Source organism: Comamonas sediminis (assembly GCF_041107495.1).
Taxonomy (GTDB): domain Bacteria; phylum Pseudomonadota; class Gammaproteobacteria; order Burkholderiales; family Burkholderiaceae_C; genus Comamonas; species Comamonas sediminis.
On the sequence record NZ_JBGBDC010000001.1, the window covers coordinates 514,667 to 627,171 of the forward strand.

The following is a 112,505-nucleotide window of genomic DNA, read 5'->3' on the forward strand; positions in this document are numbered from 1 at the left end:
CTTTCTGCGCGGCGCCAGCCACCCGCATGAGCTGGTCGAGCGCGCCCACGCCCAGGGCTACCGCGCGCTGGCCCTGACCGATGAATGCTCGCTCGCCGGCATCGTGCGTGCCCATGTCGCAGCGCGTGACTGCGGGCTGCCGCTGATCGTCGGCGCGCAGTTCGAGGTGCAGCCCAGCGATACGGCCGCACCCGCTTTCACCTTGGTGGCACTGGCCTGCAACCTGCATGGCTACGGCAACCTCTGCGCCCTCATCACCCAGCTGCGGCGCAAATCGCCCAAGGGCAGCTATGCGCTGGCGCAATCGGCCATCCACCCGCGCGCGCTGCAAGACTGCCTGCTGCTGCTGGCTCCCAGCCGCCAGGCCAGCCCAGCGCAAATCCAGGCCCAGGCCGCCTGGCTGCAGCAGCACTTTGCCGGCCGCTGCTGGCTGGCCGTGCAGCTGGACCGCAGCCTGGGCGACGAGGCCTGGCTGGCGCAGATGCGCGCAGCGGGCAGCAGCAGCGGCGCGCCGCTGGTAGCTGCCGGCAATGTGCACATGCATGTGCGCTCGCGCAAGCCCATGCAGGATGTGCTGACCGCCATCCGCCTGCGCACACCGCTGACCGACTGCGGCTACGCGCTGCAGCCCAATGCCGAGCAGCACCTGCGCAGCCGGCTGCGGCTGGCGCAGATGTACCCGCCCGATCTGCTGGAGGCCAGCTTGGGCATTGCAGCGCGCTGCCAGTTCTCGCTGACCGAGCTGCGCTACCAGTACCCCGACGAGGTGGTGCCGCCCCAGCTCACACCGGCGGCCTACCTGCGCCAGCTCAGCTACGAAGGGGCGGCCCGCCGCTGGCCGCAAGGCACGCCGCCGAAGGTGCAGGCCACCCTGGAGAAAGAGCTGGCGCTGATCTCCGAGCTGCAGTACGAGCACTACTTTCTGACCGTCTACGACATCGTGCGCTTTGCCCGCAGCAAGGACATCCTCTGCCAGGGCCGGGGCTCGGCCGCCAACTCGGCGGTCTGCTATTGCCTGCACATCACCGAGGTCGATCCAGACAAGACCCGAGTGCTGTTCGAGCGCTTCATCAGCAAGGAGCGCAACGAGCCGCCCGATATCGATGTGGACTTCGAGCATGCCCGGCGCGAAGAGGTCATCCAGTACCTGTACAAGAAATACGGCCTGCACCGCGCCGGCCTCACCGCCGTGGTCATCCGCTACCGGCGCAAATCCGCGATCCGCGATGTGGCCAAGGCGCTGGGCTTTGCGCTGCCCAGCATTGACCTGCTGGCACGCGACCATTCGCGCTGGGACGACGAGCTGCTGCGGGCCGAAGCGCTGGCCCAGTGCGGCCTGCAGGCGGGCGACCTGGCCGTGCGCCAGCTGCAGGAGCTGGTCGAAACCCTGCGCGATTTTCCGCGCCACCTGTCCCAGCATGTGGGCGGCTTTGTGCTCACCCGGGGCCCGCTCTCGCGCATCGTGCCGATCGAGCGCGCCAGCATGGAGAACCGCACCGTCATCCAGTGGGACAAGGACGACCTCGATGCCGTCGGCCTGCTCAAGGTCGATGTGCTGGCGCTGGGCATGCTCACCGCGCTGCAAAAAATGCTGCACCTGGTGGGCGCACGCCAGGGCCGCAGCTTTGCGCTGGGCGATATCCCGCACGGCGACGAACCCACCTACGACATGATCTGCGCGGCCGACACGATCGGCGTCTTCCAGATCGAGAGCCGCGCCCAGATGAGCATGCTGCCGCGCCTGCGGCCGCGAAAGTTCTACGACCTGGTGATCGAGGTCGCGCTGGTGCGGCCCGGCCCCATCCAGGGCGGCATGGTCCACCCCTATCTGCGCCGCCGCCAGGGGCTGGAGAAAGTGCAGTACGAAAGCGAGCTGCTGCGCCCGGCGCTGGAGCGCACCCTGGGCGTGCCCATCTTCCAGGAGCAGGTGATGCAGATCGCCATCGATGCGGCCGGCTTCAGCGCCGGCGAGGCCGACCAGCTGCGCCGCTCGATGGCGGCCTGGCGCCGCACCGGCAATCTGCAAAAGTACTACGACAAGATCATCAACGGCATGACCGGCAACGGCTACTCGCAGGCCTTTGCCGAGTCGATCTTTCAACAGATCCAGGGCTTTTCGGAATACGGTTTTCCTGAAAGCCATGCCGCCAGCTTTGCGATCCTGGTGTATTTCAGCGCCTGGATCAAATGCCACTACCCGGCCGAGTTTCTGGTGGCCATGATCAACAGCCAGCCGCTGGGCTTTTACAGCAACAGCCAGCTGATCCAGGATGCCAAGCGCCATGGCGTGCAGGTACTGCCCGTCGATGTGATGCACAGCGGCATGGACTGCAGCACCGAGCCTTCCAGCGGCCCCTATCCCGCCGTGCGCCTGGGCCTGCGCCTGGTCAAGCAGCTGCAGCAGACGCAGGCCGCGCGCCTGCTGCAGGCCCGCGACGCCGCCCCCTTTGTCAGCGCCCAGGACCTGGCCCGCCGCGCCCAGCTCGATGCCCCGGCGATGAAGTACCTGGCCGCCGCCGACGCACTGGCCAGCCTCGAAGGCCACCGCCGCAACCAGCTCTGGCAGGCCTCTGCGCCGCTGCACCACAGCCGCCTGCTGCGCGCCGCCCCCATCGACGAAGACGAGCTACAGTTGCCCGCCGCCAGCGAGCAGGAAGACATCCACTGGGACTATGCCGCGCTGGGCCTGAGCCTGCGCCGCCACCCCATGGCCTTGCTGCGCGAGCGCCTGCAGCGCCACCGCTTCCAAACCCAGGCAGAGCTGCGCGAAGCCCGCGACGGCAGCTGGGTGCGCGCCTGCGGCATCGTCACCCTGCGCCAGCAGCCGCCCACCGCCAAAGGCGTCATCTTCATCACCCTGGAAGACGAAACCGGCAACCTGCAAGTCATCTGCTGGCCCCACCTGCGCAGCGCCCAGCGCGACGCGCTGCTGCACGCCCAGTTCCTGGCCGTGCAAGGCCGCTGGCAGCGCAGCGGCGAGGTCGGCAACCTGATCGCACACCAGCTGCGGGATGTGTCGGATTGGTTTGACAGCCTGCGGATTCGGAGCCGGGATTTTCGGTGAAGGGGGTGGACGCCGATGGATTGGATTCACACCGACTCCTAAGCCTAGCTTTGGGTGCCCATGAGACTCATGCCGAAGCACAAGGGTATGCTGCGGCAGTCCGGCAAGACTTCAGCATTGGCATGACAGCTTCAGCTTGAACGCCCCACATCGTGCCCTGCCAGATGCCGAACCGTCATTCCAATCGCACCCAACTAAAGGCTCAATTTTGAAAATCCCATGCCGCTGTGGCGCTCTCATTGTTGATAGCACCGACCAGTTATCCCACAAAGCCCATTTAATGCCTGATCAGAGTCGGTTTGTCGCGCTTGATGCAATTGACGAGCAAGTCATCGACCCGATTGCCGATGGCAAATTGAGCAAGGACGACGCATACATGCGCGCGCGAAGCATCTTCCAAGCATCCACACGAACAATGTGGCAGTGTCGGTCTTGCGGAAGGTTGTTCATCAACGCACAAGATGGCTCACTGCACTGCTTCGCACCCGAAGATGCAAACACCGACAAAGACATTCTGGCCTTGGACATGAGCCAATAGCTTGCATGAGCGCATCGCTACTGGGTTCGGCCACAGACCTTGGCTCAGGAGTGACGAATAGCACACGAATACCAGCGCTTTGCATTGCCCTCAACTTGACAGCGCAGTAGACAGCGGCAGTGGGAAACACTGCATACGCACCAGCTGCGGGATGCGTCGGATTGGTTTGACAGCCTGCGGATTCGGAGCCGGGATTTTCGGTGAGTATTTTTTAATAATGCATGCGGCATCCCACCACATATTTTCATCTTGACGACGTACAACGGTATTGAGAAATTTCTCCGCGTGCTTTTTCAATATTACCCAGGGTATTCCCTTTCACTGATTTAAGCGATTGACAACAGGAATGGGCGGGAAGAAAATTTAAAGTTACATTTCCAAACAAAGTCCATCAAGGATTCTGGCCAAGTCATGACACCGATCTCAAAGTCCATCGCTGTATCAGCACTCTTCGTTTTCGGCACAGCGTCAAATGCACAGACGTTTGTCTCGGAGCCATTCAGAAGTGACCAGGCTGCCGCATGGTCTTTGTTGGGCTCAGCCAGGCTCACAGCGTCACCAACACCGTCTACGGCAGTAGGGGCAGACAATGACAGTGCAGGTAACGGCTGGCTCGAAATAACACCAAATGCGGGGAGCCAAATCGGGGCCGCAGTATTCAACTCCCCCGTTAGCAGTGCTGCCGGCCTGGATGTCGAATTTGATTACGCCATGTACCTATCGACCAACAATGGCGGCTCTCTGACACCGGCATTTGGTCAAGGAGATGGGTTCACGGTGTTCCTGATGGATGGGAGCCAAGCCGCCAATCTGGGACTGGGCGGCTCACAGCTGGGCTACAACACCATGCTGGGTGCCTATGTCGGTTTGGGATTTGACCACTATGGTGGAGGTTTGGGAAATTCCGGCTTCGGCACATCGTCAAACCATCTGGGTATGCGTGGCTCCAGCAGCAGCAACCCGTGGCTGGGAGAGATGCCCTACAGCGGAAACCTATCTGCCAACCGATCCGCCCCCAAGCATGTCCGTGTGACGATCACGCCTGCACCCGATATCCGCTTGACGGTTTCCATCGATGGCGTCGAAATCTGGAGCAAAGATATTGTCATTGGCGGAACACCCATTAATGGCATCAACGCCGTCCCCGCAAGCTTCAAACTGGGACTGAGCGCATCAACCGGGGGCGCCAGCCAGAATCAACAGTTCCGGGATATGGTCATCACGGGCCTCACTCCGATAACGGCCGCCGACGACGAGTTCATGGTGAATGGCGTGATCAACGACAGTGTTCGCCTCAATGACCCCCATGCCTTCAGCGATGCTGAATACACGCTTGTGTCTGCACCGGCACCATCGCAAGGCAACGTATCCCTCAACCCTGACGGAAGCTTCAGCTTCACTCCGGCCGCAGGCTTTTCAGGTACTGGCTTCGAATACCAAGTCTGCGCCGGGCCCGGCGGAGCATTGCCATGCACACAGGCACAGGTGGTTTTGAAGCTTGCCGCAGCAACGGCACCGACCATCACCAGCGCAACGGCCAGCGACAAAACCATCACGTTGGCCATCGACCCGCCGGCCCCGTTGATGGCGGGAGTAAGCGTGTTGAACTACGACGTGCAATGCACCTCATCAGCGGGGAACATACAGGCACAGGCGGTAACTCCACCAGTGGCATTGAATGGGCTCGCCAATGGCGTCAGCTACTCCTGCCAGGCCGTGGCCCACCTCTCCAACGGAGAAACCACGCCCCCATCGTCAGCCGTTGAGGTGACGCCCCGAGCCCCCACACCCCAAGCGGTCCCGGTGCTCAACCAATGGCTCGTGGCTTTGCTGAGTGCAGCATTGGCGGCCGTGGGCTGGTTTGGCGCACGCCGATCACCTCGAAAGCATCCATCGGCCTAAGGCCAGACGTTTTTTGGGTACTGGTAAAGGGCCACAGCCGGCACTAAAGCGCGCATGGCTACAGAAACCAACCAAGCCGTGTCCACTATCCGGCGGGGCACGGCCTTTTTTAAAAACGGGAGCTGCTGTGCTGGCCTTGTCAGGCCGGAGGCAACAAACAGCTTCAATGCGGGCTCGCCGTAGGCCGCATGATGATCTCGCTGGTATCCACATCCGCCGGCTGCGAGATCGCAAAATGGATGGCCCGTGCGATCGCCGATGCGCTGATCGCCACCTTGCGGAACTCCTTCATCTCTTCGCGGCCAGCGGCATCCGTGATGGTTTCCGCCAACTCCGACTCCGTCACCCCGGGGCTGATCGTGGTCACGCGGATGTCGCTGCTTTCCTGCCGCAGGCCTTCCGAGATGGCCCAGACCGCGTACTTGGTCGCGCAGTAGACGGCGGCGGTGGGCGACACCGCATGCGCACCGATGGAGGCAATGTTCACGACATGCCCAAAGCCCTGCTGGCGCATGGTGGGCAACACCGCCGCAATGCCGTGCAGCACACCGCGAATGTTCACATCGATCATCCAGTCCCACTCGTCCACCCGCAATGCGGCAAGCGGTGACAAGGGCATCACGCCGGCGTTGTTGATGATGGCGTCGATGCGCCCATGGCGAATCAGTGCATGGTCGGCAAAGGCCTGCAGCTGCGCACGCTGGGTCACATCCAGCGCCAGCGCTTCGGCCACACCGCCTGCGTTCTGGATATCGGCCACGATCTGGTCCAGTTTGTCGACCCGGCGGGCGCCGAGCACGACGGTGGCGCCGTGCGCGGCCAGCAGCTTGGCGGTGGCTTCACCGATACCGCTGCTGGCACCGGTGATCAAAATGACTTTGTCGAGCACGTTTTTCATGGAGAACTTTCTGCAATGGCGTTGGAAAGTTCAAACTGTAGGCAACTTGTCTTGATCAGAGAAGTGCACCAATGCTGCACAATTTGGTTAGACTTTCTAACCAATGAAAGACGAACTCCACCTGCTCCACTGCTTTTTGGCGGTGGCCAAAGCACAAAACTTCCGTGCTGCTGCCGATCAGTTGGGCGTGACACGCTCTGCCGTCAGCCAGGCCATGCGCAAGCTGGAGGACCAACTGGGCATTGCGCTGGTCCACCGCACCACCCGCCATGTGCGCCTGACCGAGGCTGGCCAGACACTGCACCAGCAAATCAGCGGCCCCTTGGCCGCCGTACAGGTGGCGCTTGAAGAAGTATCTGAAGAAGGCCCGGCGCGCGGGCTGCTGCGCGTGGCGGTCACCTCCATCGCCGAGCGCTTTCTGTCCGGCCCCTTGATCAGCGCCTTTGCCGCCGCCCACCCACATATCACCTTGGATGTCACCGTCACCGATGACGAATCCGACATCATTGCAGGTGGCTTCGATGCCGGCCTGCGCCTCGGTGAAGTCATCGAGCAGGACATGATCGCCATCCCGCTGACGGGGCCGCAACGCCAGGTGGTCGTCGCCACCCCTGCCTACCTGTCCGCTCACGGAACGCCCCAGCACCCCCATGACCTGCTGGGCCACCGCTGCATCGGCTGGCGCGCCGAGCTGGAGCTCGCCCCCTACCGCTGGGAATTCCAGGAAGACGGGCGAGACTTCAGCCTAGCGGTCGCCCCCCGTGTCACCACCAATGACATGCTGCTGATGGTGCGCACCGCGCTGGCCGATGGCGGCATCACCATCGGCATGGAGGAGACCTTTGCGCCCTACCTGGAACGCGGGGAACTGGTCTCGGTGCTGGACAGCTACCTGCCCTACTTCCCCGGTTTTTACCTCTACTACCCCAGTCGCAGAAACCAGCCGCGCAAGCTAAGGGCCTTGGTGGAGCATGTCAAAGGCTGGGCGCCGGTGGCTGGATCATCACCTGCAACAAAACCAACAAGTGAAAAATAAAAATCGATGCAGAACTCCCTTCAATCATCAGCAACATCCAACCAGGTCATCCTTGACACCGCTCGTCCTTGGTCAGGTGTTCCTTGCGGACCATCAGCACCAAGGGCGTATGGGGAAACCTCATCCCGCCGCGCCACCCCTCACACCCGCACCGCCACCGCTGCATCCTTGAAAACCGGCGTCTGCCCCACAGCAGCCATACGTCCAGCGGGCAGCTGCAGGGCTTCGCGTATCGATGCGCGTTGCGCCCGCGCATGGGCTTCGAGGGGCCAGGCGAGGACGGCGTCCAGCGATGGCGCTCCGGTGCGCAGGCTTACATGGTCGCTCACGAAATGGCCTGACCCCGGCGCGGTCTCGTTGAGCTGAAGGTCCACCGAAGGGTCGGTAGAAGCCTCCGCGCCGTGGGGCGAGAGCAGCAGCAGCGGGGGCTTGCCGGGGATATCGGTGGGCAGCGTGAGCGGGCCGCCGATATGGGTGTAGACGGGGTCCGCGATGCGCACGATGCGGTCGGCATCCACATAGCGGCCGCCGTCGGTATCGCCAATCAGCGCGTCCATGGGCCAGCTGTCCCAGAGCGAGGAGACCAGGCGCAAATAGTCGGCAGCGCTGGCGGGAGACGCCGCATCCTCGGGCCGAAACCAGCCGGCGGTGGGCGCATCTGCGTGCAAGGCCAGGCCGATGCGCGGGCCATGCAGTGCGTTGAGCGTCGAGAGGTTGCGTGCCAGATTGATGGGGTGCTGCTGCGCGGGATGGGCACTGGCAATGAAGCGGCTGCTGCGCGTAAAGGCGAGCAGAAAGGACAGCGCCACGGAGGTATCCCGCGCGCTGGCGGCCGCTGCGCCCAGGCCCAGTGCGTAGGCTGCAACCGGCAGGGCATCCAAGGCCTTGCCCAGTGCGGCGGCAGGCGCGCCGCCGCCGGCGAGGGTGATGAGAATGTCTTCCAGCGCCTGGCCGGAAAGGTCCAACACGGTGTGTACCGTCATGCAGAAAGCTCCTGAAGGCGTTGGGCGAAAGCAAGGGGGGTGGCCACTGGCTCGGGCGGCACAATGCCGCGCTGGCGCAGCACGGGCATGGCATGGTCCACGAACTCGCGCAGCCCGATGGGGTTGGCGTCGAACAGCAGGTTGAAGCCATCGGCGGCACCGCCGCGCCACCAGCGCTCAGCCACATCGGCAAACTGCTCGGGTGTGCCCACAAAGAACTGGTGACCAAATCCGGAAAAATGCCGGATGAGCTGACCGATCGTGAGGCCGTTGGCCACGCCATAGGCGGTGATGGATTTGCGGAAACCCGCAGAACCACGCTCCGTGGAGCCGGCCAGTTGTTCCAGGGCCGAGGCCGGGGCCTGCGGATCGAGCCGGTCAGCGGGAATGTCGAGCAGGCTGGAGAAACGCTGCAGCACATAGTCCTTAGGGCCACGCTGGTGCACACGCTGAAAGCGCGCCTCGGCCTCCGCTTGCGTCGAGCCGATCACCAGATGCACGCCGGGCAGCACCACGGGCGGCCGGCGGCCGGACTCGCGCGCCATCGCATGCAGCTCCAGCCGGTTTTTGCGCGCCACCTCGAACACCGTCTCGGCGGAGAACACGGCATCGGCGCTTTGCGCGGCAAGGCGCCGGCCCTGCTCCGATCCACCGGCCTGCACGATGAGCGGGCGCACCTGTGTGCTGAAGCGCGCTGCTGCCCCCTGGGTAGGCAATTCGCCCCGCGCGAGTGAATACTGTAAGCGCTCGCCCGAGTGGTGGAAATCCTTGCCCTCGCGCACGGCATCCAGGTAGTGGGCATAAACCTGCAGAAACTCGGTGGCGCGGGCATAGCGGTCGGCGCGCTCCGGTGTTTGGGGCACCTTGAAGTCCTGGGCGGAAAGCTCTGGCAAGCCCGTCACCACATTCCAGCCAAACCGGCCTTGCGACAGCAGGTTGTAGTCCAGCAGGCGGCTGGCAAGCTCCACCGGATCGTTCGAGCCCGTGGACACCGTGGCGATCACGCCCAGCCGGCTGGTCTCCGAGAGCACCACAGCCAGCGTGGCCAGCGGCTCCACCATGCGGTTGGGGCGGATGGCCGGGTTGGACGACAGCCCCGGCCCATCGGCCAGAAAGATGCCGTCAAGCCCGCCCTCTTCGGCGGTACGGGCCACGGTGCGCCAGAACGCTTCGCTCAGGTTGTCACGGGGGCCGGTGCCCGGCGCCCGCCAGGCGCCCGCGTCCGTGCCGAAGTCGTAGATGTTGGCATTGAGGATGAAGCTGCTCATGGCTGCGACTCCCCCGCCAGCGTTGGCGCTGGCGCTGCGGCATTGGCCGGTGCTCCAGCGGCAGTGCCGGCATACCAGATGGTCGGCAGCGCAACGCCGTTGAGCGCCTCATGGCCCAGCACGCGTGCCTTCTGCGGCGACGGGTTGTGCGATGCCAGGGTGCGTGCATTGCGCCAGTGCCGATCCAGCCCACGCGCGGCCACCACCATGGAGCCGCCGCCAATATCAAACAGCGCCTGCGTCGCGTCGAGAACCAATGCGGGCAACACCACCTGCAGCTGCGTGACGGCACGATGCCCATCTGCATACGGATCGCCCAACACGTTGTCGCGGGGCGTCTGCAGCTGCAGCGCAGCGGAGCGCACCGCGAGCAAGGCCGTGCCGGCTACCGCCTCCAGGCGGCCGACCTGCTCCTGCACCAAGGGGTCGTCGGCAGGCACCGAGGCGGCTGCATGGCTGAAGTGGCGCTTGCGGCCATGCAGCCACGCGGCAGCATCTTCAAAGGCACGAATGGCAATGCCGGTGAGCGTGGCCAGGTGCGTGAGCTGGGCCATCGCGTCCTGCAAGCCAGAAGGCGTGTCTTCCGAGCGCGCTCGCGGCCGCACACGGGCGGGATCGACCAGCACCTGCTCGAACTGCATCGTGCCGCTCATGGTCAGGCGCTGACCGACACCGTCCCAGTCATCCACCACGGTCACGCCCTGGTCTTCAAGGGCCACGGTGGCAAGGATGTGCGTGCCTTCGGTGTCGGCTGCGAACACGTTGACCCAGTCGGCATAGCCAGCCCCCGTGGTGTAGAACTTCGAGCCGTTCAGACGCAGACGGCCCTGACCATCAGGCGCAACCGTGGTGCCGACAGCGCCCACGGCGATAGGGCCGATCTCGGTGGTCGCGCTCGCAAAGAGCTTGCCGCCCGCCACCTCGGCAACGCCAAAGGCATTGCCCGGCAGCTCGGGGTGGCGCACAAGATGCTCCACGTAGAGGAAATGAGACCGCAGGCTCTGCGCGGCGCTCGAGTCGGCGCGCGCCAGAGCGATCAGCAAGTCCACGTTCTGCGCATAGCTCCATCCCAGGCCGCCCTGCGCCGTAGCCAAACGCGCAGAAGTCACGCCGAGCTCGGCCAGCGCTCGCAGCTCTTTTGCCAGGGAGCCGCCATCCCGATCGCGCCCGGCGGCGCGGTCCCCCAATGTGTCCAACACCGCATCGACCCTGGGGGCCAGCGAAGGCGGCAGACCCAATGCCTGCGCAGTGAAGAAGGGAGCGAAGCGAAAAGAAGATTGAAGCGCCGAGGTCACGAGAACTCTCCATCAAGAAAGCGAAGATTGATATGCATAAATCGAATAACGAAAAAGATTTTTATACATGATACTAGTAGTACTTCGAAATTGATACGAATAAATTCTTCTAATGACTTACGAAAAAGCACCTCAACACTTCACGGCCCCGGTGTCGCGCAGACTGGCTTTGACGCTGGGCGGGGGCCTGGTCGGTCTGGTTCTGGCTGCGTGCTCCAAGACGGAAACTGCGCCCGCCTCCACGGCTTCCGCAGCGGGCGCATCCGCTGCTCCGGCCGCACAGGCCGAGCCGGTGCGCGGTGGCCAGCTCGTGGTCGCCATCCGTGCCGAGCCCGCTCAGCTCAATCCGCTGGTGGACCAGGGCTCGGGCGCGCATTCGGTGCGCCCGGCGCTGGATTCCCTGGTCTGGGACAACGGCGACGGCACGCACGCGCCGTGGCTGGCATCGAGCTGGGAGGTGTCGGATGACGCCACCACCTACGTCTTCCACCTGCGCAAGGATGTGCATTTTCACGATGGCACGCCCTTCAATGCGGCGGCCGTCAAGGCCAACTTTGACTATGTGAACAACCCGGCCAACAAGTCGACCGGCTCCACCGCCAAGCTCAAGCCGGTGGCGACGGTCATCGACGAATACACCGTGTCGGTGAAGCTGGGCACGCCCGAGTCGAGCTTTCTCACCTTGATTGCCGCGCCCTACTTCGGCATTCTTTCGCAGCAGCAGATCGAGCAGGACCCCAAGTCGCTGGCCACCAAGCTCATCGGCACCGGCCCCTTCAAGTTCGACAGCTGGGTCAAGGGCCAGAGCCTGACCTATGTGCGCAACGACGACTACCAATGGGCCCCCGCACAGTTCCACGCTGGCGCAGCCTACCTGGACAGCGTCAAGTACGTCTTCCTGCCCGAAGACCAGACGCGCTACAACGCGCTGACCACCAAGGAAGCGCATGTGGTGGACTACATCGCCCCCGAATATGCCAAGAGCGTGAAGCAAAGCGCGGATTACCAAAACGAAGAATTCCTGCTGCCTGGCGTGGGCTACAGCCTGCATTTCAACACCCGCCGCGCGCCTTTCGACAAGCTCGAAGTGCGCCAGGCCCTGCTGCATGGCCTGAACCGCGAAGAGATCGTCGCCAGCGCCACCTTCGGTGCCTACCCGGTGCAGGAATACCTGGCCAGCACCACGCCCGACTTCAACAAGGAGCTGAAGAACAAGATCAGCTATGACGCGGACAAGGCCAACCGGCTGCTGGACGAAGCCGGCTGGGGCACGCGCGATGCGCAGGGCTACCGCAGCAAGGAGGGCCAGCGCCTGAGCGCCTCCATCCCCTACGCCGACAACGACCAGCTGGCACAGCGCACGTTGGAGCAGGTGCAGATCGATGCGCGCAAGCTCGGCTTCGAGATCAAGCTGCAGCCTGTCACCGATCTGCCCGAACGCCTCTACAACGGCAACTATGGCCTGCTGGGCACGTTCCAGTCCGAAGCCACCGGCATGCAGCTGTGGCGCCTCTACGGCAGCGACAACATCAGCGATGGCAGCACCGTGGGCTCCAACGCCTCGTTCCTGAGCATTCCCGAGCTTGACGCCCTGCTGGCCAAGGCGCGGGCATCGGGCAAGTCACCCGACCGCGCCCGCTACTACGCCCAGGCGCAGGAGATCCTGCCCAACTACGCGCCCTCGGTGCCGCTGTACTCGCGTGCCCGTCTCGTCGCCATTCAGAAGAACGTGCACGGCGTGGCCTGGGACAAGGCCTGGCCGCAGCCCTACCTGTTCGATGCCTGGATCGGAAAGTAAGCGGTGACGCCTGCCTCGCTGCGCCCTCTCTCCCGCCGGGTCCTCCACCGTGTGGGCCTGAGCGCGCTCACCGTGCTGGGGGCCATCACCGCAGCGTTTTTCGCGCTCAGGCTGGTGCCGGTAGATCCGGCCTTTGTCATTGCAGGCGCAGGCGGCGACGCCGTGGCCATCACCGCCGAAGTGCTGGCCGCCATCCGCAAGGAATACCACCTGGACGAGCCGCTGGTGATGCAGTACCTGTTCTACCTGTCGCGCCTGGTGCAGGGTGACATGGGCATGTCCTATGTGCAGGAGCAGCCCGTTGCCACCTTGATTGCCGAGCAGGCCCGTCCCACCTTGGCACTGGCCAGCCTGGCCTGCGGCCTGGCGGTGCTGCTGTCGCTGGCCGTGGGCATTTTGAGCGCCGGGCGCCGCCGCACCAGTGCCATCGCCGGCGCCGTGGAACTGGTGCTCGCCTCCACGCCCGTGTTCTGGATCGGCTTTCTGCTGATGCTGCTCTTCACCGTGAACTGGCAGCTGTTCCCCTTGCTGGATACCGGGGGGCTGCGCTCGCTCATCCTGCCCGCGCTGACCATTGCCCTGCCTACAGCCGCACCGCTCGCACAGGTGCTGCGCCGCTCCATGGACGATGTGCTGGAGCAGCCCTTCATCACCACGGCCCGCGCACGCGGGCTGTCGGTGCTGGCGGCCAAGCTGCGGCACGGCCTGCGCCACGCGGTGATTCCCTACCTGACCATGGCGGGCTACAGCTTTGGCGCGCTGCTGGGTGGCGCCGCCATCACCGAAACGCTGTTTGGCCGCCCCGGCCTCGGCCGCCTGCTGGTCAATGCCGTCACCCGCCAGGACATGCCACTGGTGCTGGGCCTGGTATCTCTTGCCACACTGGCCTTTGTGGTCATGAACCTGCTGATCGACTTCGCCTACCTCCTTATCGACCACCGCCTGCAGACAGAGTCGCCGCAGCCATGAACCAGACGCTTTCGATCCCCCTTGATGCCCACCGCGGTCCTAACGCCCCTGGCATCCCAAGCACCCATCACGCGCCCGCAGCGGCAGCCGCAGAACGCACAGAGCCCCGGTTTTCGCGCTCACGTTGGCGCCTGCCGCGTGCGGGCACGGTGGCCGCCGCACTCGCGGTGGCCGTGCTTCTGTTGCTGCTGTGTGCGGTGATTGCTCCGAGCCTGCTGGCTCCGGGCGATCCCCTCGCGGCCGACCGCAGCCAGCTGCTGCAGCCCCCCTCGCTGCACCATCCGATGGGTACGGACCAGATCGGCCGCGATGTCTACACGCGCGTGGTACACGGCGCGCGGCCGTCCATTCTGCTGGGCCTGAGCGCGGTGACGCTGTCGCTCGCGGTGGGCACGGTGCTTGGCCTGCTGGCCGGGCTTACGCAGCGCGTGGTGCCCACGGTGGTCATGCGGATCACCGATATCGGGGCCGCGTTTCCGGAATTACTGCTCGCCGTGTTCATCGTCTCGCTGTTCGGCAGCGGCATCTTCAACGCGGCCATTGCCATCGGCATCGCCGGCATCCCCTACTACACCCGCATCGTGCGCGCCGAGACCTTGCGCGTGCGCTCGGCCAGCTACATCGAGGCCGCACAGGCACTGGGCCTGAGCCGTGCCGAGGTCGTGTTGCGCCATATCGTGCCCAATGCACTGCGGCCCCTGATCGTGGTGGCCACCATCGGTCTGAGCAGCGCCACGCTGGCGGGCGCCGCGCTGAGCTTTCTGGGGCTGGGCAACCTGCCGCCATCGCCCGAATGGGGCGCCATGCTCACCAATGCCCGCAACTTTCTCAGCATGGGCTGGTGGGCGGCAGTGTTCCCGGGGCTCGCCATCACCTTGTTCGTGATGAGCACCACCTGGCTGGGCCGCTGGCTGCAGCAGCGTTCGGAGGGCCGGCTGTGAGTTTGCTATTCAACACCCCGTCAGCGCCCCTGCTGCGCGTGCGCAACCTGTCGGTGGCGTTTGAAGAGCGTGGGCGCATGCGCCAGGCCGTATCAGGCCTGAGCTTTGAGGTGCAGCCGGGCCAGTGCGTCGCGCTGGTGGGGGAATCCGGTTCCGGCAAAAGCGTGAGCGCGCGCTGCCTGGTGGGGCTCAATGGCCCGAACGCCCGCATCACCGCCGATGCGCTGGAGATCGATGGCCAGAATGCTCTGCGCCTGGGCGAGCGGCAGTGGCGCAGCCTGCGCGGCCGCAAGGTCGGCTACATCCTGCAGGATGCGCTGGTCTCGCTCGACCCCTTGCGCACCATTGGGCAGGAGCTGCAGGAAGCCATCCGCGCAACCGGATCCGCCACACGCGAGCAGGAGCACGCGCGGGCCCTGGAACTGCTCACCCGGGCCCACATGCCCGATCCGGCGACACGCATCCACGAATACCCCAGCCAGCTCTCGGGCGGGCTGCGCCAGCGTGCGCTGATCGCCACCGCCATTGCCGGCAACCCGCCCATCCTGATTGCCGACGAACCCACCACGGCGCTCGATGTGTCAGTGCAAAAGGAAATCCTCGCGCTCTTTGGCGAGCTCAAGCGCCAGGGCATTGCCCTCATCCTCATCAGCCACGATCTGGGCGTGGTGTCGCAGCTGGCCGACCAGGTGCTGGTGCTGCGCCAGGGCCAGGTGGTGGAGAACGGCCCGGCGGACCAGGTGCTGCGCCAACCCACGCATGCCTACACGCGCAGCCTGATGGCCGCCATCCCCCGGCTTGATGACCCAGCGCCCGCCACTGCGACGGGCCATGCGCCGGTGCTGCTGCGCGCCGTCCATATCCGCCAGCGCTTTGCCGGGCGTGAAGCCCTGCGCGGTGTGGACATTGAACTGCGCCACGGCCGCACGCTGGGGCTGGTAGGGGAATCGGGCTCCGGCAAGACCACGCTGGCCCGCATCGTGGCCGGCCTGCAAAGCGCGACCGAAGGACAAATCCACGCGGATACGCTGCGTGCCCCACCGCCGCGCAGCCGCGCACGGCCCATTCAGTTTGTGCACCAGGACCCGCTGTCTGCATTTGACCCGCGCTACACCGTGGGCCGCGTGCTGGCAGAGGCGCTGTGGCTGCGCTTTGGCCGCGAGCCCGCCGCGCGCAGTGACGAGCGCGTAGCCCAGTGGCTGCACAAGGTGGGGCTCGATCCCGCGCTGGCGGCACGCAGGCCGCTGACGCTGTCGGGCGGACAGCGCCAGCGCGTGGCCATTGCCCGGGCGCTGGCGACCGAGCCGCAGATCGTGGTGCTGGATGAGCCCGTCTCCGCACTCGATGTGTCGGTGCAGAAGCAGATTCTCGAACTGATCACCGCACTGCAGCGTGAAACCGGCGTGGCCATGCTCTTCATCTCGCACGACCTGGGCGTTATCCGCCAGGTGAGCCACGATGTGGCCGTACTGCGCCATGGCGAGCTGCGCGAGTACGGCGATGCGCGCCAGGTGCTGGAGCATCCCCGGGACGACTACACGCGCCAGCTCATTGCGGCCGTTCCGCATCTGGGCATGGCGCCCCTCGCGGCATCAGCGCAATGAGCGTGCGGAGCCCCGCACCACCAGGTGCGGGGGCTGCAGCGGCTCGGGCGCCTGCGGCACGGCCGCATCCAGCGTCATCAGCAGCGCTGCGGCACGGCCGATGGCCGTGGCATTCTGGTGCACCGTGGTGAGGCCGGGCGAGAGCAGTTCGGCAAACACCGCATCGTCGTAGCCCACGACGGACAGATCACCGGGCACGGCAATGCCGCGCTCGTGCAACCCCTTGAGCACGCCCAAGGCCAGCATGTCATTGGTGCAGAAAACTGCGGTGATCGGGGGGTGCTGCTTCAACAACTCCAGCAGCACATCCACGCTTTGCCGGCCCTCTTCTACCGTCATCGCCGTGCGGCTGATCTCATGGATACGCGCATCGGCCACACCCGCGAAGCCCGCATGAAAGCCGCGCGACCGGCTGGCACACCAGGAGATATCGGGCGAGCCATTGACCAATGCCACCTCCCGGTGGCCACCATCACGCAGATAGGCTGCTGCCAGTTCAGCGCCAGCGGCATGGTCCAGACTGATGGAGGGAAACTCGCCCTGCGGGTCTTCGCTGTCGAGCAGCACCACCTGGATACCCTTGGCCCGAAAACGGCGCAGCAGCGGCAGATTGGACGGCGTGGGTGCCACCAGAATGCCGCGCACACCCTGTGATTCAAACGACTGAAAAATCGCGCTCTCGGTCTCGGCATCCTCGTTGGAGCTGCCGATGATGAGCGGAATGCGCCCGGGCGCCGTCACCGTCTCGATGCCCTTGACCACCTCGCCCCAGAACGGATTGGCCACATCGAGCACCACCACGCCCAGTGCCTTGCCGATGCCGGACTTCAGCGCGCGGGCCGAGCTGTTCACGCTGTAACCATGGTCGGCCATCACCCGCTCGATGGCCGCCAGCGTGGCAGGCGCGACCAGATGGGGCCGGTTGATGGCATTGGAGACGGTGGCCTGGGACACGCCCACCAGGCGGCCAATGTCCTTGGACGTCAGCCGCACCGCGCCGCCATCTGGCAGCGGATGCTCGGCTGGGGAGGCCGGACAGTGATCGTCATCGGGGTGCGGTGGGGTCGGGGTCACGTCAGTGAGGATGGCGCAAGGCTGGAGGGGTGATCACTCCGAGTCTAAGGCTTTCCATCGCCGCGCGGGCACAGCGCATCCCCTCATTGGATGCCGCTGGGCACGGGCGGCTCGCCCGTCAGAAACCAGTAGCCCACATTGCGGGTCTTGTACTCTTCGGGGTTGTGCAAGGTATGCGTGCGCACATTGCGCCAGAAGCGGTCCAACCCCAGCTCGTTCGATGTGGAGCGGGTGCCTGTCACCTCGAAGATCTTGCTGGTCACCTCCAGCGCGGTATTGCCTGCAAAGGCATTGGCCGCCGCCAGCGGAATCGCGGCCTCGCCGCGCTCGGCCGCCGTCAATGCCTCGCCACGCGCCCAAACCCGGTCCAGCACGCCGAGTGCCTGGTCGGCCAGCGCGGTCGCGGCCAGCGTGCGGGTGTACAGATCGCCATACACGCGCTTGACCCAGGGATCATCCACATGCCGCTCGACGCCTGAATGCACCCAGGGGCGGCTGTCGTTGAGCGAGTACGCGCGCGCGCGCAGCAGCGCACCCTGCGCGGTGCCCAGAAACACATTGAGCAGCACACTTTGCTGCACAAACGGAATCAGCGTGCGGTACGGAGCGCGCGGCGTGGCGCTGCGGCGCTCGTAGACCTCATGGGCTTCGACCCGCACGTTCTCATAGCTGCAGGTGCCACTGCCCGTCTGGCGCTGGCCAAAGGCATCCCAATCGTCCAGCGCCTTCCATCCTGCGCGGCCTGCGGGGATAGCGGCATCGATGGTCTCACCGCTGTCCTCGTCCACCCAGGTGATATGCAGATGGTCTGCCACATGGCTGCCCGAGGTATAAGGCTTGCTGCCATTCAGAACCCAGTGGTCACCCTGCCAGCGCCCCGTCAGGCTGCGCGCTCCGGCATTGGAATTGTTGGCCCAGAACCAGTTGCCCTCCGCCGAGGCCGCATACAGCTGCGCGGCCTGCTGGGGACTGCTGAGCACATGCGCAGAGTGCAACGACGATCCATGGTAGCCAAACAGATGCGCCACCGAGCTGTCGGCCTGGGCGAACTCGCGCACCACCCGCAATGCGGTGGACCAGGGCTGGCCAGCGCCGCCGTGCTGCGCGGGAATGCCCAGCCGCAGCAAGCCACTGTCCTTGATCTGCTGATACTGCTCCAGCGGCTTTCCGCCTGCCTTGTCGCGTTCGATCGCATCGCGCGCAAATACATCGCGCAGCTCAACAGCCTGGCGCAGGAAGGGGTTGGAGAGATCGGCTTGAAAAGTCATACCGACAATATAGCGACCGGGCGATGGGCGCTGCCGTTCTGCATAGACGAAATGCGCATCTCCATATCTGAAATGCTTCCAACCAATTCTCTGGAGAGACAGGACACTTTGTAGTTTCAGGATGAACGCGTTGTCATTGCCATCGCTTCATCCCAGCCACTACCACCTAGAGAGAATCAAGATGAACGCTCGCACACCCACCGCCTCGTCTGCGGTGGACACCAGCATTGGCAACCTGCAGATCCGACGTGTTGCGGGCACCCTCGGCGGCGAGGTACAGAACATCCAGCTCACACCCGATCTGCCGGAGCAGACCATTGCCGACCTGACCCGCGCGCTGGTGAAATACAAGGTGCTCTTCTTCCGTGGCCAGGGCCATCTCGATGACGCGTCCCACCAGGCTTTCGGCGCGCGGCTGGGCAAGACCGTCGCCCACCCCACGGTGCCTGCGCCATCAGGCACCAAGATCTTCGAACTCGATGCCTCCAAGGGTGGGGGCCGCGCGGACTCCTGGCACACCGATGTCACTTTCCTTGACGCCTTTCCCAAATACTCCGTGCTGCGCGGCGTGGTCATTCCGCCCTACGGCGGCGACACGGTGTGGGCCGACACCACGGCGGCCTACCGCAACCTGCCGCCCCAGCTCAAGGCCCTCGCCGACAGCCTCTGGGCGCTGCACAGCAACGACTACGACTACGGTGCCGAACGCACACAGGTGGACAGCAGCCGCCTCGACCACCAAACCAAGGTGTTCACCTCCGCCATCTATGAAACCGAGCACCCCATCGTCCACGTGCACCCGGTATCGGGCGAACGCGGCCTGCTGCTCGGCCATTTCGTGCGCCGCATCCTGGGCGTCACCGGCAATGAATCCGCCCGCATCTTCGAGCTGCTGCAAAACCGCGTGACCCGCCTGGAAAACACTGTTCGCTGGTCATGGCAGCAAGACGACGTCGCCATCTGGGACAACCGCTCCACCCAGCATTTCGCCATCAACGACTACGGCGACCAACCCCGCATCGTGCGCAGAGTCACCGTCCATGGCGACCCGGCGGTTTCCATCGATGGGCAGCACAGCCGCACCATTCGCCGCCCGGAGGCCTCCAGCCAGGAGACCTTGGACCGGCTGATTGCGACAACCGCCTAGTGCGCGATGGCCGCCTGCGCGATTCACGGGTCGGCAGCACCACGTCCATCCATGCCGAGCGATCTCGGGTGGCGATGCGGCTGCAGCGGATGAAGTAAGCACCGGCGCGCGTCATCGCGGCACGCCGATGCCGCCCGCCTGGCATCAGCGGCTCAAGGCCGTTTCATGCAGGGAGTGCCAGCGTACGTCACCATCGGCGCAGTCCACAATCGCCGTCGCCCAGCGCGCCGTGGCGCTGCCGTTCAGATGGTGGGTCTCCTTGTAGCGCAGCGCCACGCTGCTGGCGGCTTGCCAGACAGTGGCCACCTCGCTGATCTCAATGCGCAGCCCGGGCCGGCCGCCAGCGGCCTGCTGGAACATCGCAGCCACCTGCGGCAGCTGCACCACGGCACCCGCAGTGGTCACCATGCTGAAGCCTTCGGCAAATACGGGCATCAGCTGGCCCATGGCGGCCCGCGCCATGCCCGGCTCGCCGGCAAAAATGGTCTGGATCAGTTCGTGCACTGCGTGGACGCTGCGCTCGGCAGCCAGGGTATAGGTCTTATCCATGGTGGGTATGGTCTGCAGGCAAGCTGCGCAGTTGAAGAAGAGGAAGCAGGCCCAGCAAGGCGGCGATGGCAAATGTGAGGTGGTAGGCCTGGGGCGCCGGCCAGTGCTGGGCGAGCCCATTGAAAAGCATCAGCAGCAGTGCCGCCCCCACGCTGAAGGCCATTTGGCGGTTGATGTTCCACAGCACGCTGGCCTTGTGGGTTTGGGCGCCGTCAAAATCCATCAGCGCCGTGGTCTGCGCGGTGTTGGCACCCAACCCGCCACCCATGCCCATCAGCGCATAGGCCAGGATGAGGATCGGCAGATCCACGCTGGAATCAACCACTGCCAGCGCTGCAATGCCCAGGCTGTGTAGCAGCATCGCCAGCAGAAACAAGCGCCCTGCCCCCACCCGGTTGTACAGGCGCCCGCACAGCAGCATGGTTGCCAGGGCCCCAGCGGCATACACCACCATGAAGCGCCCCGTTTGCGCGGCTCCCATATGGAGCAGGTCTTGCAGATAAAAGATATTGAGCAGGTTCACCCCGGTAAAAACGCCGGGGATCGCGTAGTACACCCAGATCGACAACGCGAGACGGGGGCTTTGGAGCAAGCGCACATCCACAATGGCATCGGCCACCTGGCGGAAATGCCGGGCATAGAGGTAGGCGAACCCCAGCGCAGCCCCCACACAAGCCAGCGCCACCACACCGGCTTGGCCGGCACCATAGAGCGACATGCCCAGCAGGGCACTGGCCAGCGCGGCGCTGATCAGCAGCAGGCCAGGCAGGTCCGGCCTTGCCTGCGCTGGCGAGGGCTCGTCGCGCAGCCACAGCCAGGACAACGCAGCAGCAGCCAGCGCCAGCGGTATGTTGGCATGGAAGACCCAGCGCCAGGACGCCTGGTCCACGATCCAGCCGCCCAGGCCGGGAGACAGTGCAGGCGCCAGCAGCGCCACCGCCATGACCAGGGTTGAGATACGGGCCCGCTCGCCGCCTTGGAAGCGGTTGAAGGTCATCGCCTGGCCCACAGGGATCAGCAGGCCTCCGGCCATGCCTTGCACAAAGCGCCAGCCCACCATCTGGCCAAAACTGCTGGCCTCGCCGCAGGCCCACACGGCCACTGCAAATACCAGCATTGATGCGGCCAGCAGGCGCCGGGCGCCCCAGCGGCTGGCCAGCCAGGGGCTGAGCGGAATGACCAGGGTCAGCCCCAGAATGTAGGCGTTCGCCACCCAGGCGCTGGCCGCGCTGCCGATCTGGAACGCGGCGGCCATGCGCGGCAAGGCCACGGCAGGCATGAAGATGTTGATGCAGTCAATGAAAAATCCCAGCAGGAACACGGTGGCAATGCGGTAGCGGTACGTCATCTTGGATCCCTTTGGCCCAGGATGGTAGGCAGCGCTGCGCGGCCCGTCGATACCGCTATGCTTGAATCTTTGTTTGGCCAGATTGAACAATGAACCGCATCGCCCTCTCCACCCAGCTCCACCGCGTGCAGACCTTTCTGGCCGTTGTCGAGCTGGGCTCATTCACCAAGGCGGCCGATTACCTGTCCATCAGCAAGGCCATGGCCAGCCTGCATGTCAAAGCGCTGGAAGAGGTTCTGGCGGTGACGCTGCTGCTGCGCAGCACGCGCAGCATTGCGCTGACCGAAGCGGGCCAGGACTTCTACGATGCGTTCAAGGAGCTGGTCGGCCAGCTGGAAAACAAGTTTGACAGGGCCATGCAGGGGCGCAAGCGGATCGTCGGCACCCTGCGCCTGAGCACCACCGGCGAATATGGCGAGCGCTTCATCCTGCCGCTGGTGGCCAGGTTTGCGCAGCAGTACCCGGCCCTCTCCATCCGCTACGACACCAACTCTTCGCTCAGCGACCTGATTGCCGAAAAGCTCGACCTGGTGGTGCGCCTGGGCAGCCTGGCCGATTCCGATTTCAAGAGCCGCAAACTGGACGACTACGACATCCTGCTGGTGGCCTCGCCCGCGTTGCTCAAAAAACATCCCGTGCGGCAGCCTGCGGACCTGGCCCAGCTCCCCTGGATTGCCAACAGCAACCTCCAAAGCCCCACGCACTGGACCCTGCGCGGACCCCAGAACAAGACCTCCGAGGTCAAAGGCAGCGCCGCCCACCAGGCCAACACTTCCGCCGCCATCCGCCTGATGGCGCTGTCGTCGATGGGCGTTGCGGTGCTGCCGGCCTGGTTGATTGAGCAGGACCTGCACAGCGGCGCATTGCAGCAGCTGCTGCCAGGCTACAGCCTGCCCCGCCAGTCGATCAGCGTCGTCTTCCCCAACAGCAGCCACCTGCCGCCCAAGACCCGCGCCTTTATCGACTTTCTCAGCAAGCACCTGGGACAGCGGCGCACAGGCTAGGCCAGTCGCACCTGCGCATGTCGGCGCCAAGAAAAATGCACCACCGGCCCTTCCAGACCGTGGCGCATCGCTTGAAAACAGCAGCGCTTAGAACTTGTAGTTCAAGCTCACGTTCACGGTCCGTGGCTCGCCCCAGGTGTAGGTGCTGTACCAGCTAAAGATGGTGTAGTACTTCTTGTCAAACAGGTTCTTGACGCTGAGCGAGGCGGAGAGCTGTTTGTTGAAGTCGTAACGGGCCATGGCGTCCCAGACCCAGTAATTGGGCACGGTGTGCACGGCATTGCCGCCGGTGGGCACGCTGATGGTGCCCCAGGTCTTGTCCTGCCAGCGGGCGCCGCCGCCAACGGTCAGACCGCTCAGGCTGCCCGCCATTTTGTAGCTGGTGTACAGGTTGAACTGGTTGGAGGGCGTGAGGGTAGAGACGCGCTCGCCATCCTTGCGGGCAATACTGTGTGAGTAGCCGGCCTGGATCTGCCAGGCAGGGGTGATCTGGCCGGAGACCTCGGCTTCCCAGCCTCGGGTTTTCACGCCTTGGATGGCACGGTAAGCCGGGTTGCCGCTGGGAGTAATGCCCCCGCTCTCCACGGCAAAGTTGTCCTGCAAGGTCTGGAAGATGGCGGCGCTGGCATTAAGGCGGCCACCCAGGAACGACGCCTTGGCGCCCAGCTCATAGTTCTTGCCTTCCAGCGGATCCAGGGTGCGGCCCTGCTCGGTCTGGTAGGACTGTGGTTTGAAAATGCCGCTGTAGCTGGCATAGACCGAGTAGTTCTGGTTCAGGTCATACACGGCGCCCAGGTAGGGAGTGAAGACATTCTTCTCCTTTTGCTCCTGCACCCGGTTCTTGTAGTTGGACAAGCGCCCGCCGGTGATGAGCTTCAGGTCGTCACGCAGGTTCCACCGGGCCGTTGTGTAGATGCCGCTCTCGTAGGTGCTCTCGTCATTGCTGTAATCCGGGGTGCTGTTCCAGGCCGGTGCGGGCACCTTGCCATTCCACTGGTAGTAGTTGCTGACCGAGCCATCAAAGCCGCTGTTGTCGTTGTAGTAGCCATCGTTCTTCCAACGGCTTTTGGCCAGGCTGCCACCCACCACCAGCTCGTGGCTGCGCCCCAGCAGCGAAAACGGGCCGCTGGCATACAGGTCCGCCGCATCGCTGGTGGTGCGGCCAATGTACTGGCCCCGCCACAGGCTCACGCCGGTGCCAGTCACCGGATCAGGGTTGCCGCCCGCTGCTGCGCCCAGGTTGGCGTTGTAGCCGTTGATCTGGTGGTTGAGCTGCAGCTTGGTCACCCAACCGCTGTCAAAGTTGTGCTCCAGGGTGGCAAAGGCAGTGCGCGTGTACTGGTCCCAATGGCTCCAGTCGGCACCGTTGTTGAACGAGCGCGGCATGGCGTTGAAGTTACCCTTGGCATTGAGCAAAGGGATGCCACCCCAGGTCGATGCGGTGGGCTTGTTGTCCTGGCGGTCGGCGCCCACTGTCAGCAGGGTTTGGGGCGTCAGGTCCATCTCGACGATGCCGTACAGCACGCCCGTCTTGCGCTCATAGCGGTCCAGCTGCGAATGCTTGTCCTGGTAGCTGGCTACGCCGCGCGCGCGGATGCTGCCGCTGTCGTTGAGCGCGCCGCTGATGTCCAGCTCACCCCGGTAATTCTGGTAGCTGCCCGCGCTGATCGTGGCATGGCCGCTGAACTCCTTGGTCGGCTTTTTGCGCACCAGATTGATGGTGGCGCCTGGGTCACCGCTGCCGGTAAGCAGGCCGGTGGCGCCCTTGAGCACTTCCACCCGGTCATAGATCGACATATCGGTCAGCGTGTTGCCCGCCGAATAGGCCGAGTTGCGCGACATCGGGATGCCGTCGTACTGGAAGTTCTGGATCGCAAAGCCGCGCGCATAGTACTCCGTGCGCTCGCTGTCATAGGTCACGATGCTCACGCCCGGCGTGTGGTTGATCACATCGTCGATGGAATGGAGCTGGAAATCGTCCATCACCTGGCGGGTGACAACGCTGACGGACTGCGGCGTCTCGCGCGGCGTCAGCACCAGGCGGGTCGCCGTCGCAATCGCCCCCGGCGTGTACGAGCCCGAGCCCTCGGTGATCTCGCCCAGCTGGTTGGTGCGCACCGTCACCTCTGACAGCGTGACTTCGGACCCCGTTGCGGGTGCTGCCGATGGTGCGGCCACAGCGGCTGCGGCCTGCGCTGGGGCGGTAGCCTGCACTGTCAGCACGCCCCCCTCCACCCGTCCTTGCAAGCCCGATCCTTGCAGCAGCATATTCAAGGCCTGCGACACATCCTGCACGCCTTGTAGCGCCGGCGCCTGGCGGCCCTGCGCGGCATCGGGTGCAGCTGAAAAGCTGAGGTTCGCCTGGCGGGCTAACTGCGCCAGCGCGCTGGCCAGCGGTTGTGCAGGAATATCAAAGCTGGCGGTTTGCGCCATCGATGCCTGCAGGTGCAAGGCCAGCCCCAGGCAGACAGCCGCATGCGCCAGCGCGGTGTGGCGCGGCTTGAAAGTGAATGAAGACATGAAAGATGCTCTCGTCCGATAAGTAGCAATGACGGGACGAGACAGCGCCGCTTATCGCGTGCCGCACGCTGAAAGCAAGCCACCAGGGCGAAGCGCATGCGGCGCTGTCACCGTCCGATGGATTTCTGCGTGGATGGCGTGGGCTGGTCAGCGCCGGAAATCCTCAAAGCCTTGCAGCCGCCAACCCGCTTGGATCATGGGTGGCAACCTGCTAAAGGCGGTCCCCATGGTACTTATCAAATACGAATCAGTCTCATACTCAATATTATTTTGTACCGTATCAGCAACAGTTATGTGACCCTGCGGGCCGTTCCCATCGTTGATGCGCGGAGCAACGCCGCTGCCTAGCAAGCGCCAGCCACCGTGTGCTGACAATGCAAGCGCCCCAGCGATGCCGCTGCCATAATGGCCCGCCATGACCATCGCGCTCACCACCCTGCTCATCTACGCCAAAGACATGCAACGCACGGCGCGCTTTTATGTCGAGCATTTTGGCTATGCCTCTGACTGCAAGGTGGTCGATGGCCTGATCAGCCTCCAGCCTCTGCACGGCGGCGCGGAGATCCTGATCCACCAGGCCGCCAAGAGCCTGAAGTTTGGCTCTGCGGTGCTCAAGCTCAGCTTCAGCGTGGCAGACGTTGAGCAGTTTGTGGCCCAGGCCGCTGCCAAGGGGCTGGCATTTGGCAGCCTGCACCAGGCCCATGGCTATGCCTTCGCCAACACCAAGGATCCGGATGGCAACTCCATCAGCGTGTCGAGCCGCCAGTACCGAACGACCTAAGGGCCAGTTCAAGCGATCGGCATCGTGACCCCGGCAAGCTGCGCTATTCCAGGCCAAGGGTTTGGCTAGAATCCCCCCTCTTTGCCCGCGAGCAGCACAGCGGGCCACAACCCGGCAAAGGATGGAGATGCGCTATCTGGTGGTAGGCACAAGTGGTGCAGGCAAATCAACCCTTGCCCAGGCGCTGGCAGACCTGACGGGGTCCCGCTACATCGAGCTGGACGCGCTGTACTGGGGACCGGACTGGCAGGCCGTGCCGACGGAGCAATTCCGGCAGGGGGTGGCACAGGCCACGCAAGGCGAGCGCTGGGTGGCCGATGGCAACTACAGCGATGTGCGCGATATCCTCTGGCCGCAAGCCACCCATGTCGTGTGGCTCAACTACAGCCGCTTCACGGTTTTCTCTCGCCTGCTCTGGCGCACGCTCCGGCACAGCATCACGCGCCAGCGCCTGTCGCACGGCAACCGGGAGTCGCTGGCGATGGCCTTGTTCTCCAAGGATTCGATCCTGCTGTGGGCCTGGACCACCTATGCCAACAACCAGCGCAAGTTTGCGGCGCTGCGCAATGATGCGCAGTTTGCGCATCTGCAATGGCTGGAGATCCGCAAACCTTCGGAAGCAGCGGAGCTGCTCCAGGCCCTCGCGGCATCGCCACGGCGCTGACGCAGCGCGGCACTGGCAAGCGCCGACGCCACCGCGCACCGCCTTACTGCAACCCCAGGAACTTGAACGGCGCCGAAGGCTGGAAAGCCCCCGTTGCATCGCCGGCAAACGCATGGTTCTGGTTGGGGCCCAGATCCAGCTTCAGTACCTTGCCGGTGTCGCGGCTGAAGTTCAGCGCCTTCAGGTCCACCCAGAAGGTATTGGGCGTCAGGGCCGATTCAAAGAAGTAGAGCTTGCGCTTGTGGTCGAAGACCGTGCGCCAGCGCGTCGATGAGATATTGGGCTGGTCCGGGGTCGTGATGCCATAGGGCACGGAGACATTGCGGATCACGCTGAACACGCTGGCCAGCGCCTTGTTGGGCTCCTGGTCCTGCGGCACGGCATTGACGTAGAAGGAGGCGCGCGCAAAACGGTCGGCAGCGCGGTTGGTGCCGGGCAGCATGACGGTGCCGCCAATCTGTTTCCAGTAGCTGTTCAGCGCCAGCTGCTCGTCAAAGGTGGGCGAGTTGGTCATCACCTGGTAGCTGCGGCTGTGGTGGATGACCTGGCGGCCGCCGATGTACTCGACGATGGCGCTGTCGCCACTGGCGTCCGACATCGACAGGTGCAAGGTGGTGAGCCGGTCTTCGCCGGGCACGTTGTCCGAGACGATGGTGAAGGGCTGCTGCTCCAGCGCCTTGACGGCCTCGGCCACGGTCGCAAAGTTGTCGAGCACATACTGCGCCCAGGCGGCAATCGTCAGGCCGGGCTTGCTCTTGTCATCAAATGTGGGGTACTGCGACTCGGCCAGCCACAGCAGGTTGGCACTCAGCCCTGCTTCGTTGACGCCATCGGTGGTCGAGACGTCATAACCCGAGGTCACCAGGCTGCCGTAACGCGAGGTCCAGCGCAGCGAGTTGGGCCCCGCCTGGCCCGTGCGCTCCATGCCACGCGGCAAGACCCAGAGGTTGCTGGTGATGTCGTTTTTCCAGTCCATCGAGCGCGCTGTGATGACCTGGTCATGGGCGCCCAGGTAGACCACCCGCGTGCAGGCGATGGCGCTGCTGATGCTGCTGAGGCCCAGCACGCCCGCCAACATGGCCGCAGCCAGCTTGCGCGCAGTCGGCCGATTCATCTTGTTCGTCATTGGTCTCTCCCTCCCATCGCCTGATGGGCTCTGTCAGACAAGCCAGCGGGCCGCGCCTGCCGCACCGGGCAGGGGCGACCCGGCTGCGTGTTTACTGGGCGCTGGCCTTCCAGGTGCCGTCGGCCTGTTTGCAGAACCAGAACTGCCACTCCTCCTTGCGCTTGCCGGTGGGCCGGCTGGCTTCCACATTCAGCAGGCGGCAGGTATCGGCCTTCTGGGTCTGGCTGGTTTGCAGCGGGGTCAGTGCCATCTGCACCTGGCGCGAGCGCGGGCCGTGGCTGCTGGTCCATTGTGTGGTGCTTTTGTCAGCGGCATGGTTCAGCACATCGCCCACCGCCTTGCGCAGCGCGGGCACATCCTTGGCGGGAACGCTGGCGGTGATGGTCTGGTTCAGAAACGTCAGCGGCGCGGCAGAAGCGGCACAGGCCAGCCCCCCCAGAACGGTGGCCAGCACCAGGGCGGACAGGGGACGAGCAGCGGGCTTTTTCATGGTGGCATATCCTCTCATTGAATTTCTCGGTGCGGTCCCGCGCGGCTGGGCAGGCCTGCACAGCGAGCGTCCTCGGGACCGCGTTATCAGCGAGATGATCATATTCCATATAGCCTGATCCACCCACCCGATGAAGGCGATGAGGGCGTTCAGCAGCGCTGCCAGATCCTCCGCCGGATCCCGCCCTGCGCTGCAAACACATCAATGACTCGCGGGCCTGGGCGGTAGCGCGGCAAGGCAGCTTCACCAGGGTGGCCGGGCATCGCAAGTGCCGCTGCCGGTGCCCAGCGGCTGGGGGGTGGTCAGGCCAACCGGGGCGGGTGCCGGGCCACTGCCGGTTCCCTCTGCTGCGACCAGCTCGGCGGGTTCCACTACCCGCACCGGCACCGCTTGAGGTCTGCGACGCGCGTGGGCGGGATGCAGGGCGTTAGCAGCAGCGCTGACCCCGTCCATGCCACCACAGCACGAGGCTTGCCAACCGGGCGATGCCAAGAAACAACGCAAATGATAATCATTTTCATATAAAATGGCATTTTTCAGGCGCCAGCAATAACAACACCTTGCCTTGAGCCTGCATCCTCCGCATGCAGCACGGGTCAGTAGCCAGCAGTCTTTCCTTCCCCTTTTGCATTCACTGGCTGGACCCTATGGCTTCTCGCACCTCTGACAAGGCGCAGCGCATGGCTGCGCGCGCCACTTCCACTTTCCAACCCCGTTGCCTGGCCGCCGCCGTGGCCGCGCTTGTATCCAGCGGTGCCTGGGCGCAGCAGGCCGCGCCGGAGCCGGCTGTGCCACTGGCACAGACGGAATCGACGATGCCGCAAGTCACGGTGCAGGCCAAGGCAGAAAAGGCCCCCGGCACGATCACCGTGATCAGCGGCGAGGAGCTGGAAAAAGCCAACAGCATGGCCGACATCTCGCGCTACCAGCCGCTGGTGTCGGCCCCCGGCACGGCATCGGGCACCAGCCGCAACCGCAGCAGCTTTGACCGCTCGGGCACCACCGGCTACAACATTCGCGGTATCGAAGGCAACCGCATCGGCATGGATGTGGACGGCATCGAAATGCCCGATGCGAGCACCCGCCCCTATGTCAGCCGCGCTGGCAACAACACCTTTGGCATTGGCCGCGACTTTATCGACCCGGAGATGTTCTCCTCGGTCGGTATCCAGTCGGGCACCACCACGGCCCGGCGCGCCGCTGGCGGCATTGGCGGTGCCGTCAGCTTCAAGACCAAGTCGGCCAGCGACTTTTTGCGCAATGGCAACACCAGCTACATCGGTGGCAAGCTCGGCTTTGATTCCGCCGACCATTCCTGGAACGAAAGCATCACCGCAGCGGGCAAATCGGGCAGCCTCGATGGCCTGATCGCCTTCTCGCGCCGCGATGGCAAGGAGACGCAGAACAACAGCGCGCTGGGCATCAAGGCATCGCCGGAAGACTGGCATTCCAACGCGCTGCTGATGAAGGGCGGCCTGCAGATCGATGCCGAGAACCGCCTGGAGCTGTCTGCCGACCTGTACCGGCGCAGCAACCAGAGCCAGTTCTATGGCTGGAGCAGCGACAACAGCACCATCACGCAAAACAATAGGCAGGACAGCGACACCAGCCGCAACACGTTGCAGCTGTCGCACCTGTGGACGCCCACCAACGCCGTGGTGGACCAGTTGGACACGCGCCTGTTCTTCCAGAACACCGATACCGAAGACGTAACCGACACCATCACGTTGGCGGGCGGCGCCACCACGCGCAACCTGTCGCAAAACAAGACCAAGGCCTGGGGCCTGTCGACGACCGGCGACAAGCACATCGGCCGCCATCGCATCAGCTTCGGCTTCAACGCACAGGCGCAGAGCCAGGAGCGCCCCTGGAACGTGCCGGGCTACATGAAGCCACAGCCCGACACCGACACCACGCGCCTGGGTGCCTTCATCCAGGATGACATCGGTTTTGACGTGGGCGGCAAGCGCCTGGGCGTGATCCCGGCGCTGCGCGTTGACCGGGTCAAGGTGGAACCCAAGCACCTGGGCGATTTTGCCGAAGGCGCTTTGACCGAAGACGCCGCCTCCAAGCTGTACAGCAACCTCAGCAGCACCATCTGGAGCCCGAGCCTGGGCGTTACCTATGAGCTGACGCCCAAGTTCATCGCCTACGGCCAGTACAAGCGCAGTGGCCGTGCTCCGACCGCTGGCGAAGTGTTCGGATCCTGGAACATGGACCAGAACTACGCCGGCTCTGCCCAGTACGCGCTGATCGGCAACAGCAACCTCAAGCAAGAGACCAGCAACGCCTTTGAGATCGGCGTCAAGGGCTCGCCCGCCAACGGCGTGCTGTTCAATGCCTCGACCTTCTACACGCGCTACAAGGACTTCATCGGCTACACCCGCTACACCCGCGCCAGCGCGCCTGGCAAGTTCAGCAACGTACCTGCACACATCGGCACCATCTACCAGGCCGAGAACCGCGACGAAGCCACGATCTATGGCCTGGAAATGAGCGCTCGCCTGGACCACGGCCAGTGGGCACCTGCCGTCAAGGGCCTGTACTCGACCTGGGCGCTGGGCCTGTCCCATGGCACCTCCAAGTCCAACTATGCGGGTGACAAGGATGTGCCGCTGGATACCATCCAGCCGCGCAAGGCCGTCATCGGCGTGGGCTATGACGCGCCCATGCGCGCCTGGGGCGTCAACATGACCGGCACCTTTGTGGCCGGCAAGCAGGCCCAGGCCACCAACCGCGACAGCTACACCAATGCCGGCAGCAACCTTGCCGACTCCAGCATCGAGCAGTTCCGCGTGCCCGGCTATGCGCTGTTCGACCTGTCGGGCTACTGGCAGATCAACAAGAACGCCCGCCTGAACGTCGGCATCTACAACCTCGCGGACAAGCGCTACTGGGATTACGCCAGCAGCCGCAGCCTGCAGCCCTCCGTGGCCAAGGACCAGCGCGACATCCAGCTGCTGACCAACCCGGGCCGCACCTACGCCGTCTCGTTGAACGTCAATTTCTAAGCTCTTCTCCCACCAAGAAAGGACCCCGGCATGAACCGCTTTTCCGCCACCATGAGCGCACTCACAGCCGCCGCGCTGCTGACGGCCTGCGCCAGCAACGACAGCAAGACCGCAGCCCCCGCCGCTGCTGCCAAGACCGCAGCCCAGGGCCCGGTCGCCCCCGTGGGCGGCCACGGCCACAATGCCTTCATCGGCAGCTATGACGCCAACCGTGACGGCGTCGTCACCCGTGAGGAATACGACACCCTGCGCAAGCAGCGCTTCGTCGCCGCCGACACCAACAACGATGGCTGGCTGAGCGAGGACGAATACGTGGCCGAGTTTGAAGGCCGCCTCAAGGCCCAGTATTCTGCTGCAGGCAAGAAGCCCGACCAGCAGTACGAAGGCAGCATCAAGCAGGCCCATGTGCGTTTCCACATCCTCGATACCAACAAGGATGGCAAGCTGAGCCTCGAAGAAGAAATCGACATTGCCAACAAGACCTTCAAGAACGCCGACCGCAACGGCGACGGTGTGGTCAACGCAGCCGACATGGCAGGGCAGTAAACCATGCAAGCGCGCCATCTGTTTGCTGCGCTTGCCGCTACGTTCAGCCTGAACGTCGCCCAGGCCCACATGCCCTTTCTGCTGCCCAGCGTGTTCGATGTGCAGCCCAAATCCACCATCAGTGTGGATGCGGGCTTTGCAGAAAAACTGTTCCTGTCCGAGGTCCAATTTGGCGACACGCCGTTCAGCGTCACCACGCCCTCGGGCACCACGCTGCCCTTTGGCGATGTGCACCAGTTCAAGACCCGCACGGTGGCGGAGCAAAAACTGCCTGACGAGAAAGGTACCTACCGCCTCTCCACTGGCCCGCGCCTGGGCGCCATTTTCCGCAGTTGGGAAGTGAACGGCAAAACCACCGTCGTGCGCGACCCCCAGGCCGCCATGCCCGAGGGGGGCGTGATGAAGCTGCACTACCAGTCACTGTCGGTCTCCGAGGCCTATGTCACCGCCGGTACGCCCACCCCCACCAAGCCCTACGGCAAGGGGCTGGAGATCGTGCCCGGCACGCACCCCAGCGATGTGTTCGCCGCAGAGAGATTCAACTTTGCAGTGCACTTTGACGGCAAGCCGCTGGCAGACCACAAGGTCAGCATCTACCGCTCGCCGATGGACCTGCAAGGCCAGAACAGCGTGGATGAGCTCAGCACCGATGCGCAGGGCGACATCAGCTGGACCCCAAGCAAACCGGGCATCTACATGGCGCTGGTACGCCACCGCGCCCCGGCCCCCGAAGGCGCTGCCGCGCCGACCTATGGCTACAACTACACGCTGACCTTCCGGGTGCTGGCGCAGTAGTGTTGCTCAGGGCTGTGGCACTCGCAGGGCTTGCTCCATCCCGAGCAAGCTCCCCGCAGGGCCACGGCCCGCCTTCCATCACCCATCACCAGTTGGCATCCGCCCTCCCCGGCGGGCGCTGCGGCGCGAACACCTCAACCAGGTGGTCCACCAGCGCCTTGGTCTTGGCGGGCAGATGGGCTCCGCCGTGGAACTGCAGATAGATATCGGCGGGCGGCAGCCGCCAATCCGGCAGCACCGGCAGCAGTTGGCCCGCGCGCAGCAGTGGGCCGACCTCCCACTCCGAGCGCATCAGGATGCCGTGCCCCGCCAACGCCCAGGCGGTGGCCGACTCGCCATCGTTGGCGCTCAGCGGCCCCCTCACCTTCACCGTTTCTGTCTGTGCCCCGTTGCGCAGATGCCAGGTGCCAAACGCCTCGTCGCCCTCGCGGATGAAGAGGCAGGCGTGGCGCGTCAGCGCTTGCGGTGATGATGGCGCGCCCCTGTCTTGCAGATAGCCCGGCGAGGCACAAAGCACACGGCGGTTGCGGGCCAGCACCCGGGCTGTCCAGCGCGAATCGGGCATGTCGCCCATCCGGATGACCACATCGAAACGGTCCTGAGCGAGATCGGCAGGCCGGTCGCTCAGCTGCAGCTGTACCTCCACCTCTGGAAAGCGGCGTGCAAACGTTCCCAGCGCCGGCGCAATGTGCCGGCGGCCAAAGCCGAAGGTGGCATTGACCCGCAACAGGCCCTGCGGCACGGCGGCCGCCCCGCCAATGGCGCGCTCCAGCGAACCCAGCTCGGAGAGCAGACGCGCACCCTCGACCAGGTAGCGCTCGCCCTCAGGCGTCAAGCCCATGCGGCGGGTGGTTCTCTGCATCAGCCGGGCACCGAGCCGGGCTTCGAGCGCCGCCAGGCGCTTGCTGACGGCCGGACCGGTGACACCGAGCTGCTGGGCCGCGCTGCGCATGCTGCCCTCTTTGCTGAGCAGCGCAAAAAAGGCGATGTCGGAAAATCCATCCATTCGTAACTCCAGCGACCGAAAGTCGTGCTCTGGCGCGCATTGTATATTTTCGCCTCAGCTGTGAGACTCGGAGCCATCGCGTACACAGAGCACCCCACATGCACCGCACCCTTTACCGCAAGCTGGTCGACGCCCATACCGTCGCCCAGCTCGATGCGCAGAACGTCCTGCTGTTCTGCGACCTGCACTTGATGAACGAGTACACCAGCCCCCAGGCCTTTGCCGGCCTGGACGAGCAAGGGCGCCAGGTGCTGATGCCGGGGCAGAACATGGCCGTGGTCAGCCACGTGATTCCGACCGACCCGGGCGTCATCCGCGTCATCCGCGATGCTGCGCCCGCGCTCCAGGCCAGCAACCTGCGCAAGAACTGCGACCAGCATGGCATTGCCCTGTTCGACACCCAGGATGCGATGCAAGGCATCGAGCATGTGGTGGCGCCTGAGCACGGCATGGTCCGGCCCGGCATGGTGGTCATATGCGGCGATTCGCACACGACCACCTACGGGGCATTGGGCGCGCTGGGTTTTGGCATCGGCACCTCGGAGGTCGAGCACGTACTGGCCACGCAGACCTTGGTGTACCGGCTCGCCAAGGACATGCGCATCCAGGTTGATGGCCTGCTGCCGCTGGGCACCACCGCCAAGGACCTGATCCTCATGGTCATCGGCCATATCGGCGCCCAGGGCGCGCGCGGCCATGTCATCGAGTTCTGCGGCACCGCATTCGATGCCATGTCGATCGAAGCGCGCTTTACCGTGTGCAATATGGCCGTCGAGGCAGGTGCCCGTGGCGCCTTGATCGCGCCCGACCAGAAGGCCGCAGACTATGTGCTTGCGCGCTCCGCAGACCTGAGCGGCGCCGTACAGCAGGCCGCCCTGCAGCACTGGGCCGGCCTGCGCAGCGATGCAGGCGCGGTGTTTGATGTGGAGCACCGTTTTGATGCCAGCGACGTGCCCCCGCATGTGACCTGGGGCACCAGCCCGGACCAGGTGGCGCCCATTGGTGGCGCGGTTCCTGACCCGGCGATGCAGGCCCCTGGGCCCCTGCGCCGCAGTACCGAGCAGGCACTGCGCTACACCGGGCTCGCAGCAGGTATGCCGCTCGAAGGCATCGCCATCCAGCATGTCTTCATCGGCTCCTGCACCAATGCCCGCATGGAAGACCTGCGGGCCGTGGCCGAGGTGGTGCGCGGGCGCCAGGTGGCCCAGGGGGTCCGTGCGATGGTGGTACCGGGCTCCGGCGCGGTCAAGCAACAGGCCGAAGCAGAAGGCATCGCCCGCCTGCTGCTGGATGCCGGCTTTGAATGGCGGGAGCCGGGCTGCTCCATGTGCCTGGCGATGAACGGCGACATCCTGGCCGACGGTGTGCGCTGCGCCTCCACCACCAACCGCAATTTCGAGGGGCGCCAGGGACGCGGCGCCATCACCCACCTGATGAGCCCGGCCATGGCAGCCGCCGCCGCCATCACCGGCACCATTACCGACGTTCGGCGTCTGGAGACCCTGCATGCGTGAGCAACACATCCTGAGCGGCAAGATGGCCCCTCTGGCGATCGAGAACCTGGACACCGACCAAATCATGCCCAAGCAGTTTCTGCACGGCATCGACAAGGCCGGGCTGGACAAGGGCCTGCTGTATGACCTGCGCTTTGATGCCGCAGGCCGCCAGCGCCCCGGCTTTGTGCTGAACCAGCCCGAGCGGGCCGATGTGGAAATCCTGGTGGCCGGCGCCAACTTTGGCTGCGGCTCCAGCCGCGAACACGCGGTATGGGGGCTGCAGCAATACGGTATCCAGGCCATCATCGCGCCCAGCTTTGGAGAAATCTTCTACTCCAACGCGATGAACAACCAGCTGCTGCTGGTCATGCTCCCCGAGGCAGACATCGCCCAACTCATGGCCGATGCCGACCGCCTGGAGACCTCGCATGTCCATATCGACCTGCAGGCGCTCCGGGTCAAGAGCCAGAGCGTGGATGCCGCCTTCAGCCTGTCGGAGCGCCACCACCGCATGCAACTGGAACGCACAGACCTGATCGGCATGTCGCTGACGTACCAGGCAGAGATCACGAGTTTTGCGCAGCGCCACTGGGAGGCCTATCCTTGGCTCAAAGACGTGGCCCTGCGCACCCGCCAACAATTGGGTGCGACGCCACGCGCCCAGCAACCGGCCAGCTTTGGAGGAAGAGCCTGATGTTCGAGCGTTTTGACACCCGCGATGTAGCCGTCAACGACACCGTGATCCGTTGCCGCGTCGGGGGCAGCGGCCCCGCACTGCTGCTGCTGCACGGCCACCCGCAGACCCATGTGATGTGGCACCGCGTGGCGCCGGCGCTGGCCGAAACGTTCACCGTCGTCTGCGCCGACCTGCGCGGCTATGGCGACTCGGCCCGCCCCGGGGCCAGCCTGCACCATGCTGCCTACAGCAAGCGCACGATGGCCCAGGACATGGTCGATCTGATGACCAGCCTGGGCTTTCAGCAGTTCCGCCTCGCCGCCCATGACCGGGGCGCCCGTGTGGCCCACCGCCTGCTGCTGGACCACCCGGGCCGGGTGCAGCGCGCGATGCTGCTCGATATCGCGCCCACCCTGGCCATGTACGAGCAGACCACGGAAGCCTTTGCCAAAGCCTACTGGCACTGGTTCTTCCTCATCCAGCCCGCACCGCTGCCGGAGCGGCTGATCGACGCCGACCCCGCCGCCTACATCCGCGATGTGATGGGACGCCGCCATGCGGGCCTGGCCGCCTTCGCGCCGGAGGCGCTGCAAGAGTACCTGCGCTGCATCGCCATCCCTGGCACCGCCACCGCCATCTGCGAGGACTACCGCGCATCCGCAGGCATCGACCTGGAGCACGACCGGGCCGATAGGGCCAAAGGCCACCAGGTAACGGCCCCACTGCGCGTGCTCTGGGGCGCCGAAGGCGCCGTGGGGCGCTGCTTCCCGGTGCTGGACCTGTGGCGCGAGGCGGCTACTGACGTCAGCGGCAAGGCGCTCGGCTGCGGCCACTACATTGCCGAGGAGCAGCCGGCCAAGTTGCTCGAGGAGATGCGGGAGTTCTTTGCCGTCTGATGACACATGATGGCGGCGGTTATCGCGAAGCCTGCTGAGGGTAGCCACGGGCCTTTTTTGGCGCAGAAGGCCAGCTACTGGATTTGCACCAAGATGCACAGCCCGCCAGCCCCGTCTGTCAGATGCTGCGTTGATTGACCCGATCTGACAGCTGTTGGGCACTTTCACGGCGCTCGCTATAGCGGCTCACCAGATAGTCCGAACAGTCTCGGGTAAGCAGTGTGAATTTGACCAGCTCTTCCATCACGTCCACCACCCTTTCGTAATACGACGAAGGCTTCATCCGGCCAGCCTCATCGAACTCCGCAAAGGCCTTGGCCACGGATGACTGATTGGGGATGGTGACCATGCGCATCCAGCGGCCCAACACGCGCATCTGGTTGACGGCATTGAAGGACTGCGAGCCGCCCGAGACCTGCATCACGGCCAATGTCTTGCCTTGGGTCGGACGAACCACACCCACTGACAAAGGTATCCAGTCGATCTGTGCTTTGAGAACACTGGTCATCGCACCATGGCGCTCCGGTGACGTCCAAACCATCCCTTCTGCCCATTGCGCCAGTTCGCGCAGCGCTTTGACCTTGGGATGGTCTTCTGGCGCACCATCAGGTAAAGGCAAACCACGCGGATCAAAAATCCGGGTCTCGGCACCCATCGTGCGCAGCAATCGCGCCGCCTCTTCGGTCAGCAGCCGGCTGTAGGAGCGTTCACGAACGGAGCCATACAGCAGCAGAATGCGAGGCGCATGCGTGGCGCGCTGGGCGGGCAACAAGCGGTCCAGGCAGGGCTTTTCGAACGCTTGTTCGTCGAGGTTCGGTAGATCAGCGCTTGTCAATTCGATGTCCATTCGCGTCAATGACGGCTTCCCCGTCTTCCTTGCAGAATGCGGCCTGCTGGGGCTGCGGCAGGATGTCCAGCACAGCCTCTGAGGGGCGGCACAGGCGGGTTCCCAGCGGGGTGACCACGATGGGGCGATTGATGAGGATGGGGTGCTGAAGCATGAAGTCCATCAACTGCGCATCCGTCCATTGGGGCTCGCCCAGGCCAAGTTCGTCATACGGCGTACCTTTTTGGCGCAACAGTTCGCGCACTGGCGTGCCCATGGCTAGGATCAGGCCTACGAGGGTGGCGCGATCAGGCGGGGTCTTGAGGTATTCAATGACGACCGGATCCTCCCCGCTGTTGCGGATCAGCGCCAAGACATTGCGGGAAGTGCCGCAGGCCGGGTTGTGGTAAATCGTGATGTCGCTCATCGCAGTTGCTCTCCCGTTGCAAAGGTTCATGAGGCCAGGCTGAGCCGCAGCGCCAGCGCCGCCAGTGTGATGAGCAGCACCGGCATGGTCAGCACCGCACCCACCTTGAAGTAGTAGCCCCAGCCAATGGTTGTGCCCTTCTTGGCGAGCACATGCAACCACAGCAACGTGGCCAGGCTGCCAATGGGCGTGATCTTGGGGCCGAGATCGCAGCCGATCACATTGGCGTAGACCATGGCCTCCTTGACGGTTCCGCTGGCCGTCGACGCATCGATGGACAAGGCTCCGATCAACACCGTGGGCATGTTGTTCATGACGGATGACAGAACTGCAGAGAGCACTCCTGTTCCCAGCGATGCTGTCCATATGCCACCAGCTGCAAATTGGTTCAGCAGCATCGCGATGTAATCCGTCAGACCCGCGTTACGCAGCCCATAGACCACCAGATACATGCCTAGCGAGAACACTACGATCTGCCAAGGCGCACCGTGCAACACTTTCCGGGTGCTGAGCACAGGGCTGCGTGCCGCCACGGCCAACAAGATCGCAGCACCGACCGCTGCCACCGCGCTGACGGGAACACCCAAGGGCTCCAGCGCGAAGAAACCCAGCAGCAGCAAGACCAGGACGACCCAGCCCGCGCGGAAAGTGGCCATGTCCTGGATGGCTGCCGAAGGCTGCTTGAGTTGGCCAAGGTTGTAGCTCGCAGGAATGCTTCCCCGGAAGAACAGCAGCAGCACACCAAGGCTGGCCAGGACCGATACCACCGTGACCGGCACCATCACCGATGCGTAGTCGCTGAACCCGATCTTGAAAAAGTCGGCGGACACGATGTTGACCAGGTTGGAGACGATCAGCGGGAGGCTGGCTGTATCGGCAATGAAGCCAGCCGCCATCACAAATGCCAGCGTTGCGGCTGCCGAGAAGCCCAGCGCGACCAGCATGGCCAGCACGATGGGAGTGAGAATGAGGGCCGCTCCGTCGTTGGCGAACAAGGCTGACACGGCAGCGCCCAGCAGCACGATGAGGGCAAACAGCTTGACGCCGCTTCCGCCTCCCCAGCGTGCACAGTGCAGCGCGGCCCATTCAAAGAATCCGGCCTCGTCCAGCAACAAGCTGATGATGATGACGGCGACAAAGGTCGCCGTGGCATTCCAGACAATGTTCCAGACCACCGGTATATCGGTCCAGTGCACGACACCCAGCAGCAATGCGATACCGGCTCCCAGCGAGGCGCTCCAGCCAATGCCCAGGCCGCGTGGCTGCCAGATAACCAGGGTCAGAGTGAAGATGAAGATCAGAATCGCCGTCAACATGATGAACTGCACCTAGCAAAGACAGCTTCAGCAAGGGCACGAAGCCGAGGCATTTGGCGTGCAAGCCTGGCCCTGACAGCAGTTGTCGACGAGGTACGCGAGCAGGCCATTCATCGCGGGAAACGCCGCGCGATAAAGCACATTGCGCCCCTGTCTCTCCTGGCTCACGAGCTCAGCGTGAGAGAGCTCCTTGAGGTGAAACGACAGCGCATTGGGGGCTATGCCCAACTGCTCGGCCAACGCACTGGGGGTCAGGCCTTCAGGCCCGGCGACCACCAATGCACGAAACACGCGCAGGCGTGCTTCATGGGCCAGGGCAGAGAGGGAGCGGATCACTTGGGCTTCTTGCATTTATCAATGATACAACAATTGTTGAATAATTGATTTAAAAACGCTGGATCCGACCAAGGGAATGACCGCCTTGGCGGATAGCCCTTGAACGGCCGCTTGTGGTCGCCACCACCCTCCACAACGCCTCGACAGCCTGATCCCAGCCCCCAAGCATGCCCCCGCTCATGGCGGCATGCGCGCTAAGGGGCTTGATCAAAAGCGGCTCCATCTCCGGCATGCAAGCCATGGACCAACCGGGCGCGTCACCACCGCACTGGCCACCACCTTGGCGGCATTGGCCAACCAGAAGCGTTAAAGCGCTAGCCCTTGGTGGCCTCGCCCTGCACCTGCCCCCAGCCGCCGCCCAGCGCCTTGTACAAGGCCACGCTGGCGCGCAGCCGCTCCTGGTGCAGCTGCACCGCCAAGTCCTGCGCCTGGTACAGCGAGCGCTGCGTGTCGAGCAGCACCAGCTGCGTCTCGGCGCCGGCGCGGTAACGGGCCTCGGCCAGCGCCAGCGCCTTGCGGGCCTGGCGCAGTTCTTCCTCTTGCGCCAGCGCCTGCTGCTGCACACCGGCAACGGCGTTCAACGCGGTCTGCACATCGCTGAAGGCCTGGACAATGCTCTGGCGGTAGGCCAGCAGCAACTCCTCGCGCTGGGCGATCACCAGGTCGCGGTTGGCGGCCAGGCGGCCGGCATCAAAGATGGGCGCAGCCAGGCCTGCGGCCAGCGAGTACAGCGGGTTGTCCAGCACACGGTGCAGTTGCCGGCCTTGTGCGTCCAGCCCGGCCGTCAAGCTCAGGCGGGGCAGCATCGCGGCGCGTGCGGCTTCCAGATCCGCATCGGCCGCCTGCAAGCGGGCCTCGGCGCGGGCAATGTCGGGCCTGCGGGTGACCAGCGCGATCGGCTCGCCCTGGTCAATGCGAGGCACCTGCAAGGCCAGCACACTGCTTTGGCGGACGGCAGGACCTTGCGCCTGGCCCAGCAGCAAGGCCAGGCTGCGCCGGGCATCGGCCTGCTGCTGGTCCAGCGCAGCCAGCGCGCGGCGCTGCGCCGCCACCAGGCCGCGCTGTTGCGCCAGCTCCAGCGGTGTGGCCGCACCAAAACTGGCCTTGGATTCGACCAGCGCCAGCAGGCGCTCGGCGGTTTGCAGATTGCGCTGGGCAATCTCGCCGCGCTCACGCAGGCCCACGTTCAGCAGCCAGGCATCTGCCACTGCAGCGGTGACCGACAGCCGCACCGTGTCATGGTCAAAACTGCTGGCACGCAGCGCAGCGCCTGCCGCATCGCGCTGTGACTGCAGGCGGCCCCAGAGGTCCAGCTCATAGCTGGCGGCCAGGCCCACCGACAGGTTGCGGCCCGTCGTTTCGGCATGGCCGCCCAGCCGCCCTTGGTGCCCGGCCTGGGCCGTGGCATTGACGGTGGGCAACAGCTCGGCCCCGGCATAGCGGGCGCTGGCCTGTGCCTGCTGCACCCTGGCCATGGCGGCGGCCACATCCAGGCTGTGCTGCTGGGCATCGGCCACCAGCGCATCCAGCTCCGCGCTGCCAAAGCTGCGCCACCAACCCTGGCTGACGGCACCGCCTTGGGCAGCGTCACTGCGCTGCCATTGGGCCGGCACATCCAGCGCTTGCAGTTGCGACTGCTGCACCGGCGGCGGTGCCGACACGCAGCCAGCCAGCACCAGGGCTGCTGCCAGCGCGCTGGCGATTGGGAAGATCTGCATACTCACTCTCCTGCCAGGGCCCGTACCGGGTCCAGGCGCGCGGCCGTCTTGGCCGGCATATAACCAAACACCAGACCGGTGACCACCGCGCAGGCAAAGGCACCGGCCATGGCCCGGATGGAAAACACCACCGGCACACCGGCCAGCACCAGCACGGCGCCTACCAAGGCGCCCACCACCAGGCCCACGGTGCCACCGGACAGGGTCACCAGGCTGGCCTCGGTCAAGAACTGGCGCAGGATGTCGCTCTGCCGCGCACCGACTGCCATGCGGATGCCGATCTCCCGCGTGCGCTCGCGCACCGTCATCAGCATCACATTCATCACGCCAATGCCGCCGACCACCAGCGACACCGCCGCAATCAGGCCCAGCATCACCGCCATGCTCTGGCGCGTGGCCGCCTCGGCCTGGATGCGTGCGGCGGCATTGCCGATGCCAAAGTCTTCGCGGCCGCCATGGCGTGCCAGCAGCACGCGGTGGATGGCCGTCTCGGCCTCGTTGACCACCTCGGAGGACATGGCCTCGACCACCACATAGTCCGGCTGGGTCTGCGCCTGGTAGACGCGTGCCCGGCCCGATTGGTAGGGGATGAAGACCATGTCGTCATAGTCCTGCGCGCCCGAATCCGCCCCGCGCTCGCTCATCACGCCAATCACCTCGAAGGCCGAGGTGCCGATGATCAGCTGCCGCCCCAGCGGGTTGGGCGTGTCGGGGAAGAAGTGCTTGTGCGCCTTGTGGCCCAGCACCACCAGCGGCGCCAGGTCGCGGTCCTCGGTGTCCGTGTAGTAGCGGCCCAGCCTGGGCTTCCAGTGGTGCACCAGCGGCATCTCTTCGCTGGCGGCAAACACATAGACCTGCTTGTCGGCATTGCCATAGCGCACAGTGATGGGGTCGCCAATCACCGGCATCACGCGCCGTATCTCGGGCAGCTCACGCAAGGCGTCCAGGTCTTCCTCTGTTATCTGGCCTGCTGGCCCGCCGGTCGCTGGCGGCTTGCTGCCCATGTAGAGGATCGCCGTGCCCATGGTGCCCATCTGCTCGACCACCTTGCGCCGCGCGCCTTCGCCAATGGCCAGCATCACGATCACTGACACCACGCCGATCACAATGCCCAGCAAGGTCAGGCTGGTGCGCACCCGGTTGAGGCGCATGCCCCGCCAGGCCGAGCGCGCGGCCTCTATCAGCTCGGCCACCAGCGGCGCGGCCGAGGCACTGCCACCCATGGGCACAGGCGCCAGCTGCATGCGCGTGCCATCGCCTGTACTCGCGCTTGCATTCGCGCTTGCACTTGCGGCGGCGGGCGCTTCGGGCTGGCTGGCGCTGTCGCCCACAACGCGGCCGTCACTGATCTCGATCACCCTCTGCGCCTGCGCCGCCACATCGCGGTCGTGGGTGATCAGGATGATGGTGTGGCCGGCAGCGGCCAGCTCGCGCAGCAGCGCCATCACCTCGGCGCCGCTGTGCGAATCAAGTGCGCCGGTGGGCTCGTCGGCCAGGATGATGTGGCCGCCATTCATCAGCGCGCGCGCAATCGACACGCGCTGCTGCTGCCCGCCCGAGAGCTGGTTGGGCCGGTTGCCCAGGCGCTCGCCCAGGCCCAGGCGCTGCAGCAAGCCATGGGCGCGCTGCACCCGCTCGCCCTTCGGCAGGCCGGAGTAGATGGCCGGCATCTCCACGTTCTCACTGGCGCTTTCGCTGGCAATCAGGTGGTAGCCCTGGAAGACAAAGCCAAAGGCCTCGCGCCGCAGCCAGGCCAGCGCGTCCGAGTCGAACTGCGCCACATCCTGGCCCTGGAAGTGGTAGCTGCCATCGCTGGGCCGGTCCAGGCAGCCCAGGATGTTCATCAAGGTGGACTTGCCCGAGCCCGAGCTGCCCACGACGGCCACAAATTCGCCCGCGTAAATATCCAGGTCAATGCCGTGCAGCACGGTCACCAGCGGCTGGCCGCTGGCGGGGTCGCCATAGTGTTTGCGAATGCCCCGCAGTGCGATCAGTGGCTGGTTTGCGCCCACCGGGCCGCTCACCATTGCAGCCACCTGGGGCCACGCTCCAGCGCGGTCTCGCCGATGACGACCTTCTCGCCTTCGGCCAGACCTTCCAGCACTTCCACCTGGTGGCGGCTGCGTATGCCCAGCTTCACCTTGCGGGTCTGGGGTTGGCCGTTGGCATCCAGCACCCGGGCCACATGGGCGCCGTCGCGGGCCTTGTCTTCTTCCACCGCCGTCAGCGCCACCGCCAGCGCCTGGCTGGCACGGGCGCTGACAAACACGACCTGTGCCGTCATCTGCGGCATCAGCTCGGCGTCGTCGTTGCCCACGTCAAACAACACGGTATAGGCCACGGCCTTGGTGGCGGGTGCCGGCGTTTGCGCATTGCCGGCCGGCTGGGCCTGGCTGGCTGCGGGCGCGGGCAGCACCTGGCGCACCTGGCCCTTCCAGCGCCGGGGCTTGGTCTGGCCGGCGCCCCCCAAGGTGGTGAAGTAGACCGGCATGCCCTCCTTGACGCGGCGCACATCGGCTTCGGACACCTCGGTCCAGACCGTCATTGCCGACAGATCGGCAATGCGCAGGATATTGGGCGTCTGGTAGGTCGCATTCAGAGTCTGGCCCTCGCGTGCCTCGACCGACACCACGGTGCCCGCCATCGGCGCATAGATGCGGGTGTAGCCCAGGCGTGCCTCGTCGGCCTTCAGCGATGCCTGGGTCTGGCTGATCTGGGCCTTCAAATGGTCCATGCGCGCCACGGCCATCGCCAGGTTGGCCTGGGCGGTCTGCAGGTCTTCCTCGCGCGTGGCCTCGTGTGCGCTCAGCTGCTGCTGGCGTTGCAGCTGCTGGCCCGCCAGCCGGTGCTGGGCCTGCTGCTCGGCCAGCTGGGCGCGCAGGCCCGCCAACGAGGCACGGCCCGCATCCACCGTCGCACGCTGCACGCTGGGGTCAATCTCCACCAGCAGATCGCCCTTGGCCACCTCGGCACCGGGCGCCACCTTCAGCTTCAGGATCTGGCCCGAGACCTGGGCACCCACATCCACATAGCTGCGCGGCTGCAAGGTGCCAATCGCCGTCACCGTGGCCTCGATATCCTGGCGCGCCACCGGCTCGCTCTGGTAGGCCATGGCCGGGCGGCCCGACCACCACAGCACCGCCGCTGCCACTACCGCCGCAACGGCCACCACGGTCACTCCGACACGCGGGGCCTTCATGAGATATGTCCCTCAGCCACGCCCAGCCACTGCTTGTGCACACCCGTCATTGCTTCCCCCACCATCGTCCCCTCCACGGTTCTTCAACAGGCCTTCAGGCCCACCACCACCAACCCAACAAGGCCAGCGGCGCCGCTGCAGCCGCTGCACGCGCCGCCCAGCGCGGCGCAGCCGCAATCCACAGCACGGCCACCAGCGCCCCGGCCGATATCCAACCCAGCCAGGCCACCACCCCCACGGTGGCGCCCCAGCCGCCCACACTGGGCAGCACGGCGGCTGCCAGCAGCAAGCTGCCCAGCAGACGCAGCAAGCGGCTGCGCCCTCTCGCAATCTCTTGTTCGCCCGTCAACTGCGCATGGTGGCGGTCCATCGCAAAGGCCAGTGCCGTCATGCCGGAAAAGGCCAGCGCCAATGCGTATCCAGATGCTTGCCAACTGGTCATGCGCCCACCTGTACTTTGTTTGCGGTTGAAGATGCCGCCTTGCCCGCCACCAACGCGCGGCGGCGCCACAGCACACGGCAGGCCCAGACGGCGGCCAGGCCAAAGGCCCAGGCGCCCAGCTCCACGCCGGCGCTTTCCCAATCGCCGCGCAGCAGTTGCGCGGGCCAGTGGTCACCCACGGTCAACGCATTCAGCACCGGCAGCAGCAGGCAGAGCGCAGCCAGCAGTGCCATCTGCTCCAGCCAGGCCTTGACCGGGGCGCGCACAAGGCCATGCAGCAGCGCGGCCAGCCACAGCCCAAAGAAGACGCCCAGCTCCCACTGCGCGCGCTGCGGCAGCTCCAGCGGCAGCAGGCGGTTGGCCCAGAGGTAGCCAATGCAGGCCACACCCAGGCCGGCAATGGCCGCCACATTCAGCCCCTCGATCAAGCGGTAGACGGCGGCCGTGGCGCTGCCAAACTCGCCCATGTGCTTGCTGCGGCGCTTGACGACAAACAGGATGGCGCCCGTGGCCATCATCGCGGTGCCCGCCAGCCCGCAGACAAAGTAGAGCCACTTCATCGGCCAGCCGCCAAACTTGACCATGTGCAGCCCGCCCATTACCGACTGGGCGAGCGAGGCGCCCCCGCCTTCGGCCTTGCCGGGCAAGCGCAGCTGCAGCAGCTCGCCACTGGCGGCCGAGAACATGGCCATGCCGGTATTGGGGCTCAGGCGCTTGTCCGCATCGGCATCGCTGTTCCAGCCATAGATGCCCACGCGCGCAGCCGCATCACCGGGATGGTCTACCACCACCGCACGCACCGGCTGGCCGATCAGCGCCTGGCCGCGTGCGGCAAAGCTTTCCAGATCGGGGACAGCCATGGCCTCGCCCGAGCGCGCTGGTTTGCCCGGCTCAGCCAGCTCGGCCGCAAAAGTCTGGCGGTCATGGGGCGCCATGCCGTACTGGCTCCAGATGCCGGCGGGCATAAAGGTCAGGGCCGATATCGCCACGCCGGTGTAGGCAATCATCAGCTGAAACGGCAGGGTCAACACCGCCACCGCGTTGTGCGCATCCAGCCAGCTGCGCTGGCCCTTGCGGGCGCGGAAGGTGAAGAAGTCCTGAAAAATCCGCTTGTGCGTGACCACGCCGCTGATCAGCGCCACCAGCATGGCCATGCCGGCAACACCCACCACCCACAACCCGGCCTGGCCGGCATGCAGCTCGTAGTGGAAATGCACAAAATGCTCGCCGCCCATCGTCGCCCGCATCGCGCCATGGTGGCCCTCGTCCAAAGGCTCGCCGGTGCGGGTGTCCAGCTCGGCATCGGCGTATTGGCGCTTCTGGTCAAACCAGTAGACCTTCAGGTCACCGCCGCCCTTGGCGTCCGTCGGCCAGATCTCCCACATCTCAGCGCCCTGGTGGTACTTCTCCATAAAGGCCGCACCCCAGGCCAGGCGCTGGCCCCGGCTGGAGGCCAGGCCTGCTGCCTCGGTGGCGGCCTGCTCGGCCGCATGCGCCGCTTCTTCGGCATGGTGCTCGGGCGTCATCCAGTGGCCAATGGCCTCCTGGAACACCGCCAGGGTGCCGGTCAGGAACACCGCATACAGCAGCCAGGAGAACCACAGCCCGCACCAGGTATGCAGCCAGGCCTGCGCCTGGCGAAACCCGCCGCGCGCTGCGCCGCTGCCCGGCCGCTTGTCGATCACGGTCTTGCCCATGTCAGCGCCCTAGCACCAAGGCACCGGTTGCCAGTAGCGCGCTGGGCAGCGCAATCCCCAGCCAGACCTTGCCCGGCGAGACCGGCGAGAACGCCCACACCGCCGCCAGCGCATGCAGCGCAAAGCTCCACTGCATGCCGGCCAGCACGGCCTCAGCCCGGGCAGCCGGCAGTACGGCCGCCAGGAAGACGGCCAAGGCGCTGGCCAGCAGGTAGCCGCCGAACACGGCGGCCAGCAAGCGGCTCAGGACGGACAGGCCCGGGTGGGCGCTGGGGGCGTTAGAAATGGGGTTCATGGATAGGGGCATCGTGGTGGTTGCGGGGTAAACAATTTTTTGGGTCGCCGATGGGCCTTTTCAGGCCCCTCCTCTTACATGACAAACGAGATGCGAAAAAGGGCCATTTGGTTTGTAAGCACCTGTCGAGGATCCTCCCGCCTGTGGCAGCGGGTGGGCCCTCAAACGGTACTGGTTCAAGCCAACGCCCCGGCGCTTTTTTGTTTAGAAGGTCCCCCGCAAAGTCAGCATCGCGCTGCGCGGGCTGCCGTAGTAGTTGCTGCCGCTCGCATAACCTACCGACTGGTAGTAGGTCTTGTCGAACAGGTTGTTGATGTTCAGGGTCACCGTCCAGCGCGGGTCGACCTTGTACTGCAGCATGGCATTCCACACGGCGTAGCCGCCTTGGGTGAAGTCATAGCTGCGCACCGGGTTCCAGTCCGCGTCATACAAGGTGTCCTTCACATTGTGCTTGCTCTGGATGTGGGCGCTGGTCCCCACGCGCCAAGCAGACAGCTCGCCCGGCAAGGTATACGCCGTGCTCAGCTTGAGCAGATGGCGCGGCGTGATGCTGCTGAAAGGCGCACCTTCGGTCTCATCGCGGGTGGAAACATAGGTGTAGCCCGCCGAGGCTTGCCAGCCCGGACGCAGCTCGCCGCCCACTTCCACATCAAAGCCCCGGCTGGTGACCCGGCCCTGTGGCAGGTAGCAGCAGTTGCCCGACCATTCCTCGTGGTTGCTGGGGTAGCGCGTATCGAGCACCGCCGTGCCCGTGCGCGCCACATGGAAGACGCTGAAGGTGGCATTGAGCTTGCCCTCCATCAGCTCGCCCTTGAGGCCGGCCTCATAGCTCTTGCCCTTGACAGGTGCCAGCGAATCGCCGGGCGGCGGGCCGGACTTGGACAGCGCCTGCGGCTTGAGGATGGACGCATAGCTCAGGTAGGCAGACCATTGGCCGTTCAGGTCATAGATCACGCCACCATAGGGGCTGAACTTGCCCGGCTCACTGAAGCGGCTGCCCGATGCCAACTCCCAGTTGCCGGCCCCATCCATCGACTCATACACCTGGTTGAACTTGTACTTGGCGTAGCGCCCACCCAGGATGACATGCAGCCGGTCGGTGGGATGCAAGCGCAGCACGCCATAGCCGCCCAGTTGCTTTTGCCCCCAGGGGTTGTAGCGGCGCGAGACCGGGCCCGCCGCCGCTGGCTGCCAACTGCCGGGGTTGAACACATCAATCGGCACCACGCCGGATGGATCGCTGGAGTAGCCCACATTCCAGAAGCTCTCGACGCTCTGGCGGTCCACGCCCAGCACCAGCTCATGGGTGCGGCCCAGCAGCGAGAAGTTGCCCGACAGGCTGGCATCCACCACGGTCTGGGTGTTCTTGTACAGGTAGTGGCCGCCGCCGTTCCAGGTCACGCCGGTGCCGGTCTCGCGGTCCAGCGCGCCATAGCCAAAGGCGGTGGTGCCGTCGTAGTCGGACGAGGTGCGGGTCACGTTCAGCTTGGCGCGCCAGTTCGGGTTCAGCCTGTGCTCCAGCGCCGCAAACAGCTCGGAGTTCTGCGTGAAGCCGGTGGACCAGGGCTGGGTCAAGCTGGTGTTGCGCGGCAGGCCGATGTCGCTGCCATCGTTGTAGCGCGGCACATCGCCACCGCCCTCGCCGCGCCTGCGGATGTTGGCGCGGCTCAGGCCCGCCGTCAGCAAGGTGTCGGGGCCCAGATCGGCCTCGATGATGCCGTAGAACTGGGGTGAGCGTTGGTGCTTGATATCGATGAAGGAGTCGCTGTCGGTATAGGACAGCACCGCCCGGCCCCGCACCCGGCCTTCCAACGCCAGCGGCCCGGTCACGTCGAGCATGCTGCGGTAGTTGTTCCAGCTGCCCAGCGACTGCTGCACTATCACACGCGGTTCGGCCAAGGGCTTTTTGCGCACGATGTTGATGATGCCGCCCGGATCGCCCACGCCGCCCAGCAGGCCGGATGCGCCCCGCATCACCTCGACCCGGTCGTAGAAATCCATGTTCTGCGCGGCACTGTAGGTGAAGTTGGAGATGTTCAGCGGCGCGCCACCATCGACCTGCATGCTGTCAATCTGGAAACCGCGCGAGAAGAAGTTCGCGGCCTCGGCATTGGTCAAGGTCGTTGTGATGCCCGGCGTGGCGGCCAGCGCATCGCGCACCTCGGTCAGGCGGCGGTCATCGAGCTGCGCCCTCGTCACCACCGATACCGACTGCGGAATCTCGCGGAAAGCCAGGTCGGACTTGGAGGCGATGCTGGTCACCCGACTGGTGTAGGAGCCGGTGTCTTCGGTGGTGCCGTCCACCGCGCGGCGCGCCTGCACCCGCACCTCGGCCAAGGTGCTCTCGCGCGTGGGCGCCGTCTCTACCGTCAAGGTGCCATCCTGCATGCGGCCATGCAGGCCGCTGTTCTTGAGCAGGCTGTCGAGCGCCTCGCGCAGCGGCAGCTGGCCATGCAGTGCCGGCGCCTGGCGGCCAGCGGCCAGCTCGGGGGCAAATACCAGCTGCAGGCCGGCCTGGCGGGCAAACTGGTCCAGCGCAGCGGCCAGCGGCTGGGCGGCCATGTCAAAGCGCTGGGTCTGCGCCGGGGCGCCGGATTGCGCCAGTGCGCCCTGCAGCGGCAGCGCCAAAACCAGCAAGAGTGCGGCATGGGCCAGCGGTGTGTGCCGGGCACGGAAAAGCAATGAAGGCATGAAAATCGTCCTTGTGAAGAGGGGGTGAAAGCAGACGCTCACCACAAGGACGATCGGCCCTGAAAGTTCCTGAAAAATAATTCGATCGCGGCTGCCGTAGCCCGCGTAGTGCAGTGCCATACCGTGCCCTGCTCCATCAAGACCGGCTGCGGCGGCTGAGCAGCAGGCTGCCATCGCTTTGCTGCTGCACCTGCACCGGCAAGGCCCGGGGCAGTGCCTGTATCCAGGCCTGGGCCTGGGCAATACGCACCCGGCCGCTGAGCGGCAGGCGCGCGGCATCCGGGGTGGCTTCCATCGCAAACGGCGCATAACGCGCCAGCCGCTCCAGCGCTTGGCCCAGGGTGGCATGCTGGAACACCAGCTCGCCATGGCGCCAGGAGGCAGCCGACTCCACCGGCGACAGCTCGGGGCTGCGGTCGCCCGCCGCCCACTGCAGCGCCTGTCCGGCCTCCAGCGTATGCACAAAGCCATCATCCTGCGGCGTTTCTATGGCGTCGCCCTCGGCCATCGGCTCCACACGCACCCGGCCGGATTCGACCTGCACGCTGACCCGGCTGGGCCCCCGGCCCATCGGCGTGATCTCCACGCCAAAGCGCGTGCCCAGCACGGTGATGCGCAGGCCGGCCGCCTGCACCTCAAACGGCCGGTTCTCATCACGCGCCACCTCAAAAAAGGCCGCGCCCTGCAGCAACTGCACCGATCGGCGCGCCGCAAAATACTGCAGCTGCGCCTGGCTGAGGGCATCGAGCAGCAGGCTGGAGCCATCGGGCAGCGCATGCCGCACTTGCTGGCCGCGCGGGCTTTGCCAGCTGGCCTGCCACTGCACATGCTGCTGGCGGTAAAGCTGCCACTGCTGCCAGCCCAGATGGCCGCCCAGGCCCACACCGGCAAAACTGAGCAGCGCGGCCAGGCTGCGGCGCCTGCCGGCACGCCGGGCGCTGCCCAGGTGGTTGCCGCGCCAGCGCTGCAATGCGTCTTCCACACAGGCACTGGCCTGGATCAGATCGCGCTCGATGGTGTTCAGCGATACGCCAAACCGCTCGGCAATCAGCGGCTGCTTGTCGCCATGGATGCGGTGGGCCACAAAGGCGGCGCGGCTGCGCTCGGGCAGGCCGGCCAGTGCCGTCTCCAGCACCGCCAGCGCCTGGCGGTACATCACGGAATCGGCCACATCCGGCGCATGGCTGGGCGCCAGCTGCTCCTGCAGCACAGCGCCTTCCACATAGCGGCCGTGGCGCTGGCGGCGGCGGTGCGCATCCAGCGCCAGGTGCTGGGTCATCACCGCCAGGTAGGCTGTGCTGTCATCGGGCTGGTCGCCTGCGGCCTCCGCCTGCCCACTGGCCTGGGCATGCTCAGCCAGCTTGAGCCAGGCCTCATGCACCAGCTCGCCCGCCTCATCGCGGCTGCCGGTGCTGCGCGTCGCCACCCGCACCAGGTCGGCATAGGCCCGGTCAAAGCCGGTCAATAGCGCGCGGGTGAAGGAGGCTGACAATTCCATGGGGCTGGATCATAAGCCATGTAAAGAGAATCATTCTCAATAGCCATACTGATTTTCTGTCCTCTGGTCCCAGGAGCGGCGCTTTTATCACTACACGTACTTAGAAGAAGTACTTGAAGCTCACAGTCGCCTCACGGTCCACGCCACGGAAGATGCCCGCGTAGTAGGTCTTGTTGAAGAGGTTGTTGACGTTGAGCGCCACGCGGTACTGGGGCGTTTCATAGGCCAGCGCCAGATCGGCCACGGTCACCGCGTCGTTGTAGTTCAGGCTGCCATTGGAGGCCAGGTTATAGGGCGAGCGGCCCTTATAGCGCAGGCCGGCCCCTACCATCACGCCCGGCAGGCTGCGCGGGCGGTAGTCCAGCCAGAGGCTGGCCATGTGGCGCGAGGTCTGCAAGGTTTGCTGGCCGATCTCAGCTGGCCGGTTGCTTTGGGTGGTGCGCGGGTCCAGGTAGGTGAAGCCAAGCATGCCCTGCACTTCTGGCGTGAGGGCCATCTGCGCTTCCAGCTCAAAGCCGGTCGAGCGCACCTCGCCGGTCTGCACGCTGAAGCGCGGGTGGTCCGGGTCCTGGGTGGTCACATTGGTCTGGCGCAGGTCAAACACCGAGGCGGTGACCACGCTCTTGCTGCCGGGCGGCTGGTACTTGATGCCGACCTCGTACTGCTTGCCCTTGCGTGGCGCAAAGGCACTGCCATCAAAGGCCAGGCCGGTGGTCGGGTCGAACGAGCTCGCGTAGCTGGCATACGGCGCCAGGCCATTGGCCATCTGGTAGAGCAGGCCCACGCTGCCGGTGGTGGCGTTGTCGCGCATGCGTGGCTGGCTGCTGCTGTTCTGCGTGGTGCGGGCCACATCATGGCGCAGGCTGAGGTTGGCAATCCAGGGCCCGCGCTTGAACTGGTTGAGGGTGTAGATACCGGTCTGGCGCAGGTCGCTGTTGCTGTCTTCGAGCTCAGGCACCGCAATCGACTGGCCATAGACGGGCGCGCTCAGGCTGAGGTTGGGCACATCCCAGCCAAAGCCCAGGCCGCCGCGCTCCTTGTACTTGGTGATATCGACGCCCCACGCCATGCGGTGCTCCACATCGCCCCAGCGCAGGTCCTTCTGCGCCCGGCTGTCCATCGCCAGGGTCTTGCCCTTGGTGCGCTGGGCCAGGTTGGCGCGGGTCACGCTGTCGCCATCGGCCAGCACATCCATCGCATAGATGTGGCGGTAGTCGATGTCGATCGTGGAGTAGCGCAGGTTCTGCGTCAGCGTCCAGCCGCTGTCGGTCTGGTGCGAGAACGCATAGCCCAGCGAGCGCGTGTCGCGGTCAAAGCGGTCAAACGCCGGGTCGCCCGCTGTTAGCTTGGGCGACAGCTGCTTGATCTGCGGATAGGTGAACAGGCTGGGCCACCAGGGCTTGGGCGTGCTGCGCTCGCGTGAGTAATTGGCCAGCACCGTCAGCTGGGTCTGGTTGGAGATATTCCACAGCAAGGATGGCGCAATGGCCAGGCGGTCGTCGCGCGATCCGATGGAGCGGCCATCGCTGTCCCGGCCCTTGAGGTTCAAGCGGTAGAGCAGCTTGCCGTCGGCATCCAGCGCACCGCCCAGATCGGCCGTGAGCTGGGCGCGGTGGTAGCGTCCATACGAGGCGCCCACGCTGTTGACATGGTCCGCCTCGGGCCGTTTGGACAGCATATGGATGACACCACCGGGCCGGCCCTGTCCAAACAGCATGGAGGCGGGGCCCTTGATGACCTCCAGGCTCTCGATCTCGTCGATCTCGTCGTTCCAGGAGCCATAGGTACCGGCGGCAAACTGGCGCAGCCCATCCTTGTAGTACGAGCTGCCATCGCTGAAGCCCCGGATGATGGCGCCCGTCATGCGCACATCGGCGCCGGTGACCTCGGTGGCCACGCCAGGTGTATAGGACAGCGCCTGCTCGATGCTCTTGGGCGCCTGGGCCTGCAGCTGCGCCTGGCTCACGACCGAGATGCTGCGCGGCGTCTCCATCAGGCTGGCGCCCAGCTTGGTGGCAGACACGGGGCCGGGGCTGGCATAGCTCTGCTGCGCCTGGCCGCGCTGCGAAGTCACCGTGACTGCCGGCAAGGTGGTATCGCCCGCCTGGCCGGCGCTGGCGGGTGCCACGGCCGGGCGCGGCGCGGCTTGCAAGATATAGGCGCCAGCGGCGGTGCGCTGCAGGGCCAGGCCGGTGCCGGCCAGCAGCCGCTGCAGTGCCTCATCCGGCGCATAGCTGCCCTGCAGGCCCGCGCTGCGCAAGCCCTGGACCTGCGCTTGCGTGAAGGACAGCAGCAGGCCCGATTCGCGCCCAAAGCGGTTCAGCGCATCTTCGAGTGCGCCGGCCGGGATCTGGTAGCTGCGGCTGGCCCCCACGGCCTGCGATGCAGCAGCGGGCTGGGCATGGCTGCTGGCCATGCCGGCACAGGCCAGCGCCAGCACCAGGCTGCGGCAGGCCCAGACATGGGTTGCGGAAGAAGCGCTCAACGCAGACAGCCCGGCAGCGGGACGCGGGTGGACAGAAGACTTGGCCATGGTGATCACAAAGAAAAGAGGACGGGTGGCAGGAGCGCCGTGCAAGACGGCGCCATGCCGCTTTCCTTTGACATGTCCCGCGAGAACGAAAAACAGACCAGGCTGGCTCGAAATTTTTAGAAATTTTTATGGCAGTTAGACCGCCTTCTCTACCACCACCTCGCGCTGGCCCCACCAGCGCACCAGATTGCGCACCCGCAAACCTGGCAAGGCATCAAGTGTGGCCAGCACCCGCGCCACATCGGCCAGCGGGTAGCTGCCCGACATGCGCAGGCCCGCCACTGCCGGATCACAGACCAGGCGCTCCACGCTATAGGGCTGCAGCGCGGCCAGCATGTCGGCCAGCGGCATGCCGCGCGCCACCAGCATGCCGTCCGTCCAGGCCAGGCTTTCTTCGTACACCGCCTGCGGTGTCGATACCGACGCGGCTTGCAATACGGCGCTAAAACCGGCCTGCAGCACAGGCCCGGCCCCGGCACTGTGGGCCGGGGTCAGCCGCACGGCACCATCAAACACGCTGACCAGGCTGCCCCCACCCGCCAGGCTGCGCAGCGAAAAACGGGTGCCCAGCGCCTGTGCCAGGCCTTCGCGTGTCTGCACGACAAAGTCGCGCGCAGGTTGCTGGGGATCGGCTGCCGTGGTGATCAGCACCTCGCCCTCCACCAGCTGCAGGCGGCGCAGGCCTGCGCTGTAGTCGATGTTCAAGGCCGTTGCGCCGTTCAGCACCAGCTGGGTGCCGTCTTCCAGACGCATGCGCTTGCGCTCGGCACGGGCCGTGCGCACATCGGCACTCCAGCGCCGCCAAGGCAGTTGCTGCTCTGCCTGCCAGACGATGCCCGCACCAAACACCAGCAGCGCCAAGGTCTGCACCACCTGGCGGCGGCGCGCCGATCCCCGGGGCGCCAACGCCGCCCGCGCCACCTCGGCCGCGCCGCTGCTGCCAGGCGCCGCCAGCGCGCTGAGTTTGTCGTTGACCCGGGCCAGGTGCTGCCAGGCCGTTTCATGCAAGGGGTCCGCACCGCGCCAGGCCAGCCAGGCCTGGTGCTGGCCTTCCGTCAGCGCGCCCTCTTGCTGCTGCAGCCACCACTCCACCGCGCTGCGCGCTACCTCGGGCGGTACGGCCAAGGCACCGGGGGCCGTCATGGCGCCACCGCAAAAAAGCAGCGCATGCCCGCCTGCAGCAGGTAGCGCTTGACGGTGGTGAGCGACAGGCCGAGCGCCTGCGCAATCTCGGCCTGCTTCATGCCATCGAGCTGGGCCATCAAGAACGCGCGGCGCACCGCGGGGGGCAGGCCATCGAGCATGCGGTCGATCTCGTCGAGCGCCTCCAAGAGCAGCGCCCGCTCTTCCGGCGAGATAGCCGTGGCCTGCGGCACCTGGGCCAGCGCCTCCAGATAGGCGCGCTCCAGCTGCTGGCGGCGGTAGTGGTTGGCCAGCACACGCTGGGCCACCGTCGTCAACAAGGCCCGGGGCTCGCGCGCCTGCACCGGCTCCTCGCGCGTGAGCAAGCGCATGAAGGTGTCCTGCGCCAGATCGGCCGCCTGGTGCATATCGCCCAGCTTGCGGCGCAACCAGGCCTGCAGCCAGCCATGGTGGTCGGCATAGAGCGTGGCGACTTCTGAATGCACAGGGGGTTCGGCGCTGGACATAGGGCTGGGGGCATGCAGAGATGCCCAGAGACAATGCAAATAGGAATTAATCGCATTGTAACCAGTGGTATTTGACCCCTCTGCCGTCCGCACCACGGGCACCCTGCCTTCAGCAGTGTCTTGGCCCAAACCCGCAATGCCAAGCAGGGAAGGCCGGGTGGCGACAATATCAGCCAAATTTGGCTATTCAAAGATTTCGATAAGCATGCGAGATATCAAGAACATGGACCTCAACCTGCTCAAGGCGCTGGACGCACTGCTCGATGAGCGCAGCGTGACCCGTGCCGCCGGCAGGCTGGGGCTGACCCAGCCGGCGATGAGCGGCATGCTCCAGCGCCTGCGCGAGAGTTTTGCCGACCCCTTGTTTGCGCGCGTCCAGCGCGGCATGGTGCCCACGCAGCGCGCGCTGGATCTGGCCTTGCCGATCAAGCAGATGCTGTGCGAGATCGATGCACTGCTGCAGCCACCGGTGTTTGACCCCAGCACCGCCCGGCTCACCTTCCGCATTGCCGCGACCGACTATGCGCTGCGCGCCATTGCCGTGCCCTTTTTGGCGGCCTTGAAACGCCAGGCGCCGAGCATCCGCGTATCACTGATCCCGCTGGAGCCGCGCCTGGTGCAGGGCCAGCTGGAGCGCGGCGATATCGACCTGGCGTTTTTGACCGGCGACAACACGCCGCAGGACATGCATGCGCGCCAGCTGTTCCAGGAGCACTATGTCTGCGTGATGCGCGAGGGCCACGCCGCTGCGGGCCGCAAGCTCAGCGTCAAGCAGTTCTGCGCGCTGGACCATGCGCTGGTGTCGTATGAGGGCGGCGGCTTCCACGGCGTGGTGGATGAGGCGCTGGAGAAGCTGGGCCAGCGCCGTGAGGTGAGCCTGTCGCTCAAGTGCTTTGTGGTGTTGCCCGACATCCTGCGCTCCAGCGACATGGTGGCGGTGCTGCCCAGCCGCCTGGTGGCAGGCATGGATGGACTGTCGGTCTGCAAGCCGCCGGTGGAGGTGCCAGGGTTCAGCCAGTTGGCCGTCTGGCATGAGCGCAGCCACCACGACCCGGCACAGCGCTGGCTGCGTGAGTTGCTGTTTGCATCGATGCCGGCGATGCAGTAGTCCCGCAAACGCGGGGTCACAGAGGTAGCGCAGGAAGGGGCTGATATCAGCCAGCCAGATGGCTGCCATAAAAAACCAGCATTTGGTTTATGGCCAGGGCGCCTCAATTGCGAGCAGTGGACGGCCTGCGTGAAGCCCTGCCCGGGGCAGCCAATGCCTGCCCTGGCAGATGCCAAACAGTCTGCGGCGCGGCAGGCTGCACGGCCGACCCATTCCCTCTTTTCTTTTGTATATCCAGCATATCCATGTCTGCCCTGTTTACCCCCTTCACCCTCAAAGACGTCACCCTGCGCAACCGCATTGCCGTGCCTCCGATGTGCCAGTACAGCGCCACCGATGGATTCACCAACGAATGGCACCAGGTGCACTACCCGTCGATCGCCCGGGGCGGCGCGGGCCTGGTGATTGTCGAGGCCACCGGCGTCTCGGCCGACGGCCGCATCAGCCCTGGCTGCCTGGGCCTTTGGGATGACGCCCATGTGCCCGGCCTGGCACGCATCGCTGCCGGCATCGAGGCCGCAGGCGCTGTGCCCGGCATCCAGATTGCCCACGCCGGCCGCAAGGCCAGCGCCAACAGCCCTTGGGAAGGCGACGACCATATCCCCGAGAGCGACCCGCGCGCCTGGCCAACCATTGCCCCCTCGGCCATTGCCTTTGGTGGTGATCTGGGCCGCGTGCCGCGCGAGATGACCCTGGCCGATATCGCGCGCGTCAAGGCTGACTTTGTCGCCGCCGCCCGCCGCGCACTGGCCGCCGGCTTCAAATGGCTGGAGCTGCACTTTGCCCATGGTTACCTGGCCCAGAGCTTTTTCTCGGCCCATTCCAACCAGCGCCAGGATGCCTATGGCGGCAGCTTTGACAACCGCGCCCGCTTTGCGCTGGAAACGCTGGCCGCCGTACGCGAAGTCTGGCCCGAGAACCTGCCGCTGACTGCCCGCTTTGGCGTCATTGAATACGATGGCCGCGATGAAGAGACGCTGGCCGAATCCATCGAGCTGGTGCGCCGCATGCGCGAAGGGGGCCTGGACCTGCTCAATGTCAGCGTGAACTTTGTCATCCCCGGCGTGCAGATCCCGTGGGGCGAGCCCGCCTTCCTGGCCCCGATTGCCGCCCGCGTCAGCCGCGAAGCCGGCCTGCCCGTCGCATCGAGCTGGGGCATTGACGACGCCGAGCTGGCCGAGCGCGTCGTGGCCGACGGCCAGATGTCGCTGGTGATGATGGGCCGCTCGATGCTGGCCAACCCGCACTACCCCTACACGCTGGCCCAGCAACTCAAGGCAGCGCGGCCTGACTGGGTACTGCCGGCCCCCTACGCGCATTGGCTGGAGCGCTACCGGGGCGCCGGCAAACGGGCAGCCACCGCCTGATCGTTGCATCCCTGCGCGGCCGTGGCCGCGCAGGCCTTTGCCCGCTTAACGGGTACAGCGGGCGCAGCACAGGGCGCAGTTGCCGCCCGTCCAAGCCCATGCCCGCCGGGCTGTACAGCGGGAACTGCTGGCGCCATGGTGCAGCCGGTGTGCGGGGAGACCGGGGGCCAAAGCGCGGCCTGGGGCTCACCGCGCCGCGCGGCCGTCGATGGCGCTCTCCTCGCCGGCGATTTATCCAAAAGCCATTAAAGCCAATCCAAACGACGCATAACCATCGCCATTGATGTGGCAAGAATGCATCGGCACCGCACTATTTCCTCGCCCCCCGGTAAGCCGGGCCAGTACCGGCATGCGTTGCCTACCGAGGTGTCTGCTTACTGCGTGTTCCAGCCTCCGTCTTCGCGCATGGCAGGCCGGCGCTGCACCGGACCTGGCGTCTGGGCATGGCAAGGCGTTATTTGATCTGTATCAACAACGGGCCGCTGAAAGATTTTGCCTGTGCTGTCCTACATGCAGATTTTTTCCGTCTCAGTTAATGTGGTCGGCGCCCAATGCAAACAATTCTTAACACGCTGTACACCGCTTTGATGGCTTCGGGGCGGTAGGGCAACGTTCTCTTGACCTGAAAGGCTCGTATGGATTGGCTCAGAGGTATCTTGCACCAGGCGCCGGAGATTGCGCTGTTTGCAGCGCTCGCACTAGGCTACGGCATCGGCAAGCTGCGGTTCGGCTCGTTCCAGCTGGGGGGGGTGGCAGGGTCGCTGTTGGCAGCGGTGCTGATCAGCCAGGTGGGGGTCCAGATCGATTCAGGCATCAAGGCAGTGCTGTTTGCGCTGTTCATCTATGCGGTGGGTTTCGAGAGCGGGCCCCAGTTCTTCCGCTCTCTGGGGCGGCAGTCGATCAAGGAGATTCTGATGGCGGCGGTGGTGGCTCTCTCAGGCTTGGTCACCGTCGTGGTGCTGGCGCGGGTCTTCCACTTGGACAAGGGCCTGGCCGCAGGGCTGGCCGCTGGCGGCATGACGCAGTCGGCCATCATTGGCACGGCGGGCTCGGCCATCGAGAAGCTGGGCCTGGCGGCCGATGAGGTGCAGCGCATGCAGGCCAATGTGGCCATCGGCTATGCAGTGACCTATATCTTTGGCTCGTTCGGCGCCATCTTGCTGTGCGTGAATGTGCTGCAGTGGCTGAACGGCCGCAAGATCCATGACGACGCCATCCAGGCCGAGCAGGAAATGCTCAAGGGCGTGCATGTCTATGGCGCTGGCGAATCGCCTGCGGCGCCCGATCTGGTGGGCCGTATTTTCAAGGTCAAGCAATCAGGCCGGACCGTGGCCGAGCTGGAGGCCAGTGCGCAGCAAGGCTCGGTCACCATCGAGCGTATCCGCCGCAAGAACGCCTTGGTGGGGGTGGACCCCCAGCTGGTGCTGGAAGCGGGCGACATAGTGCTGCTGGTGGGCCGGCGTGCAGCGGTGGTGGCGCTGGGTGCCAGCATTGGCGATGAGCTGCAAAGCGCCGAAGACATGGACGTGGTGATGGTGCGCCGCGATGTGTCCATCACCAACAGCCAGTACCTCAACCGCAGCGTCAAGGACATCCTCGACAGCCTGACGCCCGAGTTCAAGCACGGCGTCTATGCGGTGGCGCTGACCCGCTCGGGCTCGCCGTTGCCGATCACCCCCACCACCTTGATCGTGCCCGGCGATGTGGTGACCCTGTTTGGCACGCCGCAGGATGTGCAGAATGCCGCGCAGTCGGTGGGGCCCATCCTCATCCCCAGCGACAAGACGGACTTCGTCTTCCACGGTCTGGGCATCACCGTGGGGCTGCTGATCGGTCTGCTGGTGCTGCGCATCGGCTCGATCCCGATCACGCTGGGCAGCGGCGGTGGCGCCCTGCTCGCGGGGCTGCTGTTTGGCTGGTGGCGCAGCCGCAAGCACACCTTGGGCAATATGCCCACGGCCGCTTCTACCCTGCTGCGTGATCTGGGCCTGGCCGGCTTTGTGGCCATGGTGGGCCTGCAATCGGGCCAGCAGGCGGTAAGCACGGTGATGGAGCAAGGCCTGAGCCTGTTCCTGATGGGCATGGTGGTGACCATCGTGCCGCTGCTGATTGCGATGCTGTTTGGCAAGTATGTGCTGCGCTATGAGAACGTCGCCATCTTTGCAGGGGCCCTGTCGGGCGCACGCAGTGCCAACCCCGCCTTTGGCGAGGTGCTGGACAAGGCGGGCAACGCCATCCCCACGGTGCCGTTTGCGATCACCTATGCGCTGGCCAATGTGTTTCTGACACTGCTGGGCCCGCTGGTGATCGCTTTTGCCTGAGCGGCGCTGCGCCCTCTCACTGATCCAGTGACCCACCGGCGGCACCGTGCCGCCCCCCGTTTCCCGTTTATCCCGTTTTTCAACGACTGCAAGGAGTTGCACCATGTCTCAGGACTACCAGCGTCTGGCCCATTTGAGCCCGTTCGAGCTCAAGGATGAATTGATCAAGGTGGCATCGGGCAAGGCCAACCGGCTGATGCTCAACGCCGGGCGTGGCAACCCGAACTTTCTGGCGACAACGCCCCGGCGCGCCTTCTTCCGCCTGGGGCTGTTTGCAGCGGCTGAGTCCGAGCTGTCGTATTCGTACATGACGGCCGGCATCGGCGGCCTGGCCAATATCGAAGGCATCGAAAACCGCTTCGAGCGCTACACCGCCGAACACCGCGACCAGGAAGGTGTGCGCTTTCTGGCCAAGGCGCTCAGCTATGTGCGCGACCAGCTGGGCCTGGACCCGGCCGCCTTTCTGCATGAGATGGTGGACGGCATCCTGGGATGCAACTACCCGGTGCCGCCACGGATGCTGACCGTGAGTGAGAAGATCGTGCGCCAGTACATCGTGCGCGAGATGGCCGGTGGCGCCGTGCCGGTGGAGTCGGTCGATCTGTTTGCGGTGGAAGGCGGCACGGCCGCGATGGCCTATATCTTCGAGAGCCTGCGCATCAGCGGCCTGCTCAAGGCCGGCGACAAGGTCGCCATCGGCATGCCCGTGTTCACACCGTATATCGAGATCCCGGAGCTGGCCCAGTACGCGCTGGAGGAGGTACCCATCCATGCCGATCCGGACAATGGCTGGCAGTACTCCGATGCGGAGCTGGACAAGCTGCGCGACCCGGCCGTCAAGATCTTCTTCTGCGTCAACCCCAGCAACCCGCCGTCGGTCAAGATGGACCAGCGCAGCCTGGAGCGCATCAAGACCATCATTGCCGACCACCGGCCCGATCTGATGGTGCTGACCGACGATGTCTACGGCACCTTTGCCGATGACTTCCAGTCGCTGTTCTCGGTCTGCCCGCACAACACCTTGCTGGTCTACTCCTTCTCCAAGTACTTTGGTGCCACCGGCTGGCGCCTGGGCGTGATTGCCGCGCACAAGGAGAACGTCTTCGACAAGGCGCTGGCCCAGTTGCCCGAGAGCGCCAAGCTCGAGCTGGACCACCGCTACCGCTCACTGCTGCCCGATGTGCGATCGCTCAAATTCATCGACCGCCTGGTGGCCGACAGCCGTGTCGTGGCGCTGAACCATACGGCCGGCCTGTCGACCCCGCAACAGGTGCAGATGGTGCTGTTCTCGCTGTTCGCGCTGATCGATGAAGCCGACGCCTACAAGCAGGCGCTCAAGCAGCTGATCCGCCGCCGCGAGGCCACCCTGTACCGCGAGCTGGGCATGCCACCGCTGCACAACCCCAACTCCGTCAACTACTACACCTTGATCGACCTGCAGAGTGTGACCTGCCGGCTCTATGGCCAGGAATTTTCCGACTGGGCAGTGCAGCAATCCTCAACCGGCGACATGCTGTTCCGCATTGCCGATGAAACCGGTATCGTGCTGCTGCCAGGCCGGGGTTTTGGCTCCGACAGGCCATCGGGCCGGGCATCGCTCGCCAACCTGAACGAGTACGAGTACGCCGCCATCGGCCGCGCGTTGCGCAAGATGGTCGATGAGCTGTATGCGCAGTTCCAGGCCCAGGCGGGCGGCAAGGGCGGAGCCGCTTAAGCGCGGCGCAGGCGCAGCGAGGGTGCCGCGCAGGCCCGCGCGGCGCTGCCCTCGCCTGCCCCACCACCCCTGCAGCAGACCCCTGCAGCAGGCCGCTAGAACAGCTCCTGCTGCATCGAGGTCAGGCTGCTGAAGTCCTCCCCCAATGGCTGCAGGATCGAATCGGCAATCGGCTGCAGCTGCTTGCTCAGGTAGTGCTCGTAGTCGATCGGCGACTGGCGCACCTCCAACGGCTCGGGCCCGCTTTTGCCCATCACATAGCGGATCCAGCCACCGCTTTGGTATTGCAGCGGGCGGCCCAGGCGCCGGTTGTAGTCATCAGCCATGCGGGCGGCGCGCACCTGCGGCGGCAGGTTGGCCACATAGGCATCGAGCCGGTGGCGCAGGCGCTTGCGGTAGACCAGCAAATCATCCTTCTGGCCCGCCAAGGTGGCCTGCGCATAGCCGATGACAAAGTCGCGGTAGGGCAGCCCCTGGAAGACGCGCGAGAGCAGCCCTTCCTGGAACTGGCGCGCCAGCGGCGTCCAGTCGCTGCGCGCCATCTCCAGGCCGCGGTAGACCATGGCCTCCTTGCCATCGGCATCCACACTCAGGCCCGCATAGCGCTTTTTGCTGCCCACATCCGAGCCCCGGATGGTGGGCATGAAGAACTTCTTATAGTGCGTGTCGAACTCGATCTCAAGAAAGCTCTCCAGGTTCTGTTCCTGGCGCAGGCCTTGCGTCCACCAGGCATTGATATCGCTGACCAGCGATGTGGCGACCGCATGCGCTTCCTGGTTGCTGTGGGCGCACCCCAGCCAGATGAAGATCGAATCCGTATCGCCGTAGATGACCTCGTAGCCGCGCTGCTGCACCAGCGCCTTGGTGCGCTTGACCATCTCATGGCCGCGCAAGGTGATCGACGAGATCAGCGCCGGGTTGAAGAAGCGGCATTCGGTCGCACCCAGCACCCCGGCAAAGGAGTTCATCACCAGCTTGAGCGCTTGCGACAGCGGCTCGTTTCTGCTGCGCTTGGCCTCATCGCGTGCGCGCCATAGCGTGGTGACGATCTCGGGCAGGCAGTGCTTGTCGCGCGAGAAGCGCGTGTCCATCGGCCCGTGGATCAGTGACGCGGTATCGCTGGCATGCAGGCCTTCGGCCAGGCCCACCGGGTCGACCAGGTAGGTGCGGATGATCGAGGGGTAGAGACTTTTGTAATCGAGCACCACCACCGAGTCATAAAAGCCCGGCCGCGAATCCAGCACATAGCCGCCCGGCGAGGATTTGCCGCGCACATCGCCCACATTGGGCGCCACATAACCTTGGCGGTGCATGCGCGGCAGGTAGTGGTGGCTGAACGCCGCTATCGAGCCGCCAAACTGGTCCAGCTGCAGGCCGGTCGCATGCGCCCGCTCCATCGCAAACTGCAGCAGTTGGGCCTTGTCAAAAATGCGCAGCACCAGCTCGCAATCGCGGATGTTGTAGACCGCCAGCGCAGGCTTGTCCTCTTGGTAGCGGCGCTCGATCTCGGCCATCTTGTCGTACTCGTCGCCAATGTCCTTGCCCTCGCCCAGCAAGGCCTGGGCCACGTTCTCCAGGCTGAACGACGGAAAGCTCCACACCGCCGCCCGCAAGGCCTCGATGCCATCGATGACCGCACGGCCCGGCATCGGCGCAAACCAATAATCTTGCTTGCCCGGATGCGCCCGCCAGGCAATGGGCCGGCCCTCGCGCCCCAGCACCAGCGGGGTGGCGCAATCGTCTGCGGTCTTTTGCAGCACCCGCAGGTCGAACTGGACCACATTCCAGCCGACGATGACATCCGGGTCATGGCGCGCAAACCAGTCGTTGAGTTGCTCGATCATCGCCTTGCGGCTGGCGCAATAGATCAGCCTGAAATCGCGGGCGGGTTCGGGGGGTTCAGCCTGCCCACCGGGCGCCGGCGCATCGCCGAGCATGAACACCACCCGCTGGCCTGCGCCATCGAGCGCAATCGAATACAGATCCTGGTGCTGGCTGGTTTCAATATCGAGCGACACCAACTTGAGCGCCGGCCGGTATGCCGCTGCGGGCAGCAGCTTGCAGTCCACCACCGTGCTGCCCTGCAACAGCCCGCCTTCGACCTGCACGCCAGCGGTGATGAAGCGCTCCATCAAATAGCGTTCGTGGGGGCGCACATCGGCCTCCAGCAGCGATACCCCTATCTGCTTCAGGCCCCGCGCGAGCTTGCCCAACTGCCGGTAGTGCTTGGCATAGACGCCCAGCACCGGCTCCTGCTGAAAACTCCTGAGGGCCAGCTCACGCAGATTCGTATCGGGCATCGCCAGCAACTGCGTCTGCACCACCACCCGGTGCCGCGCCTCGACAAACGCCACTGAGGCCTGCCGGGTCAGCAGCACTTTCAGCGGACCGCCATCGGTCGCCAGCCAGTACTCAATCTCGGTGCCCGCAGCCGTGTCCCGCCAATGACGGGTCAGGATGAAACCTTGGAGGGGGGTGGAGGGCACGGTAGATCAGGCAAAGCAAAAAGATGCGGGCCACAGCGACCGACGTTGCATGGCTTCAAGAGCCAACAACCTCGCGTGGCTTGCGCACCGATGATATCGCCGGAGTACCGCCGCGCCTGTACATGGGAGCAGATATTGGCGTCAGCGCCTGTCTGGACAAAAGAAAAAAGGACTTAGCTCTTTCGAGGGGAATGTGCCGAAGCAACCCGCACCCACCCTCGATACCGTCACCCTCAAGGAACTGCGGGGCGAGATCGACAACGCCCTGGCCTTCAGCAAGAAGCAAGACGCACAGGAACAGTTCAACTCCCAGCGTAGCGCCTTTAGTCAGATTGCACCGACCCAGCAACACCATTTTGGACGTGGTGGTCCTGGGGATGCGTGGAGCCTCCGTAACCATGGTGCTCAACTGGCTGTGCAGCTTCTCGGAGGCACAGACAAACCGCCCGACAAACACCGCTTTCCGCGCCTTCTCTGGAGACGCCAGCAAGGCTGCTCAGGGGGAGGCATCACCCACACCGCCGACACCATTCGCTCCTACCCCTGACCTTCTCCAGCCCTGACAAACAGCCGCGCTATTCCAATATGGGCGAACGCTATTCCACAGGTTGAAGTACCCATAAAGAAGGTGAAGCCATGACCATCGCCTATTCCAAGCCGACCCCGCAAAAACTCCTGTCAAATCGCCAGATAAAGGCCGTCATTGCCTTGGCAGAAGGAATGACTCAGGCAGCAGCAACCAAGTTTGCGGGCACCAGTCCCCAGACAGTCACAGCATGGATGCAAGACCCCACATTCCAGGCCCGCCTGGAGAACGAAATCTACTCGCGCTCCATGGATGACCTCGCATTCCACAAGCACCTACGTCGCAAGGCTCTGCGAGTGGTCACGGATGGCCTCGACTCTCCGAACCCATCGCAACGCATGTGGGCAGCGAAGGAAGTCCTTGCCCGTATCCCTGCCGATCCAGAAGAGGAAGAGGCAGCATTGAACAGGGCAATCTGTGAATCCGTCATGGAGACTGAGAGACCATAACCAAGACCATTCCCATACTCATCACCACCGACCCAACCCTCGCCCCAACCATGAAGCTCTTGTTGTCCGTCTATGGCTTGATCAGGCTACTCAAGAAGCGCTATCCATTGACTAAGTTCAGGTGCTGCACCACCGAAAATCGTACCCACAAGCAGCAGGACAACACCCACCGCAGAGACATGTACACCACCTGTGGCCGTTGTCTCGATCTTCTTTGAAACTCCGGCAATCAAGTTGGTGAACCGGCTTACCTCTGCGTCCAGCGCTTGTTTCGCCTTCTCATCAGATTCGAGGAGCAATATCTCCAATTCCTTGTGTGCTCTTTCCAGCTTGTCAGCTATACCCTCCAGATGCGTGAGCCGCCCGTCAACCGTCCGATCAATAGAGGGGCCGCTACCTGTGACTAGGTGAGCGCGACCCGACACCACAAGGCCTACCCCTTCAGGAGACAACACAATGGGAGGTGGGTTCCATTGGGGAAACTGTTTGAACCAAACCCCAAACTGCGTCTTCACAGCAGGTTGTTGAAAGTCCTCCCGCGTCTTCACGATGCCCCACACCACGGTCAAAACACCACCGAGTTGCAAGAACATCCCAGTGATACGAAAAGCCTTCTCAGACCACCCACACATCCACATCACGACCAGGGATGCCATCACCACGGCAACGACGCACCAGTAGTAGGGCGCGACCGGGACCTTACGTATCCAGTGGCCCACGTAGCTCAACCAGCGCACAAATTTAGCCATAGCCCTCCTACCAACTCAGTTTGTATGGGACAAATGCAGAAAAGAAAAAGGACTTAGCTCTCTCGAGCTAAGTCCTTGTCTTTTTGGTCGGAATGGCGGGATTCGAACTCGCGACCCCTTGCACCCCATGCAAGTGCGCTACCAGGCTGCGCTACATTCCGAAGACTTGAATTATATACCTAGTTTTCCGGGTCTCCGGAAAGAATGCGACGAATTTCTTGCAACTCGATCGCGGCCTGCTGCCAGCTCAGCGGTTCAGCGCTTTCGGGCATGCCGGCAGCCAGCGCATCGGTACCCTCTTCCTGCAGCGCGAACATGCTGTCGTCTTCCAGCGCATCGAGCATGGCCTGGCCGCGCGGCAGCGACTGGAGCTGGTTGCGCGCGCCGCTGATCGTGAAGCCGCGCTCATAGAGCAGCTCACGGATGCGGCGGATCATCAGCACCTCATGGTGCTGGTAGTAGCGGCGGTTGCCACGGCGCTTGACCGGGCGCAGCTGCGTGAACTCCTGCTCCCAGTAGCGCAGCACATGCGGCTTGACGTCGCATAGCACCGATACCTCACCGATGGTGAAGTAGCGCTTGGCAGGGATGGGGGGCAGCTGTTTTTCCATGGATAAATTGTAAACAGCCGCGAAAGCGGCCGTGTTGCATATAGGCGAAAGCGGGCGACGGTTTGACCTTCAGTGCCAACGCACTGCAGGGAGCCGAGCGCCCAGGGCTTGCGTCATCCCATGTCGGCGGGGGCCTGCACCGAATCCTTGAGCTTGCCGCTGGCATGGAAGGTCACCACGCGGCGCGCCTCGATCGGCACCTCTTCTCCGGTGCGCGGATTGCGGCCCGGGCGGGCCTTCTTCATGCGCACTTGGAAGTTGCCAAAGCTCGACAGCTTCACATCTTCGCCCTTGATCAAGCTCTCCGAGATCAGGTCGAAAAAGGCATCGACCATGTCCTTGGCTTCGCGCTTGTTCAGGCCGATGTTGTCAAACAGCATGTCGGCCAGTTGCGCCTTGGTCAGCGCAGGTTGTTCCAGGCTCTCAACGGTGAATTCCATATAGCAATCCTCGCGTGTGGGATCAGCGCAGACGCGCACCCAGGCTTTGTGTGAGTTGTTCCACCACGGCTTGCACGGCCGCTTCGATCTCGGTGTCTTCCAGCGCGCGCTCGTCATGGCCCAGGCTCAGACGCACGGCCAGGCTCTTCTCGTCCTGGGCCAGGCTGCCGGCGGCGGCCTCTTCACCGGCCTTGAGCTTCTTGGGCCGGAACACGTCGAACAGCACGGCACTGCGCAGGATAGCACCTGCGCTGGCAGCCGTGATGGCCTGCATGACCTGGGCGTGGGTAACGGCTTCCTTGACGACGACAGCGATGTCGCGCTCGACCACCTGGTGCTTGGCCACTGGCGCGAACACCGGCACCTGGCGCGCCAGCACGGCATCGAGTGCCAGCTCGAACATCACCGGCGCCTGGGCCAGATCCCATTGCTGGCGCCACTGGGGGTGCAGCTCGCCGACAAAGCCGATGGCCTTGCCGTCCAGCAGCACGCGGGCGCAACGGCCGGGGTGCAGCGCGGGGTGCTCGGCCGCTTCAAACACCGGCTTGAGCGGCGCGAGCAGTGCCTCGACATCGCCCTTGACGTCGTAGAAATCGACCTTGGTCTCGTCGCGGCCCCATTGCAGCTGGTCGGCTGCGCCGTAGGCCAGGCCGGCCACGCGCATGGGCTGGTGGAAGCCCTTGACGGTGGTGTCGGACTCGGCGACCGAGTCGTCCTTGAAGAACACGCGGCCCAGCTCGAACACGCGCACGCGCTGTGCCTTGCGGTCCACATTGAACTTGAGCACCTGCAGCAGCGAGCCCAGCAAAGACGAGCGCATCACGCTCAGGTGGCTGGCGATGGGGTTGAGCAGCTTGATGGCATCTTGGTTGCCGGCCAGCTCTTGCTCCCACTTCTCTTCGACAAAGCTGAAGTTGATGGTCTCCTGGTAGCCCAGGCCGGCCAGCACATGGCGCACGGCGTAAGGGCTGCGGGAGTTCTCGGCACGCAGCTTGGGCGAGATCGGCGCCAGCGGCTTGCTGGTGGGCAGGTTTTCGTAGCCAATCATCCGCGCGATTTCCTCAACCAGGTCTTCTTCCAGGTTGATGTCGAAGCGGAAGGTGGGCGCGGTCACGCTGATCACGCCTTCTTGCACCACGGTGGCAGGCAGGCCCAGGCCGTTCAGCGCATCCAGGCATTGCTGCTGGGTCACCGGCATGCCGATGACCTTGGCCGCACGTGCCACACGCAGCTGCACCGTCTTGGGCGCAGGCATGTTGGGCTGCTGGTCGTCCATGGCAGCCACCTGCGTCTCAGGCGTGCCGCAGATCTCCAGCACCAGCTGGGTGATGCGCTCGATATGCTCGGTGGTGAACTGGGGGTCCACACCGCGCTCGAAGCGGTGGCCCGCGTCGGTCGAGAAGTTGAAGTGGCGCGAGCGGCCGGCCACCGCCTTGGGGAACCAGAAGGCCGCTTCGATGTAGATGTTCCTGGTGTCATCGGACACGGCCGTGGCGTCGCCACCCATGATGCCGGCCAGCGACTCCAGGCCGTGCGCGTCCGCGATCACGCCGACCTTGAGGAAGTCGTCAATGGTGATGGTGTTGCCGTTGAGCAGCTTGAGCGTCTCGCCCTGCTTGCCCCAGCGCACGCTCAGGCCGCCGCTGATCTTGTCCAGATCGAAGATGTGGCTGGGACGGCCCAGCTCGAACATCACATAGTTCGAGATGTCGACCAGGGGGCTGACAGCGCGCTGGCCGCAGCGGGCCAGGCGGTCCACCATCCACTGCGGGGTCTTGACCTGGGTGTTGACGTTGCGCACGATGCGGCCGGAGAAACGGCCGCACAGGTCGGTCGCCTCGATCTTGACGGGCAGCTTGTCTTGCGAAGCCACCGCAGCGGCCGGGAAGGACAGCGCCTTGAGGGGCGTGCCGGTCAGTGCCGACAGCTCGCGCGCCACGCCGTAGACCGACAGGCAGTGCGCCAGGTTGGGCGTGAGCTTGAGGGTGAACAAGGTGTCGTCGAGGTTCAGGTACTCGCGCACGTCCTGGCCCAGCGGCGCATCGGCGGGCAGCTCCAGCAGACCGCCGTGGTCATCGGCAATGCCCAGCTCCTTGGCCGAGCACAGCATGCCAAAGCTTTGCACGCCGCGCAGCTTGCCGATCTTGATCTTGAAAGGCTTGCCGTCTGCGCCGGGTGGCAGCTCGGCGCCCACGGTGGCGCAGGGGATGCGGATGCCGACGCGCGCATTGGGCGCGCCGCAAACGATGTTCAGCAGTTCAGGGCCACCCACATCGACCTGGCAGACGCGCAGGCGGTCGGCATCGGGGTGCTGCACGGCTTCTTTGATCTCACCGACAACGATGCCGGTGAACGGAGGCGCGACGGGGTCGAGCTCTTCGACCTCGAGACCCGCCATGGTCAAGGTATCGGCCAGCTCTTGGGTGGTCAGCGACGGGTTGCAGTATTGGCGCAACCAGGATTCAGGAAATTGCATAGTCGGACTCTTTGGCGTTCAGGCCTGCAGTGCCATGTCGGGCATCGGCAGGCAGGGCGTTCTTGCGTTTCAATGGGGAGCGGGTGGCAGCACCTGCTGCCCGGGCGCTGGGGATGGCATCGCCCATCTGCAGCACCGCCCGCTCCGTTTTCATGACTGGAACTGCGACAGGAAACGGATGTCGCCGTCAAAGAACAGGCGCAGGTCATTGACGCCATAACGCAGCATGGTCAGGCGGTCAGGGCCCATGCCAAAGGCAAAGCCAATGTATTTCTCGGGGTCCAGGCCCATGTTGCGCACCACGTTGGGGTGCACCTGGCCAGCGCCCGAGACTTCCAGCCAGCGGCCGGCCAGCGGCCCGCTCTGGAACTGGATGTCGATCTCGGCCGAGGGCTCGGTGAACGGGAAGAAGCTGGGGCGGAAGCGCAGCACCAGGTCATCCTGCTCGAAGAAGGTCTTGCAGAAGTCGGTGAACACGACCTTGAGGTCCTTGAAGCTCACGTTCTCGCCAATCCACAGGCCTTCGCACTGGTGGAACATCGGCGAGTGGGTGGCGTCCGAATCCACGCGGTAGGTGCGCCCCGGGGCGATCACGCGGATCTCGGGCATGGTCTGGCCGGCGTCGATCAGGTTGCGGTAGCGCTTGACGTGCTGCACGGCATGGCGCACCTGCATCGGGCTGGTGTGCGTGCGCAGCAGATTGGGCGCGTGCTGCGTGCCGCCTTCCACATAGAAGGTGTCGTGCATGGAGCGCGCGGGATGGTCTTCCGGCGTGTTGAGCGCGGTGAAGTTGAACCAGTCGGATTCGATCTCGGGGCCTTCGGCCACATCGAAGCCCATGGAGCCGAAGATGCCTTCGATGCGCTCCATCGTGATGGACACCGGGTGCAGACCACCGCTGCCACGGCGGCGGCCGGGCAGGGTTACATCCAGCACTTCGGCCTTGAGGTGGGCTTGCAGCTCGGCATCGGCCAGCGCCTTGCGGCGCGCCGTCAAGGCCGTCTCAATCGCCTGCTTGGCCACATTGATGGCGGCGCCGCGCGATTTTTTCTCTTCGACGGAAAGCTGTGCCATGCCCTTCATGAGCTCGGTCATCCTGCCCGACTTGCCCAGAAACTGCGCCTTGGCGTTTTCCAGATCAGCGGGGGTATGGGCCTGCGCAAACAACTGTTGCGCGCTTTCGACCAGAGAATCCAACTCGTTCATATCGACTCTTATCGACTTTGGTGCCGGGCCGCAAAAAACAGCCTGGCGATAAAAAAACAAGGGCTAGCGCCTTTTCAAGCCCTAGCCCTTGCTGTGTGTGCACCAGCAGCTACCAAATCAACAGTAACTACCGATCGTGACCTTAGGCAGCCAGCTTGGCCTTGACTTGGTCGACGATAGCTGCAAAAGCAGCCTTGTCGTGCACGGCGATATCGGCCAGCATCTTGCGGTCGATTTCAATGGCAGCCTTCTTCAGGCCGTTGGCAAACTGGCTGTAGGTCAGGCCCAGTTCACGGGAAGCGGCATTGATACGGGCGATCCACAGTTGGCGGAACACGCGCTTCTTGGTACGACGGTCACGGTAGGCGTACTGGCCTGCCTTCATTACCGCTTGCTTGGCAACGCGGAAAACGTTACCACGGCGACCGCGGAAACCCTTAGCAAGGGCCAGAACTTTTTTGTGACGGGCGCGTGCCGTTACACCACGTTTGACGCGAGGCATGTGTTTTCTCCTAGTTCGTCAGTGAATTACAGGCCCATGCCGGGCAACATTTGTGCCATGTGACCCATGTTGGTCTCATGCACAGCGGTTGCACCACGCAGATGGCGCTTGTTCTTGGTGGTCTTCTTGGTCAAGATGTGACGCTTGAAGGCTTGACCGCGCTTGACGGTGCCACCTGGACGAACGCGAAAACGCTTCTTCGCGCTGCTTTTGGTCTTCATTTTGGGCATGTGAATGCTCCTTATGTTTGTGCTCGTGAGGCGTTCCATCGCCATGACGGAACTTGTTTTGGCCCCGAGCCACTTCTGTGACAGACCTAGATTACATCTACTCTATCAATGCGCAGAGTGTTGACTGCACCCCTCCGAGGCACCTGGGTCAAGACCCCGGAATCCGGCAAGCGCCGCCGCTGCTCTGCTAAAAACCGAAAGCGGCCTAAGCCGCTTGTCGGTAATCCGGTATTCTAACCGCTTCTTTAAGCTGTGGCTACTGGGGAGGAATTTCCCTCCACCGGCTTGCCAGCGGCAGCGCCACCGGGCTTCTTGCGCGCCGGGGCGATCATCATGATCATCTGGCGGCCTTCCAGCTTGGGGAACTGCTCGACCTGGATCAGGTCGGCCAGCTCGTCGCGGATGCGGTTGAGCAGGTCCATGCCCAGGTTCTGGTGGGTGATTTCACGACCACGGAAGCGCAGGGTCACCTTGACCTTGTCGCCTTCAGCCAGGAAGCGGCGGATATTGCGCATCTTGACGTTGTAGTCGCCATCATCAGTACCGGGACGGAACTTGATTTCCTTGATTTCGATGACGGTTTGCTTGGCCTTGGCCTCGGCCGCCTTCTTCTGCTCCAGATACTTGAACTTGCCGTAGTCCATCAGGCGGCAGACTGGAGGCGTGGCCGTGGCGACGATCTCGACCAGGTCAACATCCAGCTCTCCGGCCATGCGCAGCGCTTCCATCAGCGGCACGATGCCCAGGGGTTCATTATCAGGACCGGACAGACGCACTTCAGGTGCCTGAATCTCACGGTTCAGACGGTGTTTGCGCTCTTCGCGGTGGCGGCGATCACGGAATTCAGTAGCTATGGCTTTCACCCTAAAAATTTAAAAGCTACGACAGCGTAGCTGCTATTAACGCAGTCCACGCTGTCCAAAGCCTTTCAGTGCCTGGGTAGGCTTGTTACGCTTTAGCGGCGATGTCCTGGGCAATCAGTTCTACGAATGCATCTACGGACATCACACCGAGGTCTTTACCGCCCCGGGCGCGCACTGCTACGGCTCCGGCTGCCTTTTCCTTGTCGCCGGCGACAAGAATATAGGGCAGCTTTTGCAACGAATGCTCCCGTATTTTATACGTAATCTTCTCATTGCGCAGATCGGTAACCACACGCAGCCCTTGGAACGGCAAGGCCTTACGCAGTTTGTCGGCCACTTCCTGCACGTAGGCGCCATGCGCGTCGGTGATGTTGAGCACCGCTACTTGCGTGGGCGCCAGCCAGGCGGGCAGCGCGCCGGCGTGCTGCTCGATCAGGATGCCGATGAAGCGCTCGAGCGAGCCGACGATCGCACGGTGCAGCATGATGGGGCGGTGGCGCTCGCCGTCTTCGCCGACGAACTCGGCATCGAGACGCTCGGGCAGGTTCGGGTCGACCTGGATGGTGCCGCACTGCCATTCACGGCCCAGTGCGTCCTTCAAGGTGTACTCGATCTTGGGGCCGTAGAACGCGCCCTCGCCCGGCAGGTATTCGAACTCGCAACCCGAGGCGCGCAGGCCTTCGGCCAGTGCCGCTTCGGCCGCATCCCAGCTCTCGTCGGTGCCGATGCGCTTTTCAGGGCGCGTCGACAGGCGGTAGAGGATGTTGGTGAAGCCAAAGTCTGCATAGACCTTTTGCAGCAGCGCCGTGAACGCGGTCACCTCGGCCTGGATCTGCTCGGGCAGGCAGAAGATGTGGCCGTCATCCTGCGTAAAGGCACGCACGCGCATGATGCCGTGCAACGAGCCGGTGGGCTCGTTGCGGTGGCAGGCGCCAAACTCACCAAAGCGCAGCGGCAGATCGCGGTAGCTCTTGATGCCTTGCTTGTAGATGAGGATGTGGCCGGGGCAGTTCATCGGCTTGAGCGCGTATTCGCGCTTTTCCGACTCGGTCGTGAACATGTTCTCGCGGTACTTGTCCCAGTGGCCAGTCTTCTCCCACAAGGTCTTGTCCAGAATCTGCGGGCCCTTCACCTCCTGGTAGCCGTTGTCGCGGTACACCTTGCGCATGTACTGCTCGACCTCTTGCCAGATCGACCAGCCCTTGGGGTGCCAGAACACGGTGCCGGGCGAGTGCTCGTCGATGTGGAACAGGTCGAGCTCGCGGCCCAGTTTGCGGTGGTCGCGCTTTTCGGCCTCTTCCAGCATCGTCAGGTACTGCTGCAGATCGTCCTTGCTGGCCCAGGCCGTGCCGTAGATGCGTTGCAGCATCTCGTTGTTGTGGTCGCCACGCCAGTAGGCGCCTGCCACCTTCATCAGCTTGAAGTGCTTGAGCTTGCCGGTGCTGGGCACGTGGGGGCCACGGCACAGGTCTTCAAACGCGCCTTCGCGGTACAGGCTCACATCTTCATTGCTGGGAATGGAGGCGATGATCTCGGCCTTGTAGTTCTCACCCAGGCCCTTGAAGTAGGCCACGGCTTCGTCGCGCGGCAGCACGCGGCGCACCACGGGCTCGTCCTTGTTGGCCAGCTCGGCCATGCGCTTTTCGATCGCCACCAGGTCTTCGGGCGTGAAGGGGCGCTTGTAGGCGAAGTCGTAGTAGAAGCCATTGTCGATCACCGGGCCGATGGTGACCTGGGCTTCCGGGAACAGCTCCTTGACGGCGTAGGCCAGCAAGTGGGCGGTGGAGTGGCGGATCACTTCCAAACCATCAGCGTCCTTGGCCGTCACGATGGACAGCGGCATGTCGCGGTCGATGACAAAGCTGGTGTCCACCACCTTGGCGTTGTCGCCCAGACCCACCTTGCCAGCCAGCGCAGCCTTGGCCAGGCCGGCGCCAATCGATGCAGCGACATCGGCCACCGACACGGGGCCCGGATAGTCGCGCTTGGAGCCATCGGGAAGCGTAATTTGAACCATGAGAAATCCTAAATAATCGTGCTGTACAGAGCCGCGCCGCCCAGAAAAGCAAAAAGCGCGGAGCTTGTCCGCGCTTTGGTGTGAGGAGACGAAATCGTCGTACAGGCGCGAACCACCGACCTTATTGGCCAGTCAAACCCCAAGTGGTTGTAGTTCGCGGTGTCATAACCGATGTTGCCTTTCTCGCTCTTACCAGTGGATGAAATCTAAAACGACTGTCATTTTCCCACATTCTGATGCAATCTGCTGGTCTTCCCGCAATCCAGCCGCCACCGCGCTTGCCATAATCAAAACGATAGCAGACCTTGACGATTAGATATGCCCTATCGCTACGCCCGATCTGTTGGAATGTCCGCCTGCCTGGCTGCGCTATTGCTGCAAGGGGGCTGCACCAGCACCCCCGCTACCCGTGGCAAAGTCCCCGAACGCGACATGCAGGCCCAGGAATGGGGCCAGTCCGATGTGAACCGCATGGCCACGTTGAGCATGCGCGCCAACCTGCAAAGCCTGTATGTGCTGATGGACAAGCTCTACCGCCGCAATCCTCAGGAGTGGCGCAAGGGCGGTTTCGACAACCGGGAAGCAGCGATGAAGGCCGTGCGCGAAGCGATAGAAAACCAGCAACCCTGGCCGGATTTGTTGGATCAACGCGACATTGCCGGCATGAGCATGGCGCTGGCACCCGAATTCGCGGGCGACCGGGTCGCCGCCTTCACCTGGGCCACGGCCGACATGCTGATCACCGCCTATGGCGGCCGCACCACCTTCTATCTGATCCATGGGCTCGATGCCCAGGCGGTCTACAACGCCTCGCGCAATCTGGAGATTGCCAACTGGATGCTCACCCACCGCAAGCTGGGCAATGGCCAAGCGATGCTGCTGAGCAACGAGCTCAATGCCAACGAACGCAACCTGAGCTTCGAGCGCGAGTTTGGCAAGATGATCGCCCGCAATGACCTGATGGCCGATGTCGTCTCCGAGAAATACCGGCGCGCGGTGATTGGCTATGTGCAGGGGCTGGCCGGCGGCAGCCTGCTGCAGTTCCTGCCGGTGCAGGCGGTGGCGCATTAAGGACCCTCTTCGCGTCGCTGCGCCCCACCCTGCTCGCCCAAAACAGCCGATTCAGCGCGCAGGCAGCGGCAAATGCAGGCTGCGTTTGAGGGTGGCCAGCGCAATCGAGGTGTTGAAGCGCTGGATATTCTGGTCGCCACCGAACAGCCGCTGGGTGATGGCCTGGTACTCCTGCATGTCGCGGGCCGTCACCACCAACAGGTAATCGGTCTGCCCGGTGACCATGTAGCACTGCTGCACAGCAGGCTCGGCCGCCACGCGGGCGCGAAAGCCCTGGGTCAGCGCATCGAGCTCATTGACCAGCTGCACCTCGATAAAGATGGTCAGCGGCCGGCCCACGGCCTCCGGACTGAGCTGCGCCGTGTTGGTGGCGATGACCCCGCTGTCCTGCAGGCGGCGAATGCGGCGCTGCACAGCCGCCGGCGACAGGTTCACCAGCTCGGCCACCTCACGCTGGGGCCGCAGGTTGTCGCGCTGCAGGATGCCCAAGATAGCCAGGTCGAAAGCATCGAGTTCAGTGTTCATCGCAAAGGCCTGGAGGAGAAGCGCACAGCAAGAGCGAAACTTGCATTTGGCACCGAATTTTCGAGCAATTTACTTCGCTCAGCTGCAATATTATCTCGGCCATGCAAGATTCTCTCTGGCAGCGCCTGCTGCCCTCGTTGGCGGTATTGGGCTCGGTCAGTGCGCTGTGCCTGGGCACCAGCTTTGCCAAACACCTGTTCCCGGTCGTCGGCGCCCAGGGCACTACCGCCTTGCGCGTGGGCTTTTCGGCGTTGCTGCTGCTGCTCATCTGGCGCCCTTGGCGCTTTGGGCCCACCAAGGCCAACCTGGGGCAGATTGCCATCTTTGGCGTGGTGCTGGGTCTCATGAACCTGCTGTTCTACATGGCCATCAAGCGCCTGCCTTTTGGCGTGACGGTGGCCATCGAGTTTGTCGGCCCGTTGTCGGTGGCGGTCTGGACCTCGCGCCGCGTGCTGGACCTGGTCTGGCTGGGGCTGGCGGCGCTGGGCTTGTTTTTGCTGCTGGTGCTGCCGATGTTTGGCGTGCAGACCGCCGCGCTCGACCCGGTGGGCCTGTGCTATGCCGTCATGGCCTCCGCCTGCTGGGCCGGCTACATCGTGCTGGGCAAACGCGCCGGCCATATGCATGGCGGCATGGTGGTGTCGCTGGCGCTGCTGACCGCCGCCATCGTGGTGGTGCCCTTTGGCATTGCCGAGGCGGGCGCCAAGCTGCTGCAGCCCTCCATCCTGCTCTATGGGCTGGCGGTGGCCGCTGTCTCCAGCGCCATCCCCTATACCTTGGAGATGTTCGCGCTCAAACGCCTGAGCTCGGGCGCTTTCTCCACGATGCTCGCCACCGAGCCAGCCATTGCAGCGATTGCCGGCATGCTGGTGCTGGGCGAGCTGCTGACCGCCACCCAGTGGTCGGCCATCGGCCTGATCATGGTGGCAGCAATGGGCAGCGCGCTGACGGCCAAGCCCTCTGCACCGCCGCAGGCAGCAGCGCCCAAACCTGAGGGCCAGGCCGTCGCCTGATTGCAGCAGCCCCCAGCCAAGCAAAAAGCGCTTGCCGCATAGACGGCAAGCGCTCTTTTTTAATGCGCAGCAGAAGGCTTAGTTCTCGCCCGCCCACTCCACCTTGGCGCCCAGGCTCTGCAGGTTCTCCACAAAGCGGGGGTGGGCGCGCTTGATGGGCGCGGCATTGCGGATCTCGGAGCGGCCCTCGATGCTGGCAGCCACCATGAACAACGCAATGGCCACGCGGATGATGTAGGGGCTCTCCACCACCGCAGGGCTCAGCGGGTTGCCGCCGAGGGTGACGATGCGGTGCGGATCAGACGAGAACACATGGGCGCCAAACTTGGACAGCTCGCCCGTCCAGCCCAGCGCGCCGTCATAGACCTTGTTCCAGAACATCGCATTGCCCTCGGCGCGCACGCCCAGCGCGATGAAGATCGGCAGCAGATCGACCGGGAAATAAGGCCAGGGAGCGGCCTCGACCTTGGTCAGCACATTGCGGGTAAACGGCGTCTCGACCTTGAGCGGGCCCTTGCGGATGGCGCGTGACCAGCCGTCCTTGTGCTCGATCTGCACGCCAAACTTGGCAAAGGTGCGGTCGATCAGCGGGAAGTTGTCGGGCGTGCGGTTGCGCACCTGTACATCGCCACCCGTGATGGCACCCAGCGCCAGGAAGGTGGTGATTTCGTGGAAGTCTTCCTCGAAATGGAATTCACCGCCGCCCAGCTGCTCGACGCCATGCACCGTCAGGCGCGAGGTGCCGATGCCCTCAATCCTGGCGCCCAGCATGACCATGAAGCGGCAGAACTCCTGCACATGCGGCTCGCAGGCGGCATTGGTGAGCACCGAGCTGCCCTGGGCAGTGGCCGCGCACAGCACAAAGTTCTCGGTGGTGGTGACCGAGGCATAGTCCAGCCAGTGCTGGGTGGCCTGCAGCGCGCCATCGCAGCGCACGATCAGCGAACCCTCGCCATGCTCGACCCGGCCGCCAAAGCGGCGGAACACCTCGATATGCGGATCAATCTCGCGCACGCCCAGGGTACAGCCCTTGACGTTGTCCTCCAGCCGCGCCACGCCAAAGCGGGCCAGCAGTGGCGGCACCAGCATGATGGACGAGCGCATTTCTTCGGGCAGGTGGTGCTTGCAGGCATCAAAGTGCGTATCCCGGTGGTGCAGCTTGAGCACGCCGCTGGCGTAGTCCATCTGCACGCTGGAGCCCAGCTTGCCGAAGATGTCCAGGATCTTGCGCACATCGGTGATGTCCGGAACCCCATGGAGCACGAGCGGCTGCGCCGTCAACAATGTGGCGCACAGCACAGGCAGAACGGCATTCTTGTTGGACGAGGGAATGATGCGGCCCTGCAAAGGGGTGCCGCCGTGCACGATGAGTTTGGACATGGATGGGGGGAGGTCGCGAATTCTGGAGTGGCCCGTGGCAGTGTGCGCCATCGGGGCCGACCCTGCATGTTACAGCGTCAAAAACAACAAAAGGCACTCGGGTGGAGTGCCTTTTGTAAATACCCGTCAACAAATGCTGCGGGATGGTGTTATGCGCTGCCCGGGCAGCTTCTTAGCCCATCAGAACGCGGGAACCACCGCGCCCTTGTACTTGTCCAGAATGAATTTCTTCACATCGTCGCCATGCAGCGCACGGGTCAGCTTGGCAATGGCCTCGTCATTGGCGCGGTCGGCACGGGCGGCAATGATGTTGGTGTAGGGCGAGTCGGCACCTTCGATGAACAGCGCATCCTTGGTGGGGTTGAGCTTGGCTTCGATCGCGTAGTTGGTGTTGATCAACGCCAGATCGACATCACCCAGCGCACGCGGCAGCAAAGGCGCTTCGAGTTCCTTGAACTTGAGCTTCTTGGGGTTCTTGGCGATATCCAGTGGGGTGGAGGTCAGCTTGGATGCGTCCTTGAGCTCGAGCAGACCGTTCTTTTGCAGCAGCAGCAACGCGCGGCCACCGTTGGAAGGGTCATTGGGGATGGCCACGGTGGCGCCGTCCTTCAAGTCCTTGATGTTCTTGATCTTGCTGGAGTAGGCGCCAAAGGGCTCCACATGCACCTTGCCATTGGGCACTTGCACCAGCGAGCTCTTGCGGTCCTTGTTGTAGCTGTCCAGGTAAGGCTGGTGCTGGAAGAAGTTCGCATCGAGCTGCTTGTCTTCCACGGCCGCATTGGGCTGGATGTAGTCGCTGAACTCGCGCACTTGCAGATCCACCCCTTCAGCCTTCAGCTTGGGCTTGATGAAATTGAGAATCTCGGCATGTGGCACCGGCGAGGCCGCCACTTTCAGCACTACATCCGCCGCATGGGCAGACACGGCCAGGGCCGCAACAGCAAGAACGGAAAGCGTTTTTTTGAACATGGTGTTTTGACAAATGAGAAAGACCAGCCCCGGCAACTACTTGGATTTCTCTTGATGGGACTGAACCAAGATGGTGCAAGTCTAGCCTTATTCGGCATATCACCCAAAGAAAATAAAGAGATTTGGTTATAAAGAATTTGATCTTTATGCCAGCCCGCTACAGCCTGCGCCTGCACCGGCGGGCTATGCTTGAACCATGTCTACCCCGTTCGACCCCGATCAGCTGCTGCGGCTGCTCACCACCACCATGCCTTTTGGCAAGTACCAGGGCCGCGCCATCGCCGACCTGCCTGGCAACTACCTCAACTGGTTTGCCCGTGAAGGCTTTCCCAAAGGCGATCTGGGCCGGCTGCTGGCACTGATGCACGAGATCGACCACAACGGCCTGGGCGAGTTGCTGCGCCCGCTGCGCGCCAGCCTGCAAGCGAGTGGGCAGGCGGCTGTCCAGCCACCGCGACAATAAAAAACCCGCAGGCTGCAAGCAGCTGCGGGTTGGTTCAGGTTGTTGAGACGCTGATTACTTGACGGCGGAGCGGGCTGCGTCAGCCTTGGCCTTGGCTTCATCGGCCTGCTTTTGCAGCGCGGCGGCTTCGGCTTCTGCCTTCTTGGCTTCCGCTTCCTTGGCGGCGGCTTCTTCCTTGCCCTTGTCACCGCCCATCGCGCCAGCCATCGCACTGCCGGCCATCGTGCCAGCGACGGCGCCCACGGCGGCTGCGCCCATGGTGCCCATGATGCCGGAGCCGCCGGCGGCCGGTGCCGCGGCAGCCGGTGCTGCTGCGGCAGGGGCTGCGCCCGCTGCTGGAGCGGCGGCAGGTGCAGCAGCGGCTGGCGTAGCAGGCTTGGCTGCAGGCGCGGGAGCTGCCTTTTGGGTCGCTGCTGGACGCTTGACACCGCCACCCAGGCGCTTGGCATGGGCCAGGCCTGGCAGAACCAGACCGGCAATGGTCAAAGCAAGAACGGATGCAGAGGTGCGAAAAGAGGGGTTCACTACGGTATTTCCAAATAAAAGGCCGGGGCTACAGGCCGATTGCCTGTGCCTACCCTTGGTACATGAGGGGAAACGCTGCAAATTCAAGTGCTTGGCAGCACGGCTTGCAGCGGTATGGCTCGGCTTTGGTTATTCGTTATGCGTAGCGCGCAGCTACAAATATTGTAGAGCAGCGCTGGCATGCACGGGGTGTACAAGACCTTGGGCACCGTCAGCCATCGCAGGCATCAGGCAGCGCCTATGTTCTCCAACCCGCTGTACACCCACCAGGCCAGGGCCAGCATCATCACGCCGGTAAAGCCATCCATCACGCGCCAGGCCTGGGGCTTGGCAAACAGGGTTTGCAGGCGCCGGCCGGCGCTGGCCAGCATCACAAACCAGGCCAGGCTGGCACAGGCAGCACCCAGCACAAAGATCCATTTCAGGCTGCCATCCTGGCGCGCACCGATCGAGCCCACCAGCACGACGGTATCCAGGTACACATGGGGGTTGAACAAGGTGATGACGACCAGCGCCCCCAGCACGCGCCACAGGCCGCGCCGGGCGGCGGTGGCGGGCGCAGCCCCGTCAGCATCGGCAGCGGGCGCAGCGCCAACGGGCATCGCAGCCCGCCACAGCGCCATCAGCCCATAGCCCAGCAGGAACAATGCGCCGCCCAAGGTCAGGTAGTAGGCCAGGGTGGGCGAATCTCCCAGCACCTGAGCCATGCCGGCCACGCCGATGCCGATCAGCAGTGCATCGCTGAACACACACCAGGCGACGCAGGCGCGCACATGCTCGCCGCTCACGGCCTGGCGCAGTACATACAGGTTCTGCGCGCCGATCGAGACGATCAAAGAAAGGCAGACGGTAAAACCGGCCAGCCAGGTAGAAGTCATGCTTGTTGTCCACATGGCAGCTATTGTGCGGCGCACCAATAAATAAGTAAAATTAAACAATCTTAGCCAAATGAAGCAAAACTAAATGCTGGACTACCTGGGACTGGCCGCACTGGCGGCCGTGGTGCGCGAGGGCAGCTTTGAACGCGCCGCCAAGAAACTCCATGTCACCCCGTCGGCGGTGTCGCAGCGCATCAAGCAGCTGGAAGAGCGCACCGGCCAGGTGCTGGTGCAGCGTGGCAACCCCTGCACCGGCACCGAGGCCGGCCAGCGCCTGTGCCTGCACCTGGAGCAGGTGGCCTTGCTGGAAAACGCCCTGCGCCGCAGCAACCCCGACCTGCTGCCCGATGCACCGGTGGCGCCGACGATCAAGCTGGCGGTCAATGCCGATTCGCTCTCCACCTGGTTCATGGAGGCAATGGCCGAGTTCACCGCCTCGGGCAATGAGCTGCTGGACCTGCGCGTCGACGACCAGGACCACACCGCCCAGGCGCTGCGCGAAGGGGCGGTGCTGGGCGCCGTGACCGGCACCAGCGGCCAGATCCCCGGCTGCAACAGCTGGCCGCTGGGCACGATGCGCTATGTGGCCGCAGCCAGCCCCGGCTTCATGGCGCGCTACTTCGCAGAGGGCGTGAACACGCAGACCCTGGCCCAGGCGCCCATCATGACCTTTGACCGCAAGGACCGGCTGCAGGACCAGTGGCTGCAAGCCCAGGGCATGGCCCCCCGGGGCAGCGGTCCCCGGCATTTTCTGCCGTCCAACCAGGGCTATGTGCGGGCCTGCGAGATAGGCATGGGCTGGGGCATGCACCCCACGGTGCTGATTGCCGACCAACTGGCACGTGGCAGCCTGGTGCCGCTGGTGCCCGATAGCCCGCTGGATCTGCCGCTGTACTGGGCGCTGCCGCGCAGCGCGCAGGCCAGCCTGGCCCGGCTGACCGACTGCGTCATGCGCGCGGCCAGCCGCGTACTGACGCCAGCCGCCTGAGCATTGCTGCCGTGGTGTTGTCCGCACAGCGGGGACCGGTGCGCCTATGATGCGAGCAGCTGCAGCGCCAGATAAGCAACTGGGGCACTGCTGCAGAGGGAGGTATCCATGGTTTTCATCAGAAAGAGCACAGCATGATTGAGGTGCAGGAACTCATCGTCGACTACCCCGGCCACCGCGCGCTGCATGGCGTCAGCCTGCAGATCGAGGCCGGCACCGTCACCGCCCTGGTAGGCCCCAATGGCGCCGGCAAATCCACCTTGCTGCGCTGCATTACCGGGCTGGAAGCACCGCTGAGCGGCAGCACCCGGGTGGCGGGCATCGATGTGCAGCAAGAGCCCCGCCGCGCCCACCAGTACATGGGCTACCTGTCGGATTTCTTCGGGCTCTACGAGACCCTGAGCGTGGCCCAGTGCCTGCAATACGCCGCAGAAAGCCAGGGCCTGAGCCGCAAGGACGCCATCGCGCGCGTGCATGCGGTGGCCGAGCAGCTCGCCCTCAGCAGCAAGCTCGGCCATGCCACGCGCAACCTCTCGCGCGGCCAGCGCCAGCGGGTCGCCATTGGCCAGGCCATCATCCACCAGCCCCAGGTGCTGCTGCTCGACGAGCCCGCCAGCGGGCTGGACCCTGAGGCGCGCAGCAGCCTCTCGACCTTGTTCCGCCAGCTGCAGGCCCAGGGCATGACGCTGGTCGTCTCCAGCCACATCCTGAGTGAGCTCGATGAGTACTGCAGCCATATCCTGTCGATCCGCGAAGGCCGCATCACCAGCCACGGGCCGTTGAATGCCGCCAGTGGCCCTGGCGGCAACGGCGCGCTGCCGTCCGAGCTGGTGATGCAGGTCGAGCTGGCCGTCCCCCTGCCCCAGCCGGATGGGGCGCTGGCCGGCTACCGCCTGGTCGACATGCGTGCCGGCCGGGACGGCGGCGATACCCACCTGCTGTGGATTGCGCTGCCCGCGCAAGACCGTGCTGCCCGCGTGCAGCTGCTGCAGCAGTTGGTGGCCCATGGCGCGCAGGTGCTGGGCTACCAGGAGGCGCGCACCAGCCTGCAGGAGCGCTACCAGCAAAGTCTGGAAGCACCCGTCGATCCCCAAGCGCTGTTTGCCAAGGAGTGGCCATGAATCCGGAATTTCGCCGCCAGCTCAGCCTGGAGCTGAGCCCTGCGCGTTTGGTGCTGATGCCCGCCATCTTGCTGATGCTAGCCATCTGCGTGTTTGTCATCGAGGGCAAGCAGCCCCTGCTGTACCTGCACAAGGGCGCCCTCAGCCTGGTGGGTCTGCTGGCCGCCTGCGTGGGCACCTTCACGGCGCTGTCCAGCATCAATGACGAGCTGAACGAGCGCACCTGGGACCAGCAACGCATGAGCGCCATGGGCCCCTGGCGCATGGCCTGGGGCAAGCTGTTGGGTGGCCCCAGCTATGCCTGGTATGGGGCTTTGCTGTGTACGGCTGCGGCACTGCTGTGCGGCTTCTGGCTCGGCGAGCTGGCAGATACGGTGCTGGTGCTCGTACTCACCATTCTGGGCGCCTGCGCCTTGCACTGCGCGATGATGGCCAGCCGCCTCTACAGCATGGACCCCAACAAACCCGCCACCAGCCGCAATGTCTGGGTGCTGGTGGTGCTGGTGTTCCTGCTGCTGCAACTGGTCAGCAGCGTGGTCGTGGGACTTGACAGCCTGCTGGGCGGCAGCGGCGGCGGCGCTTGGTGGGGCCTGCCGCTGAACGCGGCCAGTCTGCTGCTGGTCTTTGCCATAGCGGGCCTGCTGCTGGGCCTGCTGGCACTGTGGCGGGCGATGTCGATGCAGCTGTCGGTACCCACCACACCCTGGGCCTGGGCACTGGGCAATGCGGCTGGCTGTTTGCTGCTGGTGGGCCTGGTGCCCACCGGCACCGGCCGGGCGCTGACCGCGATGATGCTGCTCGCCCTGGTGACCTACTATGCCGCTGCGCTGGAAAGCCAGGTCGCGCAGCGCTGGCGCGCCCTGCTCTACAGCGCACGGCACGGCCAGTGGCGGCGCTTTTGGCAGAACATGCCGCTGTGGCCCATCAGCTGGTGCATGGCCTTTGCGGTGCTGCTGCCGGCCTATTTGCTGTGGAATGCCGACCCGCTGTCCAACCGCTCGCAGCTGGGCCCCCTGGCCTTCATGGTGTTGCTGCATGTGCTGCGCGACTGCGGCATCTACCTGGTGTTCTCGCTGCGCAAGAGCAGCCGCTCACCGCTGGGCATGACCTTGCTGGTGGTCTTTGTCCTCAGCGCCCTGTTGCCGGCCATGTTCTGGTCGCTGGGCCTGGCGCCGCTGTTCGAGCCCCTGTTTGGCGCGTTTGACCCGCGCCTGTCGTCCAACTTTGCGCATGCACCGGCCCTGGGCTGGCTGGCCTGGGTGGGCATGCTGCTGCAGCTGGCGGTGCTTGCCGTCGTGCTGGTCTGGCGCTTCCAGGCCATCACCCCCCAGGCGGGCGGCAAAGACCTGTTTGCGCGCTAGCCAAACACCCAGGCGCCGACCCAGGGTGCAGCCAGCACATTGAGAGCGCCGGCAATCATCATCACCAGTGAGGCGGCCACACCTTGCTTGGGGCCGGCCATCTGCGCCTTGGCAACCCCCGAGCCGTGGGCCGATCCGCCCAGCATGGCCCCCGCTGCGACCCGGCTGCGCAGCCGGGGCAAGAGGCGCAGTACCAGGCCACCGATCAGCATGCCGGTCACTCCGGTGAGCAGCACAAACAAGGCAGCCAGGTCCAGCGGGCCGCCGATGGCACGCTCGGCCTCCACCGCAAAGGGCGTGGTCACGGAGCGCATTGCTAGCCCTTTTTGCAGCAGCGGCGACAGGCCCAGCCAGCGCGCCAGCCACACCGACGTCAGGATGGACACCGTGCTGGCCACCAACACGCCGGCCAAAATGGACATCCAGTGCTTGCGCACCATCTGGCGGTAGTCATACAACGGCAGCGCGAAGGCGACGGTCGTCGGGCCCAGGAGCCATACCAGCCAATGGGTATGGGTGCGATAGTCGTCGTAGCCAATGCCCAGCAGCAGCAGTGCGGCCACCAGCACCAGGGGCGTGCCGATGATGGGCATCAGCACCGTATGCGGATGTCGCTGGTACAGCCGCTTGTTGAGGTAATAGCACAGCAGGGTCAGCAGCAGTGACAGCAGCGCTGCGCTGCCATGGCTCAGCGGCCACCGCGGCAACGACGATGGCAGGGTTGCAGGCGCAGCAGTCATCGCACCCCTCCGGCAGCGGCCTTGGCGCCACGCTCCTGGCGGCGCTTGCGCTGGGCCAGGTGCAGTTCCAGCCGGTAGACCGCATCGACCACCAGCGCGGTGGCCACCATCACGCAGGCAGTGCTCAGCACAATCACGAGCACGATGCGCAGCCCCTGGCTGCGTACCAGGTCGCCATAGTTGATGATCACCAGCATCGCGGGGATGAAGAACAGCAGCATGTCCGACAGCAACCAGCGCGTGCCCTGTGCCAGCCAGCGGCCGGGTACGGCGCGGCTGAACAGTCCCAGCGCCAGTGCGGCAAAGCCAATCAGGCCCGCCGGGATACGCCAGCCCATATGGCTGCGCAGTGCCTCGGCCACCAGCCAGATGGCACAGAGCAGCGCCACCTGCCACAGCGTGCGTGCCGCCTGGCGGGCCTGCCTGGGCAGCCCCTTGTCGGTGGATCTGCCCTCGCCCGCCACCCATTTATCGCTTGTCATGCCATCCTTGTGCTGGCTCGTGGGCCAGCGGCAGTGGCGGCGGTGCGGCCCCTTGCCTCACCATGCTGCACTGCACAAAACGGATTGTAGAAACGGCATAATCATTCGTAAAATGACTTATTTTTATAAATTTCATTCCATCTAGGAATTCACCATGGACCTGCGAGCGCTGCGCTACTTTGTCGAGGTGGTCCACCGCAACAGCTTCACCCGTGCGGCAGAGGCGCTGTATGTCACCCAGCCCACCATCAGCAAGATGGTGAAGGGTCTGGAAGACGAGCTCGGCGGCCCCTTGCTGCTGCGCGAAGGCCGCAAGCTGCAGCTGACCGATGCCGGGCGCGTGGTGTTTGAGCGGGGCCAGGCGCTGCTGCAAGAGGCCAGCCGCCTGCGCCAGGAAGTGGCCGAGGTGGACGGCATCGCGCGCGGCACGCTCAGCGTGGGCGTGTCCCCCACCACGGGCCACTACATGGCGCCCATCTTTGCGCAGTACCGCAAACGCTACCCCGGCGTCCAGTTGCAGCTGCATGAGCGCGGCGCCCGGGCGCTGGAACAGGCGGTGGCAGAGGGCGAGATCGATGTAGCCATGGGCCTGCTGCGTGCCGGCAGCCCCCTGGCCAGCCTGCGCATACAAACCCACCATACCGTGGCCGTTTTTGCCCATGCGCGCGCGCCCCAGGGGCAAAGCCAGGTGCGCTGGCGGGAGCTGGCTGCCCTGCCCTTTGTGATGTACGAGAGTGATTTTGCGCTGTACGAAGGCGTGCAAAGCTGCTGCGCGCAAGCGGGCTTTGTGCCGCAGATCGCGCTGCAAAGCCGTTACTGGGACTTGATTGGCGACCTGGTCGCCGCCGATGCAGGCATTGCCATCATGTTCGACCATGTGGCCAGCCGCTTTGACCCGGCCCAGGTGCGCTGCCTGCCCGTGGCTGAGCCCACGCTAAGCCATGATTTCGGCCTCACCTGGCGGCCCCAGCACCTATCCAAGGCCGCCAGCGCTTGGCTGGCGCTATGCCAGGCGCGCTATCCGCAGACCCCGGCATAGACCCAAGGCCTCAGACCTGGGGCATGAAGGCATCCTGGCGGCCGGGCTCGGCAACCACTTTGCGGGGTGCCGCACTGGGCGCGGTGGCCGCGGCTTGGGCCGCTGCCATACAGGGAATCGTGGCCGGCTGGCGCAGCGGGTGGAAGTTCAGCAGCTGCGTGGCCATCATGGTCTCGACCATGAAGCAGCACAGCGCCGAGACAAAGCTGACCACGCCCAGCCCGAAGCTGAACATCGCCGCCAGCGACCAGCTGTTGGCGTCGATCTCGGTCTTGGTGGTCTGGCCGACGAAGAGCAGGATGATGGTCAGCGCAATCAGCGCGCCGCACAGGGTCAGCAGCCCGATGCAGAGGTTGGCCAGGCGTCCGCGCCGGCGCAGAAAGCTGAGCTCCAGCAAGGACCGCTGCACATAGTCCTCGTCCTTGGAGGCCATCATGCGGTCTTCCAGCACGCGGCCCCGGTCGATGATGCGCGCCAGCCGGCCGGCGACGGCACCGATCATGCCCGCCACGCCGGTGAGAAAGAAAACGGGAGCCACAGCCAGCTGGATGCTGTGGGTGATGTTGCTGACGTCGATGGACATGGTGTTGGAGCAGAGAGGTTGGACAGACTGCGCTGCAGCACACGCCTAGGGACCCTCTGCAAAACTCCCTGCCGTGGTCTGAACGCGGGCTCGGGCGATCCGCTGCGTTGTCTTCCTTGTCAATAGCTACGGCTATTGACTGCAAAAGACGCCTTGCGGCTCGTCCCGATCCGCGTCCATCCCGCTTGGCGAGGGTTTTGCAGAGCATCCCTAGTGCAGGCTGCGACGCCTGCGATGAACACTGCAAAATTCAAGCCAACATTCTCGCACCAAATAGGTGCAAACCCTAATACCTTTTTTGCCCTGTTTCCGGGCTGATTTGAAGCAAATTGTGTGCTTCCTGAGGCAGAGGCCTGCGTTCAGTAGTGTGGCGGCAGCTCGTCGCGTGCACCTGGCGCAACAGCTCCGGTCTCGGGCATGCGCTGCTGCAGGTCCTTGACCAGGTGCAGCAAGCGGTCGATCTGCTGCTGTTGCTTGTAGATCGTCAGGTTGAGCTCTTCGAGCAGGTCGTCGGCATAGGCCGCCTTGATCTCCAGGGCTTCAAGGCGCTGCTGCAGGCGTTCGGGCATTGTCGTCATGGCGTCTCCTGGCATCGGATGGGGAGGGAGGGGAAAGAATAACGCCGGCATATGACAGCGCATATGCCGGCGTGGAGAGCGAGAAGGCGGGCTTACAGCGCCTTGGCCAGGCGGGCAATGCCCTCTTCGATGCGGGCGATATCAGCGGTGGCAAAGGACAGCCGCAGGGTCGAGGCATCGGGGTTCTGGGCAAAGAATGGCGTGCCCGGCACAAAGGCCACCCCCTGCTCGATGGCGCGCTTGGCCAGCGCATTGCCATCCTTCTCCTGGCCCCGGGCGCCCGTCAGCTGCACCCAGATGAACATGCCGCCCTGGGGCTGCACAAAGCGTACCGCATCGCCCAGCTGGCTGCGCAGGCCGTCGCCCATGGCCTTGCTGCGCGCCGCATAGGTGGTGCGCACGCGGTCCAGGGTGGCGGGCATGCGGCCGGCCTTCAGGTACTGGGCGGCGGTCGCCTGGCTGAAGGTGCTGGTATGGGCATCGCTGAACTGCTTGCACATGACGCACTTGCCCAGCAGCTCGGCCGGGGCAATCAGCCAGCCCAGGCGCAGGCCGGGGCTGAGCACCTTGCTCATGCTGCCGCAGTGGGCCAGGTAGCCACGGCTGCCGGGTACGCTGTCCGACAGCGCCAGCAGGCTGGGCGGTGGCGGTGCGTCAAAGTACAGGTCGCCATAGGGATCGTCCTCGACGACCAGGGTCTGGTAGCGCACAGCCATCTCGAGAATCTGGCGGCGGCGCTCCAGGCTCAGCAGCACACCGCTGGGGTTGCCAAAGGTCGGGATCAGGTAGACCAGCTTGGGCTGGTGTTCGGCTATCAGCTGCTCCAGCGCCTCGGGGATGACACCGTTCTCGTCGGTGGGGGCGCTGATGACTTCGGCGCCATAGAGACGGAAGCACTGGATGGTGGCCAGAAAGGTCGGGCCCTCGACGATCACCTTGTCACCGGGCGAGATCATCGTCTTGCCCAGCAGGTCGAGCGCCTGCTGGCTGCCGGTGGTGACGATCAGCTGATCGGGCGTCAGCGACTGCACGCCCTTGGCCACCATCAGGCCGACGATCTGCTCGCGGAAGGGCTGGTAGCCCTCCGTCGCGCCGTACTGCAGCGCAGCGCCCGGCTCCTCTTTCAACGCCGCATTGGCCGCTGCCTGCACACCGTCCACGTCGAACATGGCTGCATCCGGAAAGCCCCCGGCAAAACTGATGATGCCGGGCTTGCCCAGCAGCTTGAACAGTTCACGGATGGCGGACGTCTCGACATTGTCGAGGCGGGAGGCAAAGCGCAGTGTCATGGAATGTTCTCTCAAGTCAAAAAGCGCAGCCCGGTCGATCGCCGGGCCGCCCTGGCATTTTGCTACTTTTTACCGGCCCCATGCGTCGCTCTGGCATCCCTGAGCCCGCCATTGCCCCCCGCTATCGACTATGCTTGCGCCCTAAAGGACTGGGTCACCATGCGCATCGCCGCTTTCTTCATTGTTTTGGTCAAATTGCTGGCCTCGTTGCTCATGCTGATGGGCGTGGTCTGGGCCTGTGGCGCACTGTGGTTTCAGCTGGCGCAATCGGTCAAGTCGGGCTCGGCCCGGGGGCTGCTGCTGGGGGTCTGGGTGGGGGTCGGCCTGTACTGCATCTACCTGCTGTGGCAGCAGCGCATGCCCAAGGGCCTGCTGATCTACGGGCTGCTGCTGGCAGCCATCCTCGCCTGGTGGGCCAGCATCCAGCCCTCTAACACACGCAAATGGGCGCCCGATGTAGCCCGGCAGCTGTCAGGCACCGTCCAGGGTGACCTGGTGCAGCTGCACAATGTGCGCAATTTTGACTGGCAGACCGACAGCAAGGCCACCGTGCGCTGGGAAGACCGGGACTACGACCTGCGCCAGCTCGTGTCGGTGGACATGAGCACCTCGTACTGGATGGGGCCGGCCATTGCCCACACCCTGGTGTCCTTCGGCTTTGACGACGGCAAGAGCCCGCGCCGCTATGTGACGTTTTCGGTGGAGATCCGCAAGGAACAGGGCGAGCAGTTCTCGGCCGTGGGCGGCTTCTTCAAGCAGTTCGAGCAAAGCCTGGTCGCTGCCGATGAGCGCGACATCCTGCGCGTACGCAGCAATATGCGGGGAGAAGAAGTCTACCTGTACAGCGTGGCCATGCCGCGCGCTGCGATGCGCTCACTGTTCATCGCCTATGTGGACAAGGCCAATGCGCTGGTCGAGACGCCGCAGTTCTACCACACGCTGTTTGCCAACTGCACCACCATCGTGTTCGACATGGTGCGCCGCATTGTGCCGGGCCTGCCGATGGACTGGCGCCTGCTGGCCAGCGGCTACCTGCCCCAGTATGTGGACAGCCTGGGCGCCCTCGCCCGCCCGAACGACTTTGAGGCCATCCATGCGGCCGCGCACATCAATGCCCGCGCCAAGGCGGTGCGGCCGGGCGAGGATTTCTCGGCCGCCATCCGCCAGGGTGTGCCGCAGGCGCCGCTGCAGCCCTGATGCAGGGATCCAGGCTCAGGCCTTGCCAGATAATGGCAGCCGAGCCTGCACCACCACACGATGAAAACCGCTGATATCCAACCCTTCTTCGCCACCTTGAAGGCGGCCAACCCTTCGCCCCAGACCGAGCTGGAATACACCTCGGTGTTCGAGCTGCTCGCCGCCGTGCTGCTGTCGGCCCAGGCGACCGATGTGGGGGTCAACAAGGCCACCCGCAAACTCTTCCCGGTCGCCAACACGCCCCAGGCCATTCTGGCGCTGGGGCTGGAAGGCCTGGAGGGCTATATCAAGACCATCGGCCTGTACCGCAGCAAGGCCAAGCACCTGATGGAGACCTGCCGCATCCTGGTGGAACGCCACGGCGGCCAGGTGCCCGACACGCGCGAGGCGCTGGAAGCGCTGCCCGGCGTGGGCCGCAAGACCGCCAATGTGGTGCTGAACGTGGCCTTTGGCCAGCCGACGATGGCGGTGGACACCCATATCTTCCGCGTCAGCAACCGCACCGGCCTGGCACCCGGTAAAAATCCGCTCGAAGTGGAAAAGCAGCTGATGCAGCGCGTGCCCGACGACTATGCCGTCGATTCGCACCACTGGCTGATCCTGCTGGGCCGCTATGTCTGCCAGGCGCGCAAGCCGCGCTGCTGGGAATGCCTGGTCAGCAGCTACTGCGATTTCACGCCCAAGACACCGCCACCCCAAGGCCCGCTGCGCTGATCGCGGCGGCGAGGCATCACGTGCTGCTCTGGGTGCTGACCCCGGCCGACGCAAAGCTGGCCATGTCACGCAGCATCGCGCAGGCGGATTCCAGCAGCGGCCAGGCCAGCGCCGCACCGGAGCCCTCGCCCAGGCGCAGCTGCCAGTCGAGCAGCGGCTGCGCCTGCAAGGCCGCCAGCAAGTGGCTATGGCCCGGCTCGCCCGAGCGGTGGGCATAGACGCAGCGCTCCAGCACCGCAGGCTGCAGGCGGGAGGCCACCAGCACTGCGGCACTGGTGATGAAGCCATCGACCACAATCACACGGCGCTCCAGCGCGGCCTGTAGCACCGCGCCCACCATGGTGGCCACTTCCAGCCCGCCCATCGCAGCCAGCACGGCCAGCGGCTCCTGCACATCGGCATGGCGCGCCAGCACCCGGCGCAGCACCGCGGCCTTGCGGGCCACGCCCTCGCCGCTCAAGCCCGTGCCTGCGCCGGTCACCGTCTCCACATCCAGATTGCAGAGCCGCGCCAAGAGCAGCGATGCGCTGGAGGTATTGCCAATGCCCATCTCGCCCAGCAGCAAGGCATTGCCAGGCAAGGCCTGCAGCAGCGCGCGGCCATTGGCAATCGCGGCTTCGCACTGCGCCATGCCCATCGCAGGGCCGAGGCTGCTGTCCTGGGTGCCGGGGGCAATCTTGCGCAGCCACAGGCGCGGCGCGCCTGCGGGCAGCGCATCGCTCTGCGGTGCAAAATCACGGGCCACGCCGCAATCGACCACATTCAGCGCCACGCCATGCTGGCGCGAGAGCACGCTTACTGCCGCGCCACCGGCCAGAAAATTGCCCACCATCTGCCAGGTCACATCGGCCGGGTAGGCTGACACGCCCTGCGCCACCAGGCCATGGTCAGCCGCAAACACGACCATCTGGGGATCGGCCAGGCGGGGCTGGCTGCTGCCCAGGATGCAGGCGATGCGCAAAGCCAGCGCTTCAAGCAGGCCCAGTGAGCCCAATGGCTTGGTCTTGTTGTCCAGCAGCTGCTGCACCTGCTGGCGGAAGGCGGCATCGTCCATCGATGCGATAGAGGGAATAAGCGGAGAGAACGAGGATTCGGACATGGTCAGGGTACGGAGCGGGAGCACGGCGATACGCCAAGCCGCCAGTATCGCGCTGCCTGCCCCGGTTTGCAGCGCCCTGTGCGCAAACCAATGAAAAACGCTCTGCGCAGCCAAAGCTGGGCAGAGCGTGGATCAGCTAAATCAGTCAGCTTACTTGGCAGGCACCGTGTAGGTGTACTCACGCAGGATGCCACCGCCTTGCACCGAGCCGCTGTCCTGGCCCTGGGCCACGCGGCCCACGCAGGCACGGCGGTCCTCTTCAGTCTTGAAGACCGCGCAGCGTGCGGTGGCGTTTTCGCGGAAGCTGGAACCTGGATCCGTCAGCTGGCCCTGGCGCGCGGCCTGGCGAGCGGCTGCCGCTTCGCGGGCACTGGAGCTGCCTTCGGCCACATCGGCATTGGCGCGGGCGTCGCCACGCGCTTCACCACGCTTGTGGTGGGCGCCGTGCGGGCCATGGGGCATGGGCTTCACATGCTTGGCAGGGGGTGGTGGGGGTGGCGGTGCGGATTGGGCGCTGGCATAGCCTGCGGTGCCCAAGGCGAGGGCCATCGCGGCCATTTGCAAAGACTGGCGGAACATGTTTTTCATAGCGATCATCCTTATCGGTGATGAGAAGCAACACGAACAGCATGCCTGCGCAGCAGGCGCACCCCTATCGGCCCAATCCGCCAGTGCTTGCAATATTTGGCCTACAGGCAAAGGTGTTGGTCATTCAGGGCAAGCGGTCCCCAAACCATTCACCCACGCCTTGGGCCATGCGCGCAAACACCTGGTCCAGGCTGGGCGCATCGTGACCAAACAGCGCATGGATGACGGCGGCGTTCTCGAACAGCCCATGCACATAGGTGCCCAGCACCTGCGGCGCGCCGCCCTGCCACAACAGGCCCGGCAGCAGCTCTTGCGCCGGCTCGGCTGCACCGGCCTGCATATCGGGGCGCAGTTCGGTCTGGCCATGGTGGATTTCATAACCGGTCACCACCAGGCCGCTCAGTGCCTGCCAGGGTGCCTGTACCTCAGGCAGCTCCAGGCGCGCAGGCTGCACATTCTTTTGCGGTGCAAACAAGGTCACCAGCGGCAGCAGTCCGAGGCCGGCGGCATTGCCGTCCACCCCATGCAGATCGACCAGCGCCTCGCCCAGCATCTGCAGGCCGCCGCAAATACCCAGCACCCGCTTGCCGGCCTGCGCATGACGGGCGACAGCGGCATCCAGGCCCTGCTGGCGCATCCAGCCCAGGTCGGCAGCGGTGGCCTTGCTGCCCGGCAGGATCACCCAGTCCGCATCGCTCAGCTGCGCGGGCGTGCGCGCCCAGACCACGCGCACACCAGGCAGCTGCAGCAGCGGCTGGAACTCATCGAGGTTGCTGATGCGCGGGTAGGCCACGATGGCGATGCAGGTGTGCACGGCCTGCCCCTGGCCGCCACTGCCCCGGTCGTCAAACACGCCATCTTCCTCGGGCAGGCCGTGCTGGAACTGCATCGGAATGCAGGCCACCGTCGGCACACCGGTCTTGTCTTGCAGCATCTGCGGCGCCGGCGCCAGCAAGGCCGCGTCGCCCCGGAACTTGTTGAGCACAAAGCCCTTGATCAGGCCTTGCTCCTCGGGCGGCAGCAGCGCCCAGGTACCGTAGAGGTGGGCAAAGGCCCCTCCCCGGTCGATATCGGCCACCAGCAGGCAGTGGGCACCGCAGTGGCGCGCCACGCGCATATTGACCACATCGCTGCTGTGCAGGTTGATCTCGGCGGGCGAGCCCGCGCCCTCGATCACCACCACATCGTTCTCGGCGCGCAGTGCATCGAGCGCCTGCGCGATCTGTGGCCAGACCTTGAGACTGCGGCCGCGCCAGGGCATGGCCGACAGCGCCTCGTCCACCTGGCCAAACAGCACCACCTGGCTGCGGGTATCGGCCTCGGGCTTGAGCAACAACGGGTTCATGCGCACATCGGGCACGGCGCCTGCGGCCAGCGCCTGCAGGTACTGGGCCGTGCCGATCTCGCCCCACTGGCCATCGGGCGTGGCTACGACGCGGGCGTTGTTGCTCATGTTCTGCGCCTTGAAGGGCGCCACCTTGTAGCCCTGGGCCCGGTACCAGGCGCACAGCGCCGTGGCCACCCAGCTTTTGCCGGCGCCACTGCTGGTGCCCAGCACCATGATGCAGCGCGCGCTCATCGCGGTGCACCGCCCAGCGGCAGCACCATGCGCGCCATGATGCGCTCCAGCGCCGAGCCCGCATCGGTGCACAGGCCCGTGTGCACCGGCGAGGTCTGGATCATGCTGCTGCGCTTGGCCGTGAGCCAGTGGAAGCGCGCGCGGTACGGCAGCTGGCCGATGGGCCCGGCCTCGGGCACGCCAGCGCAGATCGCGACGATGCTGCCCAGGTGGCGGTAGACGGCTTGCAGATCGACTTGCGGATCCAGCGCCAGCAGGCGCGCCTCATCGAGCGCCATCGCTGCCTGCAGGTAGCCGCTGCGCTGGCAGGACACGATCACGCCGGCGTTGATGAACTCCTCCCGCTCGACCCGGGGCACCACGCGCACGATAGCGTAGTCATACACATCATGCGCGTGCATCGATGGCTCCTTGCAACCAGCGGCCACGCGTTTGCAGGCGGGCCAGAAAATAGTTCACATACGCGGCGCGGTGCGCCTGCGGATCGGCCAGCAGCGGGCTGTTGCGGTCCTCTGCGGCCTTGGCCAGAAAGCAGTCCGGCACCGTGGCCAGAATGGCGGTCAGCACCGGCTCGGTCAGCTGCGCGGCCAGCGCTTCGTCCACCTCGGCCAGCTGGCTGGCCTGGGCCAGCAGCACATGGTCGGCAATCGGCGCAAAGGGCTTGCCCGGGTCGGCCACCGTGCCATCCCAGGCATGGTGGAAGGTCAGCGTCGCGCCATGGTCAATCAGCCAGGGCTTGCGCTGCCACATCAGCATATTGGTGTTGCGGGCCGTGCGGTCCACATTGCTGACCAGCGCATCGAACCAGACCAGGCGCGAGGCGAAATCGTCGCTGACCGCATCCACGGCCGGGTCAAAATTGACCGAGCCGGGCAGGTAATCGAGGCCGACATTGAGGCCATCGCTGGCGCGGATCAGGTCCTGGATCTCGGGATCGGGCTCGGTCTGCGCGAGCTTGGCGTGCAGCAGGGCCAGCACCAGCTCGGGCAACGGCAGGCCCAGCGCGCGGGCAATGCCGCCGCAGATGAGCTCACCCATCAGCGCGCGCACGCCCTGCCCAGCCCCCCGGAACTTGAGCACATACATGCCCAGATCGTCCGCCTCGACGACGGCCGGCATCGAGCCTCCCTCGCGCAGCGGCGTCACATAGCGCTCCACCAAGACGGTGCGCAGTTGCAAAGTTTGTAAATCCATACCAAATGGTAGCGGTTGCCGCATGTCCTCGCCGGGCCTAAGCATCTGCCAGCGACAGCCAGGCCCGCGCCAGCGCCGCCTGCGCCACCGGCGCCATCACGCCCAGGCGCACATGGCCGGGCAGGCCAAAGCTGCGGGCATCGCGCAGCTTGATGCCCTGGCTGCGCAGTGATGCCAGGCACGCGGGCAGGTCCGCCGGGTCCAGCGGCAGGCGCGCGACAAAGTAATTGGCCTGGTGGCCGGGCAGCACCGCCCAGCCCAGGCGCTCGCACAGCGCCAGCTGGCGGGCCTTCCAGTGGCGCAACGTATCCAGACTGCGGGCCAGCCAGGCCTGCACCTCCGGCGTGACCCAGGCCTGCAGCATGGCCACACCATGGGCGCCCACCACCCACGAAGGCGCCAGTGCCCGCAGCGCATCGATTTGCGCCTGCGGGGTGCCCTCGGGCGCAATCGCATAGGCTGCGCGCACCCCCGTCATGCCCAGCGCCTTGTTGGGCGTCCACAGCTGCCACAGCGCGGCCATGTCGCGCGGCGGCGCAGGGCCTTCCAGCCACAGCGGTCGGTAGGCGCAATCGAGCACCAGGCCATGGTGGCTGGCATCGGCGGGCAAGGCTTGCCAGATGTCCTCTTGCGCACCCAGCGGGCTGGAGGGCTCGCAGGCCCAGTGCAGGCCTTCGCCCCAGGCCGGGCTGCGGGCGCCGGTGCGCAGGCCCCATACCTGCGCCGCCTGGGCGTAGTCGCCATAGCAATGGTTGGGCAGGCTGACACGGGTGGCACCCTGGCGCAGCGCATGCTGGGTCAGCCGGTGGATCAACTCGCTGCTGCTGCCGCCGATGACCAGGCGCTCAGGGGCGACCGCATGGAAGTCCGCCAGCTGCAGGCGCAGCGCTGTGTAGTGCGGGTCGGGGTACTGCGCCAGATGCGCGGCCTGCAAGGCCGCCACGGCCTCCGGGCAGGGGCCGCAGGCATTGCGGTTGGTGGAAAAATCATGCGCCGGCACGCCCAAGGCGTCGGTACCACCATGCTCGTTATCAGCCATGGGCCAACACTCCTTGCGCCATCGAGGCGATTGCTATCTTTGCCGCCAAACCCAGGGCCAGCAACAAGGCACACAGCGCCTGCACCCACACCACGCGGCCCGCCAGGGCCAGTGCCCGCTGCACATCCCGGGCCTGCGGCGGCCGGCCTTGCGGGTGGAGCTGGTACACGCCGGGTTTGGACAGATGCACGCCCAGCGCCCGCGCCATCGCGCCCATGGGCCAGCCGCCATTGGGCGATGGCGTGACCGCCGCATCGCGCCGCAGCCCGGACCAGGACAGGCCCCCAGCCAGCAGCGCCAGCCAGGCCGCTGTGATGCGGGCAGGCACCCAGTTCAGCACATCATCGGCCCGGGCCGCCCATTTGCCCGCCCATTGCCAGTGGCGGCGCTGCGCGCCCTGGCCGCGCCAGCCGGGGTAGCCCCACATCGCATCGGCCGTGTTGGCCAGCCGGTACAGCGCCGCGCCCGGCAGGCCAGCCACCGCAAACCAGAACAGCGGCGCCAGCACCGAGTCGCTCAGGTTCTCGGCCAGGGTCTCGATCGCGCTCTCGCGCACTGTCGCTGCATCAAGCTGCGCGGTATCGCGGCTCACCAGCCAGGACAGGCGGGCGCGGCCCGCTTGCAGCGATTCGCCGAGCGCCGCCTCGACCGCCAGCACCTCGCTGCGCAGCATGCGCCAAGACAGCAGCGGTTTGAGCAGCAGTCCGGCCACAAGGCCATTCAGCCACCAAGGCACTGCCTGCAGCAGATACATGAGGGCCGCATACACCAGCCAAGCACCGCCCGCCAGCAGGCACCAGGCCAGCGCTGCCAGCACAAAGCACCCATAGGCGCGCTCGTCCGCCTGGCGCGGTGCAATCGCCTGGCCGAGCAGGCCCAGCAGCTTGCCCATATAGACAACCGGGTGCAGCCGCAGCGGCGGCTCGCCCCAGAGCCAGTCCACCAGCAACGCCACCAACACGGCCAGCAAGGCCGCCATCGGCGCCTGCCAGTGCAGCGCAGGGCCAGCATCCATCATGGCCTGAGCCAGTTGCAGCAGCGGGCTGCCACCGGCCAGCGCCAGTGCCCACAGGCCGCCATCGCTCATGGCTGCGGTCCTTGGTCTGCCGATGCACCGGCGCCAGCATCCTGCCAGCACTCGTCCATCAGCATGTGCTGCAAGGGCGCACGGCTCGCCCAGCGTTCCTGCTGCAGCATGGGCTCGGCATAGTAGGCCTCCACAGGGCCCAAGCACAAAACAGCCAGCGGGTGCGCGTCGGCTGGCATGCCCAGCAGTTGCGCCAGCGCCTGGGGCTCGAACAGCGACACCCAGCCCATGCCCAGCCCTTCGGCGCGCGCGGCCAGCCAGAGGTTTTGGATCGCGCAGGCGGTGCTGGCCACATCCATCTCGGGCAAGGTGCGGCGGCCAAACACATGGGCTTCGCGCCCGGGCGGCATGGCCACGACCAGCACCTCGGCCGCCTGCAGCACGCCCTGCACCTTGAGCTTCATGAAGTCCGCCTCGCGCTCGCCCAATGCCTGGGCAGTGCGCAGGCGCTCGTCTTCCACCAGCGCATGGATGCGGCTGCGCATCTGCGCATCGCGCACGCGGATGAAGCGCCAGGGCTGCATAAAGCCAACGCTGGGCGCATGGTGCGCGGCCCGCAGCAGGCGCAGCAGCACCACCTCGTCGACCTGGCCGCCGGCAAAGTGGCGCATGTCGCGCCGCTCGTGGATGGCGCGGTAGACCGCCGCGCGCTCAGCCTCGCTGAAGGCCGTGGCGGCGATGGTGGGGGCGTTGAAAGGGGTATCGCTCATGCCAGCAATCGGCTGCCTTGTCTCAGTCTTCAATGCCGCGCTGCGCCGGGATGCCGGCCTTGAACGCATGCTTGACCATCGTCATCTCGGTGACGGTATCGGCCATGTCAATGATCTCCTGCGGACAGCGCCGGCCGGTGAGGCAGACATGCACCTCCTTGGGCCGGGCGGCCAGGGTGTCCAGCACCTCCTGCAGCGGCAGCCAGCCATAGATCAGCGGGTAGGTGATCTCGTCGAGCACCACCAGAAAATACGCGCCTGACAGGATCGCCGCCCTCGCCTTTTCCCAGCCTTCGCGCGCCAGCTGGCCGCTGTGCTCGAGGTCGCGGCTCTTCCAGCTGAAGCCATCGCCCAGCCCTTCGACCGGCAGGCCCACTTGCTCGGACAGGCGGTGCTCGCCAAAACGGGCGGTCGGCACCTTCATGAACTGGTAGACCTTGACGGCCTTGCCCCGGCCAGTTGCGCGGAATGCCAGGCCAAAGGCTGCCGTGGTCTTGCCCTTGCCGTCACCGGTGTTGACGATCACCAGGCCACGGCGCTCGCCCTCGGGCTTTTCATAAGGCTTTTCGCTGGGTGGCGTTTCAATCTGCATTGCAATCTTTCCTTGTTTCGTTGTGTTGTTGGAAGCGGGGCCAGGCCCGGTTTCGCAGGGGTTCAGCGCCCGCGCTGGCCGGCCTGCGCGGCAGTGGCGGTACGCGGCAAGGCCATCCACACGCCATCGATGGCGCGCACCTGGATGCGGTGGTCAAACACCGCCTCCAGCGCGGCATGGGTCGCCGGGTCATCGCAGCGGCCCTGGTGCAGCACCCGGCCTGCCTGCAGCACCAGCATATGGTCGGCCAGCAGCGCCACCGATATTTCATGGAGCACGCTGACCACCGTGGTGCCCTGGGCCGTCAAGGCCCGCATGCTGTCCACCCAGTCGGTCTGGTGCGGCGGGTCCAGGTTGGCCAGCGGCTCGTCCATCAGCAGCACGGAGGCCTGCACAGCCATCGCGCGGGCCAGCAGCACCCGCTGGCGCTCACCGCCCGAGAGCTCGGCCACCGGCCGGTGGCGCCAATCCCAGGCATGCGCCGCCCGCAGGCATTGCTCCACCACCGCATGGTCTTCGCCGCTGGGTGCTGCAAACCAGGGCTGGTGCGGCAGGCGGCCCAGCATGGCCACGTCCATCACCGTCAGCTCCTGCGTCACCACCTCACCCTGGCCCAGCCAGGCCAGCGCCTGGGCGCGCTGTTTGCGTGGCCAGCGCTCCAGGCTTTTGCCCAGCAGTGCCACCTCGCCCTGCAGCTGTGCCGCCGGCCACAGGCCGCCCAGCACCTTGAGCAGGCTTGATTTGCCCGCGCCGTTGGGGCCGACAATGCTGGTCCAGCGGCCTTGCACAAACTGGGCGTTGACGCCTTGCAGAATCGGCCGCGCATGCACAGCGGCATGGATATTGGTGGCAGTCAGCGCAGCCGTGGTCGCAGTGGTCGGCATCACAGGCCTCCTGCCGAACGGGTGCTGCGGTGCATGCGCCACAGCAGATAGGTGCCGCCCAGTGCCGCAGTGAGCACGCCCACCGGCAGCTCTTGCGGGGCGACCAGCCAGCGCGCCAGGATATCGGCCGCCAGCAGCAGCACGCCGCCCATCGCGGCGGCCAGCACGGTGCTGCGGCCATGGCCCACCTGCACCAGGCTGCGTACCAGGTGCGGGGCGGCCAGGCCCACAAAGGCGATCAACCCGGTCTGCGCGACCGAGGTGCCGGTGGCCAGCGCCAGCACTGCCACCAGGCCATAGCGCAGCGGCGCCAGCGGCAGGCCCAGGCTGGCAGCAGTCGCCTCGCCCAGGGTCAAACCATCGAGCACCCGGGCGCAGCACCAGGTGGCCAGCACACAGACCAGCAGCACGCCGGCCATCAGTGCGCAGCCTTCCCAGCCGACAAAGGCCGAGGTGCCCAGCGTAAAGGCCTGCATGGCCTGCAGAATATCGGGGTGGCGCAGCTCCAGCAGATCGCGCATGGCGCCCAGCACCACACCGACGATCACGCCGGCCAGCAACAGGCGCAAGGTGTTTTGCACATGGCGCGCCAGCACCACCGTCAACGCCACCGCACAGGCCGCGCCGACAAAGGCCATGCCGGTCATCCCCAGGCGGTAGAGCAGGTTGAGGCTGGTGACGGACGAGCCCAGCAGCACCAGACCCAACGCACTGCCCAGCGACGCGCCGGAAGCACTGCCCAGCAGATAGGGATCGGCCAGCGGGTTGCGAAACAGGCCCTGGGCGACGGCCCCGGCCAGGCCCAGCAGGCCACCGGCGAGCCAGGCGCCCAGCGAGCGCGGCAGGCGGATATCGACCACGATCTGCCACGAAGTGGCGTCATCGCGCATGCGCAGCACACTCTCCCAACCGGTGCTGCCGACACTGGCGCCCACCAGCAGCAGCACGGCACTGAGCACCAGCAGCACCAGCGCCAGCCAGGCACTGCGGCGCAGGCCAGGAGCCGCTTCGCGCCGCGCTGCCGGTGCAGAGGTGGGCGGAGCAGCCATCAGCGCGCCACCGCCGCCTTGCCTGGCGCCTTGTCGGCCAGGCAGCGTGCCATCAGCGCCGCCGCCTGGGCCATGCGCGGGCCGGGCCGCACGATGGCATACGACTCTTCATCGCTGAACACGCAGACCCTGCCCGCCTTGACGGCCTGGAGGTTGTGCCAGCCCGGGTAGCTGGTAGCAGCCTGCATGCTGCGGTTGCCGAGCATGATCACCTCGGGCTGGGCGCGCAGCAAAAACTCCGGGCTCAGCCGGGGAAAGGGACCCAGCTCGGCTGGCACGACATTGTCGGCGCCCAGCTGGGTCAGGGTCTCGCCGATAAAGGACTGGGGGCCGGCCGCATAAGGGCCTCGGCTCACCTCAAAGTAGACCCGGGTATGGCGCGTGCGCTCGGGCAGCTCGCGCACCACGGCATCAATGCCCGATTCCAGGTCACGCCAGACCCGCTCTGCGCCGTGCGCCTGCGGCACGCCCAACAGCTGGCCCAGGGTGCCCAGCACGCGGTGGATGTCGGCCTTGGACTTCACATCCAGCGCCACCACCTTCAGGCCCAGCGCCTGCAGCCGCTCGGCCGCCTTGGAGGCATTGGACAGCAGCACCACATCGGGCTTGAGCGCCACGACCGATTCAACGCTCGGGTCCAGACCGCCGCCCACCACCGGCAGCTTCTTGACCGAGGCAGGCCAGTCCGAATAGCGGTCCACCCCCACCAGGCGCTCGCACAGGCCCAGCGCGCAGGTGCTCTCGGTCAGCGATGGCAACAGGCTCACGATGCGCTGCGGCAGTTGGCCCAGCTGCACCTGGCGGCCCCGGTCATCGACGATGGCCGCGGGCGTGACCAGGTCCTGGTCCTTCCAGACCGGCGCATTCGCAAAGGGTTGCAGGCGCAGTTCATCGATGCTGGCAGACGGCGCCGCATGCACCATCGGCCATGCGGCCCCCAGCGCCATGCAGGCCAGCGCTTGCCGCAGACGGGGTCGGAGAGCAAAAAACCAAGCCATCATTTCATCTGCAGCGGCAAGCCGGCCGCCATCAGTTGCACGCGGTTGCAGGCCGCTGCCGCTTGCTGGTTCAGCAGACCGAGCGCATCGACAAACGCGCGCACCTCGCGGCCCATCGGAATCACGCCCAGGCCAATCTCATTGCTGACCAGAATGACGGGGCCAGTGGCGGCCTGCAACGCAGCGATGAAGGCATCGCACTGCGTCTGCCAGGCTTGCGCAGGTGCTGGCGCAGTGGCGGGCGCTGGGGTTGGCGGCTCCATCGGCATCAGCCAGTTGGTGAGCCACAGGGTCAGGCAATCGACCACCAGCAGGTGCTCTGGCCGGCTGTGGGCCTGCAGCAGCTGGGCGACGTCGCGCGGCGCTTCCAGGGTCGCCAGTTGCGGCACGCGCTCGCGGCGGTCACGCTGGTGGCGCGCAATGCGCTCGTGCATCTCGAGGTCATACGCAGTGCCGGTGGCGACCAGGCTGGCGCTGCGGCCGGCATCGGCCTGCAGCCAAGCGCGCGCCAGCAGCTCGGCCTGGCGCGATTTGCCCGATTTCTGCCCGCCCAGCAGCAGCAGCTTCAGCGGAGCTCCATCGATATGGAATATAGATTGATCCATGCCGCGCATCTTAGGCGTTCAGCGCCCCGCTGTGCCAGGCCTGCGGATCGACCACCGGCATCTCCACCCCGAGCAAGGCGGCCACCGCCTGCGGGCACGAGGGGAACCAGGCATGGAAATAGCTGGCATGGATGCTGCCCTGCTGGTAGACGGCTTCGCCCGTGCCGCTGTCGGCCGCTTGGCCCGGGCGGCTGCTGCGCGCCACTTGCTGGGCTTCGCTTTGCAGCTTCGAATAGTGAAAGGTGTGGCCGCGCAGCATGCCCCAGGGCGTCTGCAGCTGCTGCATGCCCAGGCCGGCCAGGCGCTGCTGCATCACGGCCTGCGCCGGCAGCAAGCCCCACAGGCTGTGCCAGCGGCTGTCCAGATCGGTCAGGCCTTCGGCCAGCGCCACCATGCCGCCGCATTCGGCCCAGACCGGCTTGCGCTGCTCTACGTGCGCCTGCAGATCGAGCTGCAGACCGGCATTGGCCTTGAGTGCCTGCAGGTGCAGCTCCGGGTAGCCCCCGGGCAGCCACAGCGCATCGCAGGCGGGCAGGCGCTCCCCGGCGACCGGCGAGAAAAAGGCCAGCTCGGCCCCCATGGCCTGCAGGCATTCCAGATTGGCAGTGTAGATAAAGCTGAAAGCGGCATCGCGGGCGATTGCAATGCGCCGCCCGGCCAGCCAGGCGGGCACCGGGGCGGTGGGCGCAGGCGCGGTAAAGGCCACCGTCCAGCGCTGCTGCCACTGCTGCCAGGCCAGCTGGCCCAGCGGCGTTTGCGCCAGCACATCGGCAGCAGCATCCAGGCGCTCGGCGGCGTCGTGCAGCTCATGGGCTGCCACCAGTCCCAGATGGCGCTCGGGCAGCAGGTTGGCGCGCGGCTTGGCGGCATCCAGGCTGACCTGGTTCATCGCGCCCAGCCACAGGGCCGGGTCGCGCAGGCCGCTGCGCAGCATCTCGCCATGGTGGGCGGTGGCCACCCGGTTGGCCAGCACGCCGGCCAGTTGCAGGCCCGGGTCATAGTGCTGCAAACCATGGGCAATGGCGCCAAAGGTAGCGGCCATCGCCGATGCATCGACCACCACCACGGCAGCGATGCCCAGCGACTTGGCCAGCTCGGCGGCGCTGTTGGCGCCATCGAACAGGCCCATCACGCCTTCGATCAGCAGCACATCGTTGCACTGCGCGGCCTGGAACAGGCGCGCGCGCACATCCGCTTCACCGTTCATCCAGCGGTCCAGCGCATGCACCGGCTGGCCGCTGGCCAGGCGCAGCCACTGCGGATCAAGAAAATCCGGACCGCACTTGAACACCTGCACCCGCCGGCCCTGGCGGGCATGCAGGCGGGCCAGGGCCGCTGTCACCGTGGTTTTGCCCTGGCCGGATGCGGGCGCCGCAATCAGCAGCGCCACACAAGAGGCCGTTGGGCGGTCCTGAACCGTCATCTCTGTCATGGCTCGCTTATCCCCTCTGCGCTCAGCGCGGCATCCACTTCACACCCACATACACGCTGCGCCCTTCGGTGGCGTAGGTGCGTGCGGTCTGGTAGCGCTTGTCCGCCAGGTTGTTGATCCGGGCGATCAGGTTCACATCCTTGGCCACCTCGGTCTGCGCCGACAGGTTGAACAAGGTGTAGCCGCCCAGCACGTTGGTGTTGGCGGCATTGTCAAAGCGCTTGGCGCTGGTCTGCAGGTCGGCGGCCCAGGTCCAACCTGCGGCACGCGTCTCGGCGCCCAGGGTGGCATAGCGCTTGGCGCGGCGCGCCAGCAGCTTGTCGTTTTCGGTGTCGCGCGGGTTCTGGAAATCAACCGAACCATGCAGGTTGAAGGCGCCCAGCTTGGTGGTGCCCGCCAGGGTGATGCCTTCCAGGCGTGCCTTGCCCACATTGGCATAGCAGCCGAATGGGCTGTCGCAGCTGCCGGGTGACGAGAAGTTGATCAGGTCGGTCACCCGGTTGCGGTAGGCCGTGGCCGAGAAGCTGTGCGCACCTTGCGCCCAGCGCAGGCCCAGCTCGGCATTGCGGCTTTTCTCGGGCTGCAGTGAGGCATCGCCATATTCGCTGAAGCGCTGGTAGAGCGTGGGCACACGGAAGGCGGTGCCCACCGTTGCCGTGGCGCGCCAGTGGGTTGCAAACGCATAGCCGTAGGCGGCGCTGCCGGTGGTCTTGCCGCCAAACTCGCTGTCGTCATCCCGGCGCAGGTTCAGCTGCACCGTGTGCGGGCCGGTGTTCAGGCCATAGCCCAGCGCCAGCGCATTCTGGTGGCGGTCGCGGTCAATGCCGCCATTGGTCAATGCGTCGTCACGCCGCTCCAGCGCGGCTGTCAACGTGTGCACACCCAGGCGCCATTCGTTCTGGAACAGGTAGTTCTGCAGGCGGGTGTCCGTCTGGTAGGGCGAGGGACGGGTTTCGTAATAGTCGCGAGACTGGGTGAACTGCAGCTTGGTGCTGTATTGCGCGGTCCACTGCGCCTGCCAGTTCAGGCCCAGCGCATACATCTTGTTGAGGCTGCGGTCGTCCTCGGTCAGGCTGTTGTCATAGCCCGAGTTCACATCGCTGGCCAGCAAGGTAGCCTCCAGCCGGTGCTGGCGGTTGAGCTGGTAGCCCAGACGGCCGCTGACCGCATTGCTGCGGTAGTCGTCCTTGTCCGGGTTGGCGGTGGCGGCCGTACGGGCATTGAAGCCATCGGTCTGCGAGCGGTTGAGGCCCAGCGCGTAATCCCACCCGCCCGCGCCGCCGGAGATACCCGCCTCTGCAGTGAACGTGCCCCGGCTGCCCACCCCCAGGCGGGCATAGGGCTGGGCGGGGCCGTCGCCCTTCTTCGTGAAGATCTGCACCACACCGCCCATGGCGTCCGAGCCGTAGACGGCAGCAGCCGGGCCGCGCAGCACTTCGATGCGGTCGATCAGCGCCAGCGGAATCGATTGCCAGGAGGCGCCGCCAGTCGATTGCGAATCCATGCGCACGCCGTCAACGTAGACGGCGGTGAAGCGCGAATCGGCGCCGCGCAGAAACACGCTGGTGGCCGTGCCGGGCCCGCCGTTGCGCGTGATCTGGATACCCGGCACCCGAGCCAGCACATCGGCGACGCTGCCCGGGCCCTGGCGCTCAATGGTTTGCGCATCGATGATGGACATATCGGCCACCAGATCGGACAGCGGCTGCGCGATGCGGTTGGCGGTCACCACCATCTCCTGCAGGTTCTTACCCGCTGTTTCCTGGCCGGAGGGCAGCTGCTGCGCCTGCGCGGACAGGGCCACGCAAGGCAGCGCTGCGCTCACCGCCCAAGCGATGGCGGAGCGGGAGGGGAACAACCGGGAACGGGGCGTGCAGACGGGACGCGCGCAGCGGCGTGTCGTGAAAGGCGAGAAAAACATGGACTGAGCTGGCGATGAACCACCCCGCGCCAGCCTCCCCGCCGGCAATGGGGAACACGGAAGCTGTGGCAGCACCTGGGCCACGCACCTCCACTATGTTGGCCGGTATCCGGGCTGGCGATGACACAGCACACGCCTTCCCAAACACTTGTTCAAGGTATTCAGTGGCATAGTGGTGGCTGTGGATGGCGCAAAAGCCAACCATCGCTTACCGTTGCGGGGGCAGCGCAGGTTGCGTAAGGCTTGTAGGGCACAAGCAGCGCTCCTGCTTCCCGTTGAACTGCCCCCATGTGAACCACTGGGGCGAGCACCAACGGGTACAATTTTAGCGTTAAACCCATTGCGCACTTAAGAAGACTGTCTCTCTATGGCCACTACGCCTTCTATGGATCTGATGCTTGAGCGGGTGGAAGCACTGCTGAGCCGTCATGAGGCTTTGCAACGCGCCCACGCCCAACTGCAAGAGCAGGTCACCACCCTTACCCAGGAGCGCGACTCCCTCCAATCGCGCTTGACTGCGGCCCGCGCCCGCGTGGACGCACTGATCGAACGCCTGCCCAAGACCTTTGACCAGGACGAATGATGAAACAGCTGGAAGTACACATCATGCAGCAAAGCTATATGCTGGGCTGCCCCGAAGGCCAGGAGGCACGCTTGCTGGCCGCCGTCAAGCATGTGGATGAGGCCATGAGCGGCATCCGCGACGCGGGCAAGATCCGCGGCCGCGAGCGCATTGCCGTGCTGGCGGCGCTCAATGTGGCCTTTGATCTGCTCGACCTGCAAGTGCAAAACAGCCAGTTAAGCCAGACGGCCGATGCATTGCAAGCGCAGGCCGCCGCCCAATCGGCTGCAATGGCCGAGGCCCAGACCCAGCCCGCCGCCGCTGCGCAGGCCAGCCTGGACTGGGACGAGCCCCGTCTGCAATCGGTGCTGCAACGGCTCGATGCGGCACTGGCTCCCGCCCCCTCCGCGGGTGCCGAAACGCTGGCCGCCAGCGCCTGACAGCAGCGTGTTAGCAGCCGCTAACACCAAATACCGGCGCCATGCAATGCATTGGCTAAAAATACCGTTCCATGCGTTCTACGAGCTGTGTAGGACGCTATCTTTTTTGACCAATCTCAGCACATTGAATTGCGATTTTGGCGGGTGCAGCAGGTGCGAGCGATTACAATGGAAGCGTTCGCAGCCCTGCTGGACTTTATAGTTCCTTGAACCAATGCTCTACGAGCACGGGCTTGGTACATTACCTATTGAGCGTGATCGTCTCGCGTCAGATGAACCCAACGATAGGTTGCCCTCGCCCACCTGAACCCCCGGTTCAGGATGACGGTCCAGTGGATCCGCTGCGAACACCTGATTTTTTCGGGCAGGCTGCCCAACCTGTCTTCTCCTCTCCGCGACAGCGGGGTTTCAGGCCACCTGTTTCAGGTGGCCTTTTTACTGCGCACCATGGCTGATCCTCTCGTTCTGCTGCCGCTGTCCCTGCTGGGATTGATCGGCGGCTTTCTGGCAGGCCTGCTGGGCATCGGCGGCGGCATGGTACTGGTGCCCTTCATCACCTATATCCTGGGCACCCAGGGCGTGGCGCCTGAGCTGGCGATCAAGATGGCGATCGCCACGTCGATGGCGACCATCGTGTTCACATCGATGTCCAGCGTCCGCGCCCACCACCAGCATGGTGCCGTGCGCTGGGATCTCGTCAAACGCCTAGCCCCTGGCATCGTGCTGGGCGGCCTGTTGGCCAGCCTGGGCATTTTTGCTGTGCTCAAGGGCAGCTACCTGGGCTTGTTCTTCGGCCTGTTCATTGGCTACTCGGCACTGCGCATGTTCCGCAAGCCCAACAGCCAAGGGACGCGCCCGATGCCGGGCACCGCCGGGCAGCTGGCGGCCGGCGGCGTGATTGGCTGCCTCTCGGGCCTTGTCGGTGCCGGGGGCGCCTTCATCAGCGTGCCCTTCATGACCTGGTGCAGTGTGCCGATGCACAACGCGGTGGCAACCAGCTCGGCGCTGGGCTTTCCGATCGCCGTCACCAATGTCGCCGGCTTCATGGTGGCCGGCCTGCACCTGCAGGGCCTGCCACCGCATTCGCTGGGCTACATCTGGCTGCCGGGCCTGGCCGCCATCGCCACCTGCAGCGTGCTGACCGCACCGCTGGGTGCCCGCGCCGCACACCGCCTGCCGGTGGCACAGCTCAAGAAGATCTTTGGCGGCATCCTGCTGTGCCTGGCGCTGTACATGCTCTACAAGAGTCTGGCGGCTTGGCAGGTCTGAGACGGGCCACAGCAGGCTAGATGATGCGCGAGAAGCGCGCGCGGTTGCGGTCGGCCTGCAGGTTCTTGTCGAACACCATGGCCACGCCGCGCACAAAGTACCAGCCCAGCTCGGTCACGTTGATCACATCGTCTCGCACGTCCACCAGGCCCTGCGCCTGCAGCTCGCGCAGCTGGGCCAGCTCGGCGGCAAAGTACTGCGCAAAGTCGATCAGCCAGGCCTGCTCCAGCGATTCGATCGCCAGGCTGCCCTGGCACATCAGACCCATGATCACCGCGCGGCGCAGCAGGTCATCGCGCGTCAGCGCCAGCCCGCGCACCACGGGGATCTGGCCCTGGTCGATCAGGTCGTAATACTCCTCCAGCGTCTTGGCATTCTGGCTGTAGGTGGCGCCGATGCGGCCGATGGCCGAGACGCCCAGCGCCAGCAGATCACAATCGGGCTGCGTGCTATAGCCCTGAAAATTGCGGTGCAGGCGGCCCTGGCGCTTGGCCACCGCCAACGCATCCTCGGGCAGCGCGAAATGGTCCATGCCCACGTAGACATAGCCGGCACCCTCCAGCGCGGCCAGCGCCTGGGCCAGCATGGCCAGCTTGTCCGCCGGGCTGGGCAAGTCCTGCACCAGGATGCGGCGCTGGGGCTTGAAGCGCTCGGGCAGATGCGCATAGGCGTAGAGCGCAATGCGGTCAGGCCGCAGCGCATTGACCTGCTCCATCGTGCGGGCGAAGCTGGCCGGGCTTTGCAACGGCAAACCATAGATCAGATCAATATTGATGGATTCAAAGCCGATTGCGCGCGCCTGCTCGACCAGCGCAAACACCTGGTCGGCGGGCTGCTCGCGGTGCACGGCCTTTTGCACCAGCGGGTCGAAATCCTGCACGCCAAAGCTCAGGCGGTTAAAACCCAGTTGGTAGAGGTGCAGCAGGCGCTCGCGGCTCACGGTGCGCGGGTCGATCTCGATCGAGTACTCGCCGCCCGGCTGCAGATGGAAGCGCTGCTTGACCATGTCCATCAGGCGGCTGAGACCCGCATCGCTCAGGAAGGTCGGCGAGCCCCCGCCCAGGTGCAGCTGGCTGATGGTGGACCGGGTGCTGAGGTGGGCGAGCTGCAGATCCAGCTCGCGCTCCAGGTAATCCAGGTATTCGTCGGCCCGCTCGGCATGCTTGGTGATGATCTTGTTGCAGGCGCAGTAGTAGCACAGCGAGGCACAGAACGGCACATGCACATACAACGACAGCGGCGCCAATCTCCCAGCCAGGCCGTGGCCGCGCTGCACCAGCGCCTGCTTGTACTCATTCGCAGCAAAGGCTTCAACAAATCGGTCTGCGGTAGGATACGACGTGTAACGGGGGCCGGGGACGTCAAAACGGCGCAGCAGTTCGGGGGTCAGGGAAATCATGGGCTTTATCCTTGCGGACCCCCAATGTGCCCCAAGGCTTGCCACCCGTCCTTGATATACATCAAGAACCCATTTGGCGCCTGCACGCACAATAGGCCCATACATGGAACGCCGTTCCTACACGAATATTTGTTCACGGGTATTGATACATGACATCCAACTCCATCAAAGTGGCGTGCTCCAACTGCAATCTGCGCGAGCTGTGCATGCCCGTGGGTCTGTCGGCCGAACAAATGGAGCGTATCGACGAGATCGTTGCCACCCGTCGCAAGATCAAGCGCGGCAGTGCGCTGTTCCGCAATGGCGAGACGTTCACCTCGCTGTATGCGATTCGCACCGGCTTCTTCAAGACCAGCATCGCCACAGAAGACGGGCGTGACCAGGTCACCGGTTTTCAGATGGCGGGCGAGATCATCGGCCTGGACGGCATCGTCAATGACCGCCACTCCTGCGACGCGATTGCGCTGGAAGATGCCGAGGTCTGCGTGATGCCCTACTCGACACTCGAGGACCTGTCGCGCGAAGTGACGGCCTTGCAGCACCATGTGCACAAGGTCATGAGCCGCGAGATCGTGCGCGAGCACGGCGTGATGCTGCTGCTGGGCAGCATGCGTGCCGAAGAGCGTCTGGCCGCCTTCCTGCTGAACCTGGTGCAGCGGCTGCACGCCCGGGGCTTTTCGCAGCATGAACTGATCCTGCGCATGACCCGCGAGGAAATCGGCAGCTACCTGGGCCTGAAACTTGAAACGGTGAGCCGCACCTTCTCCAAGTTTGCCGAGGAGAACATCATCGAGGTCAAGCAGCGCCATGTGCGCATTCTCGACACCGACAAGCTCCAGGGTCTGATCAACACCCAGGCCTGCTCGGCCTGAAAAGTGCAGGCCCGAGACACGAATGCGGCCTGATCCGACATCGTTCCGCGCGATAAGCGGCGATGCTTGGAGATGAAACCAGGGCAAGGCAGCAGCCTGTGGCCCTGTCCAGAGTCTGACCCGAAAGGAGCCTGTCATGTACCAACATATCCTGCTTGCCACCGATGGCTCTGAGCTGTCCGAGAAAGCGGTCCGCCATGCGCTGGCGCTGGCCAAGCTGAGCCATGCCACCGTCACCGCCGTCAATATCTCGCCGAACTACCCGCGCAGCTACTTCGAAGGCAGCACGATGCAGAACCCCGATGACATCGCACGCATCGAAGAAGGCTGGCAGCGCGCTGCGCAGAGCGTGGTTGACAAGGTCGTGGCCGAAGGTGCCGCAACGGGCGTGCCGATCAAGACCTTGGTGATCAAGTCCGACCTGATTGCCGAAGCCTTGCTGGAGACGGCCAAGAAGGAAAACTGCGACCTGATTGTGATGGCCTCGCACGGCTACCGGGGCTTGAAGCGTTTGCTGCTGGGCAGCGAAACCCAGCATGTGCTGACCCATGCGACGATACCGGTGCTGGTGCTGCGCTGACCGCCGCATAACTTCAACCCCGATAAAAAACCCTCGCTTGCGGCAGCGGATGCGCTGCAACCAGCGAGGGTTTTGTCATGGCGGCTCCAAACCGCCTCTGCAGGGTATCAGCCCTTGAACAGGCCCTGGTACTGGTCGCGCAACAGGTTCTTCTGCACCTTGCCCATGGTGTTGCGGGGCAGCTCGGCCACGACAAAGCAGCGCTTGGGAATCTTGAAGTTGGCCAGCTGCTTCTTGAGGGTCGCAATGATGGCTTCGGCGTCCAGTTGCTGGCCTGCCTTGGCTATGACCACCGCCACACCGACCTCGCCAAAATCCGGGTGTGGCACCCCCACCAGCGCGCTTTCGGCAACGCCCGGCAGCTCGTTGATGAAGCCTTCGATCTCGGCCGGGTAGACGTTGTAGCCGCCGGAGATGATCAAATCCTTGCTGCGGCCCACAATGGTCACATAGCCACGCGCATCGATCTTGCCGACATCACCGGTCTTGAACCAGCCGTCAGCGGTGAACTCCTGGGCGGTCTTCTCGGGCATGCGCCAGTAACCGCTGAACACATTGGGGCCTTGCACCTGGATATGGCCGATCTCGTCGGCGCCCAGTGCCTGGCCATCATCGCCCTGCACCCGCACGCCCACACCCGGCAGCGCAAAGCCCACCGTGCCGCCCCGGCGCTCATCCTGGCCGCCATGGCGGGCATCGGCCTGGTAGGGGTTGGATACCAGCATGATGGTCTCACTCATGCCATAACGCTCCAGGATGGTGTGGCCGGTGCGGGTCTGCCATTCGCGGAAGGTCTCGATCAGCAACGGCGCCGACCCCGAGATGAACAGGCGCATATGCCGGGTGGCCTCCTTGGTCAGGCCGGGCTCGGCCAGCAGGCGCACATACAGGGTCGGTACGCCCATGAAGACCGTTGCCCGTGCCATCGCGGCAATCACCGCCTTGGGCTCGAACTTGGCAAACCAGATCATCTTGCTGCCGTTGAGCAGCGCCGCATGGATCGCGACAAACAGGCCATGCACATGGAAGATCGGCAGCGCATGGATCAGCACATCGCCCTTCTTCCAGCCCCAGTAGTCCTTGAGCATCACCGCATTGCTCAGCAGGTTGCCGTGGCTCAGCATCGCGCCCTTGCTGCGGCCCGTGGTACCGCTGGTGTAGAGGATGGCGGCCATGTCGCCGGCGGATTTCTGCGCCGGCGTGTGGGTATCGGCACAGTGCACCGCGCGCTCCAGCAAGGTACCG

At 65.0% G+C, this 112,505-nt stretch carries 102 protein-coding genes, 1 tRNA gene and 1 riboswitch (2 of these 104 running past the window's edge); of the genes, 37 read left to right on the plus strand and 66 right to left on the minus strand.

Annotation, left to right across the window (positions count from 1 at the left end):
• Positions 1–3,064: the 3' portion of an error-prone DNA polymerase gene (locus AB7A72_RS02240; RefSeq protein ID WP_369458881.1), read on the plus strand. 65 nt of this gene lie to the left of the window's left edge; the window shows 3,064 of its 3,129 coding nt (coding positions 66–3,129); the start codon falls outside the window, past its left edge; it ends in the stop codon at positions 3,062–3,064.
• A gap of 1,249 nt (positions 3,065–4,313) precedes the next feature.
• Positions 4,314–5,504 carry an Ig-like domain-containing protein gene (locus AB7A72_RS02245; protein WP_455423815.1) on the plus strand — a complete coding sequence of 397 codons (1,191 nt, stop codon included), beginning with the start codon at positions 4,314–4,316 and terminating at the stop codon, positions 5,502–5,504.
• A gap of 163 nt (positions 5,505–5,667) precedes the next feature.
• Here the strand turns inward: AB7A72_RS02245 and AB7A72_RS02250 are convergent, their stop codons facing one another.
• A complete protein-coding gene (locus AB7A72_RS02250; protein ID WP_369458883.1) occupies positions 5,668–6,402 on the minus strand; it encodes an SDR family oxidoreductase in 735 nt (244 codons plus the stop codon).
• A gap of 103 nt (positions 6,403–6,505) precedes the next feature.
• Between AB7A72_RS02250 and AB7A72_RS02255 the strand changes: the two genes are divergently transcribed.
• Positions 6,506–7,438 carry a LysR family transcriptional regulator gene (locus tag AB7A72_RS02255; RefSeq protein ID WP_369458884.1) on the plus strand — a complete coding sequence of 311 codons (933 nt, stop codon included), beginning with the start codon at positions 6,506–6,508 and terminating at the stop codon, positions 7,436–7,438.
• A 140-nt stretch (positions 7,439–7,578) separates the two neighbouring features.
• Here the strand turns inward: AB7A72_RS02255 and AB7A72_RS02260 are convergent, their stop codons facing one another.
• The 3 genes from AB7A72_RS02260 to AB7A72_RS02270 are packed head-to-tail and all read right to left on the minus strand — an operon-like array spanning position 7,579 to position 10,984.
• The gene (locus tag AB7A72_RS02260; protein WP_369458885.1) at positions 7,579–8,421 is read right to left on the minus strand and encodes an LLM class oxidoreductase; all 843 of its coding nucleotides are present in this window, start codon (positions 8,419–8,421) and stop codon (positions 7,579–7,581) included.
• Positions 8,418–9,689, minus strand: a complete 1,272-nt coding sequence (locus tag AB7A72_RS02265) for an LLM class flavin-dependent oxidoreductase (protein WP_369458886.1) — start codon at positions 9,687–9,689, stop codon at positions 8,418–8,420. The genes AB7A72_RS02260 and AB7A72_RS02265 overlap by 4 nt, the downstream gene beginning before the upstream one ends.
• Positions 9,686–10,984, minus strand: coding sequence for an acyl-CoA dehydrogenase family protein (locus tag AB7A72_RS02270; protein ID WP_369458887.1), 1,299 nt, complete (start codon positions 10,982–10,984; stop codon positions 9,686–9,688). The genes AB7A72_RS02265 and AB7A72_RS02270 overlap by 4 nt, the downstream gene beginning before the upstream one ends.
• Positions 10,985–11,096: 112 nt before the next feature.
• Between AB7A72_RS02270 and AB7A72_RS02275 the strand changes: the two genes are divergently transcribed.
• The 4 genes from AB7A72_RS02275 to AB7A72_RS02290 are packed head-to-tail and all read left to right on the plus strand — an operon-like array spanning position 11,097 to position 16,296.
• Entirely contained in the window at positions 11,097–12,782 is a 1,686-nt protein-coding gene (locus AB7A72_RS02275; RefSeq protein WP_312409962.1) for an ABC transporter substrate-binding protein, read from the plus strand.
• Positions 12,783–12,785: 3 nt separating this feature from the next.
• A complete protein-coding gene (locus AB7A72_RS02280; protein ID WP_369458888.1) occupies positions 12,786–13,751 on the plus strand; it encodes an ABC transporter permease in 966 nt (321 codons plus the stop codon).
• The gene (locus AB7A72_RS02285) at positions 13,748–14,692 is read left to right on the plus strand and encodes an ABC transporter permease (RefSeq protein ID WP_369458889.1); all 945 of its coding nucleotides are present in this window, start codon (positions 13,748–13,750) and stop codon (positions 14,690–14,692) included. Before AB7A72_RS02280 ends, AB7A72_RS02285 begins: the two co-directional genes overlap by 4 nt.
• Positions 14,689–16,296: a dipeptide ABC transporter ATP-binding protein gene (locus AB7A72_RS02290; protein WP_239811262.1), complete on the plus strand. Its 1,608-nt coding sequence runs from the start codon at positions 14,689–14,691 to the stop codon at positions 16,294–16,296. Before AB7A72_RS02285 ends, AB7A72_RS02290 begins: the two co-directional genes overlap by 4 nt.
• Here the strand turns inward: AB7A72_RS02290 and AB7A72_RS02295 are convergent.
• Positions 16,285–17,370, minus strand: a complete 1,086-nt coding sequence (locus AB7A72_RS02295; RefSeq protein ID WP_369458891.1) for a LacI family DNA-binding transcriptional regulator — start codon at positions 17,368–17,370, stop codon at positions 16,285–16,287. The genes AB7A72_RS02290 and AB7A72_RS02295 overlap by 12 nt on opposite strands.
• 83 nt (positions 17,371–17,453) lie before the next feature.
• Complete coding sequence (locus AB7A72_RS02300; protein ID WP_369458892.1) at positions 17,454–18,638, minus strand: acyl-CoA dehydrogenase family protein; 1,185 nt, start codon at positions 18,636–18,638, stop codon at positions 17,454–17,456.
• Positions 18,639–18,819: 181 nt separating this feature from the next.
• On the opposite strand from AB7A72_RS02300, the gene AB7A72_RS02305 reads away from it, so the two are divergent.
• Positions 18,820–19,785 (plus strand): TauD/TfdA dioxygenase family protein, encoded by a 966-nt coding sequence (locus AB7A72_RS02305; protein ID WP_369458893.1) that lies wholly within the window; start codon positions 18,820–18,822, stop codon positions 19,783–19,785.
• Between the two features lie 144 nt (positions 19,786–19,929).
• Here AB7A72_RS02305 and AB7A72_RS02310 read toward each other — a convergent pair whose 3' ends face one another.
• Positions 19,930–20,334, minus strand: a complete 405-nt coding sequence (locus AB7A72_RS02310; protein ID WP_369458894.1) for a DUF4440 domain-containing protein — start codon at positions 20,332–20,334, stop codon at positions 19,930–19,932.
• Positions 20,327–21,682, minus strand: coding sequence for an MFS transporter (locus tag AB7A72_RS02315; RefSeq protein ID WP_369458895.1), 1,356 nt, complete (start codon positions 21,680–21,682; stop codon positions 20,327–20,329). Before AB7A72_RS02315 ends, AB7A72_RS02310 begins: the two co-directional genes overlap by 8 nt.
• An 89-nt stretch (positions 21,683–21,771) precedes the next feature.
• Here AB7A72_RS02315 and AB7A72_RS02320 point away from each other — a divergent pair, with 89 nt between their 5' ends.
• Positions 21,772–22,686, plus strand: coding sequence for a LysR family transcriptional regulator (locus tag AB7A72_RS02320; protein WP_369458896.1), 915 nt, complete (start codon positions 21,772–21,774; stop codon positions 22,684–22,686).
• 87 nt (positions 22,687–22,773) lie between these two features.
• On the opposite strand, the gene AB7A72_RS02325 is transcribed toward AB7A72_RS02320, so the two are convergent.
• The gene (locus AB7A72_RS02325) at positions 22,774–25,206 is read right to left on the minus strand and encodes a TonB-dependent siderophore receptor (protein ID WP_369458897.1); all 2,433 of its coding nucleotides are present in this window, start codon (positions 25,204–25,206) and stop codon (positions 22,774–22,776) included.
• Between the two features lie 415 nt (positions 25,207–25,621).
• Between AB7A72_RS02325 and AB7A72_RS02330 the strand changes: the two genes are divergently transcribed.
• Together AB7A72_RS02330 and AB7A72_RS02335 are read left to right on the plus strand one after the other, a co-directional pair.
• Positions 25,622–25,987, plus strand: coding sequence for a VOC family protein (locus tag AB7A72_RS02330; RefSeq protein WP_369458898.1), 366 nt, complete (start codon positions 25,622–25,624; stop codon positions 25,985–25,987).
• A gap of 127 nt (positions 25,988–26,114) precedes the next feature.
• A complete protein-coding gene (locus tag AB7A72_RS02335) occupies positions 26,115–26,651 on the plus strand; it encodes an ATP-binding cassette domain-containing protein (protein WP_369458899.1) in 537 nt (178 codons plus the stop codon).
• A gap of 43 nt (positions 26,652–26,694) precedes the next feature.
• Here the strand turns inward: AB7A72_RS02335 and AB7A72_RS02340 are convergent, their stop codons facing one another.
• The gene (locus tag AB7A72_RS02340; RefSeq protein WP_369459098.1) at positions 26,695–27,729 is read right to left on the minus strand and encodes a linear amide C-N hydrolase; all 1,035 of its coding nucleotides are present in this window, start codon (positions 27,727–27,729) and stop codon (positions 26,695–26,697) included.
• A gap of 139 nt (positions 27,730–27,868) precedes the next feature.
• Positions 27,869–28,267 (minus strand): hypothetical protein, encoded by a 399-nt coding sequence (locus AB7A72_RS02345; protein WP_312459082.1) that lies wholly within the window; start codon positions 28,265–28,267, stop codon positions 27,869–27,871.
• Between the two features lie 647 nt (positions 28,268–28,914).
• Between AB7A72_RS02345 and AB7A72_RS02350 the strand changes: the two genes are divergently transcribed.
• Genes AB7A72_RS02350 through AB7A72_RS02360 form a run of 3 tightly spaced genes read left to right on the plus strand, consistent with a single transcriptional unit; the run spans position 28,915 to position 32,619 of the window.
• Positions 28,915–31,278 (plus strand): TonB-dependent hemoglobin/transferrin/lactoferrin family receptor, encoded by a 2,364-nt coding sequence (locus AB7A72_RS02350; RefSeq protein WP_369458900.1) that lies wholly within the window; start codon positions 28,915–28,917, stop codon positions 31,276–31,278.
• 30 nt (positions 31,279–31,308) lie between these two features.
• The gene (locus AB7A72_RS02355) at positions 31,309–31,824 is read left to right on the plus strand and encodes an EF-hand domain-containing protein (RefSeq protein WP_369458901.1); all 516 of its coding nucleotides are present in this window, start codon (positions 31,309–31,311) and stop codon (positions 31,822–31,824) included.
• A 3-nt stretch (positions 31,825–31,827) separates the two neighbouring features.
• Positions 31,828–32,619, plus strand: coding sequence for a DUF4198 domain-containing protein (locus tag AB7A72_RS02360; protein WP_369458902.1), 792 nt, complete (start codon positions 31,828–31,830; stop codon positions 32,617–32,619).
• Positions 32,620–32,704: 85 nt separating this feature from the next.
• Here AB7A72_RS02360 and AB7A72_RS02365 read toward each other — a convergent pair whose 3' ends face one another.
• Entirely contained in the window at positions 32,705–33,625 is a 921-nt protein-coding gene (locus AB7A72_RS02365; RefSeq protein ID WP_369458903.1) for a LysR family transcriptional regulator, read from the minus strand.
• A 98-nt stretch (positions 33,626–33,723) separates the two neighbouring features.
• Here AB7A72_RS02365 and leuC point away from each other — a divergent pair, with 98 nt between their 5' ends.
• Genes leuC through AB7A72_RS02380 form a run of 3 tightly spaced genes read left to right on the plus strand, consistent with a single transcriptional unit; the run spans position 33,724 to position 36,693 of the window.
• A complete protein-coding gene (gene leuC / locus AB7A72_RS02370) occupies positions 33,724–35,139 on the plus strand; it encodes a 3-isopropylmalate dehydratase large subunit (RefSeq protein WP_369458904.1) in 1,416 nt (471 codons plus the stop codon).
• On the plus strand, positions 35,132–35,815 hold the full coding sequence (gene leuD / locus AB7A72_RS02375; RefSeq protein ID WP_369458905.1) for a 3-isopropylmalate dehydratase small subunit: 684 nt from the start codon (positions 35,132–35,134) through the stop codon (positions 35,813–35,815). Before leuC ends, leuD begins: the two co-directional genes overlap by 8 nt.
• Complete coding sequence (locus AB7A72_RS02380) at positions 35,815–36,693, plus strand: alpha/beta fold hydrolase (RefSeq protein ID WP_369458906.1); 879 nt, start codon at positions 35,815–35,817, stop codon at positions 36,691–36,693. The genes leuD and AB7A72_RS02380 overlap by 1 nt, the downstream gene beginning before the upstream one ends.
• 118 nt (positions 36,694–36,811) lie before the next feature.
• On the opposite strand, the gene arsH is transcribed toward AB7A72_RS02380, so the two are convergent.
• The 15 genes from arsH to AB7A72_RS02455 all read right to left on the minus strand — a co-directional run bounded on the left by arsH (position 36,812) and on the right by AB7A72_RS02455 (position 55,320).
• Positions 36,812–37,528, minus strand: coding sequence for an arsenical resistance protein ArsH (gene arsH, locus AB7A72_RS02385; protein WP_239812655.1), 717 nt, complete (start codon positions 37,526–37,528; stop codon positions 36,812–36,814).
• The gene (gene arsC / locus AB7A72_RS02390) at positions 37,515–37,946 is read right to left on the minus strand and encodes an arsenate reductase (glutaredoxin) (protein ID WP_239811244.1); all 432 of its coding nucleotides are present in this window, start codon (positions 37,944–37,946) and stop codon (positions 37,515–37,517) included. The genes arsH and arsC overlap by 14 nt, the downstream gene beginning before the upstream one ends.
• A gap of 26 nt (positions 37,947–37,972) precedes the next feature.
• On the minus strand, positions 37,973–39,262 hold the full coding sequence (locus AB7A72_RS02395; RefSeq protein WP_239811243.1) for an arsenic transporter: 1,290 nt from the start codon (positions 39,260–39,262) through the stop codon (positions 37,973–37,975).
• Positions 39,263–39,289: 27 nt separating this feature from the next.
• A complete protein-coding gene (locus tag AB7A72_RS02400) occupies positions 39,290–39,613 on the minus strand; it encodes an ArsR/SmtB family transcription factor (protein ID WP_239811242.1) in 324 nt (107 codons plus the stop codon).
• 299 nt (positions 39,614–39,912) lie between these two features.
• Positions 39,913–41,316 (minus strand): efflux transporter outer membrane subunit, encoded by a 1,404-nt coding sequence (locus AB7A72_RS02405; protein WP_369458907.1) that lies wholly within the window; start codon positions 41,314–41,316, stop codon positions 39,913–39,915.
• A gap of 2 nt (positions 41,317–41,318) precedes the next feature.
• A complete protein-coding gene (locus tag AB7A72_RS02410) occupies positions 41,319–43,343 on the minus strand; it encodes an ABC transporter permease (RefSeq protein ID WP_369459099.1) in 2,025 nt (674 codons plus the stop codon).
• Positions 43,337–44,515 carry an efflux RND transporter periplasmic adaptor subunit gene (locus tag AB7A72_RS02415; protein ID WP_369458908.1) on the minus strand — a complete coding sequence of 393 codons (1,179 nt, stop codon included), beginning with the start codon at positions 44,513–44,515 and terminating at the stop codon, positions 43,337–43,339. The genes AB7A72_RS02410 and AB7A72_RS02415 overlap by 7 nt, the downstream gene beginning before the upstream one ends.
• Before the next feature lie 94 nt (positions 44,516–44,609).
• Positions 44,610–44,957, minus strand: a complete 348-nt coding sequence (locus AB7A72_RS02420; protein ID WP_369458909.1) for a DUF3325 family protein — start codon at positions 44,955–44,957, stop codon at positions 44,610–44,612.
• A complete protein-coding gene (locus AB7A72_RS02425; RefSeq protein ID WP_369458910.1) occupies positions 44,954–46,654 on the minus strand; it encodes a PepSY-associated TM helix domain-containing protein in 1,701 nt (566 codons plus the stop codon). The genes AB7A72_RS02420 and AB7A72_RS02425 overlap by 4 nt, the downstream gene beginning before the upstream one ends.
• Position 46,655: 1 nt before the next feature.
• On the minus strand, positions 46,656–46,949 hold the full coding sequence (locus AB7A72_RS02430) for a DUF3649 domain-containing protein (RefSeq protein ID WP_369458911.1): 294 nt from the start codon (positions 46,947–46,949) through the stop codon (positions 46,656–46,658).
• Between the two features lie 204 nt (positions 46,950–47,153).
• Positions 47,154–49,640: a TonB-dependent siderophore receptor gene (locus AB7A72_RS02435; protein WP_369458912.1), complete on the minus strand. Its 2,487-nt coding sequence runs from the start codon at positions 49,638–49,640 to the stop codon at positions 47,154–47,156.
• Positions 49,641–49,776: 136 nt separating this feature from the next.
• Complete coding sequence (locus tag AB7A72_RS02440; protein WP_369458913.1) at positions 49,777–51,138, minus strand: sigma-70 family RNA polymerase sigma factor; 1,362 nt, start codon at positions 51,136–51,138, stop codon at positions 49,777–49,779.
• A 100-nt stretch (positions 51,139–51,238) separates the two neighbouring features.
• Positions 51,239–53,554: a TonB-dependent siderophore receptor gene (locus AB7A72_RS02445; protein ID WP_369459101.1), complete on the minus strand. Its 2,316-nt coding sequence runs from the start codon at positions 53,552–53,554 to the stop codon at positions 51,239–51,241.
• A gap of 252 nt (positions 53,555–53,806) precedes the next feature.
• A complete protein-coding gene (locus AB7A72_RS02450; protein WP_369458914.1) occupies positions 53,807–54,814 on the minus strand; it encodes a FecR domain-containing protein in 1,008 nt (335 codons plus the stop codon).
• Positions 54,811–55,320 carry a sigma-70 family RNA polymerase sigma factor gene (locus AB7A72_RS02455; protein WP_369458915.1) on the minus strand — a complete coding sequence of 170 codons (510 nt, stop codon included), beginning with the start codon at positions 55,318–55,320 and terminating at the stop codon, positions 54,811–54,813. Before AB7A72_RS02455 ends, AB7A72_RS02450 begins: the two co-directional genes overlap by 4 nt.
• A 205-nt stretch (positions 55,321–55,525) precedes the next feature.
• On the opposite strand from AB7A72_RS02455, the gene AB7A72_RS02460 reads away from it, so the two are divergent.
• The 4 genes from AB7A72_RS02460 (at position 55,526) to AB7A72_RS02475 (ending at position 61,830) form a co-directional block, all read left to right on the plus strand.
• Positions 55,526–56,428, plus strand: a complete 903-nt coding sequence (locus tag AB7A72_RS02460; RefSeq protein ID WP_369458916.1) for a LysR family transcriptional regulator — start codon at positions 55,526–55,528, stop codon at positions 56,426–56,428.
• A 245-nt stretch (positions 56,429–56,673) separates the two neighbouring features.
• Positions 56,674–57,795, plus strand: coding sequence for an NADH:flavin oxidoreductase/NADH oxidase (locus AB7A72_RS02465; RefSeq protein WP_312459153.1), 1,122 nt, complete (start codon positions 56,674–56,676; stop codon positions 57,793–57,795).
• 635 nt (positions 57,796–58,430) lie between these two features.
• Positions 58,431–60,116 carry an aspartate-alanine antiporter gene (gene aspT, locus AB7A72_RS02470; protein WP_369458917.1) on the plus strand — a complete coding sequence of 562 codons (1,686 nt, stop codon included), beginning with the start codon at positions 58,431–58,433 and terminating at the stop codon, positions 60,114–60,116.
• A gap of 103 nt (positions 60,117–60,219) precedes the next feature.
• Positions 60,220–61,830: a bifunctional aspartate transaminase/aspartate 4-decarboxylase gene (locus AB7A72_RS02475; RefSeq protein WP_369458918.1), complete on the plus strand. Its 1,611-nt coding sequence runs from the start codon at positions 60,220–60,222 to the stop codon at positions 61,828–61,830.
• A gap of 95 nt (positions 61,831–61,925) precedes the next feature.
• On the opposite strand, the gene AB7A72_RS02480 is transcribed toward AB7A72_RS02475, so the two are convergent.
• On the minus strand, positions 61,926–64,316 hold the full coding sequence (locus AB7A72_RS02480; RefSeq protein WP_369458919.1) for a DNA polymerase II: 2,391 nt from the start codon (positions 64,314–64,316) through the stop codon (positions 61,926–61,928).
• A 193-nt stretch (positions 64,317–64,509) separates the two neighbouring features.
• Here AB7A72_RS02480 and AB7A72_RS02485 point away from each other — a divergent pair, with 193 nt between their 5' ends.
• Positions 64,510–64,863 (plus strand): hypothetical protein, encoded by a 354-nt coding sequence (locus tag AB7A72_RS02485; RefSeq protein WP_369458920.1) that lies wholly within the window; start codon positions 64,510–64,512, stop codon positions 64,861–64,863.
• An 89-nt stretch (positions 64,864–64,952) separates the two neighbouring features.
• Positions 64,953–65,351: a hypothetical protein gene (locus AB7A72_RS02490; protein WP_369458921.1), complete on the plus strand. Its 399-nt coding sequence runs from the start codon at positions 64,953–64,955 to the stop codon at positions 65,349–65,351.
• Positions 65,352–65,437: 86 nt separating this feature from the next.
• Here the strand turns inward: AB7A72_RS02490 and AB7A72_RS02495 are convergent, their stop codons facing one another.
• The 11 genes from AB7A72_RS02495 to thrS all read right to left on the minus strand — a co-directional run bounded on the left by AB7A72_RS02495 (position 65,438) and on the right by thrS (position 74,445).
• A complete protein-coding gene (locus AB7A72_RS02495; protein WP_369458922.1) occupies positions 65,438–66,100 on the minus strand; it encodes a hypothetical protein in 663 nt (220 codons plus the stop codon).
• 84 nt (positions 66,101–66,184) lie between these two features.
• Positions 66,185–66,261: transfer RNA gene (locus tag AB7A72_RS02500), tRNA-Pro, on the minus strand.
• An 18-nt stretch (positions 66,262–66,279) separates the two neighbouring features.
• Positions 66,280–66,711 (minus strand): MerR family transcriptional regulator, encoded by a 432-nt coding sequence (locus AB7A72_RS02505; RefSeq protein WP_312525708.1) that lies wholly within the window; start codon positions 66,709–66,711, stop codon positions 66,280–66,282.
• 113 nt (positions 66,712–66,824) lie between these two features.
• Positions 66,825–67,151 carry an integration host factor subunit alpha gene (locus AB7A72_RS02510; RefSeq protein WP_239811226.1) on the minus strand — a complete coding sequence of 109 codons (327 nt, stop codon included), beginning with the start codon at positions 67,149–67,151 and terminating at the stop codon, positions 66,825–66,827.
• 22 nt (positions 67,152–67,173) lie between these two features.
• Complete coding sequence (pheT, locus tag AB7A72_RS02515) at positions 67,174–69,627, minus strand: phenylalanine--tRNA ligase subunit beta (RefSeq protein ID WP_369458923.1); 2,454 nt, start codon at positions 69,625–69,627, stop codon at positions 67,174–67,176.
• Positions 69,614–69,781 (minus strand): hypothetical protein, encoded by a 168-nt coding sequence (locus AB7A72_RS02520; protein WP_230771775.1) that lies wholly within the window; start codon positions 69,779–69,781, stop codon positions 69,614–69,616. Before AB7A72_RS02520 ends, pheT begins: the two co-directional genes overlap by 14 nt.
• Positions 69,778–70,833: a phenylalanine--tRNA ligase subunit alpha gene (gene pheS, locus AB7A72_RS02525; protein ID WP_369458924.1), complete on the minus strand. Its 1,056-nt coding sequence runs from the start codon at positions 70,831–70,833 to the stop codon at positions 69,778–69,780. The genes AB7A72_RS02520 and pheS overlap by 4 nt, the downstream gene beginning before the upstream one ends.
• Before the next feature lie 142 nt (positions 70,834–70,975).
• Positions 70,976–71,335 carry a 50S ribosomal protein L20 gene (gene rplT / locus AB7A72_RS02530; protein ID WP_021025157.1) on the minus strand — a complete coding sequence of 120 codons (360 nt, stop codon included), beginning with the start codon at positions 71,333–71,335 and terminating at the stop codon, positions 70,976–70,978.
• Between the two features lie 26 nt (positions 71,336–71,361).
• Entirely contained in the window at positions 71,362–71,565 is a 204-nt protein-coding gene (gene rpmI / locus AB7A72_RS02535) for a 50S ribosomal protein L35 (protein ID WP_021025158.1), read from the minus strand.
• 245 nt (positions 71,566–71,810) lie between these two features.
• Positions 71,811–72,428 (minus strand): translation initiation factor IF-3, encoded by a 618-nt coding sequence (infC, locus tag AB7A72_RS02540; RefSeq protein WP_021025159.1) that lies wholly within the window; start codon positions 72,426–72,428, stop codon positions 71,811–71,813.
• A gap of 85 nt (positions 72,429–72,513) precedes the next feature.
• Positions 72,514–74,445: a threonine--tRNA ligase gene (gene thrS / locus AB7A72_RS02545; protein ID WP_369458925.1), complete on the minus strand. Its 1,932-nt coding sequence runs from the start codon at positions 74,443–74,445 to the stop codon at positions 72,514–72,516.
• A 348-nt stretch (positions 74,446–74,793) separates the two neighbouring features.
• Here thrS and AB7A72_RS02550 point away from each other — a divergent pair, with 348 nt between their 5' ends.
• Positions 74,794–75,516 (plus strand): hypothetical protein, encoded by a 723-nt coding sequence (locus AB7A72_RS02550; protein WP_239811221.1) that lies wholly within the window; start codon positions 74,794–74,796, stop codon positions 75,514–75,516.
• Positions 75,517–75,567: 51 nt separating this feature from the next.
• On the opposite strand, the gene AB7A72_RS02555 is transcribed toward AB7A72_RS02550, so the two are convergent.
• On the minus strand, positions 75,568–76,041 hold the full coding sequence (locus tag AB7A72_RS02555; RefSeq protein WP_239811220.1) for an Lrp/AsnC family transcriptional regulator: 474 nt from the start codon (positions 76,039–76,041) through the stop codon (positions 75,568–75,570).
• A 101-nt stretch (positions 76,042–76,142) separates the two neighbouring features.
• Between AB7A72_RS02555 and AB7A72_RS02560 the strand changes: the two genes are divergently transcribed.
• Complete coding sequence (locus AB7A72_RS02560) at positions 76,143–77,054, plus strand: EamA family transporter (protein WP_239811219.1); 912 nt, start codon at positions 76,143–76,145, stop codon at positions 77,052–77,054.
• A 78-nt stretch (positions 77,055–77,132) separates the two neighbouring features.
• Here AB7A72_RS02560 and AB7A72_RS02565 read toward each other — a convergent pair whose 3' ends face one another.
• Both AB7A72_RS02565 and AB7A72_RS02570 read right to left on the minus strand, forming a co-directional pair.
• Positions 77,133–78,434 (minus strand): UDP-N-acetylglucosamine 1-carboxyvinyltransferase, encoded by a 1,302-nt coding sequence (locus tag AB7A72_RS02565; RefSeq protein ID WP_369458926.1) that lies wholly within the window; start codon positions 78,432–78,434, stop codon positions 77,133–77,135.
• Between the two features lie 180 nt (positions 78,435–78,614).
• Positions 78,615–79,403 (minus strand): MetQ/NlpA family ABC transporter substrate-binding protein, encoded by a 789-nt coding sequence (locus tag AB7A72_RS02570; RefSeq protein WP_239811218.1) that lies wholly within the window; start codon positions 79,401–79,403, stop codon positions 78,615–78,617.
• A gap of 196 nt (positions 79,404–79,599) precedes the next feature.
• Between AB7A72_RS02570 and AB7A72_RS02575 the strand changes: the two genes are divergently transcribed.
• Positions 79,600–79,866 (plus strand): DUF3820 family protein, encoded by a 267-nt coding sequence (locus AB7A72_RS02575; RefSeq protein WP_239811217.1) that lies wholly within the window; start codon positions 79,600–79,602, stop codon positions 79,864–79,866.
• Between the two features lie 54 nt (positions 79,867–79,920).
• Here the strand turns inward: AB7A72_RS02575 and AB7A72_RS02580 are convergent, their stop codons facing one another.
• Entirely contained in the window at positions 79,921–80,391 is a 471-nt protein-coding gene (locus AB7A72_RS02580; protein WP_369458927.1) for an ABC transporter substrate-binding protein, read from the minus strand.
• 227 nt (positions 80,392–80,618) lie between these two features.
• A complete protein-coding gene (locus tag AB7A72_RS02585; RefSeq protein WP_369458928.1) occupies positions 80,619–81,284 on the minus strand; it encodes a LysE/ArgO family amino acid transporter in 666 nt (221 codons plus the stop codon).
• A gap of 70 nt (positions 81,285–81,354) precedes the next feature.
• On the opposite strand from AB7A72_RS02585, the gene AB7A72_RS02590 reads away from it, so the two are divergent.
• The 3 genes from AB7A72_RS02590 (at position 81,355) to AB7A72_RS02600 (ending at position 84,739) form a co-directional block, all read left to right on the plus strand.
• Entirely contained in the window at positions 81,355–82,257 is a 903-nt protein-coding gene (locus AB7A72_RS02590; RefSeq protein WP_312451437.1) for an HTH-type transcriptional regulator ArgP, read from the plus strand.
• A 134-nt stretch (positions 82,258–82,391) separates the two neighbouring features.
• A complete protein-coding gene (locus AB7A72_RS02595) occupies positions 82,392–83,378 on the plus strand; it encodes an ABC transporter ATP-binding protein (RefSeq protein WP_369458929.1) in 987 nt (328 codons plus the stop codon).
• Positions 83,375–84,739 (plus strand): hypothetical protein, encoded by a 1,365-nt coding sequence (locus tag AB7A72_RS02600; protein ID WP_369458930.1) that lies wholly within the window; start codon positions 83,375–83,377, stop codon positions 84,737–84,739. Before AB7A72_RS02595 ends, AB7A72_RS02600 begins: the two co-directional genes overlap by 4 nt.
• On the opposite strand, the gene AB7A72_RS02605 is transcribed toward AB7A72_RS02600, so the two are convergent.
• Positions 84,736–85,479, minus strand: coding sequence for an LrgB family protein (locus AB7A72_RS02605; RefSeq protein WP_369458931.1), 744 nt, complete (start codon positions 85,477–85,479; stop codon positions 84,736–84,738). The two genes, AB7A72_RS02600 and AB7A72_RS02605, sit on opposite strands and share 4 nt — an antisense overlap.
• The gene (locus tag AB7A72_RS02610) at positions 85,476–85,961 is read right to left on the minus strand and encodes a CidA/LrgA family protein (protein WP_369458932.1); all 486 of its coding nucleotides are present in this window, start codon (positions 85,959–85,961) and stop codon (positions 85,476–85,478) included. Before AB7A72_RS02610 ends, AB7A72_RS02605 begins: the two co-directional genes overlap by 4 nt.
• 154 nt (positions 85,962–86,115) lie before the next feature.
• Here AB7A72_RS02610 and AB7A72_RS02615 point away from each other — a divergent pair, with 154 nt between their 5' ends.
• Positions 86,116–87,000: a LysR family transcriptional regulator gene (locus AB7A72_RS02615; protein ID WP_239811209.1), complete on the plus strand. Its 885-nt coding sequence runs from the start codon at positions 86,116–86,118 to the stop codon at positions 86,998–87,000.
• A 10-nt stretch (positions 87,001–87,010) separates the two neighbouring features.
• Here AB7A72_RS02615 and AB7A72_RS02620 read toward each other — a convergent pair whose 3' ends face one another.
• From AB7A72_RS02620 to AB7A72_RS02630, 3 genes are all read right to left on the minus strand, one after another.
• Positions 87,011–87,583, minus strand: a complete 573-nt coding sequence (locus tag AB7A72_RS02620) for a DUF2721 domain-containing protein (protein WP_239811208.1) — start codon at positions 87,581–87,583, stop codon at positions 87,011–87,013.
• A 359-nt stretch (positions 87,584–87,942) separates the two neighbouring features.
• Positions 87,943–88,161 (minus strand): SlyX family protein, encoded by a 219-nt coding sequence (locus AB7A72_RS02625; protein WP_369458933.1) that lies wholly within the window; start codon positions 88,159–88,161, stop codon positions 87,943–87,945.
• A gap of 92 nt (positions 88,162–88,253) precedes the next feature.
• Positions 88,254–89,444: an aminotransferase-like domain-containing protein gene (locus AB7A72_RS02630; RefSeq protein ID WP_369459102.1), complete on the minus strand. Its 1,191-nt coding sequence runs from the start codon at positions 89,442–89,444 to the stop codon at positions 88,254–88,256.
• Between the two features lie 165 nt (positions 89,445–89,609).
• Here AB7A72_RS02630 and AB7A72_RS02635 point away from each other — a divergent pair, with 165 nt between their 5' ends.
• Together AB7A72_RS02635 and nth are read left to right on the plus strand one after the other, a co-directional pair.
• The gene (locus AB7A72_RS02635) at positions 89,610–90,647 is read left to right on the plus strand and encodes a lipoprotein N-acyltransferase Lnb domain-containing protein (RefSeq protein WP_369458934.1); all 1,038 of its coding nucleotides are present in this window, start codon (positions 89,610–89,612) and stop codon (positions 90,645–90,647) included.
• Between the two features lie 60 nt (positions 90,648–90,707).
• A complete protein-coding gene (nth, locus tag AB7A72_RS02640) occupies positions 90,708–91,361 on the plus strand; it encodes an endonuclease III (protein ID WP_369458935.1) in 654 nt (217 codons plus the stop codon).
• Between the two features lie 16 nt (positions 91,362–91,377).
• Here nth and cobT read toward each other — a convergent pair whose 3' ends face one another.
• The 15 genes from cobT to AB7A72_RS02715 all read right to left on the minus strand — a co-directional run bounded on the left by cobT (position 91,378) and on the right by AB7A72_RS02715 (position 106,138).
• Positions 91,378–92,460, minus strand: a complete 1,083-nt coding sequence (cobT, locus tag AB7A72_RS02645; RefSeq protein WP_369458936.1) for a nicotinate-nucleotide--dimethylbenzimidazole phosphoribosyltransferase — start codon at positions 92,458–92,460, stop codon at positions 91,378–91,380.
• 150 nt (positions 92,461–92,610) lie between these two features.
• Entirely contained in the window at positions 92,611–93,048 is a 438-nt protein-coding gene (locus tag AB7A72_RS02650) for a hypothetical protein (RefSeq protein WP_239811202.1), read from the minus strand.
• A gap of 124 nt (positions 93,049–93,172) precedes the next feature.
• The gene (locus AB7A72_RS02655) at positions 93,173–94,627 is read right to left on the minus strand and encodes a cobyric acid synthase (RefSeq protein WP_312451446.1); all 1,455 of its coding nucleotides are present in this window, start codon (positions 94,625–94,627) and stop codon (positions 93,173–93,175) included.
• A complete protein-coding gene (locus tag AB7A72_RS02660) occupies positions 94,624–95,028 on the minus strand; it encodes a DUF3037 domain-containing protein (RefSeq protein ID WP_369458937.1) in 405 nt (134 codons plus the stop codon). The genes AB7A72_RS02655 and AB7A72_RS02660 overlap by 4 nt, the downstream gene beginning before the upstream one ends.
• The gene (locus AB7A72_RS02665) at positions 95,015–95,800 is read right to left on the minus strand and encodes a HipA family kinase (RefSeq protein ID WP_312410657.1); all 786 of its coding nucleotides are present in this window, start codon (positions 95,798–95,800) and stop codon (positions 95,015–95,017) included. The genes AB7A72_RS02660 and AB7A72_RS02665 overlap by 14 nt, the downstream gene beginning before the upstream one ends.
• Before the next feature lie 58 nt (positions 95,801–95,858).
• Entirely contained in the window at positions 95,859–96,860 is a 1,002-nt protein-coding gene (locus tag AB7A72_RS02670; protein ID WP_369458938.1) for an aminotransferase class I/II-fold pyridoxal phosphate-dependent enzyme, read from the minus strand.
• The gene (gene cbiB / locus AB7A72_RS02675; RefSeq protein ID WP_369458939.1) at positions 96,853–97,947 is read right to left on the minus strand and encodes an adenosylcobinamide-phosphate synthase CbiB; all 1,095 of its coding nucleotides are present in this window, start codon (positions 97,945–97,947) and stop codon (positions 96,853–96,855) included. The genes AB7A72_RS02670 and cbiB overlap by 8 nt, the downstream gene beginning before the upstream one ends.
• The gene (gene bluB / locus AB7A72_RS02680) at positions 97,944–98,657 is read right to left on the minus strand and encodes a 5,6-dimethylbenzimidazole synthase (protein ID WP_369458940.1); all 714 of its coding nucleotides are present in this window, start codon (positions 98,655–98,657) and stop codon (positions 97,944–97,946) included. The genes cbiB and bluB overlap by 4 nt, the downstream gene beginning before the upstream one ends.
• Before the next feature lie 22 nt (positions 98,658–98,679).
• A complete protein-coding gene (gene cobO, locus AB7A72_RS02685) occupies positions 98,680–99,249 on the minus strand; it encodes a cob(I)yrinic acid a,c-diamide adenosyltransferase (RefSeq protein ID WP_239811196.1) in 570 nt (189 codons plus the stop codon).
• A 62-nt stretch (positions 99,250–99,311) separates the two neighbouring features.
• Positions 99,312–100,133 (minus strand): ABC transporter ATP-binding protein, encoded by an 822-nt coding sequence (locus AB7A72_RS02690; RefSeq protein ID WP_369458941.1) that lies wholly within the window; start codon positions 100,131–100,133, stop codon positions 99,312–99,314.
• Complete coding sequence (locus AB7A72_RS02695) at positions 100,133–101,110, minus strand: FecCD family ABC transporter permease (RefSeq protein ID WP_369459103.1); 978 nt, start codon at positions 101,108–101,110, stop codon at positions 100,133–100,135. The genes AB7A72_RS02690 and AB7A72_RS02695 overlap by 1 nt, the downstream gene beginning before the upstream one ends.
• A gap of 71 nt (positions 101,111–101,181) precedes the next feature.
• Positions 101,182–102,180 (minus strand): ABC transporter substrate-binding protein, encoded by a 999-nt coding sequence (locus AB7A72_RS02700; RefSeq protein WP_369458942.1) that lies wholly within the window; start codon positions 102,178–102,180, stop codon positions 101,182–101,184.
• Entirely contained in the window at positions 102,180–102,785 is a 606-nt protein-coding gene (locus AB7A72_RS02705) for a bifunctional adenosylcobinamide kinase/adenosylcobinamide-phosphate guanylyltransferase (RefSeq protein ID WP_369458943.1), read from the minus strand. Before AB7A72_RS02705 ends, AB7A72_RS02700 begins: the two co-directional genes overlap by 1 nt.
• A gap of 10 nt (positions 102,786–102,795) precedes the next feature.
• Positions 102,796–104,217, minus strand: coding sequence for a cobyrinate a,c-diamide synthase (locus AB7A72_RS02710; protein ID WP_369458944.1), 1,422 nt, complete (start codon positions 104,215–104,217; stop codon positions 102,796–102,798).
• Between the two features lie 22 nt (positions 104,218–104,239).
• Positions 104,240–106,138 carry a TonB-dependent receptor domain-containing protein gene (locus AB7A72_RS02715; RefSeq protein ID WP_407064942.1) on the minus strand — a complete coding sequence of 633 codons (1,899 nt, stop codon included), beginning with the start codon at positions 106,136–106,138 and terminating at the stop codon, positions 104,240–104,242.
• Between the two features lie 83 nt (positions 106,139–106,221).
• Positions 106,222–106,467, minus strand: a riboswitch (cobalamin riboswitch).
• Between the two features lie 38 nt (positions 106,468–106,505).
• On the opposite strand from AB7A72_RS02715, the gene AB7A72_RS02720 reads away from it, so the two are divergent.
• From AB7A72_RS02720 to AB7A72_RS02730, 3 genes are all read left to right on the plus strand, one after another.
• Positions 106,506–106,721, plus strand: a complete 216-nt coding sequence (locus AB7A72_RS02720; protein ID WP_021027064.1) for a PspA/IM30 family protein — start codon at positions 106,506–106,508, stop codon at positions 106,719–106,721.
• Positions 106,721–107,140: a cell division protein ZapA gene (locus AB7A72_RS02725; RefSeq protein ID WP_239811191.1), complete on the plus strand. Its 420-nt coding sequence runs from the start codon at positions 106,721–106,723 to the stop codon at positions 107,138–107,140. The genes AB7A72_RS02720 and AB7A72_RS02725 overlap by 1 nt, the downstream gene beginning before the upstream one ends.
• 447 nt (positions 107,141–107,587) lie before the next feature.
• Positions 107,588–108,409, plus strand: coding sequence for a sulfite exporter TauE/SafE family protein (locus tag AB7A72_RS02730; RefSeq protein ID WP_369458945.1), 822 nt, complete (start codon positions 107,588–107,590; stop codon positions 108,407–108,409).
• Between the two features lie 16 nt (positions 108,410–108,425).
• Here AB7A72_RS02730 and hemN read toward each other — a convergent pair whose 3' ends face one another.
• Entirely contained in the window at positions 108,426–109,808 is a 1,383-nt protein-coding gene (gene hemN, locus AB7A72_RS02735; protein WP_312410175.1) for an oxygen-independent coproporphyrinogen III oxidase, read from the minus strand.
• Between the two features lie 149 nt (positions 109,809–109,957).
• Here hemN and fnr point away from each other — a divergent pair, with 149 nt between their 5' ends.
• Both fnr and AB7A72_RS02745 read left to right on the plus strand, forming a co-directional pair.
• Positions 109,958–110,680: a fumarate/nitrate reduction transcriptional regulator Fnr gene (gene fnr / locus AB7A72_RS02740; RefSeq protein ID WP_239811188.1), complete on the plus strand. Its 723-nt coding sequence runs from the start codon at positions 109,958–109,960 to the stop codon at positions 110,678–110,680.
• A 136-nt stretch (positions 110,681–110,816) separates the two neighbouring features.
• Positions 110,817–111,260 carry a universal stress protein gene (locus AB7A72_RS02745; RefSeq protein ID WP_239811187.1) on the plus strand — a complete coding sequence of 148 codons (444 nt, stop codon included), beginning with the start codon at positions 110,817–110,819 and terminating at the stop codon, positions 111,258–111,260.
• A 107-nt stretch (positions 111,261–111,367) separates the two neighbouring features.
• Here AB7A72_RS02745 and AB7A72_RS02750 read toward each other — a convergent pair whose 3' ends face one another.
• Positions 111,368–112,505, minus strand: the 3' portion of a protein-coding gene (locus tag AB7A72_RS02750) for a malonate--CoA ligase (RefSeq protein WP_239811186.1). The gene runs 419 nt beyond the window's last position; 1,138 of the gene's 1,557 nt are visible here — the last part of the coding sequence; its start codon lies beyond the right edge, outside the window — the gene reads right to left on this strand; it ends in the stop codon at positions 111,368–111,370.

Excerpts from the sequence above, each read along its gene's own strand:
- AB7A72_RS02450 (WP_369458914.1), bottom strand. The coding sequence starts at position 54,814 with ATGACGGCCCCCGGTGCCTTGGCCGTACCGCCCGAGGTAGCGCGCAGC.
- AB7A72_RS02570 (WP_239811218.1), bottom strand. The coding sequence starts at position 79,403 with ATGTTCAAAAAAACGCTTTCCGTTCTTGCTGTTGCGGCCCTGGCCGTG.
- arsC (WP_239811244.1), bottom strand. The coding sequence starts at position 37,946 with ATGAGCGACATCACGATTTACCACAACCCGGCCTGCGGCACTTCCCGC.
- AB7A72_RS02420 (WP_369458909.1), bottom strand. The coding sequence starts at position 44,957 with ATGACCAGTTGGCAAGCATCTGGATACGCATTGGCGCTGGCCTTTTCC.
- AB7A72_RS02360 (WP_369458902.1), top strand. The coding sequence starts at position 31,828 with ATGCAAGCGCGCCATCTGTTTGCTGCGCTTGCCGCTACGTTCAGCCTG.
- AB7A72_RS02440 (WP_369458913.1), bottom strand. The coding sequence starts at position 51,138 with ATGGAATTGTCAGCCTCCTTCACCCGCGCGCTATTGACCGGCTTTGAC.
- AB7A72_RS02520 (WP_230771775.1), bottom strand. The coding sequence starts at position 69,781 with ATGAAAACGGAGCGGGCGGTGCTGCAGATGGGCGATGCCATCCCCAGC.
- AB7A72_RS02430 (WP_369458911.1), bottom strand. The coding sequence starts at position 46,949 with ATGAACCCCATTTCTAACGCCCCCAGCGCCCACCCGGGCCTGTCCGTC.
- AB7A72_RS02550 (WP_239811221.1), top strand. The coding sequence starts at position 74,794 with ATGTCCGCCTGCCTGGCTGCGCTATTGCTGCAAGGGGGCTGCACCAGC.
- AB7A72_RS02410 (WP_369459099.1), bottom strand. The coding sequence starts at position 43,343 with ATGGTGAGCGGCCCGGTGGGCGCAAACCAGCCACTGATCGCACTGCGG.
- AB7A72_RS02250 (WP_369458883.1), bottom strand. The coding sequence starts at position 6,402 with ATGAAAAACGTGCTCGACAAAGTCATTTTGATCACCGGTGCCAGCAGC.
- AB7A72_RS02425 (WP_369458910.1), bottom strand. The coding sequence starts at position 46,654 with ATGGGCAAGACCGTGATCGACAAGCGGCCGGGCAGCGGCGCAGCGCGC.
- AB7A72_RS02510 (WP_239811226.1), bottom strand. The coding sequence starts at position 67,151 with ATGGAATTCACCGTTGAGAGCCTGGAACAACCTGCGCTGACCAAGGCG.
- AB7A72_RS02315 (WP_369458895.1), bottom strand. The coding sequence starts at position 21,682 with ATGACGTACCGCTACCGCATTGCCACCGTGTTCCTGCTGGGATTTTTC.
- AB7A72_RS02475 (WP_369458918.1), top strand. The coding sequence starts at position 60,220 with ATGTCTCAGGACTACCAGCGTCTGGCCCATTTGAGCCCGTTCGAGCTC.
- nth (WP_369458935.1), top strand. The coding sequence starts at position 90,708 with ATGAAAACCGCTGATATCCAACCCTTCTTCGCCACCTTGAAGGCGGCC.
- leuD (WP_369458905.1), top strand. The coding sequence starts at position 35,132 with ATGCGTGAGCAACACATCCTGAGCGGCAAGATGGCCCCTCTGGCGATC.
- AB7A72_RS02285 (WP_369458889.1), top strand. The coding sequence starts at position 13,748 with ATGAACCAGACGCTTTCGATCCCCCTTGATGCCCACCGCGGTCCTAAC.
- bluB (WP_369458940.1), bottom strand. The coding sequence starts at position 98,657 with ATGAGCGATACCCCTTTCAACGCCCCCACCATCGCCGCCACGGCCTTC.
- AB7A72_RS02355 (WP_369458901.1), top strand. The coding sequence starts at position 31,309 with ATGAACCGCTTTTCCGCCACCATGAGCGCACTCACAGCCGCCGCGCTG.
- AB7A72_RS02650 (WP_239811202.1), bottom strand. The coding sequence starts at position 93,048 with ATGAAAAACATGTTCCGCCAGTCTTTGCAAATGGCCGCGATGGCCCTC.
- AB7A72_RS02340 (WP_369459098.1), bottom strand. The coding sequence starts at position 27,729 with ATGTTGGCGGGCGTGCTGGGCCTCAGCAGCATCAGCAGCGCCATCGCC.
- AB7A72_RS02260 (WP_369458885.1), bottom strand. The coding sequence starts at position 8,421 with ATGACGGTACACACCGTGTTGGACCTTTCCGGCCAGGCGCTGGAAGAC.
- AB7A72_RS02245 (WP_455423815.1), top strand. The coding sequence starts at position 4,314 with ATGTACCTATCGACCAACAATGGCGGCTCTCTGACACCGGCATTTGGT.
- AB7A72_RS02335 (WP_369458899.1), top strand. The coding sequence starts at position 26,115 with ATGCGCTATCTGGTGGTAGGCACAAGTGGTGCAGGCAAATCAACCCTT.
- AB7A72_RS02445 (WP_369459101.1), bottom strand. The coding sequence starts at position 53,554 with ATGGCCAGCAGCCATGCCCAGCCCGCTGCTGCATCGCAGGCCGTGGGG.
- AB7A72_RS02715 (WP_407064942.1), bottom strand. The coding sequence starts at position 106,138 with ATGTTTTTCTCGCCTTTCACGACACGCCGCTGCGCGCGTCCCGTCTGC.
- cobO (WP_239811196.1), bottom strand. The coding sequence starts at position 99,249 with ATGCAGATTGAAACGCCACCCAGCGAAAAGCCTTATGAAAAGCCCGAG.
- AB7A72_RS02400 (WP_239811242.1), bottom strand. The coding sequence starts at position 39,613 with ATGCAAGAAGCCCAAGTGATCCGCTCCCTCTCTGCCCTGGCCCATGAA.
- AB7A72_RS02585 (WP_369458928.1), bottom strand. The coding sequence starts at position 81,284 with ATGTGGACAACAAGCATGACTTCTACCTGGCTGGCCGGTTTTACCGTC.
- AB7A72_RS02725 (WP_239811191.1), top strand. The coding sequence starts at position 106,721 with ATGAAACAGCTGGAAGTACACATCATGCAGCAAAGCTATATGCTGGGC.
- AB7A72_RS02690 (WP_369458941.1), bottom strand. The coding sequence starts at position 100,133 with ATGCCGACCACTGCGACCACGGCTGCGCTGACTGCCACCAATATCCAT.
- AB7A72_RS02705 (WP_369458943.1), bottom strand. The coding sequence starts at position 102,785 with ATGGATCAATCTATATTCCATATCGATGGAGCTCCGCTGAAGCTGCTG.
- AB7A72_RS02620 (WP_239811208.1), bottom strand. The coding sequence starts at position 87,583 with ATGTCCATCGACGTCAGCAACATCACCCACAGCATCCAGCTGGCTGTG.
- AB7A72_RS02395 (WP_239811243.1), bottom strand. The coding sequence starts at position 39,262 with ATGTTGACGGCGATTCTGATCTTCATCTTCACTCTGACCCTGGTTATC.
- AB7A72_RS02590 (WP_312451437.1), top strand. The coding sequence starts at position 81,355 with ATGCTGGACTACCTGGGACTGGCCGCACTGGCGGCCGTGGTGCGCGAG.
- AB7A72_RS02460 (WP_369458916.1), top strand. The coding sequence starts at position 55,526 with ATGCGAGATATCAAGAACATGGACCTCAACCTGCTCAAGGCGCTGGAC.
- pheS (WP_369458924.1), bottom strand. The coding sequence starts at position 70,833 with ATGAACGAGTTGGATTCTCTGGTCGAAAGCGCGCAACAGTTGTTTGCG.
- AB7A72_RS02655 (WP_312451446.1), bottom strand. The coding sequence starts at position 94,627 with ATGAGCGCGCGCTGCATCATGGTGCTGGGCACCAGCAGTGGCGCCGGC.
- AB7A72_RS02745 (WP_239811187.1), top strand. The coding sequence starts at position 110,817 with ATGTACCAACATATCCTGCTTGCCACCGATGGCTCTGAGCTGTCCGAG.
- aspT (WP_369458917.1), top strand. The coding sequence starts at position 58,431 with ATGGATTGGCTCAGAGGTATCTTGCACCAGGCGCCGGAGATTGCGCTG.
- AB7A72_RS02565 (WP_369458926.1), bottom strand. The coding sequence starts at position 78,434 with ATGTCCAAACTCATCGTGCACGGCGGCACCCCTTTGCAGGGCCGCATC.
- AB7A72_RS02495 (WP_369458922.1), bottom strand. The coding sequence starts at position 66,100 with ATGGCTAAATTTGTGCGCTGGTTGAGCTACGTGGGCCACTGGATACGT.
- AB7A72_RS02720 (WP_021027064.1), top strand. The coding sequence starts at position 106,506 with ATGGCCACTACGCCTTCTATGGATCTGATGCTTGAGCGGGTGGAAGCA.
- AB7A72_RS02275 (WP_312409962.1), top strand. The coding sequence starts at position 11,097 with ATGACTTACGAAAAAGCACCTCAACACTTCACGGCCCCGGTGTCGCGC.
- AB7A72_RS02660 (WP_369458937.1), bottom strand. The coding sequence starts at position 95,028 with ATGCACGCGCATGATGTGTATGACTACGCTATCGTGCGCGTGGTGCCC.
- AB7A72_RS02605 (WP_369458931.1), bottom strand. The coding sequence starts at position 85,479 with ATGACTGCTGCGCCTGCAACCCTGCCATCGTCGTTGCCGCGGTGGCCG.
- cbiB (WP_369458939.1), bottom strand. The coding sequence starts at position 97,947 with ATGAGCGATGGCGGCCTGTGGGCACTGGCGCTGGCCGGTGGCAGCCCG.
- AB7A72_RS02255 (WP_369458884.1), top strand. The coding sequence starts at position 6,506 with ATGAAAGACGAACTCCACCTGCTCCACTGCTTTTTGGCGGTGGCCAAA.
- AB7A72_RS02435 (WP_369458912.1), bottom strand. The coding sequence starts at position 49,640 with ATGCCTTCATTGCTTTTCCGTGCCCGGCACACACCGCTGGCCCATGCC.
- AB7A72_RS02625 (WP_369458933.1), bottom strand. The coding sequence starts at position 88,161 with ATGACGACAATGCCCGAACGCCTGCAGCAGCGCCTTGAAGCCCTGGAG.
- AB7A72_RS02615 (WP_239811209.1), top strand. The coding sequence starts at position 86,116 with ATGGACCTGCGAGCGCTGCGCTACTTTGTCGAGGTGGTCCACCGCAAC.
- AB7A72_RS02610 (WP_369458932.1), bottom strand. The coding sequence starts at position 85,961 with ATGACAAGCGATAAATGGGTGGCGGGCGAGGGCAGATCCACCGACAAG.
- AB7A72_RS02380 (WP_369458906.1), top strand. The coding sequence starts at position 35,815 with ATGTTCGAGCGTTTTGACACCCGCGATGTAGCCGTCAACGACACCGTG.
- AB7A72_RS02465 (WP_312459153.1), top strand. The coding sequence starts at position 56,674 with ATGTCTGCCCTGTTTACCCCCTTCACCCTCAAAGACGTCACCCTGCGC.
- pheT (WP_369458923.1), bottom strand. The coding sequence starts at position 69,627 with ATGCAATTTCCTGAATCCTGGTTGCGCCAATACTGCAACCCGTCGCTG.
- AB7A72_RS02575 (WP_239811217.1), top strand. The coding sequence starts at position 79,600 with ATGTCTACCCCGTTCGACCCCGATCAGCTGCTGCGGCTGCTCACCACC.
- AB7A72_RS02265 (WP_369458886.1), bottom strand. The coding sequence starts at position 9,689 with ATGAGCAGCTTCATCCTCAATGCCAACATCTACGACTTCGGCACGGAC.
- AB7A72_RS02300 (WP_369458892.1), bottom strand. The coding sequence starts at position 18,638 with ATGACTTTTCAAGCCGATCTCTCCAACCCCTTCCTGCGCCAGGCTGTT.
- hemN (WP_312410175.1), bottom strand. The coding sequence starts at position 109,808 with ATGATTTCCCTGACCCCCGAACTGCTGCGCCGTTTTGACGTCCCCGGC.
- AB7A72_RS02710 (WP_369458944.1), bottom strand. The coding sequence starts at position 104,217 with ATGACAGAGATGACGGTTCAGGACCGCCCAACGGCCTCTTGTGTGGCG.
- fnr (WP_239811188.1), top strand. The coding sequence starts at position 109,958 with ATGACATCCAACTCCATCAAAGTGGCGTGCTCCAACTGCAATCTGCGC.
- AB7A72_RS02325 (WP_369458897.1), bottom strand. The coding sequence starts at position 25,206 with ATGTCTTCATTCACTTTCAAGCCGCGCCACACCGCGCTGGCGCATGCG.
- AB7A72_RS02345 (WP_312459082.1), bottom strand. The coding sequence starts at position 28,267 with ATGAAAAAGCCCGCTGCTCGTCCCCTGTCCGCCCTGGTGCTGGCCACC.
- AB7A72_RS02455 (WP_369458915.1), bottom strand. The coding sequence starts at position 55,320 with ATGTCCAGCGCCGAACCCCCTGTGCATTCAGAAGTCGCCACGCTCTAT.
- rpmI (WP_021025158.1), bottom strand. The coding sequence starts at position 71,565 with ATGCCCAAAATGAAGACCAAAAGCAGCGCGAAGAAGCGTTTTCGCGTT.
- AB7A72_RS02635 (WP_369458934.1), top strand. The coding sequence starts at position 89,610 with ATGCGCATCGCCGCTTTCTTCATTGTTTTGGTCAAATTGCTGGCCTCG.
- AB7A72_RS02490 (WP_369458921.1), top strand. The coding sequence starts at position 64,953 with ATGACCATCGCCTATTCCAAGCCGACCCCGCAAAAACTCCTGTCAAAT.
- AB7A72_RS02505 (WP_312525708.1), bottom strand. The coding sequence starts at position 66,711 with ATGGAAAAACAGCTGCCCCCCATCCCTGCCAAGCGCTACTTCACCATC.
- AB7A72_RS02305 (WP_369458893.1), top strand. The coding sequence starts at position 18,820 with ATGAACGCTCGCACACCCACCGCCTCGTCTGCGGTGGACACCAGCATT.
- AB7A72_RS02595 (WP_369458929.1), top strand. The coding sequence starts at position 82,392 with ATGATTGAGGTGCAGGAACTCATCGTCGACTACCCCGGCCACCGCGCG.
- AB7A72_RS02700 (WP_369458942.1), bottom strand. The coding sequence starts at position 102,180 with ATGGCTTGGTTTTTTGCTCTCCGACCCCGTCTGCGGCAAGCGCTGGCC.
- cobT (WP_369458936.1), bottom strand. The coding sequence starts at position 92,460 with ATGTCCGAATCCTCGTTCTCTCCGCTTATTCCCTCTATCGCATCGATG.
- AB7A72_RS02560 (WP_239811219.1), top strand. The coding sequence starts at position 76,143 with ATGCAAGATTCTCTCTGGCAGCGCCTGCTGCCCTCGTTGGCGGTATTG.
- thrS (WP_369458925.1), bottom strand. The coding sequence starts at position 74,445 with ATGGTTCAAATTACGCTTCCCGATGGCTCCAAGCGCGACTATCCGGGC.
- AB7A72_RS02320 (WP_369458896.1), top strand. The coding sequence starts at position 21,772 with ATGAACCGCATCGCCCTCTCCACCCAGCTCCACCGCGTGCAGACCTTT.
- AB7A72_RS02555 (WP_239811220.1), bottom strand. The coding sequence starts at position 76,041 with ATGAACACTGAACTCGATGCTTTCGACCTGGCTATCTTGGGCATCCTG.
- AB7A72_RS02405 (WP_369458907.1), bottom strand. The coding sequence starts at position 41,316 with ATGCAGATCTTCCCAATCGCCAGCGCGCTGGCAGCAGCCCTGGTGCTG.
- AB7A72_RS02350 (WP_369458900.1), top strand. The coding sequence starts at position 28,915 with ATGGCTTCTCGCACCTCTGACAAGGCGCAGCGCATGGCTGCGCGCGCC.
- AB7A72_RS02365 (WP_369458903.1), bottom strand. The coding sequence starts at position 33,625 with ATGGATGGATTTTCCGACATCGCCTTTTTTGCGCTGCTCAGCAAAGAG.
- rplT (WP_021025157.1), bottom strand. The coding sequence starts at position 71,335 with ATGCCTCGCGTCAAACGTGGTGTAACGGCACGCGCCCGTCACAAAAAA.
- AB7A72_RS02415 (WP_369458908.1), bottom strand. The coding sequence starts at position 44,515 with ATGAAGGCCCCGCGTGTCGGAGTGACCGTGGTGGCCGTTGCGGCGGTA.
- AB7A72_RS02600 (WP_369458930.1), top strand. The coding sequence starts at position 83,375 with ATGAATCCGGAATTTCGCCGCCAGCTCAGCCTGGAGCTGAGCCCTGCG.
- leuC (WP_369458904.1), top strand. The coding sequence starts at position 33,724 with ATGCACCGCACCCTTTACCGCAAGCTGGTCGACGCCCATACCGTCGCC.
- AB7A72_RS02310 (WP_369458894.1), bottom strand. The coding sequence starts at position 20,334 with ATGGATAAGACCTATACCCTGGCTGCCGAGCGCAGCGTCCACGCAGTG.
- AB7A72_RS02330 (WP_369458898.1), top strand. The coding sequence starts at position 25,622 with ATGACCATCGCGCTCACCACCCTGCTCATCTACGCCAAAGACATGCAA.
- AB7A72_RS02730 (WP_369458945.1), top strand. The coding sequence starts at position 107,588 with ATGGCTGATCCTCTCGTTCTGCTGCCGCTGTCCCTGCTGGGATTGATC.
- AB7A72_RS02670 (WP_369458938.1), bottom strand. The coding sequence starts at position 96,860 with ATGGCTGATAACGAGCATGGTGGTACCGACGCCTTGGGCGTGCCGGCG.